This is a genomic window from Eubacterium sp. AM46-8 (genome assembly GCF_003466705.1).
GTDB lineage: Bacteria > Bacillota > Clostridia > Lachnospirales > Lachnospiraceae > Lachnospira.
This window is the reverse complement of record NZ_QSEU01000005.1, coordinates 1-115,343: the sequence shown is the minus strand read 5'-3', so window position 1 is coordinate 115,343 and position 115,343 is coordinate 1. Positions and strand designations below refer to the sequence as shown.

Sequence of the window (115,343 nt, the reverse complement as noted above, 5' to 3'; positions counted from 1 at the left end):
CCCGCCTTTGTGAAGAAGTGACAAATGATCACATAAGTCTTCTAACTCTCTTAATGAATGTGATGTAACTATAACAGTAGCGTTATTATCTGCAACATCACCACATATTAACTTCTTGACAAGATTACGCATAACAGGGTCAAGTCCGTCAAATGTTTCATCAAAGAACATATACTTGGCTCTGGTTGAAAGTGCAAGTATTATAGCTGCCTGTCTCTTCATTCCTTTTGAAAAGTTTGATATACTCTTAGACGGATCAAGTCCAAATGTTTTCGTAAGTTCTGTGAATCTGTCCATATCAAAATTATCATATATTGAACTATAGAACTTAGCCATGCTCTTCATGTTCGCGCCTGCAAGAAAGAATAATTCATCTGCAACGAACACCAGCTTATTCTTCATGTATGTATTCTCATATACATTAATTCCATCGATTATTGCTTCTCCCTTATCTGCCTTATATATCCCTGACAGAACTCTTAGCAGTGTGGACTTTCCTGCACCGTTAGAACCAACCATACCATATATACAGCCCTCCGCTATATTACAGGTAACATTGTCAAGTGCTGTAAAGTCATCAAATGATTTAGTAACACCTTTTACCTCTATCATATTTTCTTATAAACCTCCTCAATCATATCTGTTATCTCACTCTTACTCACCCCTACGTATGCAAGCTTTCTTACAATCTCCTTAAGTTCTGAAAGCTTTTCCTTAGACTGATTCCCGACAATCTTTAACGCTTCTGCCGATATAAAAGAGCCCTTTCCCGGTACGCTCACCAGAATTCCTCTTCTGTCCAGCTCCATGTATGCTTTCTGGATTGTATTCGGATTAGTAGACAGCTCCATCGACAAAGACCGTACCGATGGCATCTTATCGCCTTCCTTCATAATCCCTTTAAGCACCTGGTCTTCCACCTGCTTAATGAGCTGTTCATAGACTGGCACTCGCGACATGACATCTATAGTGAACATGTTCCATTCCTTTCTGTGTTTATTTTAACTGGTTACAAGCTTGTGTAATAACTGTACTATATTGATTAGTACAGTTATAGCATACTATTATAATTAGATATTGTCAACTGTTATTTTTAAGGCTTTGCAAATATGCCAAGTTCAGGCGCACCATACGAGCATGAAACAAATGCTGCTGCCATCATAAAATCAACAATTGCCATAATCCATGTTCCAAGTACAAAGCTCTCATGCCCGGCACGTCTTAACACATGATACTCCACAGCGAAACCAATTAGCACTGCCACAAAAAATGTTGCAATATCAAGCCACATTTTTGAAAATCCAAGAACTCCCATATATGTGTAGTACAGAAACGGAATTGCCCATGTTGCCACATTTGCACCGAGTAAAACCGCAAAGCCGCTTGCTTCGTATCTGTCCTTTAATGCATACCATGTATAGATTCCATACAGATTCATAGGCAGGAACGCCAGCTTCATATGTTCCCATGTTGATTCATTAGTTGGAAAAAACAGCCCGACAAATGTATTCCTTCCCGTCCAGTCATACACAAAATGAAACAGGGACCCTGACACCCATACTGCCAGAATCCCTATTATCATTGTTATATTAAGTTTTTTGATTGTCTTGTTCACAATGCACACCTCCATTATTGTTGAATAATAGAAGTATATGCTTCCACCTGTTGTACTATTCCACTTCAACAGTCATAGTTACATCAGACACTTCTATGTATGTTCTTCCATCACTTACATTAATCTCTGTTCCATCTGCATATGTATACACTGTCTTGGAATAACGGTCTGACTTACTCCACTGGATTGGAACAGCATAACCGTTAGTTATGTAATAGCCTTCCCCTCTGCCAACAGTATGAAGATTCCAGCAGTAATTATCATCCATCATGCTGTGTGTAATCTTCTGCACAATAATATTCTTAGTATTAAACTGCTTGCCTGTTTCGTGGTCAATACTTGGCTCGCCACTCGCGAATCTTAAGTAATTGCCTGACGCAGCATCATATGTAAATGTTGTGTACTGATAACTGCTGTAAGGCACATACACAGAAGATGCACTGATTGCATCTTCTCTTTTTGAAAGGTCAACATCTGATACATCATAATTAAGCAGCACTGTATCCGATGCATTCTCAGCCTCAGCATTAAAGCCTTTTTCTTGTACTGCACTCTTTAACCTGTAAAGCGATGTATATGCTGTGTGCTCTGTTGCAAGTCCTTCCGGATTATGTCTCCAGTAATATGCACTGTTGTAGAAGCCGTTAATCCAGTTAATTCCAGTCTTTGCCTCATCACTCTCAGCGTAAGTGCTTCCGCCAAAATGTACAAATATCGCATCTGATTCAAAACAGAAATCAAGGAAATTATGTCTTGCACTTCTTATTGTTCCAATAACCGTATCTGTCTGACTTACATTGCCTGACCCAACAATCTCCTGTGGTGCTTCATCTGTAACATCTGAATCCTCTACCTTGAACAAGGCAAGAAGTCTGCATGTATAACTCTCTGTTGGAAGCTCATATACAATATATGCCTTATTAAGTCCAGTCTGCACCTGTACAGCTACTGGTGTATTATTAACAGACACTGCAAATGGTCTTGTCTTCGAATTAACGTCAATTATGTCGACCGTATTATCTACATACACAGTTGGTTCTTCTGTCTGTGAAGAAGACTCTATCGGATTAACATTCTGTGATAAAGCCTCTCCTGTAGGATTACCTCCTCTTATTCTGCGTGTCATAACAACACACATGACAGCCGCCACAACTGCTGCTGCACTAAGAACAGAAATTATAATAATGCGTTTTCTATTATTAATCATTGATTGTCCCCCATCGTAATAATCTTCCTTAATTGTACGACTTGCACTTCTATATGGCAAGAAAAAAGAGCCATACATAACCATAGTTATGTACAGCTCTTTATTAATATGCCGGCAACGGGAATCGAACCCGTATGGGAGTATAAGTCCCGCAGGATTTTAAGTCCTGTGCGTCTGCCAGTTCCGCCACACCGGCGTAAAGTGCCTGCATAGCAGGCGTATTATTAATACATATGACTTCCTCTGGCGCAGCTAAGTGTCCCAAATGCAGTAACAGATATGTAGTACATCACGACTCTTTACTACCTGCAGATTCAACATATGCAGTGAATGAAGTTTAGCACATTGTTATGTTTATAGCAAGCATATTTTGTCAGTTTCACTGTTTTGTCACATAATTTTCATAAACTGCCAGCTCTAACTGTGCATAAGTACCATAAAAAGCGGTACTTTTGTCACATTTGTCAAGAAGAACTGATGCCAGTATATCTGAATATCTGTCGGCAAGTTCTCCAAGCATATGACCTTCTTCATCAAAGAAGTCATCATCTGTTCTTGGAAGTGTATCCATTGTTAACAGATTGAAATCATAATATTCAACACCATATTCTTCACAAAGCCTCGTAAAATACGCTCCTGCCTGTTCCGAATAACCGTTAACTGATGTTGTCGGCGTAATAGGTGATGTAACGCATACCAGTTCAATATTATTCTTCTTACAATATTGGACAGTCTTTTCAAATGAATCCAGAACCTTATCACTGATTCCACTCTCATCCCATGCAACAATATCAGATGGCACGAGGCTGTCCATCTTCATATCTCTATAGAAAAATCCTTTGGCTGAATAAGGTCCTCCGGCATCATGTATCTCAACTGCATCCATACTGTAGTTGCGGTACGCCGCGCTGTTCTTAACCTTAAGATTATTCATAATAGCAGACGGTGATATCTCATAAGCCCATCTCTTTGAATATACCGTACGAAAATCCTTTGTGAGCAGATTATCAGCTATATACTTAAGCTTTACATTACTGAAAGGAAGCCATGTATATATGAAACAGTCCTCAAACTCCCTCTCTGCATAATTGCACCAGTACTGATAATCAAGGTCATATATAACTCTTTTTACATTATTATGTCTGTCACTCTCCATTAAAAGATAATATGAATCCGTTACAGTCTCGCCTGGTATTGCAAGATTAAATGCATTGTCAGATGCCCCGGCTTCATCGAGCTTTACTGGATTTATAGCAGATCTTGCATGTGAAGCTCCAATTATTATATTGTCATATCCTTCATCAGTATCTGCATTGTCAGCCTCATGTATAATGTATCTTATATAGCCTGATGGCATCATCGCATAATCCATACATTTGATAAGCCCGGTCACTATGGCAATAAACACCACAGCCCTGACATATTTTAATATTCTATTACTCATTGCCCCTCGCTTTAATTGCCTCTATGCACTCATCATAACTGCTGTAAAAATATTCTGAACAATCATCCTTTTTAAGTATATCTGTGAGTACCTCTGAGAACTGCTCAGCAAGCTCTCCGTTCATATGGCCTTCCCAGTCAGAGAAATCATCATCACTTACATTAAGAATCTCATTCTTAATAAGATTGCCATCTATATACCTTACATTATTCTCATCACATATCTGCCTAAAATATGTATTAGCCTCATTTGCTGTACCTGAAGCAACCGACGATGGTGGAATTGGTGTAGTAACACATATAAGCTCAATTTCATTGTCCTTACAATACTTAACTATCTTCTGGAAATATTTCTGCACCTTAGGATTAAGATCTTCATATGTCCACGGTGATGGATTAAGCTTTCCCTTCTTATCAGTTACCTTTGTACGGTAGAAAAATCCCAGTCCCTGATATGGTCCTTCTGTATCAATTCCGGCAACACCATCTATCTGGAAATTCTTATATTCATCAGTCTTCTTTATAGCCATATATTTCTTAGCCGTTTTCCAATTCCTGGCAAATGCATATCTTCTGAAATATATTGTCCTGAAGTCCTTATCCATCAGCTGACTTGCAATATACTCCATCTTAAGAGTTGAAAAAGGAAGCTGCCCATATACAAGAAGATCTCCAAAATCCGAATCGCGTTTCAGATTCTTATTCCAGTACTGATAATCAAGTTCAAGAATTATCTTCTTTACGTTATTATTATTGCACGCTTCTCTGATCATATAATAATTATCAATAACCGTGGCACCCTGAATACACATATTAATTGGATTAACTGCATATTCCATTTCCAGAAAATAATGTGGGTCAATTGAAGCCCTTCCATGTGAAGCTCCCACTACAATACAATCATAATCAGAGCCATCATCCGGATTGTCAACCGTATGGATTATATATCTTGCATACCCCGGCTGAACCATTACATAATTAACCGCTTCAACAAGTATAGTTATAACCGCAAAGAATACTATCACCCTCACATATTTTAATATCTCTCTAAATGCTTTCTTCTTCATGGTATCCTGCACCTCTGATTAGAACTGGGCGTACATAAATCCACCCGATGTATTAGAAATATAGCCAAGCATTGCAACCGACATAACAAGAGCTATATATACAGCCCATCTGATAATCAGCGGCTTTCTGTCAAGAGCTTCCCTGATTACAATGCCTTTCTCTTTAAGTATACTTACAATAAGCCATACAAAGCAGCCTGCAAGTAATATAATCAAATCCAGCTGGCTTCCAGACATTTTTACAACTGCATCCATGCTGAATGATGCATGTTTAAATGTATTTCCCATAAGTCTGAATGCATCTGTAAGAGTAGCTGCGTTATCAAAATACCAGCTTATATTAACAAGTATAAATGTTCTTATTATCTGCCATCCTCTGTACCAGCGTGCATTCTTATTAATATGAGTTATTTTAAACATTTTTTCATAAACAGGTGCCATAATACTGCTAAAGCTCATGATTATACCATTGTACATACCATATACTATATACTTCCATGCTGCTCCATGCCATACACCTACTATAAAGAATATGAGTAAATCTGCCAGACATATAGGCAATGCCTTCGCCATATATTTACCAAATCTTGTTTTGCTGTGTTTCTTAAAGAATTTACCCAGCTTATTCATGGCTTTACTTAAGCTGAATGGATAGAACACATAATCCTTCATCCATGTACCAAGTGTTATATGCCATCTGCGCCAGAACTCTCCAATAGAATGAGAGAAGAATGGCTGCCTGAAATTATCATCCAGGTGGATTCCAAACATCTCGGAAGCACCCATAACCATATCTATTCCACCGGCAAAATCTCCATATAGCTGTGCACAATACGCAAGAACGCCTATTATTACATATATTCCATGATACTGACCGGGATTATTAAATACCAGATCAGACACAACTCCTGCACGGTCAGCTATAATGAACTTTTTGAAAAGTCCCCAGGCCATACGCTGCAATCCATGCTGGATAACTGCAAGATCATACTTGTGCTCTGCCAGAAACTGTGGTGCAAGTCTGTCATATCTTCCTATAGGTCCCTGTGTTATCTGAGGAAAATATGAAACAAACAAGGCGTATTTAAAAATGTTATTACATGCCTTTACTTTTCCTCTGTATACATCAATAACATATGATATTGACTGGAATGAATAGAAAGATATTCCAAGTGGAAGAAGCAGTGTAAATGTTGATATCCTGCCATTGCCACCAAATGCCTTAATTATGCCATTAACATTCTCAATCGCAAAATTATGGTACTTAACAACTGCAAGCACACCAAATACCAGAAGAAGAGCAATAACTACAACCCTCTTTTTATATGTCTTTGCCTTTTCTTTTAAAGCCTTTTTATCCTCTCTTGCAAGCCCTTCTGCTTTAAGGCTCCTGGCAAGATTATCCTCTGTTCTCTCTAAAAGGATTCCTGATGTAAAAGTAACAATTGTTGTAAGTAATATAAATACAACCGTCTTATATCCCGAACATAAATAGTAGGCATAGCTTAATATCAAAAGCCATGCCCACTGTGCCTTCTTAGGTATAAGATAATATACAATTACTCCCACTAATAAAAATACCAGAAATCCGGTAGAAACTAGTGACATATTATTTTACCCCGCTTTCCGGATTAATCCTGCAGACGCTGAATCATCTCCCACATAGCTTCTGCTGAATTAAAGTTCTCAGGTACTATATCAACTGGTGTGATATCGATGTCAAATGCATCGTTTAACTCACCAACAAGTGATACAATATCAAATGAGCTGAATATACCATCATCAATAAGAGTATCACAAATTTCATAATCTACATCGCTGTTAATTTCATTCAAAATGTCTAATAACTGATCCATAATAAACCTCGCAAAATATTAAAATCTTTTGATCACACATCTGTGAACAAAAAACATTCTATCTTCTCATTCACATATAGTCAATCATATTTTGTTACAAAATTGTAAAATTATTGTGTATCACTGCTGTTGATTAAAAATGTTTCTACAGATTTTCTTATAACTCTGTAACCATTCTTAGTGGAATACATCACAATTGCCGGCATTCGGCGGCTTAAGAAAAGATAAATTCCCTCTGTAACAGAATATGCACCAATATTATAAAACGCTATCATATCACCAATCTTAGCATCCTTTAATTCAAGATTCTTAACAATTACATCTCCTACTGTACATAATGAACCGCATATGTTATATGGCTGCACTCCCTGTGAGTACACTTCCACATCATGATCTACGCCATCAGCAAACTCTTCTGTGTACTCCATTGGAATGAATTCACATCTTGGTTTCTTCATAGCCATAGCCTGTCCATAATAATTAATATGATTAATTCCGCTGTCAATAATTGCATATCTTGTTGTGTCATTCATCTTCATATCAGCAATTCTGCTTATAAGAACTCCACAGGTAGCTGCAATATATCGCCCCATCTCAAGAGTAACATTGAATTTTTCGGACATTTCTTTAATCATCGCAGCAAACTCTTTAAGCTCGTCAAAATCAGTATTCATTGCATCACATTTATCTGTAACGAAGTAATCGACTGAAAGACCTGGACCATATTCAATCTCATTAAGCTTAACACCATGTTCAGCCTCACATGTATGTGCTATTGCCTGTAACCACACAACCTCTGACTCTATCTGGCTTAATTTTTTCTTCTGTGTTCCCGAATAGCACTGGATTCCCTCAATAATAATTCCCTTAAGTTCATCCTTTCTGTCTGCAATCTCATATACCTGACGCTCATTAATACCGAACTGGTTGCCGCTTGTAACTCTTATAAGAACCTTAACTTTAATACCACACTCAACTGCACATGAATTGATAAGTTCAAGCTGGTTAAGCGATTCCACAGTGTAGATTCCAACAGCACCTGTCTTCATTGTGTAGAGGATATCTTTCTTTTCCTTATTAACACCCGAAAGGACTATCTTCTCCCTGTTTATGCCCTCTTTTTCGCATATTGCAAATTCACCTGGAGAACATACCTCGAATTTATCAAGCTTCTTGTCAAGCACGCTTATAAGAAACGGATTGGCCTTCATTGCATAACACACTGTAACTCCACATCCTAGAATCTGCTGAATGGCATCAATCCTTGCACATAGCTCATCTGTGTCAAATATATACGATGGTGTTCCACATTTTATGGCAATCTCTTTTAATTCATTAACTCCTAACATTCTATGCCTCCTGTTCTTTATATATCTTCATAAGTTCTTTTCTGTCAATCTTACCATTCTTAGTAAGAGGCATTGTTTCCACCTTAACAAGCACATTTGGAATCATCCACTGTGGCACTTTATCTTTGAGGGCATGTGTTACGCCCTTTCTGTCAAGCTCACTTGCTCCTTCTATCTCAAAGAATCCGAGAATCTTATTCTCATCTGTATCAAATATACAGCAGCTTCTAAGGAGTCCCTCTATAGCATTCATGTATGTCTCAATTTCGCCAAGCTCGATTCTGTGTCCCATATGCTTAATCTGGAAGTCTTTTCTAGATGAGAAGAAAAGTTCACCGTCTTCACTATAGTAACCAAGATCACCTGTGCGGTATATAGTTTCCAGATATCTGTCATTAAGAGGATTCTGTACAAATGCTGCTGCTGTCTTTTCAGGATTACGCAGATACCCCATGGTTACAGCTGTTCCAGATACACATATTTCTCCTAACTCTCCTGGTCTGCCTGCATCAACAAGCTTATCCTCGTCATCTAACAGGAATACTCTTTCATTGGCAAATGGCTTTCCCATCGGAAGCTTCTCGTCAAGACCAAACTCTCTGTCAATAACATAATATGTACAATTACATGTTATCTCTGTTGGTCCGTAAAGATTAACAAACATTGCATCCGGATACTGCACTCTCCATGCATTAAGATGCTTTATAGGCATAACCTCTCCGCTGAACATAATCTTGTTAAGTGAAGATGGTCTCTTATACTCGAATCCATTAAGAGTTGTTACAATACATAACGCTGATACAGCCCATATAATAGTTGTAACCTTTCTGTCATCAAGGAAATCAAGCAGCTTGGTTGGAAATGAGAAGCACATCTTAGGAATGAGCTGTAAGGTTGCGCCTGTCTTTAAACTTGAATATATATCCTTAACTGATACATCAAAGTCAAAAGGTGCCTGATTACCTATAACATCCTCATTAGTAATTCCAAATGTTTCCGTAAAGCAATCAATAAAATCTATTGTTGAACGGTGATTGACAATAACTCCCTTAGGAACTCCTGTTGAACCTGATGTAAAGATTGAATACAGAGGATCTGTATCAAGTGCCTGTTCTCTTATCTTTCCCAGTCTTTCCTGAGCCTCTGAATCCACAGCCTGTCCATCGTATTCTTCAAGTAATTCGTCAAGATTAATAATCTCGCCCTGAAATCCGAGCTTTTCTGCTTTCTTGGCTGACTTATTATCTACAACCAGAATATCTGCCTTAATCGTATCTAATATAAGATTAATTCTCTCAGCCGGATGAGTTGTATCAAGCATGCAGTAATATCCGCCTGCATACACAATTCCCATAAATAAAGATAATGTATTACATGTCTTATCCATATACACAGGAACTCCCTGTGTAGGCTTAATCTTAAGTGAGAGACAGTTTCCTATGAACTTTGCCTGATTCATAAGCTGTGTGTATGTAAGTTCATTATTCATGTCCGCACACGCTGTCTTTTCCCCATACATTCTCTGTGAGTTTTCAAGAAACTCTAATACATTCTTTTCCATTACCTTCTCCTTTTACTTCTTACTCTTATCTTTTCTGAATACAAGCAGCTTGCTTATAACATAATTAAGTATAATTACAACTACCTGCGCAATAAACTTTATTAACATACTGTTGAAATGCAGCATTGTAATGAATACAAGAAGAATTATCTCCTCAATTACAAGAGTTAATACTCTTCCACCTGCAAATGAAACTAACTGTTTCATAAATTCTTCCACAGTCTTAGTTGGTGCTGCAAACACCCATATCCTGTTAGTAAAGAATGCAAAAAGTACTGCAAGCACCCATGAAATAACGTTTGCAATAAGCTCATTAATTCCAAGTGTAACATTAAAGAATGCATATGAACCTATACTCACCACTGTTGTAAGTACTCCAAAGAAAAGATACAGAAGTACTTCCTTATACTTCTTATACAATGGTTCAAACACCCTCAGACCCGGCAGATGCATAATCTTATCAAATATATCCGGCTTAATTTCCTGCATATTATTATCTGTATTGTTACTCATAATTACCTCACTGTTTTTATTGATATAACGCCATACTATTTTATACTTTTATCAATAACAAATCAAGAAAAAGACGCCGTGTTGAAACGGCGTCCTGAAAATTCATTTATTATTTTGATTCGTTGATAACGATATCATCTGTCTCAACTTCCTTGTTTCTGTTTTCATCAATGCCAAGCTTGTTATTAAGCTTTTTCTTTGCCTTTCTTAAATAAATACCAAGAAATGCACCAACAGCAATTATCACTCCGGCAATAGCCTGAATGGCATAAGTCATAACAGATGGGTCAATGTAACCTGCTACATTTAAATTTAATAATGTCAACATACTTTTTATCTCCTTTTTAATTAAGTTCCTTTTTTAATGCTTCAAGCATCTTGTTGTTATCTGCATCATTTCTGATTGCAATTCTTATATACTGTTTTCCATCATGTACTTTTGATGTAAGATCCTTTATAAGCAGATAATGATTCTTAAACAGTTTTATCATAAGTTCTTTTGCTGTCATTCCATTAGTTATCTCAATCATAAAATAATTAGCCTGTGATGGGATAACTCTTATACCAGATATCTGCTCCAGTTCATTATAGAACCTTTTTCTTTCTACGCGGAATTTGTCCATTGCAGCCGCATAATCTTTCTTATACTTTTCTGCAATCTGAAGATAATACTCTCCAAATGAATTAATATTCCATATTGCAACATCTTTTTTCATTGCTGCAATCGTTTCTGTATCTGAAGAAACAAGGATTCCAAGCCTCAGCCCCGGTACACCATATGATTTAGATATACTTTTCATAACATATAAACTGCTATATGTTTCGATAAATTTCTGTTCTATAAGAGAATTATCCGGTTCATCTGAGAAATCAGCAAACGACTCATCAACCACCAGCTTTATTCCCTGACTGTCTGTCCATTTTATTAACCTTATAATTTCTTCCTTTTTCAGATAATTACCAGATGGATTATCAGGATTAATAATAATAATATTATCTACTTTGTTGCATGTATAGAACTCTATCAGTTCTTCAGCTGAATATGTATAATTATCATTTGACGGTGTAAATACTACTTCGTCTTCAACAGCATATCTGTTAGGATATTCTTCAAATGTAGGTCTGATAACGCCTGTCTTTCCAGAAAAGCTCTCCATAAGTGACTTAATAAGTTCTGCTGCTCCATTTCCAACTATTATGTTGTCTTTATGAACACCAAAATTCTTAGCTGCAAGTAAAGAATTAACTCCCATACCTGAAGGATATTCTGTCAAAAGTGTATCAAAGCTTGCACACAGTTCATCCTTAAGCTTTTTAGGCGGATAATAAGGATTAACAAGATAACAGAAATCCAACAATCCCGGATATCTCCAGAATCCTCCATATCTTTTATGCATAAGGTTAATTCTTGTCTCATCATCTGGAGCAAAAAGTGTCGTTGCTATATCAAGATCCTGTTCATCATCTATTTCATACCATTTCTGACCTGATAATCTCATACCTTTAATTCCAGGTGTGTCCAGCATCGTTATAACTCTAAGAACCTGTTCATAATATTCATTTTCTCCTAATGCACTACAATATGCCTCAAGGAAAGGAACATATATATCCTGTGAAAAATGTTTGCTGAATTTGTAGATATTTACAGTTTTATAGTATTCCTCTTTTTCCTTAAAATCAAAGCTCTTTCCTGGAACAAATGCAACAATATTATCATATTCGTCAAGCTTTACACATGTACCATCCATCCAGCTCTCATATTTATCTACCATGGCAAGTGTATCTCTCGGATCTTTTACAAGTTCATCAATTGCAGAATCCTCAATAATTACATCTGATTCAAAAAGCAGAGTATCTTCTTCCATAAGATAATTCTTTGCCAGCGCAAGTGAATAAATATTGTTTGTCTTATCATATACCGCATTATCAACATATGAAATTGGTGTCTTAATTCCCAATGTCGCTATATAATCAATCAGCTTCTGTCCTTCATAGCCCACAACAATCACTATTCTTGAGAGATGTTGTTTCTCAAGCTGATGCAAAAGCCTGTCTATAAGCGATACTCCATTAACCTTTACCATACATTTGGTATTATTCTGGGTAAGTTCCTTTAAACGCTTTCCCATTCCCGCTGCTAAAATAATTGCCTGCATAATCCCCTCCTAGTAATCTGACGTTACTCTTGTTCCTTATGTCTTTTAATTGCTTTTTGAATTTCCTGAATAATATATTTAGCTCCAACCGATGCACTACTGCCAAGATTATACACATATTCTTTAACAAATCTGTCTATGCTGTCCTTATATGTATCAGAAGCTGCCAGCATCTCTGCTGCTGTATCAGCTGTCTTATCAATTTCATCAAGCTTAAGTACACGCCCGATTTCATATCTCATCCATATATTAAGTGGCTCAATTCCAATCTTTTTGTATTCAGGATTCATTATCTTCATTGGTGTATCAATGAAAAGAACCGGTTTACATGTAGTATAAGCATATTCATATGCTATACCTGACCAGTCTGTAATCATAAGATCTGCCTCAAAAACAGTACTGTTTGATGAAAAATCAGTCTGAATCTCTATATCTGTATCATCCTTATATCTTTCTTTAAGTCCTTCCATCTTCTCAGGCATATGTCTTACATGCTGTGGGTGTGGTCGGACTGTAATCTTATAACCATGTCCCTTAAGATTATCAAGTATGTCCTCAAGACAGCTGTCTACAATATTATCTTTCTGCCATGATGGAGCAATAAGTATTGACTTAATATCATTTTCCTTCTTTGGCATCTTTGCATAATCCTCACGCATCTCATCAAGCAATGAATATCCCCACTCGACAAGCTCCTTCTTAGGAAGATTATACACTTCTTCAGTTTTTTCTATTTCTTCTTTCTGAATCTTTCCTGTACATAATACAGAGTCATAATGATCCATTGATCCGGTTCGCATTGTCATATTAAGGCTGTCCATGCCATGAGGAACATAAACATAATTAATATCTTTTCTGATATAACTTCTCTTAATGTGATAATTCTCAATATCAGGCATAGTCATAACAACAACATCTGCATCCATCTTCATCATAAGTGTTATAAGTTTCTTTTCCCCTATATAATAAGGTTTAATCTTACTTTCTTTTTCTGCAATTCTGAATATCTGATCATCTGGATCACTTGTTACATAATGAATTGTAATATTCGTATTATTAAGTATGTATTCAATTATCCCTTTAAAATACTTATAAAAACCTGAGCCCTCTGAATAGAAGACAAGATGTTTATTAACAACAGAGAAAAACTTTTTATAATCAGCTTTTTCTCTCTTAATATCTTCTTTGTTTCTTTTACCTTTTTTCGTACCAAGAGCTTCAATCTCTGCAAGTTCTTTCTTAGTTTCCTCAAGAGCCTCATAATCAACATAATTCTTAGGATTAATCGCCCAGTTAAGAAGATATAACTGAAGAATTGCAAATATGTTGCTGGCAGTCCAGTAAAGAGCTACTCCTGCATATACAAAGCATCCTAAATATAACGACAGACCTACTGAAAATATCATCATACCATACTTATTAAGCTTACTCTGTTCTGCCTGTAATACGTTACTTGCATTCTGTGCAACACATAAAAGCCATGCTGAGACACCTGCTATAATTGGTGTTATTATTGATAATCCCCACTTTTTTGTAGTAATCCATGTAAGGTCATAGCCACAGAACTTCATGTTCGCAACACCTTCATTAATTCCGTCTTTGATAACTGCAACAACTCCAAGCAGAAGTATTATCTGTATAATAAGAGGTATAAGTGATGCCAGTGGATTATATTTTTCTTTTTTATAAAGCTTAGACTGTTCCTCTGCTATCTCATCCTTATCCCCATAATGCTTAATAAGAATCCTGTTAATATCAGGCTGCATCTTAACCATTTTAATTGAATTCTTCTGTACCCAGATTGATACAGGTAAGAGAACAATCTTACTTATCAGAGTGAATAATATAATTGCCAATCCATAATCATGCAGCAATTTGTAACAAAAATTCATTACATAACCTAAGGCTGTCGATAATATTTCCATAAATGACTCCTCTTTTGAAGATTTTATTGATTGTGTCAGAGTCATCCAACACAATAATTAATCATATCACTTATTATCAATTATTGAAAGGTGTTTTTACATATCCGATATACTTTTTTTACATACCCAATATAAATTTTACATGTTTTGCACACAAAAAAGGACACTGTTCTTACATAATACAGTGTCCTTTTAATATTATTTATTTCAAAAGGTACTCAGCATATTTAACTGCCATGTCTCGCCAGTTCTCCAATGCCTCTCCCATATCTGCACCACATGATTCCCTGTACATAGCCCATACAAACCAGTAGTACGCAATAATAGCAATATATGCCATATAATGAAATCTTGTTGTCTCATTATAATCTTCCTGAGGTATTCCTTTATGAATTCCTCAGCCTTATCAAAATCATACATGGCATCAACCACATAATATCCAACATCAATTCCCGGGTCAGAATATCCAGAATACTCCCAGTCAATAAGTATGACACTTCCATCTGGTCTTATCATCCAGTTTGGCTTATATGTATCTCCATGACAGAAACATTTTTCAACTCCATCTGCTAGAGTCATCTTATACAACTGTCCTATGCTGTTCTTAAGTCCTTCATACTGAACGAAGCACACAGGATCTTTCTTCTCAAGAAGCTTCTCCATATCAAGTGCATCTTCCCAAGGTTTCATTCCATAATCAGCTGTTATATCTGCCTTATGCAGCTTTCTTAAAACAGCCAATATCTTCTTTGAGTCCTCAAAAGAATTATAATCAGGTTCTCTGAATTCTGGAATGAATATGGATATCTTCCAGCCCTCATTAACATCTGCATATATGTATGTAGGATCTACACCAGCTTCTTTGGCTTTGATAAGTGATTTTTTTTCATTTCTTCTATTGATTATACTTTCTGTTCCATCGCCCGGATGCCTATATATATAATCAACTCCGTCAATCTTGAATATAAATGATGTGTTGGTCATTCCTTCGCTTACATTTCTGAAATCAATTATATCTTCCTCATCACATCTGAATACAAGCTTGATATTTCTTATTATCTCACTGTGCGTATGTCCAAGATACTGTGAATCAAACTTTCTAAGCTCATCAAAATAATCAAATTCAAATATATTACCCGGAAGATATTCCTTAAAATAAATATCAGGCATTTCATCCAGCTTATCCTTTACAAGAATCTCCCAATAGCAGTTATTATATATTCCAGATTCCCGTACAGCCTCAACCTGATTAATAAATGCTTCTGAGAATTCTTTCCTCCAGAATGAATGTCCCATAAGAACATAGCCATCAATCTTATTATCCTTGGCAATTCTTGTTATCTTTCCAAATCCGTCAGTTCTTGCATATACTTCATCCGTTGTTTCCTTTCCATAATAACCTGAATAAAATGTATGATATTCAAACTGATTAAACGGATTCTCTATATAATAACTGTCACTTACACATATATATGTATTCTTGAGTTCTTTTCTCGCAAGATAAAGACTTTCAATATTATTCTTTATATTAAATGAATCATTAATAATGAACTTTACACCATACTTGTCTTCAAGATAATAAAACATCTCCTTCTTATATCCAAGTACAACTGTAATATTCTTAATACCAGCATCCTGAAGCTGCTTTATCTGTCTCTCAATAAGACGTTCACCCTTTACTTCAAAAAGACCCTTTGGCTGTTCGAGTGATAAAGGAATAAATCGTGTAGATGCGCCAGCTGCAAGAATAACGGCATTATTAACCCTGTATGGTTCAAGCGCCTCTAATCCAGTCTTTGTAATACTACCAGACTCTTTTTCAATATACCCTGTTTTTACAAGTTTATTATAAATATCTGTGTCATTAAGAGCCTTTGTCGCCTCAACATCATAAGTGCAGCCGGCTCTTCCAATGCTTCCATTATACAAACTGTTCAATACATAAAACTCTTCTTTTCTCATTATACATATCTCCTTATGCCATGTTTCCTGAGAACATTCCTCGAATCACTGCTTTGATTACATTTTCTCTGCATGATTCATACTTTTCCCCCGAAAGTATAAGTCCCTCTACCTTAATGTTCTTTATATCCTTCTTGTCAACTGAATACAAATCATCTGAAAGAACCACCATATCGGCAATCTTTCCTGCCTCAAGGCTTCCTCTTTCTTTCTCGTCAAATGTTACATAATATCCATTATACGTACACATCCTTAGTGCTTCCTGAACCGATACTGCCTGAGACTGATTCATATTATTAACAGCTTTGTCAATCCATACGATAGGATCCGGTGATGTACATGGAGCATCAGAACCGCACGAAACAACTATTCCATTCTCATTAAATGTTCTGAGCGGATTAAGTCTTTCTGCTCTTTCTTTACCCATAATACTTTCAAGATACTCATCAGGTTCCTGTTTCCAGTTAATGAAAGCACTCTGTACAGGCATCTGTATATTATAGTCCCTGCATATCTTAATTCCCTCTTCAGTTGGAAGACAGTCATGTATAATTCCATGTCTGTGGTCTTTTCTTGGATAATCGTCAAGTGCCGCCTTAAGTGCCCTGCATGCCTGGTCAAATGCTTTATCCCCAATCGCATGCATCTCTATCTGCAGTCCGGCTCTGTTAGCCTTCTTGCAGAAATCAATAACCTTTTCATCATCATAATAAAGTACTCCGTCACCGCCTAAAGAATCAATATATGGTTCATTCATAGCTGCATCGTGTGAACCGAAGCATCCGTCAAGCGCACATTCAAAACACCCGCCTATTCTTGGCAGTTTTCTCTTTAATGCGACATCAACATTCATTGACTGTGGGAATACTCTTACCTGAAATCCATTAGTTAAGGATTTTGCAAATATTTTTTCAAATGTAATATCAAGATTGCCTGTAAAACCCACACCACTTACAGTATGAATACAGCCAATTCCATGAGACGCCTGAAAATCAATGGCACTCTGCATATTCTTAAACAGTTCAATAATAGAAAGTGAATTGGTAATGTAATCAGAACATTCAAAGAATGCCTCCTGATTCATCTCACCTGTATCTTCGTGATAACCTCTCAACTTACTTACTTTCCCCTTCAGCTTATCAAGAAGCTTGCTGTTAATTATGCACGCATGTCCATCATATTTGACAACCATGATTTCCTTATCAGGACATACCTTATCTAATTCTTCCCTGCTTATCAGTCTTCCTTCTTTAACTGAATATGGTGACGCACCAAATGCTATAAGTGTTTTTTTATTACCGCTTGACTGCACGAATTCTTTAACCATCTGTGCAATCTCTTCATTGGACTCTGCATCCATAACATTAAGTCCTGCGTGAAATGTAGAAAATGATGCCATATGCTGATGTGTATCTACGAATGCCGGAACCAGCACCTTCTTTCCAAGTTCAACTGTCTGCACATTCTTATACTGTTCTGGCAGTTCATTACCAACATACACAATTCTTCCTTTATCCTCAACGAGATAACCGGCTACTGTATCATTGCTGTCTACTGTAAGAACCTTTCCCTTATAACATATCATAGACATTTACCTTCCCTTTATATCTGCATTTACTGTTCCTGTCCCGGATAATCCTTATAAGAAGGATCTAACTGTACCAGCTCATAAAAATTATCTATCTCCATAATATCTGATTTCTCGCAAGGTCTTACCTCTACCGCATATCTTTCCTTGCGAAGCACAAGTGGAATGAACTCCCAGAAATAATCATTGCCCTCCGGCTCTTCATTATATACCTGTGCAAAGTCTTCTCTTAATCTTGCGCTGTCTTCCTTAGTCCAGTACGATATTCCATAATAATTAAAGCAATATGTATTCCCCTTCTGGTAATCTGTTATATGTCCATTATCAAACTTAAAACTCCAGTCATCAGTCTCTAACGAATAAGAGCCAAGGATATTGCTGCAGTACTGATACTTTGTGATAATAGCCGGATTAGATATATACAGGTCTGCCTCACATAAATAGCACTGGTCAATATGTTCTAATGCTGCCATTGCTGATGATATATTATTGGTTTTATCATATATATCGTTATCAATAAGATTGATAAATGGATACTTCTCCAGAATCTCGTCAAATTTTTCTTTCTTATAACCCCTTACAAGAGTTATATCCTTAATTCCTACAGAAACAAGTGCATCAAGTAATGTATCAATAATTCTTACTCCATTAACAGCAACCATTGGCTTTGGTCTGTCTAATGTAACCGGAACCATTCTTGAACCAAATCCTGCTGCCATAATAACCGCTCTTTTTACACGATATGGCTCAAGTGCCTCAAGACCTTTTTCAGTAATCTCCATCTGGTCTCCACATTTTTTAATAAGCATGTCATTTTCTAATTCATCCAGAGCCTTAGATATAGCTGTTCCTGAAATCTTTAATGTATCTGAAAGAGTTCTCATCGGATAATCTTTCTTACCATTCTTTTCAATATATGTAAGTACTTCAAACTGATAACGATTCATAATTCCTCCTTACAGCACCATTGGAATTATATAGATTCCAAGTGCAATGCATGTGACAATAATTGTGCATACCTTCCATATGGTGTACTGTCTGTCCATCTTAGCTTTAGTCTGCTCATCCGGTTCTTCTATAACACCAATCTCTTCCTCAATTGTCGGCATAACACATTCTTTTCTGTGAGAATATGCAAAATAAAATATTACACATATTACGGTTATAATTCCGGCTGTAATAAGAGCTGCCTTATCTGCAAATATTAACATGAAGCAATACACAACAATTGTAAATATACATCCAATAACTCCAAGGGGCGCCTTATAAGGTCTCTTCATATCAGGATACTTCTTCTTAAGCCCCATATATGAAAGGCAGCCTATCATATAACATATAGCAAGTGATATAAGCGATACTGATGCTATGTAATTAATTGAACCTGTTGCAATAAGTATAAAATTGATAACACCAACCACAATAACAGCAACATATGGTGTCTTGAACTTAGGATGAATCTTTCCAAGGAATTTTGGTAATGCGCCATCTTCTGCCATTGTATAAATGTATCTTGCAGGTGCAGCAATTCCCGGATTAATAGTAGATAAATCACCACCAAATGCAATACCAATACATAAAAGTATAATAGGAAATCCAACAAGTCCGACTGCCTTAAGTCCTTCTGCATATGGAGCATCTGCCGCTGCAAGAATTCCATAAAACTCCTTAGGTACAAGACCTACAAGAAACCACTGGAATAATGCGTTAAGTGCAAATACCATAAATACCGAAATCTTTAATGCTCTTGGAAGTGTATACTGTGGATACTTAGTCTCTGCTCCCATAGATACACATGTCTCAAATCCTGTATAGCACCACCATACAAGACCAAATATATACATCATCTCATTAAATGGAGGCAATGAATTCATTGCTATTCCACCAAAATATTCAACATGAACCTTAGGTATCATATAAAGGAACCAGCACACTGAACAGCCCCAGAAGAAAAACATGAATGCTGTCTGTGCCTTACCTGACTGCTCAATACCTCTGAAATTAAGAATAAGGAAAACTGCAACAAGGATAATAGCTATAATTCTTGAATCAAGCTTAACGATGCTTATTCCAAGCTGTTCCATAAGAATCTTAAAATAATTGGCAAATGCAAGCGTCTCACCTGCACCAATAGCTACAACAGATACTATATAATGCCATCCTGCCATATTAGCCCATACTCTGTTAAGTCCTCTCTTGGCATAATTATATGTTCCACCCGCACAAGGAAGTGCTGCAGACATCTCTCCATATATAAGACATGGCCATATAGATATAAGAAGTGCAACAAAGGTAAATCCTATTATCCATGAACCTACACTTCCTATCTGTGCTGAACCACAGGTAAAAAGTCCTACACCTACAACGGTTCCAATTGTCATACTAATTGATTCTTTAAGCCCTAAAGCACGAACCAGCTGATTATTCTCATTCATAAATATCCCCTCTCACAGTTTATTCGTTCGGTCATATTTTTGTCCATCTGCGTGAACAGAATGGATTATATCAGATAATAAACTAAATTACCAGTATAAAAATAAGCAGCTATAAACCTTTCATGGCTATAGCTGCTGCTTCATCATTAATTATTAATATTCTTCATCTGCTGCTCATCTTTAATTACAGATATCTGTGGATTAACAGCGTCCCCATCTATTCTAAACACCGAATAATCTCTGTTTTTAAGATATTCATCTGCCGGGTACATACCTTTTGACACATCCCATGGTGCTACATGATATCTTGACTGAGAAACACCAGCCATATCAAAAAGCGTATTTCCATAATTACTCTTCTGTCCAAGTGCTGCCTTGCCATAAGTAGCATACAGATTCTTAAATGTTACAGAATCTGAATTAACCTGCATTACATCATTATGAGTATCAGCCATTTTCACAAATACAGCAGGACGTTCATACAATCCATATCCGCCGTGGTCAGCTGTAATTATAACTGTGCTGTTATCATATACACCTTTATCCTTCATCTGCTGCATATATTCATTAATATATCTGAATACACCCTGTATCTGCTTATCAAGAGAAGTCCCTGTTTCTCCCACATCTACACACTGTTCATTCATTTCATATGGTGCATGTGCTCCTACCATATGATACAGTGTAAATGTTTTATTTCCAGCATCAACTGTTATACCGCCATTATTCTTAAAATCAGCATACAACTGTGAATCATCCAGTTCATATTGAATAACATTGTTATTCTTTGGAGCCTGACATGCTGCAAAATCATCACCATAAAACCAGAAATACTGTTTTATAATCTGTGGAAATGCATAGAATGCCGACATTTTATATATATTCTTAAAGAATTGCACTTTGTCTGATATTCTGTATTTCTGTCCACCTGCAGTATTGGCTACTGCCTCCTGATTAACTCCATTAAGATATTCACTTGAAGTATACAACTTAACATCATATCCGTTATCTGACATATCCTGAATAAGCGTACCTTCTTCATATGCTTTCTTTCTGTAATCAGCCAGAGACTGCGTTGTATCATACTGATAACCTGTAAGCATAAGTGGAACTCCAAGTGCTGTAGGTGCACCGCCGCCTATCATATTGTCAAAATAAGTAAAATCCTTTAGCTCTTCACTGTATCTGTCAATAACATAATTCTGTGCATCATCATTATCAAGTGTATCAACAATGAATACCACTACATTGCCCTGCGAAGATAACGCAAACTCATCATTCTTAGTCACTACATATGAATAATCAACAGTTCTTTTCGAAGATATAATAAGGACCACGAGTGTGACAATCTGTATGCTTGCTATAAAAAGACTTCCCCACTTCATTATCTTAGTCATTATATCCTTCTTAAAGCATACAATAACTGCCGGAACAACTATAAGTACTATCCATACAACTGTACTTATTATTCCATTAACCCTGAACTGGCTCCACTGTATCTGCCTTCCATTAAGGACACCAAAATCCGGATTAAGGAAATTCCCCTGCACATAAGCAGCAAATGCACCGCCAAATATAACTGCTGCATATATGTTATATATCTTCTTTGGCACAATCAGACCTATCAGTATAACAACTGCCGCCGTAATTAACGACGCTGCCATAAGAAGCGGTATAAGTGCTGTGAATCCCACTGCAAATTGATCAATATTGCCAAGAAATAAAGATGATGGCATAAATATACAGAATGTCACAATCAAAAATATAAGCTGTGGACACAGCAGTTTTATCTTTTGTTTCATTATCTTCATAAAAATACCATCTTCCTTATCCATGTGTAATTACACATACAACCAGCTATTCCTTATCCAGCATAAATACAGCTTTTGTAAGTGAGAAATTCTTATTATAATATGGGTCTCCTGCATCAAGCTGTTTTTTCCATTTCTCCTGAAATCTGTCTACTTCGCCCTTGAATCTTTCCATTTTTTCTGCTGTATCATCCAATCCTCTTGACTTTGATTCATAGTGATACCACTGTGAAAATGCATCATATACAACAAGGTATCCTTTTTCTCTTACCTTCATGCAGAAATCCACATCGTTAAATGCAACTGCATATTCCTCAGAGAAACCACCCACTTCATTATAAAGCTCCTTAGAAATCATCATACATGCAGCAGTAACTGCACTATAATCACAACTTAAGAAGGCTCTTGCAAAATAACCCGGGTCACGTTTATCAATTCCTACGCATGCATGTCCTGCAACTCCACCAAATCCAAGAATTACTCCGCCATGCTGAACAGTATCATCATTATAGAAAAGCTTGGCACCGACAATACCAACTTCCTTACGCATACAGTTTGCAAGCATATCTTCTATTGATTCTGGGTTAATGATTTCTGTATCATTATTAAGAAGTAAAATATACTCACCATTAGCAAACCTGACACCAAAATTGTTAATTGCAGAATAATTGAATTCTTTCTCCCATTTAACAACTCTGACATTATCATACTGTTTCTGAACAGAATCATAATACTCAAATGTTTCTTTTTCCGTACTATTGTTTTCTACAACAATAAATTCAATGTTTCTATATGAACTCTTCTCCTGAACAGAATCTATGCACAATTTAAGATCAGCAATATGATCCTTGTTAGGTATTACAATTGAAACTAATGGGCTGGATTCTCTTTCATACTTTACTCTGTATGTACAGAATACTTCACTCATTATTACCTCACCCTTAACACCAACTCTGTCAAGGTGATCCTGTATAGCCTTCTGTCCTGCAACATGACAATAAGATTTACTCTGTGGATTAGCAGCTGTTGAATTAGGATGCATTCTCCAATGATAAAGAATCTTAGCTACATGCGCCACTTTTCTTGATTTCTCATAACATCTTAAAATAACATCATAATCCTGTGCACCATCATATTTCTCTTTAAACCCACCTACTGATGTAATAATCTCTTTTTTAGCACAGAAGAAATGTGTGATATAGTTGTTTGATCTTAATAAATCAAGATTAAAATCCGGTTTAAAATGCGCTTCAACATTTCTCCAGTCAGGTCCAAGGATCTTATCTTCATCTGTATATACAGCATCAACTTCCCTGTCCTGAAAACATTTTACAACTTCATAAAGAGCATCCGGCTCCAATGTATCGTCATGATCAAGAAGCCCTAATACATCTCCATCTGCCATGTCAAGTGCAGCATTTGTATTTCCAGCAATACCTCTGTTACTCTCAAGAATCTGATATTTTACTCTCTTATCCTTATCAGCATACTCCTTAAGAGTCTTTTCAAGAGCTTTGTTTCCGCCGCTTCCATCTGCAATACATAACTGCCAGTGTGGATATGACTGGTTCACTACAGAATCAATCATCTCTCTTAAATATTTTATTGGAGTGTTGTATGTTGGCACAACAATGCTGATAACAGGTTCATAGTCAAACTTATGTTTTGCCTGTTTTTCAAGCTCTTCTTTTGTGACTTTATGTTTTTCAAACCAATTCTGATAAATAACCTCCTGTGATTCTTCACCATTAGTTATCATTCTATAGGCTTCTTCTCTTAAATCTCCAAATCCGTGCTTAAATCCATATCCAACAAGATGTGCAACATTACCAGGTGTTGCAATTGATGTAAACTGTCTTATGTGTGCTCTCTTTCTTGCTCTTGCCTGTTTCCTGATTTCCGAGAATATATCAGCATCTTTTTTATATCTGCCCATACTAAGATGAATAACAGCGTCTTCTTTATCAGTTAAAATCTCTGTTTCAAAGCCTATTTTATCTTTAGGATCATCTGCATATCCTCTCATATAAAGATCTACTCTGTTAAAATATTTGCTTGTATGCTTAAGCTCATTTCCAGCTTTATCTGTAAATTTTACTGAAAGATCTCCACCATGTCCTACAGCCCATCCTGTAACCTTTAATCTTGCTTCTTTTCCTTCAGAGTTGATAAGAATTGCCTCATCAATATTATATTCTATAGCTGTCTGGGCAACTATATTTTTGATATTTCTTTTATTCATCTCTAATAAAAGCTCATCTTTTCCAGCATTCCTTACCCTTAGCTGCAATGTTTCTATAGCTTCATATCCATCTATATCACTCACAAGATTGAAACCTATTCTTTTACCACTGCTCATATTGTTCTGGCTTGCGATATCAAAACGGTCTACTCTCTCAAAATGTGATTCTACTTCACTGCCATCTACAACTACATAAAACTGATGGTCATCTATCTTTCCACCTGTATACCATCCAACAATATGTGCATGAAGCTTATTATTATTTTCACTAAACTGAATATTATCTATATATTTACTTTTATTCATCTTTCACTCCAACCTTTTTGAAAACTATCTTATCTTTGAAATATCCCAATCATGTGAAACAAGTGCAATTCCCATATCTTCCAGACTTGAAACTATCTCAAACTTTGCTGCATGCTTAAGATAATCTTCCGGAAGTCCCTCTGAATACTCTATACTTATATCGAGATAATACTGTCCCTTAATAAGCGGCATATCCTTAAATGTGAGGCTGATAGTTCCATCCTGTGTTATTTCAAAATTCTTGAATTTGTCTATTCGTGTATCTGTACCATATACATATACACCATCAATTCTATTAATTTTTACACCGATAATAGCATTCTCAACCGGATTGTTGACATGATAATCAAACTGTACTGTCATATTGCCACCACATTTGAATATTCCCTGTTCGTCTCCATTATCATCTAAAAGTCTGACATTAGTACACCTTACATTACCAGTTCCAAAACGGTTTTCATCTTCAAGACCAGACTCAATTCTTTGCTGTTTAACTCTTGCTCTTTCCTCTTCATCCATTCTCTCATTATTCATATAGTCAAGATACTCAAGATGAACAGACTTAGGATCGCCCTCTTTTTCAATCCTGCCATCCTTAATCCATATAGACCTGTCACATATCTGCTCAATCTGACCCAAAGAATGAGATACAATTACAATAGTTGTTCCCTGTCCTTTGATTTCTCTAATCTTATTAAAACATTTTGTCTGAAAATTCGCATCTCCAACAGCAAGTATTTCATCCACAAGAAGTATATCGGCATCAACATTAATAGCTACCGAAAAGGCAAGTCTCATATACATACCCGATGAATATGTTCTTACCGGATTATCAATATACTGGCCTAATTCTGAAAAACTTATAATATCATCCAGTCTGGCATCAATTTCCTTCTTTGTAAGTCCAAAAATAGATGCATTGGTGTAGATATTTTCTCTTCCTGTCATATCTGGATGAAACCCTGCTCCAAGCTCAATAAGTGAAGAAACTCTTCCATGCATTGTGATTGAACCAGAGTCCGGATAAATAATTCTTGTTAACATCTTAAGTGTTGTACTCTTACCACAACCATTCTTTCCTACTAAACCGACAGCTTCACCTCTTTTAATAGTAAAGCTCACATCATCAAGAACAACACGGTTTTCGAATTTGTTTCTCTTCCAGAAAAGCATTTTTTCTTTTAATTCTTTTCCCTTATCATAGTAAACCTTAAAGCTCTTAGTGACATTTTTTACTTCAATTGCTACCTGATTTTCCATGGTAATCTCTCTTTCTATATGCATATATCTGTTAAAATTCTTCTGCAAATCCTTTTTGAAGCTTTGTAAAAAGCAATTCTCCAATAACAATAAATACAATTCCCATAACAAGTGATAATAAAAGGTCGCTTAATTCCGGAACAACTTTATAATAAAGAATCTGCCTGTATATCTTAATAATTGATGTCATTGGATTAAGGTTAAACATTGTAATCAGCCATTTACCAACATGTGCATTCTCAACAACATCAACTCCATACATTACAGGTGTAAGATACTGCAGTGCCATGACAATAATTCCAAGAATATATTGCAAATCCCTAAGGTATACTGTTACTGATGCTACGATAAGTCCTACACCAAGGCAGAGAATATATTCAACTATCATAACAACAGGAAGGCACAATAACGCAACCGGATTAACTCCCCTTCCCGAAAAAATCAGGACAACAAATATAACAAGAAATGTAAGAAGCATATTCACAAATCCACTTGTTACAGTTGCAATAGGCAGTACTTCTCGTGGGAAATATATCTTTTTAACCATTTCTTTATCTCTTAAAACACTTGTCGAGCCATCCTGTACACTCGATGCAAAGAACATCCATGGCACAAGTGCAACAAATAAGAATATGTAATACTGCTCGTATTCCTGTTTCATAATAATAGAAAACACAAGTGTAAATACAACAAGCTGCAACAAAGGATTTAAAAACGTCCAGAAAAATCCAAGAACTGAGCCCTTATATCTTCCTCTCAAATCCTTTCGAACAAGACTTATTATCATTTCCCTGTATTCATATATTTCTTTAATCTGATTCATACTCTCTCCATTCTGCTGATTAAAATGCCGCGTACATAAATCCACTGTTATCTGTTACATAACTAAGTATTATTATTGCAGCAAAAAATGCATAATATACCGTCCATCTGACCGGCAATGGCTTTAACGCAAGAGCTTCTCTTACATTAACTCCCATTTCTTTAATTATACTGACAATTAAGACAACTATACACCCGATTCCTATTATCACAAAATCTCTTGTCTCTAATCCAATTGCAGCAAATGTCTGTGTATTCACCTGTGCAAAGTCAAGATTTACAATAAACATCTTTAGTGTATTTATTGCGCTATGCATTCCACTCACACTTACATCAAATACCCATCCTATATTTATAAGTATAAATGTTCTTAATATCTGAAAGCCTTTCCATATCCTGCTTTCAGAATTAATATGAAATACCTTAAACGCTTTCTTATAAACTGGGGATAAAAGATTACTTAATGCAATTATAACACCATTATACAATCCGTATACAATATATCTTGCCTCTGAGCCATGCCATACACCAACAATAAAGAATATCAGCAAATTTGCAAAACATATTGGAAGCATTTTGCCAAGATGATCTCCTAAATGCTTCTTTCCCCATTTAGCAGCCTTATTAGACCACTTGGATAAAGAAAATGGATAGAATATATAATCCTTCATCCATGTTCCCAGTGTAATATGCCATCTACGCCAGAATTCTCCTATGGATTTAGAAAAATATGGTTGTCTGAAGTTTTCGTCCATACGGACACCAAACATCTGTGCAGAACCAATAACTATATCAATTCCACCGGAAAAATCCATATATAACTGTACTGAATACATAAGAAGTCCTATTATTCTTATCATTCCATGAAACTGGTTGATATCTGCAAATGCAGCGTTTACAAATACTCCAGCTCTGTCTGCCATAATAAGTTTCTTAAAAATACCCCATCCTATTCTCTGTATTCCAAACTGGATATTCTTCAATGAATATTCATTTCCCTCAAAAAGCGTTGGAGCAAGTCTGTTATATCTTCCTATTGGTCCCTGCATTATCTGCGGAAAAAACGATACAAACAGTGCAAACTTAAAGAAATTTTTTTCGCATGCATATTTCCCCTGATATATATCAATTATATATGACATTGCCTGAAATGTAAAAAAAGATATTCCAATTGGAGCAACTATTGTAAATAATGAAAACTGTTTCCGGGTTCCAACGGCTCTTAATATATAGTTAGCCCCACTTATAGCAAATCCACTATACTTTATTGCTGCAAGCATTCCAAAATTAAGTAATAAAGCAATAACAAGATATATTCTTTTTTTATGCTTTATCTTATTCTTGTAACTTTTCTTTTCTTCTCTTGACAGCACCTGTTTATTCTGTGCCAGATACGCATCAGCTCCATTCTGGATACGTTCAAGCATGATTCCTAACAAATAAACCGTTATTGTCGTAAATAAAATAAACACTACTGCCTTAAGTCTGTATGACAGATAATAAATATAACTCATAACGAGCAGAACTGTCCATCTGTAATTTTTAGGAATCAGATAATAAAATACCAGTCCTATTAATAAAAATACGAAATATACTGTAGTTGTGAATGACATATCTATTCTCCTATACTCTGATACATCTTTTCATATGTATCATAAAATAATCTGAAGTATCAAGCGTCTTTTTCTCATCCTCTTCAAGAACCTCTGCTAATACAGCTGAATATCTATAAGCAAGCTCTCCTCCCATATGTCCTTCTTTATCGATAAATCTGTATCTTTAGTTTCTAACACTTCTTGTAAGCATAAGTTAAAATCATAGTATCTGACACCAAGTTCATCAAATATCATTCTCAGCTTTCTGTAAGCCTCTTCTATCCCAAGTCTCTTTTTACTTGATGGGGTTATAGGTGATGTCACACAGACTAAGTCAATATTATTATCTTTGCAATATTTGACGAGTTTTCTAAAATATTTTTCCGGGTAAGGATTAACATCTTGTTTTTCAATACCCATCTGACCTTTGACATACTCCTCTCCAACCGGATTTCCTGCCGGAAGCGGTAATGCAAAGAATCCCTTACCTGTATATGGACCACCTGCATCACTTGTATCAAGTGAATATATATTGGCAGCCTTATAGTCTTTCGACATTTTCTGTTTCACATTTGCTTTTATGTCTTCTAATTCGTATTTATATACAAATTTTTTAGTAAACGAATTTCTGAAGTCCATCATATCTGTATTTTCTATCAGGTACTTCCACTTTACCGGTGAAGTCCAGCTATACTGGTTGTACAGAAACGGCTCAGCAAAACATCCTTCACCAAGATTTCCATACCAGTAGTTATAATCTATATCCAGTATAACTTTTTCAACATCGTTAGTTCTGTTAAGTTCCTGTATAAGATAATATGAATCTTTTATTGTTTCTCCTGGTATAGACATATTTAATACCCTGTCATCCGAATTTTTCTCAATAGCAGCCGGATCTATCGCACACCTCGCATGTGATGCACCAAGAATAAATACATTCTCGTTATTCTCTTTAGAATCTGCTTGTCTGATTATATAATTAATATATCCCGTTTTGCAAAAAGAAAATCTGATAATGCCACAATAACTATCAATCCTGCTATAAATATCAGACATTTCATATACGGCTTTATCTTCTGCTGCATGATTACTCCTCCATCTACACATCTATACCATTATAAAAACATAAGATCATTTACTCACTATATATATATTTTCTGCCTGTTGCTTTCAATGTATCTAAATCTCCTGCATATCCTTCCTGATAAAATTCCTCAAGAATCTCTTCATGTTCATACTCAAAATAAAGATATCTGCGCTTTCTTTCGTCTCCCTCTTTATAATCGAATACTTCCTCACCCGTTGCCCCATCAAGAAGTCTTGAAAAAGCTTCCTGTAAATCATCATAAGATATAGGAGCTTCTGACACCGTGTAATCATGACTTTCATTCTTTCCTTTTACGAAAAGAACCGGATGCTGTCTGTTTCTTGGTCCATAAGAAAGCCCATATCCATGATCAGCCATAACAATAATAACAGAATTATCATATACACCATTTTCTTTAAGTTTCTTAAGATATGCATCTGTCATTGTCATACATGCTTCTACATTCTGTGCATAAGTACCCTCTTCTATTCTGTTCATATCTTTATCAAAGACAAATGGAACATGTGCACCCCATATATGTATAAACTTAAATGTTTTGTCATTAGTTGTTGTTACTTCAGAATTCTTAGCTTCATCATAAAATGTTTCGTTATCATATGTATATGCCTTACAATCATCAGGATTAGCTCTGAAATCCTCAAAATCCTGTGCTCCTACCATGCAGAATCTCTTTAGTACAAATGGTGCATACTTATATCCGCTTATCTGTATTTCCCTCTTTAAAAATGTGAAATATGAACTTATTCCTGTTTTATTCTTTATAATGTTACTGAATTTATACAGTTCCTCATCTGTTGTATATAATTCTGGCTCATAAAGAGACATTTTATAACCTTTCTGGGTTAACTTTGTAAGAAAAGGTGAATTAGTATATGCATCTGCCGCATATTCCTCAAAAGGTCTCTCATTTTCATACCATATTCCTGATAAAATAAATGGAATCGATTGTTTGGTGAAAGTATATCCGCATACTGTATTATCATAATATGTAAAATCTTTCATTATCTCCGCATATTCAGGATGATTTTGGGCAACCTCATTATATGTTCCACCTTCCATTGCATCCAACAGTAATATTATAAAATTGGTGTCTGAAGACATCTCAAACTCATCTTTGTCTGTAACAACCATTTCATAATCTTTATCAGCCACCTTAGTTGTAAGAACTACAGTTACCATAGTAACAGCAATCATAAGGAACATACATACTGATACTATACTTACTGCTTTTCTCATAATTACCGGCTTGAATTTTATTGAAAATGCTATAACTACTGCTGATACAACAACCCATACAACAATAGTTTGATATCTTCAGATATATAATCCTTCCATACTGGCTGTGTACCATCTAACCCAGGAAGATTCTTAACAAGAAAATTTCCCTGAATGTATGAACTTATAAATGCTATAAAATACATTGCAAGTCCAATATTATAAACCTTTGTATTAATTAAAAACATTATGCCTAATATAATAAGGCTTCCAATAAATAAAAGCACAAAAAGGCATGCCACAACCGGAATCAGCTGTTTTATCTCAAACCAGAACTGATCCTGATTGGAATAATATATCTCTATTGGTGCAAATACCATAAGCATAAAACTTGCTGCTAATGACACCAAAACAGCAGGAATAAAATCTTTTATATTCTTTTTTTCTTTCTTTTTATCCATTTTTACATCCTCATATATCACACTTAAAACTTACTAAAAACATGTATTCCACATTCCTACCATAAAAAAGTAAGACATTATACTTATTGATACCACTGTCATTACATTTTTATTAATCTTTATCTGAACTCCGTCAACCCCTGTAAAATATGCTGTCGGGAACAGGATAGGCAGCAGATATCGCGGCTGACATCCTGCAATATAGTTAGCACCAACCTCCGTAAATGATATATATAAGGCCGTTGCTACTAAAACTATGCATACTGCAGCACTAAAGAAATAAGCACCTCTTACACATGGCATTTTTATCTTTTTCTCATCCCTGTCAATATACATCAGTACAGCCATTAACATCAAAGTTATTGTTGTTCCCATTCCATAACCCATGTATGCCATTGAAGTAATAAATTCTTCAGCATAGTCAAGATCAAGATATTCTTTAAGGAAGTTTAACAGAGTTCCTGTATACTCACCCGGATTAGAAAGTATATATTTAATCTGCTCTATAGAATTAACATCTTCTCCCCCTCTTGTGTCACCGGTTCCTGAGGAACCAATAAGCATAGGAAGCAGGAATGTCATCATAAGAAATACTGCTACACCTACAATTAATGTATAATATATCTTTCTTTGCTTTTTATCAACAAATTTATCTTTTGGCATAAATAAAAGAACAAACATCAACACAAAATATATTGCTTTTGGTGCTATTCCCAGCAAAAAGCAGATATTCATCATTATCATATTTTTATATTCTAATTTCTTATCCCGGTTCTGAAGTTCAGAAATAAAGAAAGAATACCCCAGAGTTGTAAACCCTATTACCCAGTAATCATATGACATTGTAGATGCCATAAACATCGTTGTGGATGATAGTCCAATTACAGCCAGAAGAATCTTACCATTCTTTAGCTTTTTAATTGCGAAATACATTACCAGAACATATGTGAATAATATTACCATTTTAGAAAGCATAAATGTATGGAAAAATGACAGTCCCAATGCCCTTCCCATAATTATGCCAGCTGCCGCCGGAATATATGCAACAAATTCTTTTCCGATTTCACTTCCAAATCTGATATCTGTTAATTTTAATTCATATTGATATTCCACATCATTAAGAATTGCTTTGTATTCTTCCTCTGTTATTTCTCCCTGTGAATACATATATGTTGCCGCCTGTGAATCATAAAATGAGCTTTCTGCATTATACTTGGTATTATCAAAGGCATCTGCTATTGAAACACTTCTTAAATAATGAGTCTCATCATCCCATGTTACAAGCAGATTTCTTGGAGAAACCATTATATAAGTAATCCCCATTATAAGTGCTGCTGCTGCAAATATAACCTCAACACGCTTATATGCTATCTTTCCGCACAACACAATTGCAAATATAAGTATTCCAGCTCCCATACAGAAATACATTCTAAGATATGAATAACCGCCAGATATTCTGCTTAATATAAGTTTTTCCAATAAAACAGCTGCTATAATAATAACCACAAAAAGTGCTGTATATAACAGCACCTTTTTCCGGTTATTCTTTAATGCTTTAATCTGATGCATCTTATTGCTTATAAACATATCAATATAATCAGATACTGATTTAACATATGTAAGAAATAATGGCATTCCAATAACACCTGTCAGGCTTATTACTGCTACCATAACTTTATTTTCCATGTACTGAATTCCGTCCAGTACATAGCTCTGTTAAATAAAAATACTAATATCAGCATTATTATAAATGTCACTATCAGTTTTTTCTTTTTACTAATCACCTTAACCTCTGCCATTATATCCTCCGATGTTATTACATTCTAATCAACATTTATCTCTTCTTCGAATGGTCCGAATTCTAATATTTCTGATAAGTGATTCTTTCTTTCGCTTTCAGGTGGAATCACCATATAATCACCAAACATACGCTTTAAATATACATCGTTATTCTTTGGTATTTTAACAACAATATCCTCAAAAGGGCCTTCTGCAAGCGGAAACAAATCATCATATCTTATGGCCTGCTTTAACGGATGCATCTCTCCAAAGAAACATGATACCCACTCTGTCTTCTGTCCATTATATTTTGTTGCACTCTTTAAATATCTTTTGTTAATAAATTTTCTTGAAAAATGAGTCCACTTAAGAATTCTGTTAGCTATTATACAGATTGCACTTACAAGCTTTCTCTTCCATCCCTTTAGAAAAAGAACCGGTCTGTCAAACTCGCGTAAAATTCGAAGTTTACTCCAGAAAAACACTGACATAGTCTGTCTTTTTCGTGCCCCTTTATCATCAGGAACATTATCAAACGGATAAATTGCCACATCTATCCCCATAGGAACATTAGCATCTCTAAAAACAAATGGTATATTCTTTGTTCCTTTTCTTGCAATTTCAGCATTATAAAACGGAAATGTTTTATAAGAATCTATATCTAATACATTATATTTGTCACTATATTTTTCTCTTATTATCTTAATTATCTTGTCATAATCTTCTCTTAGCATTCCTATATCAATATCATCATCCCATGGAATAAACCCCTGATGTCTTTCTACACCTATAGCACAGCCGGCAAATAAGAAATATTGTAGATTATTTTCCTCACATATTTTTATAAAATCTTTAAAAACTGACAATTCTGACAGCTGTAATTTCCTAAGTATTTTAGGGTCATACTGTTTATTACTATTCATTTTTTGTGTTCCTCCTGGTCTGAATAATGATATACACTAACAATAATGCCGCCAGCAATGATACAAGTATCAGATATCCTAATGATGCTCCCGTAAGTCCCATTCTTACTGTCATAGTATCCATTATTAAAAATGATACCAGACATACTATGATATACAGAATTGTCATATATTTTTGCTTACGCATAATTGCAAGAACATAATAAAAAATAATATTAACTGCATTAATTCCACCACACAATAATAATAATAGTAGTGTAAGTTTATATTTTTTAAGATTAACTCCGTACAGCCATGATAAAACCGGAATTCCTAATATATATGCTCCAACCTCACATACGAATGTAAATCCTGTTATTATTAAAATCATTTTGCTTATAATATGCCAGAAATTTTTATATTTTTTTTCATAATAATTAACTGCCATAGCGGTCTGCATTGGCTTAAATATTATTCCACTAAAAAGGTTAATCACCATATTAGGCATAAAAACTGCAGTGTAATATAATTGTGCTTCATCACCAAGAACCCTGTCAACTGACAGCTTTGATGAATTAATAATGTAAGTACTAAGAAATGTGCTGACGGCTAGAGGAATACACATCTTTACAAGTTCCCATAATCTTTTCCTGTCCCCTGTCATTCTTACACTTACACGTTTAACAGCAATGCTGATATCAAGGAGCACAATCATTCCATATGCAACTACATTCATAATAATAAGTGCCAGTATAAGGTTTTTGCTTACTGCAACAGCTATAATAAGAACCAGTATGCTGAAAAAAATTCTGTAAAATTCAGACTTTCCTGAAATATCTATTCTGTCTTCCTTCTGAAATTCTCCTTCAAATGTATCTGCTATAGAATCTGATATCTTATATAAGCAGACAAGCAATATAATAATTACCTTCTGTATATCATAATTATTAAATACAACATAAACTATACTAGCCAGAAATGTTATTATACACATTACGATTCTTAATGTCAGATAATACTTAAAAGAATATTCATTTCTTACATCTGTAACCTGAAATGTTCTTATTTCAAAATAAGCAATTGTAACAAGCCACTGTGCAATTGATAAACCCACTGAAAACATTCCAGCCTGTGTTTCTCCTAATAAACGGCTTATTACAATTGTCATTACAAGTGTTGCTAAAGCAAAACAGGCTGTTCCCATAGTAAACCAGATATATTTATATTTATCATCCGGTTTTTTGTCAACACCCATTATTTTGTATATAAAATTCATTCAAACCTCTTAATCATTGAATTCTAGTTTATATGGATAGTGATTTTTTCTCTTTTCCACTGGCGGAAGTTCCATATAGTTACCATACATTTTTCTTAACTTTTTATCTTCGCATGCTGGCAAAGGCATCTTGACATCCTCAAAATCATATATCTGTAAAGGAAATGCCTCTTCTTTAACCATTATGTGCCAATATGGATTAGTATCAAACAAAAATGCCATTCTCTTTGTTTCTTTGTCATTATACATATTAGCTATCTCAAGACATTTTCCTGCAATCCATTTATGAGATATTCTGAACACAACCATTCCCGCATGGATAAGTCCTGTAACTGCATGTGTAAGCTTTGCCTTAAAGCCTTTATAAGGAAGCACAGGAAATGCAACATGTCTTAATATAAGTACTTTGCTCCAGAACCATGCACGTTTTGCCTGTTTCTTTAACTCCTCATCACTGTCCGGAATATTATCATATGGATATATGTCAAGGAATATTCCTAATTCGCATTTCAGATTTTTCAATGGCTCTTCAACAAATTTAGTTCCCTTTAACATAAGTCTTGTCGTCATGAGTGGATAGTTTTCCATAGTCTCAACATTAGCTATAGAATATTTATCACTATAATCTCTTTTAAAGACTTCTATCATCTTGTTAAAATCTTTTCTTGGCAGGACAACATCAATATCATCATCCCATGGAATAAATCCTTTATGTCTTAATGCTCCAATTCCTGAACCTGCATCGCCAAACCATGTAAGATTATTCTCTTCACATACCTTAATAAAATCCTTAAGTATTCCCAATTCGGTCTGCTGTACTTTTTTCAAAGTTGCTTCATCGTATTCCTTCATTGTTAATTATTCCCTTTTACTTGATATTATTTGACTTTTCACTGCTGCTGTATAACTTAGTCAATATACGTGCTATACCAGATGGCCAGAACTTACGATACATTGCATAATCTTCTTCTGATCTTTTACTGTCATGTATTATCTTAGATGTCTCTGAGTCTTCATGTATCCTGTGATATGTGAGAATCTTGTTACAGAATATAAATTCTCCATCTAATTGTGAAATTCTTTCCTCTGCCTCCCAGTCTTCATTAGATCTGAAACCATTTAAGAACACTGGTTCCATAAGGTTTGGTTTATAGTATGTTATAGACGGGCAGCATATTGGGGAACCCATAGAAAGTACTCTTCTTCTTGCAAATCTGCTTCCCCACATTGACTTAGGCCTCAATATGAATAACATGATCCTCTTAATTCTTAATAATTTGTTGGATTCAACCATCTTTCCATCACGAATTTCTGCATAATCTGTAAAGAAAATTAATGGTTTTTTCGCGTTCTTTGTATATGCCATAAGATTTTCTACATATGAAGGATTATACTTATCATCCTGGTGTGCAATAGTCACATAATCTGTTTCAGCTTTAGAATACGCAAAATTCCAGTCCTGTGTAATTCCATGTTCCCCATGATTTACATATACTTTCAGATTATATTTTTCTGCAATATCATCAATATACTTACTTGGTGTTGCTGTAGCTATCAATATATCAGACTTAACAGTCTGATTTATAAGAGATTGTATACACTCTTCAAGATATGGACTCTCTTTATACGCACATATTGCAAATGTGTGATTAGTATTTATGTCCTTATTCATAACTATTTCCTTCCTTAGCTTACTTTTTCTCTGACATATTATTTCTTACAGCTATTTCCTCTGTAAGATTTCTTAATTTGTCTTCAAGAACTGATATCTTAATAGACATAACGAATACCCTTAATATTAACAGGAAAATAACAACAACAAATACAAAATTAACATCTGCCTGAAATCCTAAAACATCTGCTCCCCAGCTTGCGATTCCCGGAAACACACTTAATAGCACCAGCACGAGTGCAAAAAATATCCAGAAAACAGTGTCATTAATATTCATCTGTGATTTTCTTAACTTTCTTGCAATATAAAAGCATGTAAGTATCGAAATAACTATTAAAACAACTTTTAAACTTAATGTCATACTTACAGCCCTCTCTTTCTAAACCACTGTACAAAAAGTATAGATGTAGTCATATTAAACATATACTTCATACTGTTTATTGGATTAAGATAACTTTCTCCAGCAATTCTCTCGCTCATCTCAACCTGATATTCGCCAACTTTAGCCCCACATCTTGTAAGATATGCCACAGTATCTGGTTCTGGGCCAAAGTTCATGCTTGTAGCAAGTTTGTGAATCATTCTTCTGTTAAACATTCTCATTCCTGATGTTGGATCTTTTATTCTCTTATGGCATGTAACAAGTATACAGAATTCAATAAGTCTGCTTCCCAGCATTCTTGCGGTAAATGGCTTCTTCTCTGATGCAAATCTTGAACCTATGACAATATCAAGATTGTCCTTTTCAGCCATCTGCTCCATCCCTTCTATGAACTGTGGATTATGCTGACCGTCCCCGTCAAACTGGATTGCATAGTCATAATCATTAGTCAGTGCATACTTCATACCAGCCTGAAATGCACCTGCCAGGCCAAGATTAATAGGAAGATCTACCAGATTATATCCATGTTCCCTGCATAATTTAGCAGTGTTATCTCTTGAGCCATCATTGATAACAACATAATCCAACTGCCCATAGTTATTGATAAGATTATCAACCACTCTGACAATATTCTCTTCCTCATTGTAAGCTGGAATAACAACCAGTACTCTCTTATCCATAAAATTCCTCTTTCTAATTAAAGATACTCATTCTTTCCTTCTTCACGAAGCTTTGCAAGTACCTGCTTGATTTCTCCTGCATTCTCTTTAGTTGTAATAAGAGTTGCATCTTTAGTATCAACAACAACGATATCTCTTAAACCAACTGTGGCAATAAGTTTTTCGCCACCTTCTATTACACAGCCCTTAGTATTAACCGCAACTACATTGCCGTTGATTACATTGCTGTTGTCATCATTCTTCTTAATTCTTCCAACTGCAAGCCATGAGCCTACATCATCCCAGCCGAAATTGCCTGGAAGCGTATAGATAGAATCTGCCTTCTCCATAATACCGTAGTCAACTGACTGTGACTCAAGATTAGGGAATTCTGCCTCAAGTACTGCATTTTCATCTGCTGTTCCCACTGCTGCCTTAATCTTTAATAAGCCTTCATATGTATCCGGCATGAACTTCTTAAAGCAGTCTAATATTGTAGATACCCTCCATACGAACATTCCACTATTCCACAGATATGTTCCATCTGCAAGGTATGTTTTAGCTGTCTCAAGGTCTGGCTTCTCGACGAACTTTTCAACTGAATAAGCATTATTCTTCTTGTCAGCCTGATTATACTTAATATAACCATAGCCTGTCTCTGGATAGTTCGGAGTAATACCTACTGTTACAAGGTTAGCCCCCTCTTCTGCAATCTGAACAGCTTCTTTAAATGTATCTGCAAACACTTCGTTATTCTTAATAAGGTGGTCTGATGGAAGTACTATCATAACTGCATCATCATATTTGCTTGCAACATGAACTGCTCCAAGACCTACACATGGTGCTGTATTTCTTCCAACAGGCTCGCATAAGATATTTTCCTCTGGAATACCCGGAAGCTGCTGCTTTACAAGTTCTCTGTAGTTCTTATTAGTAGCAACATAAACATCCTTAATATCAACCAATGGGCTGATTCGCTCTACCGTGAGCTGTATCATAGTCTTTCCGTCATCTGTAAGAGAAAGGAACTGCTTTGGCATATTAACACGGCTCTTTGGCCAGAAACGCTCTCCCTTACCACCTGCCATAATAAGTGCTGTAGTCTTCATAAATTCCTCCTTGTTCTGCCATATTGTTTTAACCATCAATTACGACATCTGTCTGTGCATCATAATATTTACCATCAGCTCTGATAGCACATCTATATGTGCCGCTTTCCATATCTGTTGTATCTATCCCACAAAAAAACGGTGCGTAGTTAATATTCTTATCTGCACCTTTTCTTAAATGAAATACTCTGTCACATACTGACTGTGCCTTAATCTTATAACAATTCTGTTCATTCCACAGAAAAATTACGGGATTATAATACACTTTATTTCCATTATATGCAAATCCCCTAAGCTGCATATCATCATGATATCCTGTTTCTGTCACCTTAACTGTAGGTGATACTTCCATATATCCAGCAGCCGGCCTTAATCTGTCAGCTTTCTGAGGTTTTCTGTATATTACAGAATATATCTCATCTCCGAATCTGTAGTTATTCTCCGTCTGTGTAAGAAGCGGACTATAGAAAGGGTCATATTTCTCAAGCTTGGGATGTTTTTCATATACCATATCCCTGGCATACATATTACGTCTGTTCTTTTCTTCATCCACCTCATCATCACCTCTTGAGAATGATTCATGATGAAAAAGAACAACATCATTTCTTAAGACATTGTAATATCCCTGTTCATACAGAGTCAGGCATATATCAACATCATTATGTGTTACTTCAAATGCTTCATCAAATCCACCAGCTTTATTGAATTTAGCCTTCTCAAGCATAAAGCATGCTCCTGTAACACACAGACAGTCATAATCAGCATAATTTCTGTAAGCCTTGATATTATCATCATCAACTGCCTTGGCATACAGATGTGCAAAACAGCTTGATTCATAATTAATTACACCTACATGCTGGATATATGATGAGTCCGGATACAGAAGCTTTGCACCAACCGCGCCGGTACTTTCCTGCTTTGCCTGTCCGGCTAGTACTGAAAGCCAGTCTGTATCTTCATAATCCTGTCCGATTATTTCAATATCATCATTAAGAAATAATAACATGTTTCCAGTCGCTTTCTTTGAACCTATATTACACATTTTAGAAAAATTGAAATCAAATCTTTCGTATGTGTACGAAGCATTTTCTCCAAATTCAGCTATCAGCTTTTTATATTCATTTCTGTTGTCTTCATTACTCCCATTATCAATAACAACAATTTCATATTTCGTGTATTTCGTGTATTTTTTTATACTTTCAAGACAAACCTTAAGAATTTCCGGGTTATCTTTGGACGGAATAATGATGCTGACACAATCATTCTCAGAAAGAGGATAATGTATATGCTGTACATTTTTATTATGTTTATCAGTAACCACACATACATTTTTGTTCTTTAATTCAGGCAGCAAACATTTATACTCAGAAATATCTGATTCTTCTTTATAATCCGCCTTTTTATGAGCAAGAATCTGATGAATGTGTCCAACATTCTCTACTGAATTATCTGATAACAGGAACAATGAGGTCTTGTAACTGTCAAACTTACTATCAGAACCAAAATTATCTATAAACTCTTTCATTTTATGAAGAAAAAACTGTTTTCTCACGACATACACATTGCCAATATAATTGAATGAGAGCAGTGTGTTCCATGAATAATCAGGTTTACAATCTGGATTTTCCCGTTTACCATTGTCATTAATAATGTCTGAGTCACTATAAATGTATTTTATATTTCTACCTGCTTTTTTCTGAATCAATATATAATGAGACACTTTTTTCTCATAATCATCACACAATCTGTAATCAGCACTACACAATGCAGCATATTCTGCAGAAACTTTTTCTACCGCTTCCATCACTTGCTTTACAGTACTATTTTCTTTAACAGATACTACCTGAACACATTGATTTTCTGATATGGCATTCTGTCTTGGTTCTACATTCTTTATATATGACTGATAAACCTTTTCATCAGTCATATTCTCACGCATTTTCTGCCCTAACGCATACTTGAATGTAAGAAAACCCTCTCTATTGATTATCTCAAATGCTCTTGTTAAAAACATCAATTCTCTCCATGAATTTTCTTTAACCTCTCACTGACAATATCCGCAGAACGCTTATACGCCAGATGTTCCTTAGCATATTTCTGACCATTCCCAGCAATTCTTTCGTAGAAATCCTTGTCCTCATAAAGCCTTCTCATATAGTCTGCTGCCTCATCAACATGTGCATCAGCCCATACATTGCCCTTCTTGAACGCTCATAATCCTTATCAAGCTCTATCATGTCGTAACCGACCATGCATGCTGTGTCACTGTTCATAAACTCTGTATTGCCCGACCAGTCAGTTGCAATAACCGGTGTACCAACATACATTGACTCAGCCATAACAAGTCCGAAGCCTTCAGAACGGTGAAGTGAAACATACACATCCACATCGGCAAGAAGTGTATTAACCTCACATCTTCCCATATGACCGCACATATAATAAATGTTGTCGCAGTCCTCTATTACAGAACCAATGATTTTTTCATCTTCTGCAGATAATTCTGCCTCGCTTATCTTGATAACAAGTCCGACATCCTTATACTTTTCTTTCGTCTGCTCATCTTTGCAGAACGCTTCTTTAAAAGCTTTAATTGCAGCAAGCGGATTCTTTCTTTCCATAACGCTTCCACTGTTATACATTACAAGGAACAGGAACTTATCTTCCGGAAGATTAAAATGCTTTCTGTCAAACTTCACAGTATCCGTCTGCGGTGCAACACAATGCGGAACTGTTATTACAGGCTTGTCTGTGTATTTCTTCAAAGTATTCGTAACGAAATCCGACGGTGTCCAGACTTCATCAACAAGCTTGAATGCCGGAAGCCACTCTTCTGGAAATGTCTCCAGCTCCCATGCCCAGTATCCTATGTTATATCTGTAATCCCATACTTCTTTTCCAAGGCTTAAATATGCTACCATGAATTCACTTGCATTAACATGAATAATATTAACATCATACGGAAGCTCTTCCGTAAGTCTGTCATCGTAAGTATCATTGCTTCTTGAACCTCCTGGCGGAACAAAGAAATCTCTTATAACATGAGGTTCTTGATTCTCATCAAGCAGCCTGCACATGATTCTTGCGCTCTGTCCAAGTCCGTTATCGCCCTTAATATTACCTATTATATTGGCACCACATTTGTATCTTCCTGCCTCATATTTCTCAATAGAGTCTGCCGACAGCTTGTCTGTGGCATTATTAATTATTCCTGCTTTCATCTTACTTAATAGCTTCATAGGAATAATCTTGGTCAGCACTGGTCTCAATGCTTCTCCCGTATTAAGAAAAAATTTTGATAAACCCATATAAACCTCAACATTCTATCTGTTATTCATCTGGCTGTTAATAAAGTCTCTCACCATACCACCAAGTCTTTCCGGGGTATACTTGTCCAACGCATGTCTGTATGCATTCTCATCAACAAGTCCAGAATTAATCTTCTTATCTATATTCTTCATTCCATTCGCAAGACTTATAACCTTATCATCATCATCACCGGCAAGACTGAATCTTTCCACACAGTCACCTACTACCTCGTCAAATATTTTAAGATTACTTGCAAGTATTGGCTTATTATGCTTCATAACCTCTAATATAGGCATTCCGAAGCCTTCTGCCATAGAAGGAAACACAAAGCATGAACAGTTGTTATACAGGTCATATCTTGTAGTGTGTGACACATATCCAAGATAGGTAAGACCTTCAACCTCTGTAAGTGCAGTCTCAAGAAGCTGTTCAATATCATCCTCCTGCATCTTACCGGCAAGAATAAGAGGTCTTGTTCCGCCTTCTTCCCTGTATCTTCTGTACGCTTTAATAAGGATATCAACGCCCTTACGCTTCTCCATATTACCTATATACAAGAAATAATTCTCATCCTTAGGCGGTACATATCTTGTAAGCGGATTAGATATAATGTAGGCATTGCAGCTTGGAATCTTCTTAGCCTTTGGAAAATACATCTCTGTATCATCCTTAGTCTGCTCCGAATTATACAGAATCATATCTGTATGTCTTAAAGTCACACCAAGATTAAACTTAAAATAATAGCTGTATATTTTCCCAAAGTATCTTACATACTGAATAGGAAACATATCGTGTATTGTGATAAGTGTCTTAAAGCTTCCACCGAGATTAATAGGAATAATCGAATTAACCTCCCAGAATATATCCGGCCTCACCTGCTTTAATTCTTTCTTAATAAATGCAAAATATGCATACACACCCGCACTTCTATATACAGGCTTTCCCCATTCAATAACCTTGATTCCTCTAGCCTCAAATCTCTTAATATATTCACTCTCTTTAACATCTGTAAAGAGAACCCATTCAAATTCATCATATGTTATGAGCTGTTCTAAGAAGTCATTAAGATACATGCCCACACCACTTGGTCTGCTGCCTAAAGTTCTTGCATCAACAGCAATCTTTAATTTCTTCATAACTGTATTCTCTGCCCCCAATAAATAATCTTTCATTCTATCAGAGTATTTCCATAATATGCATGTTCAAACTATCCCTGTAATAAAACATGTTTCTTTTGATTTTACCATATTATAGATATAATTGCTATACATTATTTTCTACACACAAATACACCAGCCTCTTTGGTTATTGTCATAGGTTTCACAAGCTTTTTCTCTACATATTTTTTAAAATCTGTATACTTATCCACAAGGTACTCTTTCTGATTGCCATGACATGATAGTATATAATCTACCAGCGGTTCTGCTTCATCAACAACAAGCGCATCTTTATAATCTCTTCTCTCAACATCTGAAAAATGTTTTTTTAATATCTTATCTCCATTATCAAGTCCGAATTTTTCAAAAAGCTTATCTGCTTCAAGTGCAATTCTCTTATCGTATCCCGACACAAGGCGGCTTATCTCCTGCATATGCCTGCTGCCATATGTACTGCACACAAGCACTCCTCCAGGCTTTAACACCCTCACAATTTCATCAAGTGCCTTATTGACATTTTTACAATAAAACAGCACATGATTAGCAATCACCAGATCATACGATTCATCTTTTGCCCATGTCTTTTCGCATGAAGCCACTTTGAACCTGAATGATACATCAATATCTCTTTCCTTCCAGCTCTCTGTTGCTTTTTTTATATTTCTTCTCGCATCACTTATCATGCCTTCTGATATATCCGTAAGCTCTATATATATGTTTTTTTTCTTCCCTGAGAATTCATTTCTCTTTCCTGTCATGGCAAGCTGACCTATATTGTCAACCCACAATGTTCCATCACCACACCCAATCTCAAGAATTCTCATCCCCTTAACAATACCACACTGCTCATATACCCACGGAAACCATCCCTGTTTATTAACTGAAAACCTGTTATGAAGATTAATTCTTGCAGATATATTTCCCGCATTAATGTACTGATTCTTCATGCTGTCTTCCATATTAGTAAGATGGATAATCTCCAGCATATTACTCCAGTCAACTCCTTTTCCCTCTTTAATAGAGTCTTCTGTTTCTTCAATAGCTTTACATACAAGCTGCATCTGTGCAATCTTGTCCTGAATCATACGCTTCTGAAGTTCAAGTGAATTCTTAAGCACATGATAATCTGAATCACCAATTGTCATATTTCTTATATCATCCAGTGTAAATCCAAGATATTTAAGCAATAATATCTGCTGTAACCTTGTAAAATCTGAATCCGTATAAAATCTCACTCCCTCATCAGTAAGAAGTGAAGGCTTTAATATGTTCTGCTGGTCATAATATCTTATAGTCCTTACTGAAACATTTGATTTCTTCGCAAATTCGCCTGAAGAATAATACCCGTCTTTATGCATATATTACTCCTTGTAAAAATTTTTCAAAAAACACTTGAAGGTGACGTTACGTCATCTTTTATTATATACCTGACTTAAAAAATGTCTACTTGAAAATTAACATAACATTTTAACAAACAAGGAGGAACTTCAATTATGAAGGGTATTATTTTAGCTGGTGGTTCTGGCACACGCCTTTACCCACTCACAATGGTAACTAGTAAACAGCTTCTTCCAATCTATGATAAGCCAATGATTTATTATCCACTCTCAGTTCTTATGAGTGCTGGTATCAGAGATATTCTTATCATCTCTACACCACAGGATACTCCTAGATTCAAAGAGCTTTTAAAGGACGGAAGCCAGTTCGGTGTCAACCTTACTTACGCTGTACAGCCAAGCCCGGACGGACTTGCACAGGCATTTATTATCGGTGAGGAATTCATCGGTGATGACACTGTTGCCATGGTTCTTGGAGATAATATATTTGCAGGTCACGGTCTTAAGAAGAGACTTAAGGCAGCTGTTGAGAATGCTGAATCAGGAAAGGGTGCAACAGTATTTGGCTACTATGTTGATGATCCTGAAAGATTTGGTATTGTTGAATTTAATAATGAAGGAAAGGCTGTCTCTATCGAAGAAAAGCCAGCGCAGCCTAAGAGCAACTACTGTGTAACAGGTCTTTACTTCTACGACAACAAGGTTGTTGAATACGCTAAGAACTTAAAGCCATCTGCAAGAGGCGAGCTTGAGATTACCGACCTTAACCGTATCTACTTAGAGAAGGGTACTTTAAATGTAGAGCTTCTCGGTCAGGGATTCACATGGCTTGATACAGGAACACATGAAAGTCTTGTAGAAGCTACTAACTTTGTTAAGACTGTTGAGACTCATCAGCACAGAAAGATTGCATGTCTTGAAGAAATCGCTTACTTAAACGGCTGGATTAACAAAGATGACGTCCTCAAGGTATATGAAGTATTAAAAAAGAACCAGTATGGTCAGTACTTAAAGGATGTCTTAGACGGCAAATATGTTGACAAGCTTCATGAATAATTAAGTACATTTAGTTAAAACATTTTTCATATAAGAACACATTTTAAATATTAAGGAGATTAATTATGACAATTATTGTTACCGGTGGAGCCGGATTTATCGGAAGTAACTTTATATTTCACATGTTAAACAAATACCCAGACTACAGAATCATCTGTCTTGACTGCCTCACATACGCAGGTAATCTTTCAACTCTTGAACCTGTTATGTCTAACCCTAACTTCAGATTCGTTAAGGAAAGCATCACAGACCGTGAAGCTGTTTACAAGCTTTTCGAAGAAGAGCATCCAGATATGGTTGTAAACTTCGCTGCTGAGTCACACGTTGACCGTTCTATCGAGAACCCAGAAGTTTTCCTTACAACTAATATTCTTGGTACACAGGTTCTTATGGATGCCTGCAGAAAGTACGGTATTCAGAGATACCATCAGGTATCTACTGATGAAGTATACGGCGATCTTCCACTTGACAGACCTGACCTTTTCTTCACAGAAGAGACTCCAATCCATACATCAAGCCCATACAGCTCATCAAAGGCTGGTGCAGACTTACTTGTTCTTGCATACCACAGAACTTATGGACTTCCTGTTACTATTTCAAGATGCTCTAACAACTATGGACCATACCACTTCCCAGAGAAGCTTATCCCTCTTATGATTGCTAATGCTCTTAACGATAAGCCACTTCCAGTTTATGGCGAAGGTCTTAACGTTCGTGACTGGCTCTATGTTGAGGATCACTGCAAGGCTATCGACCTTATCATCCACAAGGGACGTGTTGGTGAAGTATACAACGTTGGTGGACACAACGAGAAGAGAAATATTGATATCGTTAAGCTTATCTGCAAGGAGCTTGGCAAACCTGAATCACTTATCGTTCATGTAGGTGACAGAAAGGGACATGATATGCGTTACGCTATCGACCCAACTAAGATTCACAATGAATTAGGATGGCTTCCAGAAACTAAGTTTGAAGATGGTATCAAGAAGACAATTCAGTGGTATCTTGATAATAAGGAATGGTGGGAGACAATCATTTCTGGCGAATATCAGAACTACTATGAGAAAATGTATAGCAACCGCTAATTAACACATTTATTCTGTAAGGAGATTTGACATGAAGATATTAGTTACCGGCGTTGGCGGTCAGCTTGGCCACGACGTTATGAATGAACTGATAGGCAGAGGTCATACAGGCGTTGGCAGCGACATCGCACCTGAATATTCAGGAGTTGCTGATGGAAGCGCTGTCACAACAGCCGAATATGTACCTATGGATATAACTGATGCTGCTCAGGTTTCTGAAGTTATCACTAAGGTTTCACCTGATGTTATAATTCACTGCGCAGCATGGACAGCCGTTGACGCTGCTGAAGATGATGATAAGAAAGCCAAGGTGAAGGCTATCAATGCAGATGGTACTCAGAATATTGCCAATGTCTGCAAACAGCTTGACTGCAAGATGGTATACATCAGTACTGATTATGTATTTGATGGTCAGGGCGAAACACCTTGGGAACCAGACTGCAAGGACTACAAACCTCTTAATGTATATGGAGAGACTAAGCTTGCCGGAGAACTTGCTGTTTCTAACACTCTTGATAAATACTTTATCGTGCGTATTGCATGGGTATTTGGTGTTAATGGAAAGAACTTTATTAAGACTATGCTTAATGTTGGAAAAACTCATGACGAGGTTCGTGTTGTCAACGACCAGATTGGTACACCAACTTACACATTAGATCTTGCAAGACTTCTTGTTGATATGGTTGAAACTGACAAATACGGTTATTACCATGCAACTAATGAAGGTGGATACATTTCATGGTATGACTTTACTAAGGAAATCTATGCACAGGCAGGTCTTTCTACTAAGGTTACACCTGTAACTACTGCTGAATATGGCATTTCTAAAGCTGCAAGACCTTTTAACAGCCGTTTAGATAAGAGTAAGCTTACTGCTAACGGATTCACTCCGCTTCCAACATGGCAGGATGCTCTTCACAGATTCTTAAAGGAAATCGGTGAGATTTAATATTTCAAAGGAGATTTTATCATGGGACAGATTACAATTGAAAAGAATGTCGCAGGTATCGAAGGACTTTGTGTCATCACTCCTGCTGTTCACGGCGATAACCGTGGATATTTTATGGAAACATACAGCCAGCGTGATATGGAAGAAGCTGGTATCAATATTAACTTTGTTCAGGACAACCAGTCTATGAGTACTAAGGGTGTTCTTCGTGGTCTTCACTTCCAGAAGCATTTCCCACAGACAAAGCTTGTAAGAGCTATCAAGGGAGCCGTTTTTGATGTAGCTGTTGACCTTCGTACAGACTCTGAAACTTATGGAAAGTGGTATGGAATCCTTCTCACAGAGGAGAATAAGAAGCAGTTCCTTATCCCTAAGGGATTTGCACATGGATTCCTCGTTCTTACTGATACAGCGGAATTCTGCTACAAGTGCGATGACTTCTATCATCCTAATGATGAAGGTGGTCTTGCATGGAACGATCCTGCAATCGGCATTGAATGGCCAGAGCTTACTGGAACTTACAATGGCTCAGCTTCAGGCGAAGGCTACGCTTTAAACGATGGAACAAAACTTAACTTAAGTGATAAGGACCAGCTTTGGGATACACTTGAGAACACATTTAAATTCAACTAAATAAAATAGGAGATTGGTGCTTTTCGCTATTGATACTTGGTTGTTGCTGCAATTTGCTATCGATATTAGGGAAAACCTACTAATCTCCTGTTTTTTTCTTGTTTAGTATGTCTTTTTTGTCATTGTTAAACTTAATTGACAAGATTTCACCTACCACTCTACACTTTTTCATCATTTGTGTAGGTCTTTTCTCTCCACTTTTTATCTGCTGCTATAGAATTGAGCTACTTTTACCAAAAAAAGACCTACTAACGCACCATATTGGTAATTGTTAGTAGGTCTCGTCCCATATCTTATTCAATTATTCCCTCAAAAAGACCCACTCAATCTACACAATTATCTTAGTTAGTAGGCTTTTTGCCAAAATCAGCTGCAGTACATGTATTCGCTAAACCCACCCAGCAACTTCCGCAACTTCAATGTTCCCCAGGATGATACGTAGGAACAACTTCTTTTATAAGTTCACGGATATTACCAGTTTCTGAATAAGCTTCTTCCTTAAGCTTCTCAAGGTTATCAAAGAAATTCTCTTTATCAAACTCAATTGGTTTTCCAATGTGGATAAGCTTGTTATCCGTCTCCTGAAGACCTTCTTCTTTCATAAGAAGCTCTTCGTAGAGCTTTTCGCCAGGACGGAGTCCTGTGTATTTAATTTCCATATTGACGCCAAGTGTATAACCTGACAGTCTGATAAGGTTCTTTGCGAGATCATCAATCTTAACAGGCTCACCCATATCAAGAATGAATATCTCTCCACCTTTGGCATATGCACCTGCCTGAAGAACAAGTGAAACCGCCTCTGGTATAGTCATGAAATATCTTATAATATTAGGATCTGTAACCGTAACCGGTCCACCAGCCTCAATCTGTCTCTTAAAAAGAGGAATGACTGAGCCGTTACTTCCAAGTACATTACCGAATCTTACAGCAACGAAATCTGTCTTGGATATCTCGTTATATGTCTGGACAATCATCTCACAGATACGCTTTGTTGCTCCCATTACATTAGTTGGATTAACAGCCTTATCTGTACTTATCATAACAAACTTCTTAACACCATACTTATCAGCCATTCTTGCAACATTCCATGTACCGACAACATTATTCTTAACAGCCTCATCAGGACTGACTTCCATAAGCGGTACATGCTTATGTGCTGCTGCATGATATACAATGTCAGGTTTATACTGTGCAAATACGCTTTCAAGTCTTGAAACATTTCTTATTGAACCAATAAGAGTAACAACATTGGCATCAGGATAATTAATCTTTAATTCCTGCTGAATATCATAGGCATTATTCTCATATATATCAAATATAATGAGTTGCTTAGGCTTGTGGCTTACAAGCTGGCGGCACAGCTCTGAACCAATAGAACCGCCACCTCCTGTTACCATAATAACCTTATCCTTAACATAACCCATGATAGATTCAATGTCTACTTCAATCGGGTCTCTTCCAAGAAGATCAAGCACATCAACATTACGGATAGAGTTAACATTAATCTCTCCATCTACCATCTGATATACACCTGGCAGAATCTTAAGAGTACAGTCAGTCTCTTTACAAATGTTTAATATATCCCTTTTAACTTCATTAGACGCTGATGGAATTGCAAATATAATCTCATCAATATCATAAAGCTTTGCTGCTTCCTTAATCTTGTCCCTTGTTCCTATAACCTTAACGCCTCGTATGTATTTACCAACCTTGCGGCGGTCGTCATCAATAATACATGCAATATTAGAGTTGGCAAGATAGCTCGAATTCTGTATTTCTCTCATAATGACATTAGTTGCCTCTCCGGCACCAATAATCATTACATTGTTGGAAGTCTTAATATTTCTGTATTTGTTAAGAACAGTTCTTATCATTCTGTACATAAAACGACTTGCGCATATTGCAATAATAAGGTATATTGCCGCATTAAAATAGCAGCTCCTAGGAAGCATATTACCAACAATCTTATTGCTTAAGAAATGCACTACTTCTACAGTAATACACGCTTCAGCAATCCTGTACACCTCAGCTATACTCGCATACTGCCACAGACTGTGATAAAGTCTGAACAGCCAGAATATAAGCAGAGACATTATCGTGTACGGAAGCACGTTCTCTACATAATTACTAATATACTGAGGTTCTATAGATACAATACCTACATCAAATCTCATAATAAGCGACAGATATACGCATGCATTCAGTAAAAATGTATCTGTTAAAAACAAGAAAAATCTTCTTACCAGAAGCTGTATTCTGTCCTTTTTAGTCTCACCCATCATATGTTCCTCGTTTCTTTAGCAGGCTTTTTAGCAGCTAACCCACATACTGTACCAATTCCATAAGAAATATGCAACAGGAAAAATAAAAATGGCAGTGCAAAACATGTTTTATTGCGCTCCTTTTTTGCTCCTATTACTGCAACAATCGACATAACTACTGCCAACAGACAGTATGCTCCCCACATAAGTCCTGTAAGACCGTATACAATACGCGAAAAAAGCGACTTCACAGCAAGTAGCTTACATGACACACTTGCAACTGTTGTAACAATAATAGCCATGACAAAAGCCCACGGAACAAAATGATATATAGAAAGGCATCCTGGACATACCTTGCTTGTCTTTCCAATCCAGTATCCATTAGCATATTTCTGCTTAAGCATCTTAGGAAGCGAACTTCTTGTATGCTGGTATGATATTATATCCGGACAGAACCTTAATTTAAACCCTGCTTTTCTCATACGGTAATGAATTTCATTATCCTCAGTTCTCGCAAGAGACTCATTATAATGTCCGATTTTATCAAAAACCTCTCTTCTATATGCAGCATGGAACAATGATTTCATATATATCTTTTCTCCTGTTCCATTACCACCATTACGGTAGGGTGCTATGCTTGAACCAAACATAGAACTCTCGGCAAGAAGAAGTGTATCCTTCCATGGTGTCTCTTCATCAACTATATTAGGCCGGACACCGCCAACAACCATCTCGCCTTCTTCTAAAACTTTAACATTCTTGCTGACGAAATCCTCTGGAATATGTGCATGCGCATCGACTCTTATAACAGCTTCCCCTGTATAATTATCAAGCAGCACGTTCCATCCGCACGGAAGTGTCTTCTTAGGATTATCAAGCACAACTATCTGTCTTGCTCCCATCTTATTCTCATCTGCGAACTTCTGCATAACAGCCTTAGTTCCATCAGTTGATGCCGAATCAACAAGTACAACCTCCATAAAATTATGGTCATAATCCTGTCTGCTTATGTCATCAAGAATATTCTTTATCGTATTCTCCTCGTTATATGCAATAACGGCAATCGTAATAAACATAATCTACCTACTTCTTAATAGTCATTTTTTCACTGCCAACAACAGATGTAAATGTATCCCATAATACAGATGCATCCGCCTGCACGCCAAAATGTTTCATACTCTCAAGGTTATAACGCATCTTTGCTGGTAACACTTCATTAATATATATATTATCAGTGCTTTCTTCATCAACAGCCTCGCCAAGAAGCTTGTCCTCATCCTTATAGGCAATGCTTGTCCTTGATGTTAGTCCGGCAGGAAGAAGAAGTGTCGCATACATCTCCTTAGTGTACTTCTTAACATACTTAGGAACCTCTGGTCTTGTTCCAACAAGAGTCATATCACCGGCAAGTATATTAAAAAGCTGAGGAAACTCATCCATTCTGTACCTGCGTAAAAATGCACCAACCTTAGTAATTCTTGAATCATTATCTACAGTTACAGCAGCACCTAACTTGCTTGCGTTATCAACCATAGTTCTGAACTTATATATACGGAAAATCTTTCCGTACTGTGTTACCCTTGCCTGTCTGAAAAACACTGGTCCCGGTGAGTCCAGTCTTATTGCAAGTGCAATTATACCCATTGGAATAATTAGGACTGCCAGCATAATGCCTGCAACAACCACATCAAATGCTCTCTTCACCTTAAGCCACATTCTGTGCTTCATAAGTATATTGTAGTATTTTCTGACTTCCTTAGTTCTCATCTCATCAGGAAGAAGTCGCCATGGTCTTAATTCCATCGTATCAATCCCCTCTTAAATATTGATAAATAATCAGTAATACATGTCCGATTATTTCAATCTGTTAAACTGTTCGATAACATATTCAACCTGCTCATCTGTCAGACATGTGTGCAGTGGAAGTGTTATCTCGTTATGGTACATATTATATGAATGTGGGAAATCCTTAATATCAAATCCCATGTTCTTATATGCTGTATGCATTGGAAGCGGCTTATAATGTACATTAGTTGCTACACCTGCCTCGGCAAGTCTTGTAATCAGTGCATTACGCTCCTCAACATCCTTTCCAAGAAGTCTTACAAGATACAGATGACCACTTGAAGTATATTCATCTGTAAAATGCTTCATAATATCCACATCATCAGCTGCAATCCCTTGTGTGTATCTCTCAATAATATCTCTTCTTCTCTTAAGAAGTCCCGGATATCTCTTAAGCTGTACAAGTCCAATAGAAGCCATGATATCAGTCATATTACATTTGTAATAAGTTCCTTTGATATCATATTCCCATGCACCAAGCTTAGTCTTTGCAAGCGCATCCTTAGACTGACCGTGAAGTGAGAAAAGCATTATCTGCTTATAGATATCCTCATCATCAACCCCAGGAACACTTCTCCATGTAAGAGCTCCGCCTTCTGCTGTTGTAAGGTTCTTAACTGCGTGGAACGAAAAGCTTGTGAAATCAGCCTTCATACCGCTCATAACACCACCCTCACTTGCACCGAACCCATGTGCAGAGTCAGCAACTATAGCTACTCTTCCGATTGCTTCCTGTAATTCATTCCCTGGCTTGAATATATCCTTCTTACTCTCTACAATGTTTCTTATCCTGTCATAATCCACCATAACCCCGCCAATATCTACAGGTATGACTGCCTTGGTATTCTCATTAATTGCAGCCTCAAGTGCATCATAATCAAGATGATATGTGCCCTTTTCTACATCAATAAGCACAAGCTTTGCATTAACATGTGCAACAACACTTGCAGATGCAGTATAAGTATAAGCCGGCACGATAACCTCATCGCCCTCGCCTATTCCAAGTAAACGGAGTGCAGTCTCAAGACATGCTGTAGCTGAATTAAGACATGCCGCCCTGTTACATCCTACAAACTGAGCAATATTTCTTTCAAACTCTTTAGTTCTTGGACCTGTTGTAATCCATCCCGATCTGAGTGCTTCGGCAACTGCCTGAATCTCTTCCTCTGTTATATCCGGTGGTGAAAATGAAATATTCATAATTAATTATCTCCTCTTCGTAGTATATCCAATCCGCGAAACTTATACCCTCGTATCTTTCGATTTTATCACAGACCGCACATTTTATCAATTAATTCTCTCCTGTGTCTGTTTTGTGCTATAACAGTTTTTAATTTATCTATATTCTTAGCTGGAACCCACGCCTTTCCCGCATTATAATACTGGTTAATTATCTTCCAGAATTTCTCTGGAAAACTAAGCAAGGCAACGAGCATCTCAATGTCAGTATCGTCAAGCGGCTTACAACGGTCATATTCATCCACAAGCCTGTATGCAACATTAATGTCCCAATCGTGTTTCTCCATAACCTTTCTGAGAAACTGATAAAGGTCCACAACCTGACAGTCATTGTGACATTTCTCAAAATTAGTAACTGCATCACCTCCGATTCCAACATCAAGAAAAATGTTATGATAATTGTAGCTTCCATGAATAAGCTCATTAGTCTGCTCCATCCGGTTAAATCTTTCATCAAACATCTTAGATTGTACCAACTCACTGGCGGCAAGTGCCTCCCTGTAAAATCCATCTATCGCAGCAAGTGCAATCTGTTCAAATTCATTCTTTTTCTTCTTGCCCCTCATATAATTGGCAGCCTTCTTTATCTCTTTCGTATGCCTGTCAAAATTCTGCCTGATTCCAGTTCCTTTATCAAACTTCACATATATATTCTGTCCGCAGCTCTCGCTCGCAATCAACTCCGCATTCTGACACTCAGCCTCCATCTCAGCAAGCGCCATGCACTCCCACTGCCTCATGATATTCTGTCCTGCATCATCACGGACATATTTAATGCCTTTGGAAGATACCACATTTAAACAAATGTGTAATCTTGCCAGCGTTCTTACCGCCTCAGTTACATCATCTACAGATTTTACATCACATTCTCTTCCTCCAAACCAGTTCTTCACGACATATTTACGTCCGTCATCACCAATAGTGAATAACCCGCCATCCTTATTTCTTATATATGTATCAACACTTTCAAATCCAGCCTTACAGACTGCATTAGTCACAGCCTCGTCGCGGTAATAAAACCCATCATTTCTTGTACATTCAAGAAAAAGCCGGCATCCCGCATCAGTAAACAGAATTACCCCTCCACGCCCCTTAATCATCTTCTTAACTTGCATATCATAAGCCTTAAGACATTCCAATGATTTATCGTTCATAATCTCCCCCGTTTCTGTACTTGATACAGACGTCTTCTGCTCACACACCTACGTCTGCCTTATCTTATGAAATTAACCGTGCCTATATTCCTTTGAATTAACATAATCATTATCTTGATGAAAATGTATTTTTTTCTTATAATACATAGATGTGAGTTTCACATTTTAACTAAATTATTAATAGCAGGGGGATATTATGCCTGAGAATTACACCATAGACATGCCTGAAGCAGTCAGAAATATCATACATACAATAGAAGAACACGGCTTTAAAGCCTATGCTGTTGGCGGCTGTATACGAGACAGTATCCTTGGCCGAAACCCAGATGACTGGGATATAACCACTTCTGCTGTCCCAGCTCAGATAAAAACTTTCTTTAAAAGAACTATTGATACAGGAATCGTTCACGGTACTGTAACAGTAATGGTCAATAAAACAGGTTATGAAGTTACTACTTATCGTATTGATGGCGAATACGAGGATGGCAGGCATCCGAAGTCTGTAGAATTTTCAGACAGGCTTGTTGATGACCTGTGCCGCCGTGATTTTACGATAAATGCCATGGCATACAACGACACTGATGGATTTGTTGATGAATTTAACGGTCTTGATGATTTGGATGCAAAAATAATACGCTGCGTTGGTGAACCAGAATTAAGATTTACAGAGGACGCTCTGCGAATGATGCGTGCCATAAGATTTTCTGCACAGCTTGGCTTTACCATTGATGAAGCAACGTGGAATGCAATTAAAAAGCTTGCCCCATCAATCAGCAAAATAAGCATGGAGCGTGTGCATGTAGAGCTTGGCAAAACGCTTATGTCTGCACATCCCGATTATGTTGCAGAATATTCAGAAGCAGGACTTTTTGCCCCAATACTCCCGGTAATTGACAATGCTCTAAAGAGCCGCTACAAGCGCAAAATACTTGCAACATTACAACATACACCTGATAATATATACTTACGCTACGCTGCACTTTTCATAACTTCTACACCTGATGAAGCAGCTAAGACTCTCCGTGCACTTAAGCTGGATAACAAGACAGTTGACACAGTATCTAAGCTTGTTGAATTATCAAAGATGGATATAGAAGAAACTGAGCCGGCTGTTCGTACTGCCCTTAATAAGTACGGCAGAGATTTCCTGCCTTTGTGGCATGAGCTTATGATGGCTGTAATTCAGGCATCTGAAGACATCACAGGAATAAGCAATCCGGCGAAGGTAAAGCATCTTCTGACATTAAAGCGTCTTGCAACAGATATTCTTGCACGCGGTGACTGCTTTACAATAAAAGACCTCGACATATCAGGCAATGACCTCATTGAATATGGTCTTCAGGGACACGAAATCGGTGAAACACTGAAATCCCTGCTTGATATCGTTATAGAGAACCCTAAGCTCAATGATAAAACTACTCTTATTGCAATGATTGAACATATCAAATAATATAATCATAAAATAACCCTCACCGGATGCCTTCTGGCAAATCCGATGAGGGTTATTATAATTAATACTTCTTAGAATTAATATGCCTTACCCCAGTAAACCATAGCCTTAGCCGGCTTACCACAGCATACGCACACATCACTTAACTTCTCCTGTGCAAATGGCATACATCTTGATGTACATGTAGTATCTTCCTTAATCTTGTCCTCACAAGCCTGGTCTCCACACCACATAGCCTTGATGAATCCAGCCTTATTAGCTGCTGTATCCTTGAATTCATCATAATTAAGAGCTGTATATGTATGAGCTTCTCTGTGAGCTCTTGCTCTCTCAAGCATATCCTTCTGGATAGTATCAAGAATTTCTGGAATTCTGTCTGCAAGCTCATCGATAGATACAGTAATCTTCTCTCTTGTATCACGACGAACAATAACAGCCTGATTAGCCTCGATATCTCTTGGTCCCATCTCAACTCTTACAGGGATACCACGCATCTCCTGCTCAGAGAACTTCCAGCCTGGATTCTTATCTGAATCATCAACCTTAACACGAAGTCCGGCTGCCTTAAGTGCATCGCCAACCTCGTAAGCCTTATCAAGAACGCCGGCCTTCTTCTGCATAATAGGAATAACATCAACCTGTACTGGTGCAACCTTAGGTGGAAGCACAAGTCCCGAATCATCACCATGAGTCATGATAACTGCTCCGATAAGTCTTGTTGTGATTCCCCATGAAGTCTGGTGAACATATTTTAACTTATTATCCTTATCTGTGTACTGGATTCCAAATGCTTTGGCAAATCCATCACCAAAGTTATGGCTTGTACCTGACTGTAAAGCCTTACCATCATGCATAAGCGCCTCAATTGTATAAGTAGCCTCTGCACCTGCGAACTTCTCCTTATCAGTCTTACGCCCCTTGATTACAGGAATTGCAAGAACTTCCTCACAGAAATCTGCATAGAGGTTAAGCATCTGCTGTGTACGTGCCTCAGCCTCTTCTGCTGTAGCATGTGCAGTATGTCCCTCCTGCCATAAGAACTCTCTTGAACGAAGGAATGGTCTTGTCTCCTTCTCCCATCTTACAACTGAACACCACTGGTTATATACCTTTGGTAAATCCCTGTATGACTGTATCTCATCTTTATAGAAATCACAGAAAAGTGTCTCTGATGTAGGTCTTACACACATTCTTTCCTGAAGTGGATTAAGTCCGCCATGAGTAACCCATGCTACCTCTGGTGCAAATCCTTCTACATGATCCTTCTCAACCTCAAGAAGACTTTCAGGAATGAATATTGGAAGGTAAACATTCTCAACTCCTGCTGCCTTGAATCTTCTGTCGACTTCATTACGAATATTCTCCCAGATTGCATATCCAGCCGGCTTAAAAATCATGCATCCCTTGACGCTTGAGTAAGACATAAGCTCTGCCTTCTTACACACATCTGTGTACCACTGAGCGAAATCATCCTGCATAGATGTAATCGCTTCTACTAACTTCTTATCTTCTGCCATAATAAACCTCTTTCTATGACATTACAGACCCGTTTCCTACGGAGCCTGATGCGAATGCTGCTTCGCATTGTCCGCCTGCCATTGACGGCACCACTAGAGTTTATCATGTTCTAAAATGCTTTTCAAGTAAAGAACAAGTGCTTTTATTATACAATATGATATTGGGCCAAGAATAAATCCCGTAACTCCATACACAAGTATCCCGATATATATAACCGCAAGCATTGTAAATGGCGCAATTCCCATTCTGTCGCCCATACATTTTGACTCCATAATCTCCCTCACAAAATATGTGACAATATACAATACCACAAGAATCACCGCATTTTTCACATGTCCGAAAAGCAGGCTTCCCACAGCCCACGGTATCAGTACCGTTCCCGTACCAAATATCGGAAGTGCGTCAATAATCCCAGTCAGCACACCAAGAAGAATAGCATATGGATTGCCTATCATTAAAAATGCTGTTGAACACACCACAATATTTATCGACATTATAATAAGCTGCACCCTGAAATATACATTTATCAAATTGCGAAGTCCCACATGCACCGCCCCGACTTCGTCCTTAAATATAGTGTTCTCCCGCCAGCTTCTGTACTTCTCAATTCCAGCCGCCGCATATATCGTTCCAATAAAGCACACCACAAGTCCGGCAACCGCCATAACGCACCATGTTATAACCGGAACAGAATGTTTTCTCATAATTGTAAAGAACATCTGCTGCCCATCACCATCTATAATTATCCCTTTACATTTTTCAAGAAATGCGTAACTGCAGCCTTCTTTTAACTTAATCCAGCCATCAATACGGCAGCATACAAGCTTAAACTGCCCATCAAGGCTGTTAATATTCTCATCAAAATTGGCTATGAAATCTTTAAGTTCGCGAAACGCCATATAACCGACATACAACAGCACTGAAAGAATAATAAGCGTTACCATTGTTACAACTATACTCGCAGCAAGCGTCTTTTTCTCCCTTAAAAGTTTCGCCAGCCCCACTATCGGCTTCTGAAGCAGCACCGCAAAACAGAATGCAAGCATGAACGGCCACACATAATAAAAAAGCACCTTGAATATAAAGAAAACCACCGCAATAATAACAGCACTGCCAAAAAGCAATGTCAGCCGCTTCCTGAAACACCACACATTTTCACCCATATGCCACCTCACACCTGCTAATACTTATCGTTTAATTAGTGTGTGCGCGGCGGGGACATTTATTCGCCGAATGTTGTTGATTAATTATTAAAACGCATGTATTCTTAATAAAAACATTAAAAGGACACAACCATGCTTAATATAATACACGAAACTAAAGACATTATTATAGTGAATAAACCAGCCGGACAGCTATCCCAGGGTGCGAAAGGATTTGATTTGGACCTTGTAAGCGAAGTTATGACTTACAATGCTTCACAGGGAAAGCCTGCATATGCAGCAATAATCAACCGCCTTGACCGGCCGGTTTCGGGACTTGTGCTTATTGCAAAGAATAAGTCTGCAGCAGCAAAGTATTCCACACTTATGCAGAAGGAAGGCGGATTTAATAAACAATATGAAGCTTTAATATGTGGAAAACTATCCGAACCAAAAGGAACTTTTGTGGATTATCTAAAAAAAGACGGAAGAACGAACACATCAGCAGTTGTTCCATCCGACGCCGCCGCTAATGATAAAGAAGCAAAGCTTTCAAAGCTTGAATATGAAGTGATATCTTATGATGAAGTTAAAGACATTACACATGTAAGAATACATCTGATTACAGGCAGACATCACCAGATAAGAGTACAGTTTGCAAGCCGTGGACACGCACTTGTTGGAGATTATAAGTATGCTGCTTATGAGCACAATGCTGCCTGTGATATGGATGCCGCTGGCTATGGCAATGATTCTGGCAGATACGATATGGATGCTGCCGTTAAAGCGTCTTCACTTAAAAGAAACCAGATTGCACTTTGTGCAGTCTCACTTACTATTGATGATAAGACATACACTGTTACACCGGATTTTGCGCAAAATTGATGAGCTTCAGTGATGTATTTGGCTGGATTATTGAGTTGATATGTCGTACACAATTTCAAAGACCTACGAAAAGAGCTTATACATCTCTTTTCGTAGGTCTATGCCATATCAACCAGCAGAATAAGCTTCTAAAAAGCCTACTAAAACTAGATTTATTGGTAACTTAGTAGGCTTTTGGTTAATTAAATCCGTCGCTTCACCAGCATACCAAGCATGCGTAGTAGATTACATCTTAAAACGGTAACCGACTCCCCATATAGTCTCAATATACTGAGGTTTGCTTGTATCAAGCTCAATCTTCTCTCTGATTTTCTTGATGTGGACAGTTACAGTTGCGATGTCACCGATTGAATCCATATCCCAGATTTCCTTAAAAAGTTCTTCCTTAGTAAATACATGGTTAGGATTCTCTGCAAGAAATGTAAGAAGGTCGAATTCCTTTGTTGTAAATGGTTTCTCCTCGCCATTAACAAACACTCTTCTTGCTGTCTTATCAATCTTGATTCCTCTGATTTCAATAACGTTATTATTGTGCTTAGAGTTACTTACAAGTCTGTCGTATCGTGCAAGATGTGCCTTAACTCTTGCTACAAGTTCGCTAGGGCTGAATGGCTTGGTCATATAATCATCAGCACCAACTCCAAGTCCTCTTATCTTATCGATATCTTCCTTCTTGGCAGATACCATGATAATAGGAATATCCTTAACTTCTCTTACCTGCTTGCATATCTCGAAACCATCAGTTCCGGGAAGCATGATATCAAGGATACACATATCAATATCCTCATGCAGTGCAGCCGCAAGTCCACTTGTTCCATCATTACATACCTCAACCTCGTATCCGTTAAGTTCAAGGTAATCCTTCTCAATATCTGCAATACTCTCTTCATCTTCTACAATTAATATCTTGCTCATAGCCAGTCCCCTTTCGTGTAGTTTCATTATGCATTCTCAGGATTCTCTTCATCCTTTGCTTTAAGCAGATTAAGATGCATGGTCGTGCCTTCGCCCTCTACACTCTCTGCCCATATCTTTCCTTTGTGGTCTTCGACAATCTTCTTAACAATTGCAAGACCAATACCACTTCCCCCATGCTTGCTGTTTCTTGACTCATCAGTTCTATAGAAACGCTCAAATATTCTCTCAACATCTTTGGCTGCAATGCCAATACCATTATCTGAGAATATCGCATGAATGTAGTCGCCTTCATCATACAGGTCAATCTTAATCTTTCCCTGTCGTCCCTCAGCCATATACTTAACTGAGTTACTTATAATATTATTAACAACCCTCTTTAGCTGCTCCGGATCAACATTCATATATGCCGGCTCAGTGAGATGGTCATTATATTCCAGTTCAATCTGGCTTGCCTCAAGCTCAGTGCCTATCTCTTCACAACAGTCTCCAAAGTAGTCACTTACATTACATCTGACAAACGTATATGGAACCCTGTTAGTATCAAGCCTTGAATATATAGTAAGCTCATCAATCAGCTTGTCCATATCATTAACCTTGTTAGCAATAGTCTGGATATACTTAGCCTGCTTCTCAGGCGTGTTGGCAATTCCGTCACGCAAGCCTTCGACATATCCTTTAATAGCCGTAAGCGGCGTCTTTAAGTCATGTGAAATATTTCTAATAAGCTCCTTTTCCTCGGCATCAGACTTTATCTTATCCTCCGCACTCTGCTTAAGTACGACTCTCATCTCTTCAAAGTCCCGGCATACATCGCCGATTTCATTGTTAGACACCTTTGGCATCTCGAAATCCATATTGCCTTCTTTAATATTATCAGTTGCAAGCTTCAGCTTATTAAGTGGCTTGACAATAGAACTATATATCCACAGAGTAAGCCCAAGACTTGTAATAATAAGTACCATAATTATAACAAATATAACCTGCATTATAAATGTCTTAATCTGTGGAAGAATCTGTTTCAATGAAGTAACAATTGACACGCTGTAAAAGTTATCTTCTGAATCCTTAAAATTAAGCTGTTTTATAAGACTCTGGTACTCTCCACCCTTGTAAGTTCCAACATCAGAAACATTCTCTTCATCAGCAGAATAATCAGGAAGAATCTTTACAATTTCGCTATCTGGTGCTTCTGTTGAATTATATATAATAATTCCATTCCTTCTTACAACAAGACAGGACATCTTAGATGACAGCTCCCCTGATAACTCATCAAGATATTCCTTATTAGTAAACTGCTCCGGCGAAGTATCAACCTCCGTCTTCATATCCTTATATATGCTGTCAGTAATCTTTCCAAAAAGGATTATAGGTGAATATACGCCAACGAAAATTGCTCCGTCATCCACATTATATGTTCTCTCTATACTTTCCTTCTGTACACAGTACAGACCTCCCAGAGCAAGACCACTTAGCAGCACAGGAAGTATAACCATAATACAGAAAGAAATATACAACTTATTCTTTAGCTTCATAATTAACCCCTTTTCCTCTCCATACTACCATATACAGGGATATTTGTAACATTACAAATGTATTAATTTTATTAAATATAAATTAAAACAGCTGTAACGGAATATCCGCTACAGCCTGCAATTAACCTATCTTGAGCCTGAACTTCTGAAGTTCTCTCTCAGAATCAACTCGTTTAATAATTCCACCAAGGTTAGTAATCTTTCCTTCAAAATCCTCATAACCTCTCTGGATATACTCAATATCATCGATCTCTGATATACCATCTGCTGCGAGCGCAGCAATAACAAGTGCCGCACCAGCTCTTAAATCCGGAGCATTAAGCTGCACACCACAAAAACTTTTAACACCTTCAATATAGGCTGTGTTACCTTCAACCTTAATCTTGGCACCCATTCTTCCAAGCTCATCTACATATTTGAATCTGTTCTCAAATATACTCTCAGTTACCATACTTGAGCCTTCTGCAAGTGCAAGTACAACTGAAATCTGTGGCTGCATATCTGTTGGAAATCCAGGATATGGCAAAGTCTTAACATTAGTACTCTTAAGTGTACAGCCCTCTGCTATAACTCTTAAGCAGTCATCACCTTCCTCAATCCTGCATCCCATCTCAATTAACTTTGCAGATATTGATTCCATATGCTTAGGAATAATATCCTGAATAACAACATCGCCATGTGTAGCTGCTGCTGCCATCATAAATGTTCCGGCCTCAATCTGATCCGGAATAATAGAATAAGTACATCCGTGAAGTCTCTTAACGCCTTTGATACGGATTACATCAGTTCCTGCACCTTTAATGTTAGCACCCATAGAATTAAGGAAATTCGCTACATCAACTATATGCGGTTCCTTAGCCGCATTTTCCAGAATAGTGTCTCCCTCTGCCATACATGAAGCCATCATAAGATTAATTGTTGCACCAACTGTTACAACATCAAAATAAATATGAGCTCCTGTAAGCTTCTCTGCCTTTGCATGTACAACTCCACAATCTATATCAACATCCGCACCAAGTGCCTTAAAGCCCTTGATATGCTGGTCAATTGGACGGCTTCCGATATTGCATCCTCCCGGGAGTGCAACATGAGCCTCATTGTACTTGCCAAGTAAAGCACCTAACAGATAGTAAGATGCTCTTATTTTTCTTATATAATCATATTCTACATTGGTATCACAGATTGAACCACCATTTATCTGAACGGAATTGTTATAAACATACTTAACCTTAGCACCAATTCCTTCTATAGCCTGAAGTAAAACTCTTGTGTCTCTAACATTAGGTACATTTTCAATTGTTACAGTATCATCTGTCATAATTGCTGCTGCAAGAATACCTAAAGCTGCATTCTTCGCACCACCAATGGAAACTTTTCCTCTGAGTGGCACTCCACCCTTGACAACATATTGTTCCATATAGCACCTCTAAACATAATAGTCACATCTTATAAAGTATATCACAGAACTTTGATTTGTAAAGATTTTCTCCGAAAATACATTTATAAAAAATATGGCAATTTCACCCTTATTTTATTATATGCATTTAAAATGCATTTAGTTACATAATAAAGGCTGTCCTTAACAGGGCAGCCTATTCAATATTTATTAATTCTTATTAACGTAATTGAGCGGATTCACAGCAGTTCCTCCAACCCATATTTCAAAATGAAGATGTGGTCCGGTACTGTAGCCTGTATTACCTGATGCTGCAATAGCCTGCCCCTGTGATACACTCTGTCCAACTCTTACATTTATAGAACTAAGATGAGCATATCTTGTCATTGTTCCGTTACTGTGTGTTATATCTACACAATATCCATAATCAGCAAACCATCCTGCTCTTGTTACAGTTCCTGCTGCTGCTGCTGTAACCGTTGTACCCTGCGGAACATACCAGTCAACACCCTTGTGGAAACTTCCCCATCTGTAACCAAATTCAGATGATAATGTTCCTCCTGATATCGGTCTTAAATATGTTGGAGGTGTTAGTGTTCCGACTGCAATAGTCTTCGGAACGGATTCTTTAATAATAGTCTCCTTAACATATGTTCTGCCTGTTTCGTTACCATTAGTGTAAGTAACTTCTGCTATTACAGATCTGTGACCAACAGTTCCCTCAGAAATAACTGTATTAGTTCCTCTGTAATTAGTGTTGTCATCCTCATAATCAGGCTCTGCTTCATAATCTTCTTCATAAGTCATCTGATAAGTTGTAAGAACAGATATTTCTGATTTAGGAACTGTAACAACAATTGAATCACCCGGTGCAATTACACTGTCCTCTGTAAGATTAGAATTAAGCTCAAGAAGCTGTGACATTGTAAGTCCATTATTCTGTGCAATTACCGATAATGTATCACCAGCCTCAACTGTATATACTGTCTTTTCTTCATGTTCTTTAGTAATGCTCTCATAAGCGTCATTTACTGATGTTACAGTTGCATTATCCGTAGGAACTTCCACAACAACTACGTCAACATCAAATCCAATTCCAGTAAGACCATCTCCATTAACCACTGTCTCTCCGTCTTGCGAAATCGCTGTACCACTAATTGCTGAGGATACAATCTCTGCTGCTGTAGTTTCTGTGGCCTTTTCATTTACACTTATTCCATAAGTACCTGTCGCTGCATCAACTGTATCAAGTGATACTGTAAAAGCATTGTTGGGATCATATTTGGCAATAAGCTTCTCAAATAAAGAAACAACTGCATCCTTCGATTCCAATGTTACAACGAAATCACCAAGTCTTACTGTATAATTCATATGGAAATCAACATCCATAACATTATCAAACATGTAACTGTATATTGCACCAGACAGCTCGTCCACACTCATTCTCTGTGCAACTGTTTTATTCTCTTTGGCAATCTCTATATCAGGATCCATGTACACGATTTCTTCATACTGTGCACTCAGCTCCTGCCTTGCTGATGCCAGAGCAACAATAACTTCTTCTTCCGTATTAGCTGCTCCAACCTTGATTCCATTAATTGTAATACTGTAATAATTAGCTTCCGTCTTTAATAAATTCTTTGATAAAAATGGAATAGCAATAATACATACAAAACAGGCAACCGTCATTGTCTTAATGAGTGTTATTCTCATTCGTCTGCCATATCTTGACAAGCGTTCCATAATGTCCTCCAAATATTGTGTTAATATATAGTCATCTTCTTGTAATATCTTTGTAACAATTTCGTAACATTTATACTAACATATGATATTTGGTTTGTAAACCCTATTTTTTCTTTCTGGAAGATTTTGTCTTGGCAGGCTTCTGTACGGAATATCCGAACTTACCTATGAAATCACCCAGTCCATAATATCTTCCATGCGAATATGCAATAAGGTCTGCGTCTGACAAATGCAGTGTTCCCTTCTCATCTAACAGGCTTTCATCTACATTTACAGCCATAACCTCTGCTATAAACATATCGTGGCTTCCAAGCTCTAACACCTGCTTTACCTTACATTCGATATTGACAGGGCTTTCTGCAATTGCCGGAGCTTCAATCTTAACTGACGGCGCTGCTGTAAGATGCATATCTGCAAATTTGTCAACGTCCCTGCCCGATTTTACTCCACAATAATCAGTGGCTCTTGTAAGCTTTCTTGTTGTAAGATTAATAACGAATTCCCCTGTTTCCTTAATAATGTCATGGCTGTAGCGTTCTTTTCTTACTGATATTGAAACCATCGCCGGATCAGAGCATACAGTTCCTGCCCATGCAACCGTGATAATATTAGGCTTCTCCCCTTTTCTTGCGCAGCTTACCATAACAGCAGGCACAGGATACAACATGTTGCCAGCCCTCCATGTCTGTTTCTTAGCTTTCTCGTTCTTCTTTATCTTTTCGCTCATGCGTTAAGTGCCTCCTTAACATGATGGTATCCTTCCAGTATAATAGCCGCATGGTCTGCTGCCAGCCCATTGCCGTCAACAACCTTATATGTACGGTTCTTAAGAATACCTTTTCTATAGGTAACTTCCACCCTTGCACAGATATTAATATTCTTATCAGCATTTGACAGCCTGCACAGCCATTCTTCTTTAACAAGCGACTTATCCTCTGTCGTATTAATGAGTTCATCTGATATATCAAACCATCCGGCCTCTCTTGCGTCATCACCAGCCTGTGCTTTCTGGCTGCCTTCATCTATCAATGCAACAAATGCTGTTGTAATAATCCTTGTTCTTGGGTCACGGTCATAATCGCCATATGATTTAAGCTGTTCTGCTTCAATATCATGCAGACCAGTTTCCTCCTGAAGCTCTCTTAAAGCCGCATCATATAGATTCTCTTTAAACTCAACAAAGCCTCCCGGACACGCCCACAATCCAATACATGGATGATTGCCTCTCTTTATAAGCAGAATCCTCTTAACCTGTGAATCTTCCTTTGTAAATACAAGTGTATCCACCGTGTTGCATGGGTTCTGATATTTATCAGGGTCGTATTTGTCAAGGAAAACGGCCAGACTATCACCAGCTTTATTAAGTTCTCCGGTTCCCACAAAGCATTTATTCTGCTCTTCACTTAAATATTTCATCGCTTCTCTCCCTTACCTGCACCAAACCATTTAATTCTTGTATCCTTTGCCCCACAGAACTTTCTGTGTATGAAATCATCCAGCACCTCATTAAAGCTGCAGAATTTATCTACAAGTACAATAACAAATGTTTCTTTATATTTAGGTGGTGTAACTGTCAATGGAAACATATGCTTTGCAATCATGTCTCCCTCTTTTTCTGTTATATCAAAATACTTTCCTGCATTCTTAAGGGCCTTTGTAGGATGCTCAAAACCATGAAGTCTCTCACCCTTCCCAGGCGAATACTTGTGCCAGTCGTACAGAAACAGGTCATGTAAAAGTCCTGCCTTAGCTCCTGCCCTCTCATCAAGATGTAATTTCTTACACACAAGATAATTATAATAAGAAACATGTACGCTGTGCCCGAAAAGGCTGGTCCGTCCATGGTGCGAATATTTCTTCATACTCTGTATTACATCATCTGAAAACAGCTTATTCATCCTGTTCTTATATTCCCTGCCAGACTCATTCTGCTTAATGTGTCCTAACTTATATCTATTACATATCCTGTCTATCGCATTAGAATATTTATCCTTCTTAATTCTCGCCTTGTATACTGGTCTAATGCTTCTTCCTTTGTAAGAATTAATCTTTACCGACATATAGTTCTCCATTCCCGCCTGCCCACACAGACACTCCTACTTGTGTATACGGCATTAAAAACACCCGGAAACGATTATATCATAAATGCCTGTACATTTGCATAAATATAATTATTAATATATTCAACATTTAAGTTGTATGATTAAGGAAAATGTGCTAAACTAAGCCCATAGTAACCTGCATAATTTATGCAGAAATATGATTCGGAGGAGAATATAATATGGATGGTAATGTTATAGTTGGACAGTCAGGAGGACCTACTTCTGTTATCAACTCAAGTCTTGCTGGGGTATATAAGACAGCCATAGACAGAGGAGCTAAGAAAGTTTATGGTATGCTCCACGGTATTAAGGGACTTCTTGACGGTCAGTATGTTGACCTTTCAGAGAAGATTAACTCAACAATGGATATTGATTTATTAAAGAGAACACCTTCATCTTATCTTGGTTCATGCAGATACAAGCTTCCTGAGATAAGCGAAGACAGAGAAACATTTGACAAGATTTTCAAGATTCTTAACGATCTTGATATCAAGTATTTCTTCTATATTGGTGGTAACGACTCAATGGATACTATCAAGAAGTTATCTGATTACGCAATTGTTACTGGAAGTGACATTAAGTTTATGGGCGTACCTAAGACTATTGATAATGACTTAGCTGTTACAGACCACACACCAGGATTTGGTTCTGCTGCCAAGTTTATCGCAGCTACTATGAAGGAAATCATCAGAGATGGTCTTGTATATGATTATCCTACAGTTACTATTGTAGAGATTATGGGACGTAACGCCGGATGGCTTACAGCCGCTGCTGCTCTTGCAAAGAGTGATGACTGCGAAGGTGTAGACCTTATCTACCTTCCAGAGAAAGTATTTGATATCGACCATTTCATGGCAAGAGTTAAAGAAATTGCAGCTAAGGGCCGTTCAATGGTTATCGCTGTTTCAGAAGGTATTAAGGTTGCTGACGGAAGATATGTATTTGAGCTTTCAGAGCATGTAGAGTTCGTAGATGCATTTGGCCACAAGCAGCTTGCTGGCTCAGCTAAATTCCTTGCTAACAAGATCGGTGCTGAACTTGGCATCAAGACTCGTGCTATCGAACTTTCAACACTTCAGCGTTGTGCAGCTCATATGACAAGCCGTACAGATATCACAGAAGCATACAACGTTGGTGGTGCTGCTGTTAAGGCTGCATTTGAAGGCGAGACAGGTAAGGTTGTTGTTCTTAAGAGAGTTTCTGATGATCCATATATGTGCATCACAGAGACTAATGATGTTCACCAGATTGCTAACATCGAGAAGAAAGTTCCTCTTGAGTGGATTACAGATGATGACTTCGTAACAGACGACCTCATCCACTACATCAGACCACTTATCCAGGCTGAGCTTTCACCAATCATGGTAGACGGTCTTCCAAGACATCTTAATATTAATTCATAATAATATTATTACATAACAAAAAGCAGGTAGGGAATTTCCTAACCTGCTTTTTTGTTTCTGTCTCTACGCTGATATGCTCTTACCAGTATACAACTGATAATATCTGCCCTTCTCTTCCATGAGCTGGTCGTGTGTTCCACGCTCGATAATTCTTCCCTGCTCCATAACCATAATACAGTCTGCATTGCGGACTGTAGAAAGTCTGTGAGCAATAACAAACGATGTTCTTCCTGACATAAGCGCATCCATACCCTTCTGGACAAGTCGCTCTGTTCTTGTATCAATAGATGAAGTAGCTTCATCAAGAATAAGTACAGGTGGGTCTGCTACCGCTGCTCTTGCAATTGCAAGAAGCTGTCTCTGTCCCTGGCTTAAATTAGCACCTCCGCCATGAAGCACAGTATTATAGCCATCCGGAAGTCTCTTGATGAATCCATCAGCATTGGCAAGTCTTGCTGCTGCGATGCATTCCTCATCACTCGCCTCAAGCCTTCCGTATCTGATATTATCCATGATTGTACCCGTAAAGAGGTTAGTATCCTGAAGAACGATACCAAGGCTTCGTCTTAAATCATTTTTCTTAATATTGTTGATGTTAATTCCATCATATCTGATCTTACCATCCTGAATATCATAGAACCTGTTGATAAGATTAGTAATTGTAGTTTTTCCTGCTCCGGTACTTCCGACAAATGCAATCTTCTGTCCCGGTGTAGCATACATTTTAATATCGTGAAGTACCATTTTGTCCGGATTATAGCCAAAGTCAACTCCGTCAAATGTTACATCACCAGCAAGTCTTGTGTACTCTGCACTACTGCCGTCCTTTGCCGGCTTCTTCCATGCCACATCTCAGTATTTTCTTTAGTCTCAATAAGCTCATTGTTCTTGTTGTATCTTACATTTACAAGCTCAACGAAACCTTCGTCAACCTCCGGCTTCTCGTCACATAACTCAAACACTCTTCCAGCACCAGCCATCGCCATAACGATACTGCTCACCTGCTGGCTTATCTGGGTTACAGGCTGTGTAAAGCTCTTGTTAAGACTTAAGAAAGCAACAAGTGTACCAATAGTAAGTCCTGAAAAATCACTCAGAGCAAGAATACCACCAACTATTGCACATAAAACATAGCTGATATTACCTATATTACCATTAACAGGCATTGTGATATTAGCAACCTTGTTCGCATTGTTTGCACTCTCACGAAGTCTGTTGTTAATCTCCTTAAACTGCTCAATACTTTTATCCTCGTGGCAGAACACCTTGACAACCTTCTGTCCTTCCATCATTTCCTCAATATAAGCATTAACCTTACCGATATCCTTCTGCTGCTCAACGAAATATTTTCCGGAAAGTGCACTCAGCTTAGAAGTTACATAAAGCATAATAACAACCATCACAACCGATACGATTGTAAGCGGAATATCGAGTACAATCATACTTACAAATGTAGATACAAGTGTTATGCATGAATTAATAACCTGAGGAATACTCTGGCTTATAAGCTGTCTTAATGTGTCGATATCGTTAGTATATACTGACATGATATCGCCGTGTGCATGAGTGTCAAAATACTTAATAGGAAGTGATTCCATGTTAGTAAACAGCTCTAATCTCAACTTCTTTAAAGTTCCCTGACCAACATTTACCATAATTCTGTTGTAGCAATATGAACATAATACACCGACCATAAGAACTGCAGCGAGCTTGATAAGTGCGCCTGCAAGCGGTGCATAATCATGTACTGCTGACTGTGTCAGCGGAATAATATAACTGTCAATAAGCTTCTGGATAAACAGCGTTGCTATCAGTGTTGTAAGCGCTGAAACAAGAATACACACAAGCACTGCTATACACGAAAACTTGTAATTCTTTAAAATATATCCAAGCAGCCTCTTCATAAGAGGAAGTGGATTTTCTTTATTCTTTTTATTCTTCATATCAATATTCTTATCCATATGCTGCCTCCTATTCTCCTGCCTCGTCAAAATCACCGCTGCCCTGTGTCTGAACCTCGTAGATTTCTCGGTAAACCTTATTGTTCTCAACAAGATTTTCATGAGTATCAAAACCACTCACACAGCCATTCTCAAGCACCAATATTCTGTCTGCGTCCTGAATACTTGAAATTCTCTGTGATACAATAATCTTGGTAGTTCCTGGTATCTTTGTTGCAAATGCTTTCTTAATCTTAGCGTCTGTGGCTGTATCAACAGCACTTGTTGAATCATCAAGAATAAGAACCTTCGGGTGCTTAAGCAGCGCTCTTGCGATACAGAGTCTCTGTCTCTGACCACCGGAAACATTGCTTCCACCCTGCTCAATCCATGTATTGTATTTATCAGGCATTCTCTCAATGAATTCATCTGCACAGGCCTGACGGCATGCCTCAATGCAATCCTCCTCAGACGCATTTTCATCGCCCCATCTCAAATTATCAAGAATAGTTCCTGAGAAAAGCACATTTTTCTGAAGAACAACTGAAACCTCATTACGAAGAGTTTCGAGGTCGTAGTCTCTTACATCAATTCCGCCTACGCATACAGAACCATCCTTAACATCATACAGACGGCTTATCAGATTAACGAAGCTTGACTTTCCGCAACCCGTTCCGCCTATAATACCGATTGTTTCGCCCGCATTTATATGGATATCTATATCTTCAAGGGCATCCTTGTCGCTGTCCTTCTTGTATGTGAAGTTCACATGGTTGAAATCAATTCTTCCATCAGGTACTTCCATCACCGGATTCTCAGGATTAGTTATATCTGCCTTCTCGTTAAGAACCTCAGCAATTCGTCTTGCACTCGCTGCACTCATTGATACCATAACAAATATCATAGAAAGCATCATAAGTGCCATCATCATGCTCATTACATAGCAAAACATTGATGTCAGATTACCCGTTGTCATAGTTCCATCTGTAATAAAATGTGCCGCAAACCACGAAAGTGCAATAATACTTCCATATATAACAAACATCATAATAGGATTGTTGAATGCAAGCCATGATTCCGCCTTAACAAATATTTTGTAAAGATTCCCGGCAGCCTTACTGAATTTCTTATTCTCATGGTCTTCTCTTACAAATGCTTTGACAACTCTGATTCCAGTGACATTCTCCTGAACACTCGCATTTAAATCATCATATTTAGCAAAACCTTCTGTGAATATTGGAGTAACCTTATATATAATAAAGAAAAGTACAAATCCAAGAAGAATAAGCGCACCTAAGAATATAAAACTTAATGTAGGATTGATAATAAAACACATAACCATACTGCATATCATCATAAGTGGTGCTCTTACTGCAATTCTTAAAATCATCTGATATGCATTCTGCACATTTGTAACATCAGTAGTCATACGGGTAATAAGACCTGCTGTGCTGTATTTGTCTATATTAGAGAATGCGAAGTTCTGGATATTCGAATAGATTCCCTCTCTTAAGTTACATGCAAGACCGGTAGAGGCCAAAGCCGCATATTTTCCTGCCTGAATTCCAGCAAACAGACTTATAAATGCAAGCACAAGCATAAGTCCGCCATACATTAACACCTTGCTCATGTCTCCCGCCTGAATACCCTTATCGATAATACTTGCCGTAACAAACGGAATAAGTATCTCCATAAGAACTTCAACAATTATATATATTGGCGTCTTTATCGAGACTCTTTTATACTCACCAATATATGCCGATAAAGTTTTTAACATTTCTTACACTTCCTTTCACAGTTATTCACATCATCATATACTTTTTGTAACAGACGGTGTAATTCTTCTTTTTCATCAGCAGAAAGCGCTGAAAGAAACCATTTTTCTTTGTCATGCATTGCCTTGCCTGCATGAACGCACATGGCTCTGCCCTTGTCTGTTATTCTCACATGCTTGACTCTCTTATCTGAAGGGTCATAGAAGCTTTCTATCATCCCCTTCTTTTCAAGCCTTGCTGCTGTTCCCGCTATTGTCGCCTGGGCTACGCCAAAGTGCTTCTCAAGCTCCTTAAGCGTAATACATTCATCTTTAGTTTCATTAATTATCATAAGCATCTTAACCTGTGAAGATGTCATGTCATCTGCTCTTAACTCCTCATTGGCACATCTTCCAAGAATATCATTAAGACGCTTTATAAGCTCTCCACAATGGAGTGACTCTCGCTGCATATCTGCTCCCTTCGTAACAAAACGGCATCCGAACCTGCCATTCTTTTAATAAAAATCTTAAGTAGCTTTGCTATATTACAAAAATGACAGCACGCTGTCAATAGCGTGCTGTCATTTTTATTTTTATTTAATATTTTATGTTATCTGTAATAAGCAGGCTTCAGATGAACCGGCACCCCATCTGAATACTCCGCAATATTAGTCCCCTGAATAAGTGGCCTTATATACTTAATATACTCATCAGAAATATCTGTTCCATCTGCGGTTATCCACTCTGCTGGGAACTTCTTTTCCTTATTGCATATATCGTTCACATCTGCAAGTCCGTAATTAATCTCATATCCGTTAGTATCATCTCTTTCAAATGTAATCATTTTTCCAGTTTCACCGTCAAGAGCTGCTACAACCGCTGCCTTCCCTGCTTTTTCGGCTTCATCAATATCTGTTGCTGAAGCAAGAAGTGATGAACATCTCTGTGGAAGATTAAGCTCAATACTTCTGCATTTGATTCCAAATTCTGCTTTAACATAATTTTCAAGATACTTTCCACAGCCTGTAAGCATCTTATGTCCAAAACCATCAACCGATGCTGCATCTGCATATTCACATATGAATCTGCCGTCTTTGTCCGCAATTCCTTCTGATACGCACACAACAACAGCAGTTTCCTGTTCAAGTGCCGCCTTAAGTGACTTCTTGAATTCTTCCATATCAAATGCATGCTCTGGCATATATATAAGATAAGGATTTCTGCTATACTCTGTTCTAGCAAGTACTGATGCCGCTGTAACCCAGCCTGCATGCCTTCCCATAAGTTCAACAATTGTCACAGACGGATGTGCATAACATGTTGCGTCAAGTATAATTTCTCTTAATGTTGAAGCAACATATTTTGCTGTTGAGCCGTATCCTGGAGTATGATCTGTCATAACAAGATCATTATCAATTGTCTTAGGTACACCTATAAATCTTATGTCCGATTTCTTCAATAATGCCACTCTTGATAATTTTGACACTGTATCCATTGAATCATTGCCACCAATATAGAACACATATCCAATGTTCATCTGTGCAAATGCATCAAACAATTTATCATACACCTTATCCCCTAAATCTTCTGGAAGCATATACCTGCAGCTTCCAAGAAAAGAAGCCGGTGTTATCTTTAATCTGTCAATCGGCTCATTATCTGCCACTTCAGAAAGATTAATAAAATTGCCTGCCAGAAATCCCTCAATTCCATGCACCATGCCATACACAGTGCCAATCTTTTCCTTATTTCTAAGTCCTTCCTCAATCACTCCATATAATGATGAATTAATAACCGCTGTCGGTCCGCCTGACTGACCTACCAGAATATTCTTTAACATACTCATGCCTCCTATACCTTATTGCTGTTGCTAGATTGTATCACCTGTCAATTATTGATTGCAACATGATAATAATGTTCCTTAACAAGTTGACACAATTCCACTAAGCGTATAATATTCAGTTATTCACACATTTAAGGAGTTTAATATGAGATTCGTAATACAGCGTGTTAATCATGCAAATGTTAAGATAGATGGCGAAGTTGTTGGAAATATCGGACATGGTCTTTTGATTCTTTTCGGGGCTGGTCAGGACGATACAGAAGAAATGCTTCCAAAATATGTAGACAAGATATGCAAAATGCGTATTTTTGAAGACGAGAATGGCAAAACTAATCTGTCGCTGGCAGATGTCAGTGGCGAGCTGCTTATTGTAAGCCAGTTTACACTTTATGCGGACTGCCGCAAAGGCAACCGCCCAAGCTTTACTAATGCCGGCGCGCCTGATATGGCTAACGCCCTTTATGAAAAATTCGTCGCAATGTGCCGTGAGCGTGTCCCTAAAGTTGAAACCGGCAGATTCGGTGCTGATATGAGGTCAGCCTTGAAAACGACGGACCATTCACAATATTGATAGATAGTGAGGATTTCTGATATGTTTAGAATGTGGTGTAAGCTCTTTGACGACAGAGGGCATCTTATCAAAGACACTGTAATTAAAAATGCGGATTCTGATTTAAACAGAACCCGCAAAATATTCGCTGCTATTCATGACGCATGCTATGAATTCGACCTTGCCGAGCCAATCTGGCTCGATTCCAATGTTTCAGAATTCCAGCGCCACTCGAAAGTACGCTTCACTAAAGATAACTTTGTTGAAGATATCGAATTTGCTTATATGGAAATTGAGGTTATTGAGGAAGATTAGCAATACATTGACTTTTTGCGCGAAGAATATCAACTTTCATCCGCAATATATCAATTTCATGCGAAGAATATCAATCTCATTTGATATATTGCGTTTTAAAAAAGTATTCTTCTTTTTAACATCTAATTATTACCATACATTAAACAATAACATTTCGCTCTTCCCCAGCCATAAATGCCTTGATATTAAGAAATATCTCGTCCATCAGGCGGGTTCTCGCCTCGTATGTCGCCCATGCAACATGAGGGGTAACGATAAGCTTGTTGCTGTCCTTAATTGTAAGAAGAGGATTGTCCTTAGCAACCGGCTCAGTGGTTATTACATCAAGTCCTGCTGCTGCAATCACGCCTTCGTTAAGCGCTCTTACAAGGTCTGCGTCATTAACAATCGGGCCACGTCCAAGATTCAGAAGAACTGCGCTGCTCTTCATCTTCTTAAGTGTCTCATAATTAAACAGATTTTCTGTATATTTGTTAAGCGGTGCATGAATTGACACGATGTCCGATTTCTTCAAAAATTCATCAAGCTCATATCTTTCGTATGGCACATCATAGCTGTGACCGCTTGCTGAATAGTATATTACATTACAACCAAAGTCTGCCGCAATCTTAGCAACGCCTCTTCCTATATTGCCAAGTCCGACAATTCCCCATGTCTTTCCTGCCAGTTCGTGAAACACATTTGCAAAATGTGAGAAGCAAGGCCACTCTGCATACTCGCCGCTCTTTACGAAATCATCATAATATCTCATCTTCTCGACAAGATAAAATGCAAGTGCAAATGTATGCTGTATAACTGACTGTGTTGAATATCCAGCAACATTGGCAACCCTTATTCCATGCGCTTTGGCATATTCTATATCAATATTGTTGTAGCCTGTAGCTGCCTCTGCCACCATCTTAAGATTAGGCGCGGCTGCCATGCACTCTGCGTTCATGTTAGTTTTATTAATAATAACGACATCAGGATTATGCTCTTTCATTCTTGCAACAGCTTCCTCATAAGAACTTAAGCTGTATGTCACAACTTCGCCAAGCCTGTTAAACTGCTCAAGCGAAATATCATCTCCGTATGTCATAGTTTCCAACATAAGTATCTTCATAATAATCCTCCGTTTCTGCACATTTTTGCATAATTATCGTACATTTTTAATAATTTCCCTGTACTGTTTATTTAGTTTCACAAGCTCCCTGTCTACATTTTTTAGTAAAAAAAGTCGTCCTGCACCTTTCATTTTCTTAAATGGTTTTACAGCCAGCCTGCTATGTATATCGACATTTCCGCTATCATCATCTGCATAATTTCTGATTGCTATTAATACAGTCTGCATATAAACCTCCCAAAAGACATTGAATACTACCGCATTATACAACTTAATTAAAGCAGATATTGTCGAACCACCGTCTGATTAAATATTTGCAACAAGTTCCTTCATAACCTTGACATTATTAGCAATTGCGAGCTTTTCAAATGTCGGGTAGTCCATTGTTGCGCTGTCATCAGCCTTATCTGATATAGTTCTTAATATTACAAATGGAACTTTATTAAGGTAAGAAACCTGTGCTATCGCTGCTCCCTCCATCTCTGTACAGAAGCCATCGAAATTGCTGCTGATTCTCTCCTTAACAGCCTTGTCTGATATGAACTGGTCGCCGCTTACAACTCTGCCGACATGAACTCCGATTTCCGGAACTGCATTTTTACAAGCCTCGCCAGCAAGTTTAATAAGTCTTTCGTCTGCTGCAAATGAAAGTGTATCCATTCTTGGAATCTGTCCTAAAGGATATCCAAATCCTGTCGCATCCATGTCATGATGAAGAACATCTGATGAAATAACAACATCTGCAATATCAATCTCTGCCTTAAGTGAACCAGCAATTCCTGTATTAATAATGTAGTCTGCTTTGAAGTCATCGACAAGAATCTGTGTGCATGCCGCAGCATTAACCTTACCAATTCCGCTTCTTACAATAACAACATCTTTCCCGGCAAGCTTTCCTGCTTTAAATGTCATGCATGCCTTAGTTTCCTCGCGGGTAATCTCCATTACCTCAACAAGCTGTTCTACTTCTTCGTCCATTGCGCCAATAATGCCTATCATAAATCCTCCTTATATATCCATTTCAAACTGCATACATTATAATTGAACATTTGCAATAAAACAACTTATGCTTTTTCATATCTTCCAAAGGTGTTATAATATAGTCAGGTATGTATCAGAAGCTGTGTGAGCAAATGATAAATTAGCACAGAGCACGCTTGCGCTGCTTGTCGTTCGTAGCGGTACTAAGCTTGCTATAAGCAGATATCTGCGATATCTGTTTACAGCGCGCTAAGTGCCGACGACTCCAAAGCACTCTGTGCCACTTTATCATTTGCTCACACAGACACATACATCCCTCACCCAATTATATATAAGCAGAAAGATTAGTGTAAATAATATATTTTTACACTATGTGCCTAAAACAGCACAAGAATGGAGGATTAATATGAAATTCAAGACATCAGGCGTATGTTCACGTGCAATAGATTTTGATGTTGTTGATGGAAAGGTTGTTAATGTGCATTTCACTGGCGGATGTGCCGGCAATACTCAGGGCGTTGCTGCTCTTATCGAGGGCATGGACATTGACGAAGCTATCAAAAGAATGGACGGTATCAAATGTGGCTATAAGGACACATCATGTCCTGACCAGCTTGCTAAAGCCTTAAAGGAATATAAGAAAGATAATGAATAGTGTCGCACGATTTAAAAGAGTTTATGTCGAGATAACAAGCAGCTGCAACCTGCACTGTTCTTTCTGTCAGGAAACTCTGAGAAAACCACATTTTATGAGTGTGGACGAATTCCGCACAGTGATTGAAAGAATCGGACATTATACTAATTACATTTATCTTCATGTTAAAGGTGAGCCGCTTCTGCATCCACAGCTTGGTGAAATTCTTAAGATATGTCAGGACGCTGATATGACAGTAAATCTTACTACCAATGCCACTCTTATTAAAGAGAAGCTTCCTGTTTTACTGGAGTATCCTGTGCATCAGATTAATGTGTCGCTTCACAGTGCTGACGATAACGACTGCATTGACATGGATTCTTATATTCATAATCTTTTTGAATCCTGCGAAACGCTTCTTGATAAGACTGACACTGAGATTTCACTAAGACTCTGGAATACTAAGAAAGAGCCATTTCTGTTTGGTGAGAAGAACTGCACAATCAAGAGACATCTTTATATAAATGTTCAGTCTCCGTTTGAATGGCCTGATGTGAACAGCACTTATTGTAATGAGCGCGGATTCTGTCAGGGACTCCGCCAGCATATGGCTATTCTGTGTGACGGCACTGTCGTTCCGTGCTGTCTTGACGGTAATGGAGTGATGGCTCTTGGCAATATTCTTGATTCAACACTTGAGGAAATCCTTTCAAACCCACGAAGCGTTGCATTTATGGAAGGATTCAAGAAAAAGACTGCGGTCGAACCGCTCTGTATGCATTGCAGCTTTAAGGAAAGATTTGCTCATAAAATGTAATGATACATTTGAACAAATCGGACATTTTATTATATTTTCAGGAGAATGACCTATGAAAAAAATAGTACTTACCGGTGGTGGTACTGCCGGACATGTAACACCTAATATTGCCCTGCTTCCAAGCCTTAAGGAAGCCGGCTATGAAGTTTTCTATATCGGCTCTTATACCGGTATTGAGAAAACTCTTATTGAAGATCTTGGAATTCCTTATTATGGTATTTCATCCGGTAAATTAAGAAGATACAGAAGTCTTAAGAATCTGTCTGATCCATTCCGTGTGCTTCATGGACTTTTTCAGGCTAAGAGACTTATGAAAAAAATCAAACCTGATATCGTATTTTCTAAGGGAGGCTTCGTGTCTGTACCTGTTGTTCTTGCCGCCGGAAGCCGTCATATTCCAGTAATTATCCACGAATCTGATATGACACCCGGCCTTGCCAACAAGATTGCTATGAGAAAAGCAACTAAAATATGCTGCAATTTCCCAGAGACACTCAAGTACCTTCCTGAAGGAAAAGCTGTTCTTACAGGTTCTCCTATCAGACAGGAGCTTTTGCTTGGCAATAAAGCAGCCGGACTTGACCTTTGCAACTTCACAACTGACAAACCTATTATTCTTGTTGTCGGCGGAAGTACTGGCGCTGTCCATGTAAATGAGGCTGTAAGAAGCATTTTACCTGAGCTTCTTAAGGATTTTCAGGTTGTTCACCTGTGTGGAAAAGGCAAGATGGACGAATCACTCAATGGAACTCCCGGCTATGTCCAGTTCGAGTACATAAGCGAGCAGATGCGCGACCTTTTCGCAATCAGTTCTATCGTTATCTCGCGTGCGGGTGCCAATGCCATATGCGAACTGCTTGCTCTCAAGAAGCCTAATCTTCTTATTCCGCTTTCTGCTAATGCAAGCCGTGGCGACCAGATTCTTAATGCCAATTCTTTCAAGGAGCATGGTTATTCCATGGTTCTTACAGAAGAGGATATGAATAAAGATACTTTACTTGCCGCTGTCCGCAAGCTTTACGCTGACAGACACCAGTACATCATTAATATGGAAAAAAGTGAGCAGCAGGATTCTATTGACAAAATTATGAATTTAATTAAAGATAATAGTAAATAATAATCCGGAGGTGATTTTATGGGCGCTGTTAAACATAGCCGTCAGCGTGACGCTATCAAAACATTTCTTATGTCACGCAAAGACCACCCAACTGCCGATGTTGTATACACATTTGTCAAAAATGATTTTCCAAGCATAAGTCTTGGAACAGTTTATAGAAACCTTTCCTTTCTTGTGGAGCATGGCGAAGCCGTTACTGTTCCATGTGAGGACGGTTTCGTTCATTACGATGCCAATACGAAGCTGCATCTGCATTTTCAGTGCAGAAGGTGTAAATGTTTAATTGATATCACCAATCCATCTGACAATGAAATCCTTGAAAACCTCGGGGCTAATGTGGCATCACATTTTCCGGGCAAAATCGAGGCTGGTTCAGTCTGCTTCTATGGATTATGTGAAAAATGTGCTTCGGAAAATTAATATTTTTATAAGGCAGCAAAGCATAAATAGGAATCATTCCTATTTTTGTTGACAAACTGATTTATTTCTGTTATATTCTAGTTACGAACTGATGAAACATTTTCGGAAGTTCCGATAAGTAAAGTTCAGGCTTATGCCTGTTATGTTTATAAACGAAAGGAGATTATTATTATGAAGTATGTATGTACAGTTTGTGGTTATGTTTATGAAGGAGAATCTCTTCCAGCAGATTTCGTCTGTCCAGTATGTAAGGCTCCAGCAAGTAAGTTTGCTGCACAGACAGGTGAGAGAGAATGGGCTGCTGAGCATGTTGTTGGCGTAGCTAAGGGTGTAAGCGAGGATATCGTTGCTGACCTCAGAGCTAACTTTGAAGGTGAATGTTCAGAAGTTGGTATGTACCTTGCTATGGCAAGAGTTGCTCACAGAGAGGGTTATCCAGAAATCGGTCTTTACTATGAGAAGGCTGCCTGGGAAGAAGCTGAGCATGCTGCTAAGTTCGCTGAACTTCTCGGCGAAGTTGTAACAGACAGCACTAAGAAGAATCTTGAGATGAGAGTTGAAGCTGAGAACGGCGCAACAGCAGGTAAGACTGACCTTGCTAAGAGAGCTAAGGCTGCTAACCTTGACGCAATCCATGATACAGTTCATGAGATGGCTAGAGATGAGGCTAGACACGGTAAGGCATTCGAGGGACTTCTTAAGAGATACTTTGGTTAATTGTAACCTAAACAGAATCGCATAATATAAGGAATTTTAAGAGGAATAAGTTTTTGGACTTATTCCTTTTTTTAATTTCTCCTTTTCCTTGAATTCGACAACCTTAAATAGTATAATTTTGTTATGATTTATTGTGTAATTAAATATTTGTAGAGAAGGAGATATGGATTATGGTTTCATGGAACAATTTAGACACACTTTCATCTTACAAGGAGTTATCAGATGTTAAGCCAGCCTGTCTTACAGAGGTTATGTCTGGTGATAATGGTGCAGAACGCGTTAAGAATTACAGCGTACCTATGGCTGCCGGACTTTCATATAACTACGCATCTAAGCAGGTTAATGAAAATGTGCTTGCTGCACTTGAAAAGCTCGCTGATGAGGCTCAGCTTGCAGACAAGTTTAAGGCTTTATATAACGGAGAAGTTGTTAACACTGGTGAGAAGAGACTTGTTCTCCATCATATGACAAGAGGACAGTTAGGTGACGCTGTTGAAGCTGATGGCGTTGATAAGAGAACATTTTACAAGACACAGCAGGAAAGAATTGCAGAATTTGCTAACAAGGTACATAACGGTGAGATTACTAATGCAGCCGGCGAGAAGTTTACAACTGTTGTCCAGATTGGTATCGGTGGAAGCGACTTAGGTCCAAGAGCTATGTATATAGCACTTGAGAACTGGGCTAAGAAGAACAACTCATTTAAGATGGAAGCTAAGTTCATAAGCAATGTTGATCCTGATGATGCTGCCGCAGTGCTTGCTTCTACTGATGTTGCACATTCTATATTCGTACTTGTTTCCAAGTCAGGTACAACACTTGAGACTCTTACTAACGAATCATTTGTAAAAGACGCTCTAAAGAAGGCCGGACTTGATCCTTCTAAGCACATGATTGCCGTAACAAGCGAGACTTCACCTCTTGCCAAGAGTGATGATTATTTAGACGCATTTTTCATGGACGATTATATCGGTGGACGTTTCTCTTCTACTTCATCAGTTGGCGGTGCAGTATTATCACTTGCTTTCGGACCTGAAGTATTTGCAGAATTCCTTGATGGTGCTGCAGAGGAGGACAAGTTATCAGCTAATCCTGATATGCGCAAGAACCCTGAGATGTTAGATGCCCTTATCGGTGTATACGAAAGAAATGTATTAGGTTATCCTTGTACAGCCGTTCTTCCATATTCACAGGCTTTAAGCCGTTTCCCTGCTCATCTTCAGCAGCTTGATATGGAATCTAACGGTAAGTCAGTAAACAGATTTGGTGAGCCAGTTACTTATCCTACAGGACCAGTTATCTTTGGTGAACCGGGAACTAACGGTCAGCATTCATTCTATCAGCTTCTTCATCAGGGAACTGACATTGTGCCATTACAGTTCATCGGATTTAAGAACAACCAGTTAGAAACAGATGTTACAATTCAGGACAGCACAAGCCAGCAGAAGCTTTGTGCAAATGTTGCTGCTCAGATTGTCGCATTTGCATGTGGAAAGTCAGATGAGAACCTTAACAAGAACTTCAAGGGCGGAAGACCTTCAAGCATTATTATCGGAGACAAGCTTACTCCTAAGACACTTGGTGCTTTACTTGCCCACTTCGAGAACAAGATTATGTTCCAGGCTTCGTATGGAACATCAACAGCTTCGACCAGGAAGGTGTTCAGCTTGGTAAAGTACTTGCCAAGAAGGTACTTGCTCATGATACAGATGGTGCTTTAAAAGTATATAGTGATTTACTTAATATCTAACGAAAAAAGGCAGGGACTTGAAATTTTCAAGTCCCTGCCTTTTTCTAATATATATTACTGTTCATTAAAAAGTGCTGTTGAAAGATATCTGTCACCTGAATCTGGAAGAAGTGCAACAATTGTCTTTCCTGCATTCTCTGGGCGGGCTGCAAGTATCTGTGCTGCCTTAAGCGCTGCACCTGAAGAGATACCAACAAGAATACCCTCGCTCTTTGCAAAGCTTCTTCCCTCTACAAATGCATCTTCATTCTCGATTGCAATTACTTCATCATATATCTTAGTATTAAGTGTTTCTGGAACAAATCCTGCACCAATACCCTGAATCTTGTGTGGTCCTGCCTCACCCTTTGAAAGAACCGGGCTTGTAGCTGGCTCTACAGCAACTACCTTAACATCCGGGTTCTGTGACTTAAGGTATTCACCAACACCTGTAACAGTTCCACCTGTACCTACACCTGCAACAAATATATCAACCTTTCCCTCTGTCTGTTCCCAGATTTCTGGACCTGTTGTAGCCTTATGAACTGCTGGGTTAGCTGGGTTTACAAACTGACCTAAGATAACTGAACCAGGATTCTGCTCCTTTAATTCCTCAGCCTTAGCGATAGCACCCTTCATACCCTTAGCGCCTTCTGTAAGAACAATCTCTGCACCATAAGCCTTAAGAAGATTTCTTCTCTCAACTGACATTGTATCTGGAAGAGTAAGAACTGCTCTGTATCCCTTAGCAACTGCAACTGCAGCAAGACCAATACCTGTATTACCTGATGTTGGCTCTATAATCATTGCTCCTGGCTTAAGCTCACCCTTCTTCTCAGCGTCCTCAATCATAGCAAGGGCAACTCTGTCCTTAACTGAACCGGCTGGGTTAAGATACTCAAGCTTTGTAAGAAGTGTAACTCCTTCAATTCCTGCATTCTTAGCGTAACGGCTTGCGTTAAGAAGAGGTGTGTTTCCAATAAGTTCCAATGCGCTGTTAATTACTTTACTCATACTAATCCTCCTTGTTTTGCGAAGCAAAATCCGAGTCCTTTGACGAGGAGAGGATTTTAGCCTCCTTGTATTGAATGCATTTGCAAATATGCTTTTGCGTTCCTATTAACCTACTAACTTGATGTGTAAATGTGTTGTTGAATATAAAATACCACTATCAGCCTTCAATGTCAACACCATTTTCATGACGAGTTTTAACCATTGCATCATGTGTAATATCTTTAATAACTTCACTGGCAATTATAAGTCCTACAACAGATGGTACAAATGCGGTTGAACCCGGAATATCGCGTCTTTCTGTACATTTGTGGGCTGCTCCCGGAGGACATATGCAGTTAGTCTGGCAGCTTATTCCCATATCTTGAATAGGACGAACCGGCTTCTCCTTAGAATATACGACCTTAAGGTGCTTAACATTCCTCTTCTTTAATTCTCTTCTCATAACTTTGGCAAGCGGGCATACCGACGTCTTATATATATCAGCAACCTCAAATTCCGCCGGATTAAGCTTATTACCAGCACCCATACTGCTTATAATCGGGGTTCCTGCTTCCTGACACGCCATTACAAGTGCTATCTTGGCTGTTACAGTATCAACCGCATCAACTACATAGTCATATTTTGAAAAATCAAACTGATCTTTAGTCTCCGGAAGGAAAAAACATTTGTGTACAGTAACCTCACAATTCGGATTAATATCATGAATTCTCTCTTTGCACACATCTGTCTTATACTGTCCTATTGTTTTTCTTGTTGCAATAATCTGCCTGTTAAGATTGGTAAGACACACCTTATCATCATCTATCACATCAATCGCACCTACTCCGCTTCTTACAAGTGCCTCCACTGTATATCCACCAACGCCGCCTACACCAAATACTGCGACACGGGAATTTTCTAATATATCCATAGCTTCTTTTCCAAACAGAAGCTCTGTTCTTGAAAACTGATTTAACATAGTTTGTCCTTTCTTTGCTTTTTGTATCTAAATTTTAATTCCTACTTACATGGTATGTCAATAATTATTAATTTTATATAAAACGCTTGCATTATCAAACCATTTGTTATATTATCATGTCAACAAGATGTAGTTTTTAATACTACATGTCATTATAGAAGGAGGGATTTATTATGACAACTTTTGCACCAGCACTTCATTTACAGAATGATAATATACACACTAAGATAAAGGCACAGATGATTATTAAAGACCCTGGCAGTTCGATAACACATTTTATCGGCATGCTCTGTGCAATTGCAGGATTATTCCCACTTATTCTTAAAGCGGCCTCTTATGGAACAACTGTTTCTGTTGTTTCAATGACTGTATTTATGGTAAGTATGATTCTTCTATATGCAGCAAGCACAACTTATCACACATTTGATATATCAAGTAATGTCAATATTGTGCTGAAAAGGCTTGATCACTGCATGATTCCTGTTCTTATCGCAGGCTCATACACTCCGGTCTGCCTTGTTGTTCTTCACAACATATACGGCTATGTTATGTTTGGCATCGTGTGGGGAATCGCCATTCTTGCTATCGCATTCAAGCTTCTCTGGGTAACTTGTCCTAAGTGGATATCTTCAGTTCTCTACATTGTAATGGGCTGGACATGTGTTATGGCTCTTCCTCAGATATATTCAGCACTTGCCGGAGCCGCTTTCTTCTGGCTTCTCGCCGGCGGAATCTTCTACACTGTTGGCGGCGTAATATATGCAATTAAGATGCCTGCATTTAATGCAAATCATCCTAATTTCGGAACACATGAAATCTTTCATGTATTTGTTATGGCTGGAAGCCTCTGCCACTTCATACTGATGTACAACTTTGTTGCTGTTATGTAATAATCCATATCCCATAAAATATGTAAGCGGCGGATTCCCGCCGCCTTTATCTATATTAAGCACCTGCTTTGCCCTTTCAGGCGTTATCCCACTTATATAATGGAGACTGCCGGCTGTTTCTCCGAACACATTGCTTGTAAAATCATAAACAGGTGCCTGTTTTACGCGTATTGTCAGCATTTATTCACCGAGGAAATCCATCGGATTAACAGGAATACCGTCCTTTGTCATTGCAAAATATATTCCCGGTCCCTCTTCTTTATAGTATGCTGTTGGCTCGGCCACGGTACCAAGAAGCTGACCGGCTGTAACTGTATCTCCAATCTTAACATTCACATCTGAAAGCATACCTGTTGTCATCTCATATCCATTACCTGCTGCAACCCTTACAGTAAGTCCTGTTTCAGTGTTTTCAGCAACATCAACAACTACACCTGATGCCGCTGCACATACCTTAGTTCCGACATCTGAAGCAACTACCATACCAGGACTGCATTTGTACATGCCAAGAGTCTTAAAATACACAGTAGAATCCATATTATATCCAAGCGTAACAGTTCCGCTGACAGGCCAGTATATAAGCTCTCCCTGGTCAAATGTATACTTACTTATAGCATTTGCCATAACCTCAGCTTCAGTCATAGGCTTGACCGCCTGTTCCTCAGTCTGCGACTCCTTTGTCTGCTCTGTAACCTGATTATCTGTTCCATCACCATCATCTGACATGCTTGCTCTTGCGTTGGCATTAATAATATCATCATCACCAACAGTTGGTTCTTCCACTGGAATATCAGGGTCATCATCTGTCTTGATAGCCACATTTCCTTCTGTTTCATTCAGATTGACCAGATTGTTGTTCTTAGATTTCTTAACATTCTGTGCTACTGAAAATATCCCAAACACAAGCGCAACAATAACTGCCAGCGTAATAACCGCTGACACAACCTTAACCTTGTCGGTTCCACGCGTTCTTACATTCGCCATACTAACATCCTCCTATCATTTCGCAAAGCTTTGATGTTAATATGGTTGCCAGATTCGCGAAGTTTATACTTTTTAAAAAGCAAAAACCCCGCACATTATGTGCGGGGAAATATATCACATATACTTACATCTCAACAGGAGTCTTAGTAAGATGCCAGATTTCTGTTGCATACTCTTCAATAGTTCTGTCTGATGAGAACTTACCAGCCTTGGCTGTGTTAGTCATAACAGTCTTAGCCCAGCCGTTCGTATCTCTGTATCTTTCATCAATCTTTCTCTGAGCCTCTGCATATGAGCGGAAATCCTTAAGAATGAAGTAAGTATCTGCCCTTCTGCCTCCATCATTATTAAGAAGAGAGTTGTAGATATCTCTGAACATCTCTGTATCCTCTGGAGAATACTTTCCATTGATAAGTTCCATAAGAACATCTCTTATTTCCTGATCATTGTTAAAGATTTCCATAGGATCATATCCGCCCTCATTCTCGAAACGGATAACTTCATCAGAGCTTAGACCAAATATCTGTGCATTTTCAGCACCAACTTCATTAACGATTTCGACATTAGCTCCATCCATAGTACCAAGAGTAATTGCACCGTTAAGCATGAACTTCATGTTACCTGTACCTGAAGCCTCCTTAGAAGCTGTAGATATCTGCTCACTTACATCTGCTGCCGCAAATATAATCTCACCATTAGATACTCTGTAATTTTCAATGAATACAACCTTAATCTTTCCCTTAATAGAAGCATCATTATTAATAACGTTAGCTACATTATTGATAAGCTTGATTGTCTGCTTAGCAATCTTATATCCTGCTGCTGCCTTGGCACCAAAGATAAATGTTCTTGGAACCATGTCATAATCAGGATTTCTCTTAATCTGATTGTACAGATACATAACATGTAAGATATTAAGAAGCTGTCTCTTATATTCATGAAGTCTCTTAACCTGTACATCGAAGATAGAATTAGGATCAACATCAATACCATTATGTTCCTTGATATACTTAGCAAGACGAACCTTATTCTTATACTTAATCTGCATGAAATCCTGCTGTGCCTTAGGATCATCAACATAAAGCATAAGCTTCTCAAGCTGGCTTAAATCTGTAACCCAGCCATCTCCAATCTTATCTGTAATCCAGTCTGAAAGAAGCGGATTAGCATGCTTTAAAAATCTTCTCTGAGTAATACCATTAGTCTTATTATTGAACTTCTCTGGCATCATCTCATAGAAATCTCTTAACTCCTGCTTCTTTAAGATTTCTGTATGAAGCTTTGCAACACCATTAACAGAATATCCGGCAACAATTGCAAGATTAGCCATCTTAACCTGTCCGTCATAGATAATAGCCATCTTACGAACCTTCTCCTGGTCGCCAGGATATTTAGCCTTAATCTCTTCTACAAAACGACGGTTAATCTCTTCAACAATCTGGTAAATTCTTGGAAGAAGTCTTGAGAATAATTCAATAGGCCACTTCTCAAGTGCTTCAGCCATAATTGTATGGTTAGTATAAGCAACAGTCTTAGTTGTTACATCCCATGCCTCATCCCATTCAAGTCCGTTCTCATCCATAAGGATACGCATAAGCTCTGCGACTGCTACAGTTGGATGTGTATCATTAAGCTGGAAAGTAACCTTCTTATAAAGATTCTTAACATCCCCATTATTCATTGACTTATATCTGTCAACAGCTCTCTGTACACTTGCTGATACGAAGAAATACTGCTGCTTAAGTCTTAATTCCTTACCTGCATAATGGTTATCATTAGGATAAAGTACCTCAACGATATTCTTTGCAAGGTTCTCCTCCTCGATAGCCTTCTGGTAATCACCCTTATCGAAAGAGTTAAGGTTAAATGTATTAACAGGCTCTGCGTCCCAGATTCTAAGAGAGTTAACAGTATTATTGCCATATCCAAGAACCGGAATATCATATGGAACAGCGATTACAGAACGGTAATCTTCCTGAACGAACATATCTCTTCCAGTCTTCTCATCTCTGTAAGAACGCACATATCCACCAAATTTAACTTCATATCTGTATTCAGATCTCTTAATTTCAAATGGATTACCATCCTTTAACCAGTTATCAGGAACCTCTACCTGATATCCGTCCTTAATCTCCTGCTTGAACATACCGTACTTATAACGGATACCACATCCATATGCAGGATATTCAAGAGTTGCTAAAGAATCCATGAAACATGCTGCAAGACGGCCAAGACCACCATTACCTAAAGCTGCATCCGGCTCCTGATCCTCGATAACATTAATATCAAGACCAAGCTCGTCAAGAGCTTCCTTAATCTCATCATAAGCACAGAGATTAATCATATTGTTACCAAGTGCACGTCCCATAAGGAACTCCATAGACATATAATAAACCATCTTAGGATCGTCCTTCTCATACTGCTTATGGGTAGCAATCCATTTATCAATGATAATATCCTTAACAGCATACGAAACTGCCTGAAAAACCTCCTGCTGATTAGCCTCTTCAATATTCTTTCTGTAAAGAGACTTGCAGTTACTGATTACATTCTTCTTGAATTCTTCCTTACTGAAATTCTGTGTTAAACTTGTCGCCATGTATTTAAAACTCCCTTCTGAATATGGACGGCTCCCCAATACGCCAATATACCCTGTAAAAACTATAATCCGCCCCACAATAGATGTTTTAATTATACATAATAATATTTACAAATGCAAACTTTATTATTCAATTGTTCTCAAGCCATATTTTCAATATTTCCCTATAATTCTTCCAAAATCCATCAGAATCTCAACAGAAAAATACCTCATAGAATTAATACCTAATTTAAATAACATATATGGCATAACAAACACCATAAAAGTAATTACAAGGCAGCCTTTATAATCTAAAACCCTTGTAATTCCATATATTCCAATTGACATTATTAATAATAAAACCAGTCTGAACGCCTGACCAATTACCATATACCCGGCTATGCTGATATTAAAAGGAAGGTCATAAAAAATCTGAAGGCTCTGAATTGGTGCTGACAATTGTTCTAATCTGTACAACTGACATATATTAAAAATATCAATAAATGCAGAAAGTCCCCATATAAGAAATGATATCATAAGTATTTTTAATAATTTAACAGCCTTTACCCTGCTTCTCTCTTTTGAAGTGTTAAGAAAAGCTATCATATGACATCTTTTTTCATATGCATATTCACCTGATATTATGAGAATAAGAAATATTATGCATACAAGATTCTGACTTTCCGTGTTCTGATATTTCCTTGAGCCAAATATATCCTCATAAGCAACGGGATTTACAATTCTAGCTTCTATCCCTTTTTCCTCATTAACTTTTCTTACATACTTCAGACAATTCTCCATATTTTCAAGAGTCTGACTTGCTTCACGGAATTTATATTTATAATTAGCATCTGTCTCTGATTTTTTGCCTAATTCTTCGACAGCATTACGACATTCCTCAATATATGCTTCACATTCTTTATCTCCGGTGTTTCCACTAAACATAGAATAAAAATTATTCATTGAGAAATTCGTATTACTGTAATCAACACCTCTGTACATTCTGCATGATATCAATAAATAAACAGCAGCAGCAAGCAATATTATTCCCTTTTGTAATATAAAAGTCTTATATAATTCAGATACAAATAAAGGAACTTTTCCCAATAACATCTGTATAAACTGAGAGCATTTTTCTATTATTTTTGTTATGGCACTCTTCCTGCCCTGTGCATATTTATGAGAATATGTAATATATACTCCTATCAATCCTGTTATCGCCAGTAATATTGTCAGAATCCAAGCCGTACTCTGAATATCAGTAATAAAATTATCCGTTCCCCAGTTTTCATATATGTAATATGACTGCCCCGGAAACAATATATTTGAAAAATTAATGTATTTTAAAAATGAAAATGCACTCTTAGATGATATATTAATATTAATTATATATTCAAAAACTAAAAACAACCCGGTTCCTGCTATTGATAATTTGTAATTACCGGTAATAAGGAAAACAAAATATACCAGCCATGACAACGCACTCATAGCTATCGCAAATGTTATACAATATATAATAAAAAATGCAGCTACATTTGTCTTTAACGGGAACATATTAAACATATAAGAATTCTGTATCGGACTTCCCATGTTGCAGCCATAAATATTCCTATATATTGCCAGAATGACACCATTAAAAACAAACGAAAGCACTATTGATATAAGCAATATAATAAAACATCTTTTTACTGGTAATACTTTTCTGGAATTATTACTGCCTCTAATCTGAAGAAACATATTATTTTCAAACTCTTCCATAAATGTTATAAGCACGAATATCATCATCACCAGAAAAATAACCGGAAGCTGCTTATCTGATACCAGTTTTTCTATAGCAGTAGTGTTAGTGATAGAGAAATTGATTTCTCCTCTGCTTTCCAAATCTGCCATATACTTTTGCGCATTAAGTACATAGTAGCTTTGCTCCTCTGCAAATAATGTACTGCTAATAATTTTCTTGTAATTATTCTCTGCCCTTGACATATCAGAAGCATTGACATATTTATATTTTTCCTGTAAAAGTTTTATTGCTTCTTCAATATATTCCCTGTCAGCTTCGTAGTCATCTGTTTTATCATGTACATACCTGCTGTATGTTAATGATCCAATCATTTCTGTTTGATTAGCATATTCATACATCAACTGATTATAATAAGCATATACTTTTTTATCATTCGTGTTATTAATCTTAAAAATGCTCAACCAGATTATTATTCCAAGAAAAATAGCAATAAATACAACACTTTTCCGTAAAACTCTCAATAATTCCATTTTGCTCCTATTCCGGAGTAATCTGTATCCACTCCTTGTTTCCTGTTCCAATGTCAGCTTTGTCCAACACTGCACTTAAACATACTTTAATTATTTTAGGTTTATTTCCAAGTTCTTTTACCATCTTCTCATATTTGTCCATTAAGCCAGATGATGCTTTGAACTGTTGAATATCTGTGTCTGTTGTTGTCACTAACAAATATCTTCTGTCTCCTCCCAATATATCTACATCAGCAGTCATCTTAGTACTATCCTTATTAAATTCTAAAGTATCTTTTATCTCGCCATTTGTATCCACTATATAAACAATATTTTTATCATCAGTTGTAATATTCTTTTTCCCTTTAGAAAGGTCTGGTTTATCAAATACATAAAAATACTGTCCATCATATCCTGCAAGTTTTGTATAATTTCTGTTTGATTTATTATCCAGTTTAAATACTTCACTTATTTCCTGTGTTTTAAGATTCATTCTATAAAGACACCATGCACTTGAATCTACTCCTGCAAAATACATGTTGTCATCTTTATCATAAAATAATTCTGATGTAACCCAATATTTAGATTCTGCTTTCTCAGATAATTCGTCATCACTAGTTATATCAATAAAGCAATCAATATTTCCCGTATCTGTATCAAGACATTCCACAATATATTCTTCTGCCTCTAATGATATGCTCATTCTGCGATTAATGTAAATTTTATTATCTATTGCATTAAGTGATGCCAAGTCAGTAACTATGAAATCAGTTCCACCACTAAACGGTGCATTATATTTCTTTACTATTTCTGGTTCAGATGAATTATCAAGATTCGCCTTACACATAAGCATCCCTGAGTCACTATATAGAAGATAATACATATATCCATTGACAACATCCGCATATTTAATTTCACCCCATGCTGATGATATGGACATTCCATCTATTGATAATGTCTTTTCCGTTTTCTTATCTCTTAATGTTTTATCATAAGACACAAGGATATCCTTCTCCTTTGTCTTTTCTATCATGTATATTCTTCCATCATAATACCATACAGCGCTTCCTAAGCGTTCATAATCTGACAAATATGCCTCGCACTCTACATCATCATGCGCACAATCTACTTTTGAACATAACGCTACGCTATTGTTATTAATCATATCATAGTAATACATAAATTTATAATTCTCACCGCTAACTGGAGAATTTGAAAGATAATAATATCCTTTTTCCGCAGCCGCAGCATTTTTCTTCATATAAAATTGAGCCTCATCTTTATATTCATAATCAGAATATTTATAAGTGTTATCATCTTTCTTAACTGTATTATTATTACCACATGCTGTTAATACAGCCATTCCTGCAATCAATATTGCTAATACTGCCTTCTTCAATAGAATCTCCCCCTTTATCTTAATAAATAATGCTGCTTAAGAAAACTCATTTAGGATTCTCAAGCAGCACATGTTTATAGTTCGCAATTTTATAACTTATCTTGCATCGATACAAAATATCCCTCTAAATCGCTTATATCTTTTCTGACCTTGGTTCCTTCTGTTTCTGCCTCAAAGGACATCAATGTTTTATACTTATATGTAAGTATTCCCTTCGTTCCTTCCGCATAGACATCATACATATCCTTAGATACTGGAAAAGTAACTATTTTTCCAGTATCAAGATTCATGGTAAAATAATAAGCAATTCCTTTCTCTGCAAGTCCTTCCTGGATAGCTCCAGCTCCAGCATACATCCGCTTATTAACATATTCCTCCTGAAATTTAGATGCAAGAGTTGCTGTCGTTGTGATTCTTTTAGACAACACCTGCATGATAAAATCTTTTGCCATAAATATAAATATAGCAATCACAACTACTGCAAATACAGTTAGTATTAACACGCCTAACCAGTGTGGTGCGACCTCAAAATTATCAGTTGTTCCCACTGCGCCAATCTGAGTGAATGTTGTCATAAAAAAGCACCCCTTTCATCAAATATATCAATATATCTGTGTAATTAAAAGCCTATCCTTTTCTATACAATAATATCAAGGTGAATTATTACTTCTCTCATGTGCCCAAATATAATATTGCAAATGTCCCGATGAACCATATGCAGCATCATCTGCATATCCAACTCTTTTCTAATTAAATAGTAGCATAGATATTAATATATGTCAATTATCTCCATATCTTAAGATTAATATATACAAAATGGCACATTTGGTAATATATGGCACATTCTGCACTTGACAACACATATTAGCAATAATCATTACTGTTAATCAGCAAAAATGTCCTTATCAATAAGCTTTAATGTATATGGTTTTCCGTCATTGTCATATACAATTTCCCAGCAGGATGTAATGCCATTCTGTAAAGGCGTATTAATATAAAACCATTTTCCGTCAGTAACAGCTGTATTAACGCCAATACCAGAATTCATAAGCCACGACGATTCGTCTTTAATGTCATAACAATATAAAGATGTATCCCCCTCGTATAATTTTTACGCTGTTATCTGATTAGAATATAACATATACAAATAAGAAAGTCTATCCCAGTACACAAAAAAGCTGTGCCCCAGCCCCGAAAGACCAGCACACAGCTTTATTTAACATTTATTTAGTTATCCTGCTTAAGCAAGCTTCTCAACAGCAAGTGTAACCTTCTCGCCATTGATATCCCATTCCTTCTCAAATCCGGCAGTCTTGTCTGTGATAATATCCTGTGCAAGAACTACTGTCTTAACCTGAGCGGCATTCTTATTAACAATATCAGCTATCTTGTCGTTGCCTGATACATAGAGATTAATCTTATCCATAACCTCGAAACCAGCGTCCTTACGCATAGTCTGAACCTTAGAGATAACCTCTCTTACGAAACCTTCCTCGATAAGCTCTGGAGTTAAGTTAGTATCAAGTACGACAGTGATTCCCTTGTCGCTGCTTGCAACAAATCCTTCCTTCTGAGTCATCTCGATAAGAACATCGTCCTTAGAAAGCTCAATAGCCTGACCTTCAACATTTAACTCGAAGCTTCCTGACTCATTGAGCTTGTCCATAGTTGCGTTACCGTCAACCTCTGTAAGAGCTGTTCTGATTGCATTAAGAAGCTTTCCGTACTTAGGTCCGAGAGTCTTCATCTGTGGCTTGAATGAGTATGATGTAAATGCTCTGACATCATCTGTGTATTCAACTTCCTTAACATTAAGCTCATCAGCGATGATAGCTGTATAGAACTCATCAAGCTTCCAGTCTGCTTTAATAAACATCTTGCCAATTGGCTGACGGTTCTTGATATTAGTTGAATTACGGCATGCACGTCCGATAACAACTGCGTCTAATACATCATCCATAGTCTCCTCAAGCTTCTTGTCAATGAACTGCTCATTAACCTTAGGGAAGTCGCATAAATGTATTGAAATAGGTGCATTTTTATCAATGCTGCATACAAGATTTCTATAAATGCTTTCTGTCATGAAAGGTACCATTGGTGCAGAAATCTTTGCAAGAGTTACAAGTGTTGTGTAAAGAGTCATGTAAGCATTTATCTTATCCTGCTCCATTCCCTTAGCCCAGAATCTCTCACGGCTTCTTCTTACATACCAGTTAGAAAGCTCATCTGTGAAGTCCTCAAGCGCTCTTGCAGTCTCTGTAATCTTGTAGTTCTCAAGGTTAGTATCAACGAATTTAACCAAAGAATTAAGCTTTGATAATAACCATTTGTCCATAACTGAAAGCTTGTCATATTCAAGCTGATACTTAGTAGCATCAAAATTATCAATATTAGCATACAGTACAAAGAATGCATATGTGTTCCAGAATGTTCCCATGAACTTTCTCTGACCTTCTGAAACCCACTCATCCTTGAATCTGTTAGGAACCCAAGGAGCTGAATTCTCGTAGAAGTACCAACGGATAGCATCCGCACCGTGCTTCTGTAATGCATCAAATGGGTCAACAGCGTTACCCTTTGACTTACTCATCTTCTGTCCATCTGCATCCTGAACATGTCCGAGAACGATAACATTCTCATATGGAGCTTTGTTAAAGAGCAGTGTTGAGATAGCCAGTAATGAGTAGAACCATCCTCTTGTCTGGTCAACAGCTTCAGATATGAACTTAGCTGGGAACTGCTGCTCGAATAATTCTTTATTCTCAAATGGATAGTGGTGCTGTGCAAATGGCATTGAACCTGAATCAAACCAGCAGTCAATAACTTCTGGAACTCTCTTCATTGTTCCCTGACACTTAGGGCACTTACATGTAACTGCATCAACATATGGTCTGTGAAGCTCAATATTATCTGGACAATTGTCTGACTTTTCTTTAAGTTCTTCGATACTTCCGATAGACATCATCTCACCGCAGTCCTCACACTGCCAGATATTAAGAGGTGTACCCCAGTATCTGTTTCGTGAAATTCCCCAGTCCTGAACATTTTCAAGCCATGCTCCGAAACGTCCTGTACCGATTGTCTCTGGAATCCAGTTGATTGTCTTATTATTAGCAATTAAGTTAGCCTTAACTTCTGGGTCTGTCATCTTGATAAACCATGACTCTCTTGCATAGTAGATAAGTGGTGTATCACATCTCCAGCAATGAGGATATTCATGCTCTACCTTAGGTGCTGAGAAGAGGATTCCTCTGCCCTCAAGTTCCTTAAGAACCTCAACATCACAGTTGATAGCGCCTGCTTCCATCTCTTTCTTAGTTGGCTTAGCACGCATTCCTGCAAATGGAGTCTCAGGCTTCATAACACCAGCCTCGTCTACCATCTGAACAAATGGAGCGTCATATTTTCTACCAACTCTTGCATCGTCTTCACCAAATGCAGGTGCAATATGAACGATACCAGTACCATCTTCCATAGTTACATAATTATCGCAGTATACGAAAAATGCTTTCTTGTGCTGCTTGTCAGCGGCATCCTTAGCGCACTGGTAAAGTGGCTCATATTCCTTATATTCAAGGTCTTTACCCTTGTATTCTTCAATAATCTCATAAGCAGGTGTGCCTTCTTCTCTCTCGATTCCACCAAGAACCTTGTCAAGAAGTGCCTTTGCCATGATGTATGTGAATCCATCTGCTGCCTTAACTCTCGCATAAGTCTCATCTGGATTAACACAAAGAGCAATATTAGAGCAGAGTGTCCAAGGAGTTGTTGTCCATGCAAGGAAATATGCATCTTCTCCAACAATCTTGAATCTTACAACTGCTGTACGCTCTTTAAGAGTCTTGTAGCCCTGGGCAACCTCATGTGAAGAAAGAGGTGTACCACAACGAGGACAGTAAGGAACAATCTTGAATCCCTTATAGAGAAGTCCCTTATCCCATATCTGCTTTAAAGCCCACCATTCAGACTCAATAAAGTTATTGTCATATGTTACATAAGGATTATCCATATCAGCCCAGAAACCAACAGTAGATGAGAAATCCTCCCACATACCCTTGTATTTCCATACAGATTCCTTACAATGCTTGATAAATGGCTCGATACCATATTCTTCAATCTGTTCCTTGCCATCAAGACCTAACATCTTCTCAACCTCAAGCTCAACAGGAAGTCCATGTGTATCCCATCCAGCCTTACGAGGAACCATATAACCCTTCATTGTTCTGTATCTTGGAATCATATCCTTAATAACTCTTGTAAGTACATGTCCAATATGTGGCTTACCATTAGCAGTTGGAGGTCCGTCATAGAATGTGTAAGTTGGACCTTCCTTTCTGTTATCAATACTCTTCTGGAAGATATCATTGTCTTTCCAGAACTTTTCAACTTCTTTTTCTCTGTCTACGAACTTCATGTCCGCAGAAACTTTCTGATAAATCATTGCAGCTTCCTTTCTGGTTTATACTATTAAACCCCTCTGTCGTAATACAACAGAGGGGTAAACTTGCTTATCCTAAAATCTGAATGATTACGACATACTATCATATGCGTCCCTGGCTTTAACCTGACGATGGGATTACCGTCCCCGCTTAGTCTCGTGATGATTTCAGCGAAGATGCTCAGAAGTGATGTTCAGATGGATAGTACTCGCACCGGCTCTCACCGTCCCGGCTCGCTCATGCTTTTCACTCCAACCTACTGTCTTCGTCAATGCATTTGATTAGATTTTATATAATAAATGTTTAGTTGTCAAGCTGATTCTTAGCCACAATTCTCATAATCAGATCTACGCTTCCGTCAATTCCATAAGTTGAACTGTTAATTGTGAGGTCGTAATTATCTGCTTCGCCCCACTTCTTGCCTGTATAGAATGCGTATCTTTTAAGATGTGCTTTATCCTCTTTTGAAACATACTTCGCAGCCTGCTTATAAGTAAGCTTCTCTTTGCTTGTATGGTAAGTTCTCTGTATACGCAGCTTCTTAGGAGCTGTGATAAATATGCTTATATGAGGAATGTGGTTCTTAGTAAGAATATTATCTGCATATCTTCCCATGATAACATATGGTTCCTGCTTTGCTAAATCGACCAGCTTCTTAGATGTATTAAAGAACTGTACATCCGACCTTGAAAGACCATGGTACTTCCTAAAATCTCTCCACCACTGAGCCGGTGTCCTTGCTGTTTTATTCTGGAATAAAGCTCTGTCAGTTTCTTCATGTTCTTCATTACGCTGTAATATCTCGTTCATGATAGATACATCATAATAGCTGATTCTTAACTTATCAGCAAGCTTGAAACCTATATCTGTTCCGGCACAGCCATATGAACGGCCTATGCATATAATAAGATTGTCGTCCTTTCCAAATCTGTTTGCAAGATTGGACATATTAAGCTCTGCATGCTCCGGGTCAATAATATCATTTCCCTCTCTCGCTTCCTGCATAGCCATTGCTTCATCAAAAATCTCACCATATTCATGCATTATTTCTTTATGAAGCTGAGGATTCTTTTTAGTGGTTCTTGCCATATTACTTATAAGTGCAAGCTCACTTCTAAGAACTGAAGAATCCGCACTGGATTTAAGCAAATCTCTTAAATCATTAATACATTTTTCCTTGTTTCCCTGATATACACGTCCCAGATTAGAACCTGTAGCTTTATATACTTTCTCGTCCAGTGCGTATATTCTGTTCGCAAGTTCAGTTATTTTATCATTATCTGCCATAATGCGCACCTCCTAATTATATAAAGAATAATAGTGTGTCAATAAGGAATACTGGTACAAGGCAACACAATGACCACACAATATACCCAAAGAAGCTTGGCATCTTAACACCATTTTCATCTGATATTGACTTAACCATGAAATTAGGTGCATTACCGATATAAGTCATTGCTCCCATAAATACCGCGCCACATGATATTGCCGTAAGCATTTTTGCAGGAACAACTCCAAGTGCAGTTGTAAGTCCTGACGCGAATCCCATAGAACCAGCCGTTGTAAGAAATACAAGGTAAGTTGGTGTATTATCAAGGAAACTTGAAAGTGCACCCGTTACCCAGAACATCTGTGATGGATGTGTAAGTCCAAGCTCTGCGCCTGCGCTCTTTAAAATCATAAGAGCTGGCTGCATAGTAATAAATATACCTATGAAAAGTACAGCAACTTCCTGAATGGCGCCCCATGTGAAATGGTTCTTCTTTCTTATCTCTGCATTAGTTGTCTTGAATGATAAAAATGCAGCTAAAAGAATCATAACTACTTCAATAAGTGAAGTAATCGCAAGCTTGACCTCTCCAAATATAGGAATTGAGATTACCTCGCCGGCAGCATTCTGGAAAATGGTACATCCGGAAGTACTCCGCTTAATATAACTGCTGCAACAATAATTACGATGAATATAATATTATGTAATCCCTCAAATCTTATAAGTGGTTCATTTTCCTTAATCTCCGGCATATAACCTGCTGCTATATCCTTCCTGTATGCTCTCTTATCAAGAAAATAAAGCACTGTAAGAAGAATAATCATGTTAAGGAGCAGTATCGGAAAGAATCTTATACTCCAGAAGAAAGGAACACCTCTTGAAAATCCCATAAGAAGTGGTGGGTCACCGATAGGTGTAAGACTTCCTCCCATATTAGATATAAGGAAAATGAAGAACACCATAATGTGAGCCTTATTTCTTCTCCAAGAATTCATCTTAATAACAGGTCTTACAAGAAGCATTGACGCACCTGTCGTTCCAATCCAGCTTGAAAGAAGGGTTCCTATTCCAAGAAGAATAACATTTACTCTTGGTGAACCAACAAGACTTCCCTCAACTGTTATGTTACCTGCTACGCAGAAAAGACCGAAAAGCAGTACAATGAATGTAAGATAATCATTTACCAGACATTCAAGTACAGTCTCTGCTGCTGTTCCAGCACCATACTTAACTGCGAACGGAATTATAAAAAGCAGTGACCAGAATATTACAGCAAATGGTCTGTACTTTTCCCACCATTCTCCTTTTACAAGTGGAATTATGGCTATACACAAAAGCAGACATGCAAATGGTATACAAAGCCATAAAGGCACATTCGTCAGCTCAGCTGCCAGTGCAACCATTGGACAAATATTAATACTCATAACTTAAGCCTCCGTAAAAAAACCTGTTCCACACACGGAACAGGTAATCTTAATATTAAATTATCTCTGCACATCGAAAGACGAATTCTTCATAAGTCTCTTAATGTGGTCAACACATGTGATATTAGTATCACCTCTGATAGCATGCTTCATTACTGAAGAAGCAACAGCGAAGTTAACAGTATCTTCAGGAGTCATATTGTCCATAAGGGCATAGATAAGTCCTGATGAAAATGCATCGCCGCCACCAACTCGGTCTACTATCTCAAAATTAATTGTCTTGCTCTCATAAGTCTCTCCGTTAGTATAATAGAAAGCCTTTAAAGAGTTGTTGCTTCCTGAGTGTACATATCTTACAGTTCTGGCAATAGCTTTCATGTGGTACTGCTCATCTATTGCCTTAAATACTCTGTCCATGTCCTTAAATGATGGGTCCATTGTAAGACCGTCTTTAACATCAGTTCCATCTTCTCTGTATACATGGATAGGTTCGATTCCAATAAGCACATCAACATAAGGAAGGTACTTACTAAGAACATCTCTTGCTGTCTCGAATGACCAGAGCGTACTTCTCCAGTTAGGGTCGAAGCTGACAGTAAGTCCCATCTTCTTAGCTGCCTTAACCGCCATATCCATCATCTTACGGCAGTTATAAGAAAGTGCAGGAGTGATACCGCTAATATGGAGCCAGTCATAATCCTTAAGAATCTCCTCGAAATCAACATCCTTATAGTCGTATTCTGCAAATGCAGAATCAGCTCTATCATATATTACCTGTGAAGGTCTGACAGAAACACCTTCTTCCAGATAATAAAGTCCCATTCTTCCTTCTGATCTTATAATGTGCTTGGTATGCACATCATTAGACTTAAGATAATTAATAGTTGACTTTCCAAGGTCTGAGTTAGGTAATACTGTAAAAAATGTTGAATCAACACCAAGGTTTGCAAGGGAAACCGCTACATTTGCCTCTGCTCCGCCATAATTAACTCTGAAATCATGTGTAGTTACAAGTTTTTCATAGTTAGGTGGTGATAATCTCAACATCAATTCACCAATTGCTATAAATTTCATGTCTTCCTCCAACGTCATAATAGATTAAGGGTATCAAATACCCAGTTTTGCATATTCCAATGACATATTACACCACATTTGTACAAATTGCAAACTTGCATATTACTTTTTAATAAGATATAATTATTTTATTAATAAGTAAGGTTAAGGTACGTGTTTATGGATATATTTGAGTCTCTGAATTCTGTGCTTGTAGACTTGTTCAATGATATCTTGAACATTGAAGAAAGGGCTCTTATCACAGAAGAATTTAAGGATATTTCTGTTACAGACATGCATATTATAGAGGCAATCGGAATTGAAGAACCTCGTACTATGTCCACAATTTCCAAGTCACTTGGAGTAACAATGGGAACTCTTACAGTTGGAATCAATGGACTTGTCAAGAAAGGCTATGTGATAAGAAAGCGCGGTGAGAAAGACCGCCGTATTGTCTATGCTTCTCTTACAGACAAAGGAATTGCCGCATACAGACATCATGAGAATTTTCATAAAGACATGATTGAGAATATCACGAAGGATTTAACTAAGGAAGAAGCTGAGGTACTTACCAAGACATTTATACGGCTTGAAGATTTCTTCCATCAGCTTCCATAATGATTTAGTATATTGAAACAGCCACCCTTGGGTTTCCCCGCGGGTGGCTGTTCCATCTTTATATGAAAGTGTTTGAAAGAAAAAAGCTTAGTTATTAGCTGTAATGCCTGCTGTCTTGTAAACAAATGTTACACTTCCGGCTTTGTCATCTGACTTGCCTAAGAATGAATTGTATTCCTGACCAGCCTTAACTACTGCCTTGATTGTATCAACAGCTGTCTGTGCGTCTGAATCTACAAGCTTTGTGATAGGCTCAATTGCCTCGCTGTTAAACTGTGCCATTCCATCTTTTAATGTAATTGCACCTTCGTTTAACTGTGTAACTCCATCTGCAAGTGTTCCTGAACTATCCTTTAATGTAGCTGTTCCATCTGCAAGCTGTGAAGCACCACTCTTTAATGTAGCGTTATTAGCTGTAAGCTGTGAAAGTCCGCTCTGAAGGACTGCTGTTCCTTCCTGCTGGAGCTTTCCTGCATTAAGATTTAATGCATATAAACTTGAGCAGAGAGTTCCTTCCTTGTATGTTGAAAATGAACCAACTGATGTGCTGAGTGTGTTAAGACCTGTACTTAATGTACCAAGTCCTGCCTTAAGCTGCTTAGAACCAGCGCTTAACTGTCCTGCACCTGTGCTTAACTGGTCAATTCCTGCTTTAAGCTGTGTTGCACCAGAATTAGCAGACTTAATTCCCTCATTAAGTGAAGCCATACCATCAAAATATCCGGCATCCTCAAGAGATGATAATGTTGTATTGCAATTGTTATATGCCTGATAAGCCTGTGAAAGTCCGCTTGTCATTGTAACAATCTGCTCATCTGCCTTAGAACTTACTGTCGCTTCATCAAGCTGTCCGCCAGCTGCTGCACTTACAGTAGCGGCAACAACCTGCTTAACAGATGCATAGTTCTTTAATATATAACCTGTTGCTAAAGCGTACTGCGTCTTACTTGTTACATCAGGTGTCTGTGATATACCAGACTGTGCCATAGCTGCTGCGATTACTGCCTTCTGCTGTGGTGTTGCTGAATTAGGATTAATTCCCTGACTCATGCATGTTACTGCAAATGCTACATTATAGAAACTTCCATAAGCTGTACTGTAACTTTCAGCTGCCTGTGTCTTTCCTGCTTCAAGACTGCTCTTTAACTGTGTAGTTCCTGCTGATAACTTGTCAGAACCAGCCTCAAGCTTTGTAAGACCACCTGATAATGTATCTGCCCCAGTAACAAGCGCTCCAGCACCAGCTAAAGCACTGTCAATTCCTGCATCAAGTGTTTCAGCTCCTGCTGATAACTGGCTGGCACCATCTGCTGCCGAAGCAACACTGCTGTCAAGATTGTTATCCTTAAGAGTATTGTAAAGAGTTCCCATTCCGTCAGCATATGTCTTCATGTTGTTATTAAGTGAAACTGAACCCTCATATGCACTTGCAGCGCCATCTGTATATGCATATATACCATCCTTAAGAGAAGAAGCACCTGTATTTAACTGGTCAACACCATCAGTAAGTGCCGGAATTGCATCACTTAACTGCTGTGTTCCATCCTGTAATGTAACCGTTCCGTCTGCAAGCTGTGTTGCTGCATCATCTAATGAAGCAACAGTTTTCTTTAGATCATCTAAAGTAATGTCATCAGCATTCATATCCGAAAGAAGATTAGATGTTGCAACTGACATAGTCATATCAAGTGAGAAATTCTTAACATCTGCTGTTAATTCAAAATACTCAGGAATATCAAGGTCAAGTGACTTGTCATTAAACTTAAGATTCATAGTATCCTTAAGTCCTGGCATTGTCATACCGACTGCCACAATATTATCACCAACCTTAGTAAGCTTACCATTAGTAACCTCAACATTTGAGAATACATCTGTTGGAAGCATCATGCCTGTAATCATTGTAAATGGTACGGCAACTGTCTGCTTCTTACCATTAATTGTTACAGTTTTCTTCTGATTATTAGTGTAATCAAAATGTATTGTAACCTTTCCGCTCTTTCCAGCCAGGTCTTCCGGCTTAATTTCCTTTCCATCAAGCTTGTAAGTAACCTTCATTGTCACTGGCGCATTTTCACTTGACTCAGTCTTATTAAGAGTCTCATTGCCGTTAGCGTCTGTAATCTTTTCGTTGACAGTGATGTGATTCTTGTTACCTGAAGCATCATTGAATACATAAACTGTTTCCTGTCTTGTGTTAGTTGCAAGTGTGCTCTTGTTAGACACTGCAAGCTCGTTAGTTATTGCCTGTGTAATCGTAGCCTCAGTGCTGCCTGCTGCCATCTCTGTTACATAAGCTGTATCTGTTCCTGTTGTTGCAGCTGTCTTAGAACCGCAGCCAACAAGACTTGCCGCAGTAAGAACAACACACATTAAAACTGAACTATATCTGAATAAATTCTTCTTTACCATAATAAATCCTCCTAATTTAATTCTGACTGTTCTTCTTAGGCTTAAAACCTAAACTTGTATGAATAATCACCTTATCAAGTAATACAAAAAGTGATGGAAGAACAAATATAACAACAAACATACTGATTATTGCGCCTCGTGCCATAAGTGTACAAAGTGAAGCAATCATATCAACACTGGCTATCATACCTACACCAAATGTTGCTGCGAAGAAACCAAGTGCGCTGACAATAATAGATGGAATAGATGTTCCAAGTGCTATTGATATAGCCTCTTTCTTAGAGTTACCAGCGGCTCTTTCTCTCTTATATCTTGTAGTCATAAGAATTGCATAATCGACTGTCGCACCAAGCTGAATAGTTCCGATTACTACTGAAGATATAAATGGTATCGTTGTTCCTGTATAATATGGAATACCCATATTAACAAATATAGCAAATTCAATAGCAGCAACCAGAATAACCGGAAGAGATATTGACTTTAATACGAAGAAAATAATAAAGAATATCGCAACAATTGAAACTGCACTAACTGTCTTGAAATCCTTATCAGTAATAGTGATAAGATCCTTAGTACAAGGGGCTTCTCCAATTACCATAGATTTAGCATCATACTTCTTTGCAATCGCATCAACCTTATTAATCTGGTCATTGATTTCATCAGAAGCAATTGTGTAATTAGTTGATACCATCATAATCTGGTATTCATCACCCTTAAGCTCTGAAACAAGCGAATCAGGAAGCATTTCCGTAGGGATTTCTCCACCGAGTGCTGAGTCAATACTTAATGCAAATGAAATTCCGTCCAGATCATTTACCTCATTCATCATTGCATTAGAATCCTCTGCTGAAAGATTACTGTCGGCAAGAATCATATATATAGAATTAGTTCCGTCAAAGTTCTCGGCAAGCATCTTGTTAGCCTGCGAACAGTTAAGCTTCTCTGGAAGTGTATCAGACAAATCATAGTAAACCTTAGTATTGTTATATCCGTAGATTGCCGGGCCAAGAAGCAGAACGAATATTATAAGGAATATCCATGAATGATTAACTATCCATCTTGCCGGCTTATCAAAATTCGGCATAATCTCTCTATGCATTGTTTTCTCAAGAGCCTTGTCAAATGTAAGAATAAGGGAAGGAAGTATTGTAACACAACCAATAACACCCAATACAACACCCTTTGCCATAACAACACCAAGGTCAAGACCAAGTGTAAAGCTCATAAAGCAGAGTGCGATGAATCCTGCAACAGTTGTTATGGAAGAACCAACAACTGATGTTAGTGTATTCCCAATAGCAACCGCCATAGCTTCGTGATGATCATCCGGAGTTTCTTCCTTAGCTTCCTTGTAACTGTGCCATAAGAATATAGAATAATCCAGAGTTACACCAAGCTGAAGTACCGCAGCCAGTGCTTTCGTTATGTATGAAACCTCACCTAAGAAATAATTAGAACCAAGGTTATACACAATTGCCATACCTATACTTAGCATAAAGAATACTGGTACAAGGAATGAATCCATAAATATGGCGAGTACGATACATACAAGAACAACCGCTACAAGTACATAAAAAGGAGTCTCCTTTTCTGCCATTGTCTTAGTATCTGTAACTACAGCAGACATACCTGCAATATAGCACTGATTATCCGTAACATCTCTTACTTCCTGAATAGCCTTCATTGTATCGTCACTTGATGTTGTATCATCAAAGAATATTGCAAACAATGTAGCTCCTGAATCCTCATTTTCAAAATAAGAACGGAACTTATCAGGAAGAATTTCTGAAGGAACATCATCTCCTACTATTCCACTATAAGAGATAACTGACGCAACATGGTCAACACCCTCAACCTTCTTTACCAACTTAGAAACATTTGACTTATTCATTCCGTCAACGACAACCATTGCATAAGCGCCCTTTCCGAAATCATCAAGCAAAATGTCCTGTCCCTGCATAGTGTCGATATCACTTGGCAGATAATACAGGATATCGTAATTAACTCTGGTATTAAAGTAACCAAGAACTGATGGAATCAACAGCAGGAAGCTAAGAACCAGAATTGGAATTCTTAACTTAACAACAACTTTTCCAAACTTTTTCATATAAATAACCACGCCTTTCTGTAAGATGCAAATGCCAACAACCCTTAGTCATATAAGTATTCATGTCTTTAACAAATATGACCGATAGTCATTTTCAATTTCAGTTGACATTATAGCACCTCAAAACATATAGTCAATAGAAAATTGACCAAAAGTCATTTTTTAATATTTATTTTATAATTGGATTGGTGTATAATGTATTTATGAATGAGTTGGCATGGTAATCAATTTCAGGCACGCTTGCGCTGCTTGTCGCTCACAGCGGACACTAAACTCGTTGCAGTTCCTGCAACTTGTTAAGTGCCGGTGGCTCCAAAGCACCTGAAATCAATTACCATACCAACTCATAATACACACTATAACCAACTAATAATTAACACTAATAAAGGTGAGTGATTGATATGGGAAAGCTTGAAACTAACAAACAACAGAAACTTACTTCTCTGCTGAATACTGCATTTAATCTCTTTACTACCCAGGGGGTTGCGAAGACTTCTATTGCTGAGATTTCGCAGAAAGCTGGAATTGCTAAAGGTACATTTTATCTGTACTTTAAGGATAAGTATGATATAAGAAACCGTCTTATATCACATGAATCAAGTAAATTATTTAAGAATGCCGTCGCTGATTTAGAAGAATTTTCTATGGAAAAGGACGAACAGTTAGGTTTCGAAGAAAAAATAATATTTATAATTAATCATATTGTAGATGAACTGAATTCTAATCAGACTCTTCTCACATTTATATCAAAAAACCTTAGCTGGGGAATCTTCAAGGAAGCTCTCACAACTAAGGTTGCATCTGATGATATTAACTTTAAAGATGTATATTATGAAATGATTAACGCTGAGGATATCTCACTTGAAGAGCCTGAAATAATGCTCTTCCTTATTGTTGAGCTTGTAAGTTCAACTTGCTACAGCGCAATTCTTTATAAAGAACCTGCTGACATAGATACTATCAAGCCTTATCTTTTCAAGACAGTACGTGCAATCATCAAAGAGCACACTATCCGGTAGCTGCTTACGCTTTCCCTTCAAGCTCCTGGTATATATCCCTTTTTGACACACCCCTGTCCTTTGCCGCAGCTTTCATGGCTTCTTTCTTGTCCATGCCCTGCGACATATACATCTGCACATGTTCTGCCACACTCATGTTTTCCCACTGCTTTCTTGCTTCAACCTTTAACTGCTCACGGCTTTTACCGGCAATCACAAGCACATATTCACCTCTTGGCTCATTATTTTCATAATATTCACATGCAGATTCAAGCGTGAATTCCATAGAATTCTCATATCTCTTGGTAAGTTCCTTACATATAGTAATCTGTCTGTCACCGCCAAGCGTATCTTGTAGTTCCGCAAGTGTCTTAGTAAGTCTGTGCGGTGCTTCATATATAATCATAGTCCTTGTTTCACATGCTAACTCTGCAAGAACTTCTTTTCTCTCATTCTTATCCGCTGGTAAAAATGCTTCAAATGCGAATCTTCTTGTCTCGCGTCCTGACATTGTAAGCGCTGTTATGCATGCTGCCGGTCCCGGAAGTGAAGTAACCCTGATACCTGCTGCCCTGCATTGCTTTACAAGCTCCTCACCTGGATCAGATATTCCCGGAGTTCCAGCATCCGTAATTACAGCCACATCCATTCCACCTAATATTTTATCAACAAGAACCTTTGCCTTATCATACTTATTAAATTCATGATAACTTGTCATAGGTGTCTTTATTTCAAAATGATTAAGCAGCTTAATACTGTTTCTTGTATCCTCTGCTGCAATCAAGTCTGCCTCTGAAAGCACACGCAGAACCCTGTAAGTAATATCCTCAAGATTACCAATAGGTGTTGCACACAGATACAGCATACCCGGTCCGTCTTTCTTTACATTTTTTTCATTATCCATAATAAACCTCTATCTATTCATACATTTTTAGAAGTGCATCAGTGTAAGTACCGTCCGTCTTGTATACAATAAGCGGTTCTTCAACAATAAGCTGGGAATTACCTCCCTTAACCGCTTCTATAAGCACCATATTGGCAGCCTTATTCACATAAGGATACACCAGCCTCATTCTCTTCGGCTCAAGATGATACTTTCTCATAGTGTCAAATATATCAACAAGTCTGTTCGGTCTGTGAACCATATACATTTTCCCTTTGGATTTAAGACAACGGCTTGCTTCCCTTATAACATCATCAAGACTACACAGAAGCTCATGCCTTGCAATTGCCTTGGCACTGTCCGGATTAACAATACCGTGATTTTCATTCATATATGGCGGATTGCTCGTCACAACATTAAAAGAAGCTTCCCCAAATATAGTGGAAGCTTCCTTAATATCACCCTTAACAACACTGATTCTGTCCTCAAGATGATTAAGCTCCACATTTCTTCTGGCAAGCTGTACGCTTCCCTCCTGAATCTCAAGAGCACTATATGTGCTACCTGGATTCTTAGACTGCATAAGCACCGGAATAATACCATTACCGGTACCCATATCCAGCACCCTGTCTTTCTTCCCTGCCCTGGCATAAGTAGACAACAGCACTGCGTCCATTCCAAAACAGAAAATATCTGTATTCTGTATAAGCTTTAGTCCATCTCTCATCAAATCATCAATTCGTTCATTAATCATCACTAATATGGGCTTTTCCTTCTTTTCTTTCTAATTCCTCAAGTGCCTTAAGTTCCTTATCATCATCAATACGGACCTTATCAAATCGTCTTTTTCTCTTAAAACGAAGCTCCTCAACCGGATATTCCTTAAGTTCCTTTTCGTCATTATCATGAGTTATTAATACCTTAACTCTCTGCCTTAAAACATTGACACTTGAAACCTCACCAACCAGTTTATCTGGTGTAGTAACAGAATCTCCCACATTAGGCAGATGACTATTTAATTCCTCATATGTATCCTGCTCATTCTTTAAACAACACATAAGTCGTCCACACACACCTGAAATCTTAGTTGGATTAAGTGACAGATTCTGCTCCTTAGCCATCTTAATAGATACCGGATTGAATTCTGGTAAAAATGTGGCACAACATAAAGGTCTTCCGCAGGAACCAATTCCACCAAGAATCTTAGTTTCATCCCTTACTCCAATCTGTCTTAATTCAATTCTGGTCTTGAATACTGCAGCAAGATCCTTAACAAGCTCTCTGAAATCAATTCTTCCATCAGCAGTAAAATAGAACAGCACCTTATTATTGTCAAATGTATACTCAGCCTTAATAAGCTTCATGTCAAGATTATGCTTTGCTATCTTCTCAAGACATATCTTAAATGCTTCTTTTTCCTTTTCTCTGTTTCTTAATTCTCTTTCATCATCTTCTGGTGTTGCAACCCTTATAATTGCCTTTAGAGGCTGGATAACCGCTGTATCTTCTACTTCTCTTTCACCTAGAACAACCTGTCCATATTCAACTCCTCTGGCAGTCTCAACAATAACATGCTGTCCTGTTTCAACTGAATATTTCCCAGGTGCAAAAAAATATATCTTTCCAACCTGTCTGAATCTAACTCCAACAACTTTAGTCATCTATACTCTCCATTCTATGAATTTTCCTTAATCGCCATAATAAGCAATTCAATAACAAGATCAAAATTAACATTTGCCTGAAGTCTCACCTTAACCCTGTCAATAGAATTAATAATATCCTGTAAACCTTCATATGACATAGTCTGTGCCTGACTCTTTATCAGTGTCATCTGGTCATTAAATATGAGCAGATTAGTATCATTCGTACTCTTAAACATAAGTACATCCCTGTACCACATAAGCATAAGGTCAAGATAATCATCAATAGTCAGCTTATAATTGGTAACTCTTTTCACCGATGTCATAATATCAGCCGAATCCATATCCTTAGCATTCTTAATAACGTCCATTACATCACGTCTTAACTCAGCAAACTCAGTAGATTCGACCATAGTCATTGCCCTGCCGATTCGTCCTGCTGCGAATCTTGCTGCAAATTTGCACTCGTAATCACCGATATTATCATAGTGGTCTTTAAGATATTTAATAACTACATCATCCTTAAGTGGCTTAAGATCAAGCACAACGCATCTTGACAGAATAGTCTGTAAGAAAACATCCGGATTATTAGCAAGCAGAATAACAATTCCATAAGCCGGTGGCTCTTCAATTGTCTTAAGCATTGCATTCTGTGCTGCAACAGTAAGCTTGTCTGCTTCATCAATAATGTATATCTTGTAAGGACTGCTGTAAGGCTTAATCTGCATATCCGATACAAGCTGGTCTCTTATATCATCAACACCAATACTTCCCGGCTTCTCATGTCCAACCCAGATAATATCCGGCTGGTTCCTGCCTGCCGCCTGCACACAGGAATGGCACACCCCACAAGGCTCAACACCGCCCGCCTCACACTGCAGTGTCTGTGCAAATGTGCTGGCAATAAGCTTTTTCCCTGCACCCAGTCCTCCGCTGATTACATAAGCATGAGATACCTTTCCCATAGATATTGCACTCTGCAAATGCTCTTTAATAGTCTCATATCCATATATATCTGAAAAATTACTCATACTTATCCCTCTTTCCTTCTTGCATATTCATCTTTCATATAACTACTACATTGCAGTTGTTTGATAATTTACTTAATCATACATTATATTATAACACATAATGATTCTATGTTGAAATACCTATTGATAAACCTCTTACTAACATAAACCTGTTACTATAGCTTCCCTTACTTCATTGAGACAGTTCTCAAATTCCCCATTATTGCTGAATCTTCTTGTAATACCAGCCTTAGCAATATTCTCTTCTGAAAAATCCTCACTGTCTGCAAGAAATCTTCTGCACATTTCCTCATAGTGTGGATTATCCTGTTTCTGTTCTCTGTGGATAGCCCTTGTAAGTCTCAATCCATCTTCAACCTCAATATATACCGGCATAATATGCTGTTTTCCATAGAATTCACAGAATTTATCATACGCTTCAAGCGTTCCTATAACCAGATACCTGTTACCACTGTTAAGGTCAATCTGTCCGTCATCAGCTGTAAAATACTTCCACACACCATACACAGTATTATATTCTCTCAGTTCAACAATCCTGCCGCTCTCCTGCATCTTAACAGCTGTCTCATCATTTACAAAAAAATACTCAACCCCATCGGTCTCCCCGGCTCTCATTGGTCTTGTTGTATACAATATAACAGTATTAAGCTTCAGACTTTCATCTTCAATTAGGTTTTTATATATCTTATCCTTACCGGACGCGCTTTTTCCCATAATAAATGCTATCTCAGGCATCTTATCTTTCCTTCCTTAAGACCGGGTACTTCCAGCCCGGCATTTATCGCACTCTTAATAATTCTGCATACATCACCGGTAATCCGCTCGCCTACATTAACAACAGGCATTCCCGGTGGGTATATAAGAACCGATGACATACTTATTCTACCACATATATCAGGTGAATTAACAGATAAATCTTCATATCCATTTTCATCCATTAAATCAATTGCATCTGCTGGACACATACATACTTCCGGCTTGTTGTTAATCGCATACCCTAAGCTTTCACCTACATCATTTTCACTGTCTTTGCTTTCAACTTTCCAGCTTTCATCAATCTCCTTCAATGCACTAAGAAATCTGTCATAATACTCCTGTTTATCAGCAACTGAAGTCATTGCAATAACATATTTAAATGATGCCATCTCAAGCTGCACCTTATATTCATCCAATAACCTGTCATATAGGTACTTTCCATCATCACATATAAGAATAATCTTAGAAATATCATCACTATCCATCAATCTTATATTATTAAGTTTTGCAATATTTTCTCTTAAATTCTTAAGTCTGTTTATATATTCCTTAAAAATATAATCTCCCTGCCCTTCAATAATTCCCATACATCTGTCAATACTCGCCATAAGAATATATGAAGGACTGGTTGTCTGATATATATTCCAAAATCTTTCCACTTTATCATAATCTACATAATTTCCAGAAATATGTAGAAGTGCAGTCTGTGTAAGTGCCGGTAATGTTTTATGAATACTGTTAATTACAATGTCAGCCCCAGCTTTTACTGCCGACTCTGGAAATTCCTCACTGAATTCAAAATGTGCCCCATGCGCTTCATCAACTATAAGTGGTATTCCTTTTTCATGCAGATAACTGGCAATCTCCCTTACCTCTGACACAACACCTTCATAAGTCGGGGAAGTTATAATAACCGCCTGTGCATCCCTGTTATTTTCAACACATTTTCTAATCTGTTCTAATGATAGTCCTCTGTATATTCCTGTATCATTATCAACCTCCGGTATAACATATACTGGCTCTAACTGTGCCATAATCAATGCATTGTACACTGACACATGACAGTTTCTTGCAACGATAATCTTTCCTTTTCTTTTCGTCGCACCGCATATAGCCGATAATATTCCTGCTGTACTTCCATTTACAAGCATCAGTGTTTTATCTGCTCCATACAATTTTGCTGCCCTGTCAGACGCATTTTTAATAATACCATCCGCATTATGCATATTATCAAATCCGTCAATCTCGGTAATATCAAGTTCTGAAGTACTTGCATATTCAGTATTGCGCTTTCCTCCTGGCATATGCATCGGCACATAACCAGCTTTTGAATACTCTTCAAGTTTTGCCAGAATATCTATATTTCCCATCAATACAACTCCATTATCTCTTATTCTGTAACCATAAGCTTTACTGTTACTTCATCATGGCTTCCAATTGCATCTGTAACTTCATACTTAATATCATAAGTACCTGTCTGGTCAAATGTATATCTTCCAACAGTCACAATCTTTGCAGTAATATCATTACCACAAGTATCAGTTGCAGTAACCCCTGTCATTACATCTATACTCTGACCAATCTTTGTCTGAATGTCCTTTGCCCCTTCTATCTTAGCACTATAAGCATTCCATGGATTATTCTCGTCAGGGTCTGTAGGATCCCAGCCGGCATATGCACTGTCCTCTGGAATCTTTATAGAATCCGGCTTACCAAGTGGTCCAGGATTAACTGCATCATCATATATAGTTACACCTGTTCCCGATGGACAGTTATCATATATCCACTTTACATCCCTAACGCACATTCTAACGCATCCAAGAGAAGCATAATCACCAAGCTTATTGTACTGTCCATCCTCCAGATCACCCTTATTCATTGAATAATATGGCACAGAATGGAACAGATAACCTCCACTTATTCTGAATGCATAACGTCCATAAGTACCATCAACCATATATCCCCATTCGTACTTATCTGATGTTACATAATTCTCACCCACAATAGTTTCGTCGCCTGCTTTTCCACATGATGTTGCAAATGCTTTGACTGGTATAGTGTATTCTCCATTCTCATCAATTCCATACACTGTAGCACAGTTAGCAGTTCTATTTACTTTAATAAAATATGGAAGATAAACTCCTTCTGGTGCAATGTATTCTTGTTCTTTTGATTCAGGCTCTTTATTATCAATCCACACAACTTCCCTTGCCGCTGTTGTCTCTTCTGTTGAAACAACTGTCTGTTCATCATTACTCCCATGATTATCATCCTGTTTTTCCTTATTATAATGAGACAACATAATTCCAGCAGTTACTGCTCCTGCAATAGCAATCACAGCAACAGCAATAAATATAACAAGTGTCAGATTTCTCCTGAACCATGACTTTCTTCTTTTTAAATATTTATAATTAATGTTTCCTTTTGACATAATATCCTCCTTTGTCCATTACAAAAAATTAATATGTGTTTATAAATGTTTTTAACGCAAAAAAAGCTGTTTCATCACGAAACAGCTTTAAGTGCCTAGAACCGGAATCGAACCAGTGACACGAGGATTTTCAGTCCTCTGCTCTACCGACTGAGCTATCTAGGCTTAGTAGCGGGGACAGGATTTGAACCTGTGACCTTCGGGTTATGAGCCCGACGAGCTTCCGAGCTGCTCTACCCCGCGGCATTCACTATATATATTATGTTAAATAGATGTAAAATATACATCAAAGTGGGCGGAGAAGGATTCGAACCTTCGAAGGCAGTGCCAGCAGATTTACAGTCTGTCCCCTTTGGCCACTCGGGAATCCACCCATCTATTAAATTAATACTAATAATGCTCTCACATTATTAATATAGAGCCGACTGTCGGAGTCGAACCAACAACCTGCTGATTACAAATCAGCTGCTCTGCCATTGAGCCAAGTCGGCAAAATTGATGGGGCCTACAGGGCTCGAACCTGTGACCCTCTGCTTGTAAGGCAGATGCTCTCCCAGCTGAGCTAAGACCCCATATATAATTGTAAGCTGTTTCCAGCAAGTTATCATCTGGGAAATGATAACAACGACCCGGATGGGGTTCGAACCCACGACCTCCGCCGTGACAGGGCGGCGCTCTAACCAGCTGAGCCACCAGGCCAATCGCTTTCGCAATTAAGAGATAAACTCTTTTGAAAGATTGCTCTTTCAAAACTGCACATTAAATATATCATATCATATCTGTCTTTGCAAATACTTTTTCATCCGATTACTCTTAAGAATAACTCTCTTTGTTCTATCCAAACCGTCTTAACCTTTTCTCTTGGTTAAGCCCTCGACCTATTAGTACAGATCAGCTCCATATGTC

The 115,343-nt window shown here is 37.6% G+C and carries 99 protein-coding genes, 7 tRNA genes and 3 pseudogenes (1 of these 109 running past the window's edge); 18 read left to right on the top strand and 91 right to left on the bottom strand.

Annotated elements, in window-relative coordinates; genetic code table 11:
• From DW963_RS05025 to DW963_RS04835, 42 genes are all read right to left on the bottom strand, one after another.
• Positions 1-612 carry the 5' portion of an ABC transporter ATP-binding protein gene (locus DW963_RS05025; protein ID WP_117914096.1) on the bottom strand. It extends 300 nt beyond the left edge of the window, so the window shows 612 of its 912 coding nt (coding positions 1-612); the start codon lies at positions 610-612; the stop codon falls past the left edge of the window.
• On the bottom strand, positions 609-977 hold the full coding sequence (locus DW963_RS05020; RefSeq protein WP_117914095.1) for a GntR family transcriptional regulator: 369 nt from the start codon (positions 975-977) through the stop codon (positions 609-611). The genes DW963_RS05025 and DW963_RS05020 overlap by 4 nt, the downstream gene beginning before the upstream one ends.
• 116 nt (positions 978-1,093) lie before the next feature.
• Positions 1,094-1,615: a DUF6512 family protein gene (locus tag DW963_RS05015; protein ID WP_117914094.1), complete on the bottom strand. Its 522-nt coding sequence runs from the start codon at positions 1,613-1,615 to the stop codon at positions 1,094-1,096.
• Positions 1,616-1,670: 55 nt separating this feature from the next.
• Positions 1,671-2,822 carry a DUF3048 domain-containing protein gene (locus DW963_RS05010; protein WP_158568620.1) on the bottom strand — a complete coding sequence of 384 codons (1,152 nt, stop codon included), beginning with the start codon at positions 2,820-2,822 and terminating at the stop codon, positions 1,671-1,673.
• A gap of 109 nt (positions 2,823-2,931) precedes the next feature.
• Positions 2,932-3,018 (bottom strand) — tRNA-Leu (locus DW963_RS05005).
• A 183-nt stretch (positions 3,019-3,201) separates the two neighbouring features.
• Positions 3,202-4,266 carry an SGNH/GDSL hydrolase family protein gene (locus DW963_RS05000; RefSeq protein WP_117914092.1) on the bottom strand — a complete coding sequence of 355 codons (1,065 nt, stop codon included), beginning with the start codon at positions 4,264-4,266 and terminating at the stop codon, positions 3,202-3,204.
• Positions 4,259-5,332 carry an SGNH/GDSL hydrolase family protein gene (locus tag DW963_RS04995; protein ID WP_117914091.1) on the bottom strand — a complete coding sequence of 358 codons (1,074 nt, stop codon included), beginning with the start codon at positions 5,330-5,332 and terminating at the stop codon, positions 4,259-4,261. The genes DW963_RS05000 and DW963_RS04995 overlap by 8 nt, the downstream gene beginning before the upstream one ends.
• An 18-nt stretch (positions 5,333-5,350) precedes the next feature.
• Positions 5,351-6,940 (bottom strand): MBOAT family O-acyltransferase, encoded by a 1,590-nt coding sequence (locus tag DW963_RS04990; RefSeq protein WP_117914090.1) that lies wholly within the window; start codon positions 6,938-6,940, stop codon positions 5,351-5,353.
• 23 nt (positions 6,941-6,963) lie between these two features.
• Positions 6,964-7,188: an acyl carrier protein gene (locus DW963_RS04985; protein ID WP_117914089.1), complete on the bottom strand. Its 225-nt coding sequence runs from the start codon at positions 7,186-7,188 to the stop codon at positions 6,964-6,966.
• A 110-nt stretch (positions 7,189-7,298) separates the two neighbouring features.
• Positions 7,299-8,537 carry a diaminopimelate decarboxylase family protein gene (locus DW963_RS04980; RefSeq protein ID WP_117914088.1) on the bottom strand — a complete coding sequence of 413 codons (1,239 nt, stop codon included), beginning with the start codon at positions 8,535-8,537 and terminating at the stop codon, positions 7,299-7,301.
• A gap of 1 nt (position 8,538) precedes the next feature.
• Entirely contained in the window at positions 8,539-10,098 is a 1,560-nt protein-coding gene (locus DW963_RS04975) for an amino acid adenylation domain-containing protein (RefSeq protein WP_117914087.1), read from the bottom strand.
• 12 nt (positions 10,099-10,110) lie between these two features.
• Positions 10,111-10,611: a GtrA family protein gene (locus DW963_RS04970; protein WP_243004163.1), complete on the bottom strand. Its 501-nt coding sequence runs from the start codon at positions 10,609-10,611 to the stop codon at positions 10,111-10,113.
• A 109-nt stretch (positions 10,612-10,720) separates the two neighbouring features.
• Positions 10,721-10,939: a hypothetical protein gene (locus DW963_RS04965; protein ID WP_012738387.1), complete on the bottom strand. Its 219-nt coding sequence runs from the start codon at positions 10,937-10,939 to the stop codon at positions 10,721-10,723.
• Between the two features lie 16 nt (positions 10,940-10,955).
• Positions 10,956-12,767, bottom strand: a complete 1,812-nt coding sequence (locus DW963_RS04960; RefSeq protein ID WP_117914086.1) for an aminotransferase class I/II-fold pyridoxal phosphate-dependent enzyme — start codon at positions 12,765-12,767, stop codon at positions 10,956-10,958.
• Between the two features lie 23 nt (positions 12,768-12,790).
• A complete protein-coding gene (yidC, locus tag DW963_RS04955) occupies positions 12,791-14,692 on the bottom strand; it encodes a membrane protein insertase YidC (RefSeq protein WP_117914085.1) in 1,902 nt (633 codons plus the stop codon).
• A gap of 207 nt (positions 14,693-14,899) precedes the next feature.
• On the bottom strand, positions 14,900-16,654 hold the full coding sequence (locus DW963_RS04950; RefSeq protein ID WP_117914084.1) for an NTP transferase domain-containing protein: 1,755 nt from the start codon (positions 16,652-16,654) through the stop codon (positions 14,900-14,902).
• Positions 16,655-16,667: 13 nt separating this feature from the next.
• Positions 16,668-18,239, bottom strand: coding sequence for an amidohydrolase (locus DW963_RS04945; protein ID WP_117914083.1), 1,572 nt, complete (start codon positions 18,237-18,239; stop codon positions 16,668-16,670).
• A gap of 29 nt (positions 18,240-18,268) precedes the next feature.
• Entirely contained in the window at positions 18,269-19,189 is a 921-nt protein-coding gene (locus DW963_RS04940; protein WP_117914082.1) for a phosphocholine cytidylyltransferase family protein, read from the bottom strand.
• Between the two features lie 9 nt (positions 19,190-19,198).
• Positions 19,199-20,674: an APC family permease gene (locus tag DW963_RS04935; RefSeq protein ID WP_117914081.1), complete on the bottom strand. Its 1,476-nt coding sequence runs from the start codon at positions 20,672-20,674 to the stop codon at positions 19,199-19,201.
• 146 nt (positions 20,675-20,820) lie between these two features.
• On the bottom strand, positions 20,821-22,485 hold the full coding sequence (locus DW963_RS04930; protein WP_158568619.1) for a sulfatase-like hydrolase/transferase: 1,665 nt from the start codon (positions 22,483-22,485) through the stop codon (positions 20,821-20,823).
• Positions 22,486-22,531: 46 nt separating this feature from the next.
• Entirely contained in the window at positions 22,532-25,033 is a 2,502-nt protein-coding gene (locus DW963_RS04925) for a glycosyltransferase family 2 protein (protein WP_117914079.1), read from the bottom strand.
• A 24-nt stretch (positions 25,034-25,057) separates the two neighbouring features.
• Complete coding sequence (locus DW963_RS04920; protein WP_158568618.1) at positions 25,058-26,293, bottom strand: ABC transporter ATP-binding protein; 1,236 nt, start codon at positions 26,291-26,293, stop codon at positions 25,058-25,060.
• 31 nt (positions 26,294-26,324) lie between these two features.
• Positions 26,325-27,116 (bottom strand): ABC transporter permease, encoded by a 792-nt coding sequence (locus DW963_RS04915; protein WP_117914078.1) that lies wholly within the window; start codon positions 27,114-27,116, stop codon positions 26,325-26,327.
• A gap of 19 nt (positions 27,117-27,135) precedes the next feature.
• Positions 27,136-28,728: an MBOAT family O-acyltransferase gene (locus DW963_RS04910; protein WP_117914077.1), complete on the bottom strand. Its 1,593-nt coding sequence runs from the start codon at positions 28,726-28,728 to the stop codon at positions 27,136-27,138.
• 10 nt (positions 28,729-28,738) lie between these two features.
• Positions 28,739-28,864, bottom strand: coding sequence for a hypothetical protein (locus tag DW963_RS13565; protein WP_286169030.1), 126 nt, complete (start codon positions 28,862-28,864; stop codon positions 28,739-28,741).
• On the bottom strand, positions 28,825-29,817 hold the full coding sequence (locus tag DW963_RS04905) for a hypothetical protein (protein WP_117914076.1): 993 nt from the start codon (positions 29,815-29,817) through the stop codon (positions 28,825-28,827). The genes DW963_RS13565 and DW963_RS04905 overlap by 40 nt, the downstream gene beginning before the upstream one ends.
• Positions 29,818-29,845: 28 nt before the next feature.
• Entirely contained in the window at positions 29,846-31,054 is a 1,209-nt protein-coding gene (locus DW963_RS04900; RefSeq protein WP_117914075.1) for a sulfatase-like hydrolase/transferase, read from the bottom strand.
• 35 nt (positions 31,055-31,089) lie between these two features.
• Complete coding sequence (locus tag DW963_RS04895) at positions 31,090-31,494, bottom strand: hypothetical protein (protein ID WP_117914074.1); 405 nt, start codon at positions 31,492-31,494, stop codon at positions 31,090-31,092.
• Positions 31,495-31,527: 33 nt separating this feature from the next.
• Positions 31,528-33,165, bottom strand: coding sequence for a DUF2142 domain-containing protein (locus DW963_RS04890; RefSeq protein ID WP_158568617.1), 1,638 nt, complete (start codon positions 33,163-33,165; stop codon positions 31,528-31,530).
• Entirely contained in the window at positions 33,159-33,293 is a 135-nt protein-coding gene (locus tag DW963_RS13560) for a hypothetical protein (RefSeq protein ID WP_286169028.1), read from the bottom strand. The genes DW963_RS04890 and DW963_RS13560 overlap by 7 nt, the downstream gene beginning before the upstream one ends.
• Positions 33,294-33,317: 24 nt before the next feature.
• Positions 33,318-34,196 carry a LicD family protein gene (locus tag DW963_RS04885; protein ID WP_117914072.1) on the bottom strand — a complete coding sequence of 293 codons (879 nt, stop codon included), beginning with the start codon at positions 34,194-34,196 and terminating at the stop codon, positions 33,318-33,320.
• Entirely contained in the window at positions 34,189-35,451 is a 1,263-nt protein-coding gene (locus DW963_RS04880; protein WP_117914071.1) for a lipopolysaccharide biosynthesis protein, read from the bottom strand. Before DW963_RS04880 ends, DW963_RS04885 begins: the two co-directional genes overlap by 8 nt.
• A 9-nt stretch (positions 35,452-35,460) precedes the next feature.
• Positions 35,461-36,303 (bottom strand): LicD family protein, encoded by an 843-nt coding sequence (locus DW963_RS04875; protein ID WP_117914070.1) that lies wholly within the window; start codon positions 36,301-36,303, stop codon positions 35,461-35,463.
• 16 nt (positions 36,304-36,319) lie between these two features.
• On the bottom strand, positions 36,320-37,123 hold the full coding sequence (locus tag DW963_RS04870) for a glycosyltransferase family 2 protein (protein WP_199669358.1): 804 nt from the start codon (positions 37,121-37,123) through the stop codon (positions 36,320-36,322).
• Positions 37,124-37,142: 19 nt separating this feature from the next.
• Entirely contained in the window at positions 37,143-37,484 is a 342-nt protein-coding gene (locus DW963_RS04865; RefSeq protein WP_117914069.1) for a DUF2304 domain-containing protein, read from the bottom strand.
• Positions 37,485-37,486: 2 nt separating this feature from the next.
• Positions 37,487-38,185 carry a glycosyltransferase family 2 protein gene (locus DW963_RS04860; RefSeq protein ID WP_117914068.1) on the bottom strand — a complete coding sequence of 233 codons (699 nt, stop codon included), beginning with the start codon at positions 38,183-38,185 and terminating at the stop codon, positions 37,487-37,489.
• A gap of 17 nt (positions 38,186-38,202) precedes the next feature.
• Positions 38,203-39,273, bottom strand: a complete 1,071-nt coding sequence (locus DW963_RS04855) for a mannose-1-phosphate guanylyltransferase (protein WP_117914150.1) — start codon at positions 39,271-39,273, stop codon at positions 38,203-38,205.
• A 28-nt stretch (positions 39,274-39,301) separates the two neighbouring features.
• On the bottom strand, positions 39,302-41,287 hold the full coding sequence (locus tag DW963_RS04850) for a glycosyltransferase family 2 protein (protein ID WP_117914067.1): 1,986 nt from the start codon (positions 41,285-41,287) through the stop codon (positions 39,302-39,304).
• The gene (locus DW963_RS13260; protein WP_158568616.1) at positions 41,287-41,427 is read right to left on the bottom strand and encodes a hypothetical protein; all 141 of its coding nucleotides are present in this window, start codon (positions 41,425-41,427) and stop codon (positions 41,287-41,289) included. Before DW963_RS13260 ends, DW963_RS04850 begins: the two co-directional genes overlap by 1 nt.
• Complete coding sequence (locus DW963_RS04845; protein ID WP_117914066.1) at positions 41,424-42,578, bottom strand: glycosyltransferase family 4 protein; 1,155 nt, start codon at positions 42,576-42,578, stop codon at positions 41,424-41,426. The genes DW963_RS13260 and DW963_RS04845 overlap by 4 nt, the downstream gene beginning before the upstream one ends.
• 15 nt (positions 42,579-42,593) lie before the next feature.
• On the bottom strand, positions 42,594-43,751 hold the full coding sequence (locus tag DW963_RS04840) for a glycosyltransferase family 4 protein (protein WP_117914065.1): 1,158 nt from the start codon (positions 43,749-43,751) through the stop codon (positions 42,594-42,596).
• A gap of 98 nt (positions 43,752-43,849) precedes the next feature.
• Positions 43,850-45,094 carry a MerR family transcriptional regulator gene (locus DW963_RS04835; RefSeq protein WP_117914064.1) on the bottom strand — a complete coding sequence of 415 codons (1,245 nt, stop codon included), beginning with the start codon at positions 45,092-45,094 and terminating at the stop codon, positions 43,850-43,852.
• 135 nt (positions 45,095-45,229) lie between these two features.
• Between DW963_RS04835 and rfbA the strand changes: the two genes are divergently transcribed.
• From rfbA to rfbC, 4 genes are all read left to right on the top strand, one after another.
• Positions 45,230-46,129 carry a glucose-1-phosphate thymidylyltransferase RfbA gene (gene rfbA / locus DW963_RS04830; RefSeq protein WP_022099218.1) on the top strand — a complete coding sequence of 300 codons (900 nt, stop codon included), beginning with the start codon at positions 45,230-45,232 and terminating at the stop codon, positions 46,127-46,129.
• Positions 46,130-46,194: 65 nt separating this feature from the next.
• Positions 46,195-47,214 (top strand): dTDP-glucose 4,6-dehydratase, encoded by a 1,020-nt coding sequence (rfbB, locus tag DW963_RS04825; protein WP_022099217.1) that lies wholly within the window; start codon positions 46,195-46,197, stop codon positions 47,212-47,214.
• A 31-nt stretch (positions 47,215-47,245) separates the two neighbouring features.
• On the top strand, positions 47,246-48,163 hold the full coding sequence (gene rfbD, locus DW963_RS04820) for a dTDP-4-dehydrorhamnose reductase (RefSeq protein ID WP_117914063.1): 918 nt from the start codon (positions 47,246-47,248) through the stop codon (positions 48,161-48,163).
• 21 nt (positions 48,164-48,184) lie between these two features.
• The gene (gene rfbC, locus DW963_RS04815) at positions 48,185-48,796 is read left to right on the top strand and encodes a dTDP-4-dehydrorhamnose 3,5-epimerase (protein ID WP_117914062.1); all 612 of its coding nucleotides are present in this window, start codon (positions 48,185-48,187) and stop codon (positions 48,794-48,796) included.
• Between the two features lie 416 nt (positions 48,797-49,212).
• On the opposite strand, the gene DW963_RS04810 is transcribed toward rfbC, so the two are convergent.
• The 5 genes from DW963_RS04810 to DW963_RS04790 form a co-directional block, all read right to left on the bottom strand.
• Positions 49,213-51,075, bottom strand: coding sequence for a polysaccharide biosynthesis protein (locus DW963_RS04810; RefSeq protein ID WP_117914061.1), 1,863 nt, complete (start codon positions 51,073-51,075; stop codon positions 49,213-49,215).
• Positions 51,075-52,133 (bottom strand): glycosyltransferase family 2 protein, encoded by a 1,059-nt coding sequence (locus DW963_RS04805; RefSeq protein WP_117914060.1) that lies wholly within the window; start codon positions 52,131-52,133, stop codon positions 51,075-51,077. Before DW963_RS04805 ends, DW963_RS04810 begins: the two co-directional genes overlap by 1 nt.
• Positions 52,134-52,140: 7 nt before the next feature.
• Positions 52,141-52,860, bottom strand: coding sequence for a sugar transferase (locus DW963_RS04800; protein ID WP_117914059.1), 720 nt, complete (start codon positions 52,858-52,860; stop codon positions 52,141-52,143).
• A gap of 51 nt (positions 52,861-52,911) precedes the next feature.
• A complete protein-coding gene (locus DW963_RS04795; protein WP_117914058.1) occupies positions 52,912-54,102 on the bottom strand; it encodes a DegT/DnrJ/EryC1/StrS family aminotransferase in 1,191 nt (396 codons plus the stop codon).
• 68 nt (positions 54,103-54,170) lie between these two features.
• Positions 54,171-55,295, bottom strand: coding sequence for a YutH/CotS family kinase-like spore coat protein (locus DW963_RS04790; RefSeq protein WP_147347578.1), 1,125 nt, complete (start codon positions 55,293-55,295; stop codon positions 54,171-54,173).
• Positions 55,296-55,491: 196 nt separating this feature from the next.
• On the opposite strand from DW963_RS04790, the gene DW963_RS04785 reads away from it, so the two are divergent.
• Positions 55,492-56,745: a CCA tRNA nucleotidyltransferase gene (locus tag DW963_RS04785; protein ID WP_117914056.1), complete on the top strand. Its 1,254-nt coding sequence runs from the start codon at positions 55,492-55,494 to the stop codon at positions 56,743-56,745.
• A 77-nt stretch (positions 56,746-56,822) separates the two neighbouring features.
• Here the strand turns inward: DW963_RS04785 and proS are convergent, their stop codons facing one another.
• Together proS and DW963_RS04775 are read right to left on the bottom strand one after the other, a co-directional pair.
• Positions 56,823-58,262, bottom strand: coding sequence for a proline--tRNA ligase (gene proS / locus DW963_RS04780; RefSeq protein ID WP_117914055.1), 1,440 nt, complete (start codon positions 58,260-58,262; stop codon positions 56,823-56,825).
• A gap of 93 nt (positions 58,263-58,355) precedes the next feature.
• Complete coding sequence (locus DW963_RS04775) at positions 58,356-59,426, bottom strand: AI-2E family transporter (protein ID WP_117914054.1); 1,071 nt, start codon at positions 59,424-59,426, stop codon at positions 58,356-58,358.
• A 132-nt stretch (positions 59,427-59,558) separates the two neighbouring features.
• Here DW963_RS04775 and DW963_RS04770 point away from each other — a divergent pair, with 132 nt between their 5' ends.
• Positions 59,559-60,290 (top strand): RluA family pseudouridine synthase, encoded by a 732-nt coding sequence (locus DW963_RS04770; RefSeq protein ID WP_117914053.1) that lies wholly within the window; start codon positions 59,559-59,561, stop codon positions 60,288-60,290.
• 225 nt (positions 60,291-60,515) lie between these two features.
• On the opposite strand, the gene DW963_RS04765 is transcribed toward DW963_RS04770, so the two are convergent.
• The 7 genes from DW963_RS04765 to DW963_RS13385 form a co-directional block, all read right to left on the bottom strand.
• Positions 60,516-61,205 carry a response regulator transcription factor gene (locus DW963_RS04765; RefSeq protein ID WP_117914052.1) on the bottom strand — a complete coding sequence of 230 codons (690 nt, stop codon included), beginning with the start codon at positions 61,203-61,205 and terminating at the stop codon, positions 60,516-60,518.
• A 26-nt stretch (positions 61,206-61,231) separates the two neighbouring features.
• On the bottom strand, positions 61,232-62,740 hold the full coding sequence (locus DW963_RS04760; RefSeq protein WP_117914051.1) for a sensor histidine kinase: 1,509 nt from the start codon (positions 62,738-62,740) through the stop codon (positions 61,232-61,234).
• 121 nt (positions 62,741-62,861) lie between these two features.
• Complete coding sequence (gene murA / locus DW963_RS04755) at positions 62,862-64,157, bottom strand: UDP-N-acetylglucosamine 1-carboxyvinyltransferase (protein WP_117914050.1); 1,296 nt, start codon at positions 64,155-64,157, stop codon at positions 62,862-62,864.
• Between the two features lie 189 nt (positions 64,158-64,346).
• Positions 64,347-65,879, bottom strand: coding sequence for a M23 family metallopeptidase (locus DW963_RS04750; protein ID WP_117914049.1), 1,533 nt, complete (start codon positions 65,877-65,879; stop codon positions 64,347-64,349).
• A gap of 103 nt (positions 65,880-65,982) precedes the next feature.
• The gene (locus DW963_RS04745; RefSeq protein WP_117914048.1) at positions 65,983-66,606 is read right to left on the bottom strand and encodes a flavin reductase family protein; all 624 of its coding nucleotides are present in this window, start codon (positions 66,604-66,606) and stop codon (positions 65,983-65,985) included.
• Positions 66,603-67,295: an NUDIX domain-containing protein gene (locus tag DW963_RS04740; RefSeq protein ID WP_117914047.1), complete on the bottom strand. Its 693-nt coding sequence runs from the start codon at positions 67,293-67,295 to the stop codon at positions 66,603-66,605. The genes DW963_RS04745 and DW963_RS04740 overlap by 4 nt, the downstream gene beginning before the upstream one ends.
• On the bottom strand, positions 67,292-67,939 hold the full coding sequence (locus DW963_RS13385; protein ID WP_199669357.1) for an HD domain-containing protein: 648 nt from the start codon (positions 67,937-67,939) through the stop codon (positions 67,292-67,294). Before DW963_RS13385 ends, DW963_RS04740 begins: the two co-directional genes overlap by 4 nt.
• Before the next feature lie 221 nt (positions 67,940-68,160).
• On the opposite strand from DW963_RS13385, the gene DW963_RS04730 reads away from it, so the two are divergent.
• On the top strand, positions 68,161-69,384 hold the full coding sequence (locus DW963_RS04730; RefSeq protein WP_117914046.1) for a 6-phosphofructokinase: 1,224 nt from the start codon (positions 68,161-68,163) through the stop codon (positions 69,382-69,384).
• A 63-nt stretch (positions 69,385-69,447) separates the two neighbouring features.
• Here DW963_RS04730 and DW963_RS04725 read toward each other — a convergent pair.
• The 4 genes and pseudogenes from DW963_RS04725 to DW963_RS04710 all read right to left on the bottom strand — a co-directional run bounded on the left by DW963_RS04725 (position 69,448) and on the right by DW963_RS04710 (position 74,920).
• Positions 69,448-71,327, bottom strand: a pseudogene (locus tag DW963_RS04725) (ABC transporter ATP-binding protein).
• A 28-nt stretch (positions 71,328-71,355) separates the two neighbouring features.
• A complete protein-coding gene (locus tag DW963_RS04720; protein ID WP_117914045.1) occupies positions 71,356-73,101 on the bottom strand; it encodes an ABC transporter ATP-binding protein in 1,746 nt (581 codons plus the stop codon).
• A complete protein-coding gene (locus DW963_RS04715) occupies positions 73,095-73,550 on the bottom strand; it encodes a MarR family winged helix-turn-helix transcriptional regulator (RefSeq protein WP_022099199.1) in 456 nt (151 codons plus the stop codon). The genes DW963_RS04720 and DW963_RS04715 overlap by 7 nt, the downstream gene beginning before the upstream one ends.
• Positions 73,551-73,690: 140 nt before the next feature.
• Entirely contained in the window at positions 73,691-74,920 is a 1,230-nt protein-coding gene (locus tag DW963_RS04710) for a 6-phosphofructokinase (RefSeq protein WP_117914044.1), read from the bottom strand.
• A gap of 148 nt (positions 74,921-75,068) precedes the next feature.
• Between DW963_RS04710 and dtd the strand changes: the two are divergent.
• Positions 75,069-75,514 (top strand): annotated as a pseudogene (dtd, locus tag DW963_RS04705) (D-aminoacyl-tRNA deacylase).
• A 1-nt stretch (position 75,515) separates the two neighbouring features.
• Positions 75,516-75,788, top strand: a complete 273-nt coding sequence (locus DW963_RS04700; protein ID WP_012738333.1) for a hypothetical protein — start codon at positions 75,516-75,518, stop codon at positions 75,786-75,788.
• A gap of 139 nt (positions 75,789-75,927) precedes the next feature.
• On the opposite strand, the gene DW963_RS04695 is transcribed toward DW963_RS04700, so the two are convergent.
• From DW963_RS04695 to DW963_RS04685, 3 genes are all read right to left on the bottom strand, one after another.
• The gene (locus DW963_RS04695; protein ID WP_117914043.1) at positions 75,928-76,890 is read right to left on the bottom strand and encodes a D-2-hydroxyacid dehydrogenase; all 963 of its coding nucleotides are present in this window, start codon (positions 76,888-76,890) and stop codon (positions 75,928-75,930) included.
• A 33-nt stretch (positions 76,891-76,923) separates the two neighbouring features.
• Positions 76,924-77,118: a hypothetical protein gene (locus tag DW963_RS04690; protein ID WP_117914042.1), complete on the bottom strand. Its 195-nt coding sequence runs from the start codon at positions 77,116-77,118 to the stop codon at positions 76,924-76,926.
• Between the two features lie 78 nt (positions 77,119-77,196).
• Positions 77,197-77,889, bottom strand: a complete 693-nt coding sequence (locus DW963_RS04685) for a 5'-methylthioadenosine/adenosylhomocysteine nucleosidase (protein WP_117914041.1) — start codon at positions 77,887-77,889, stop codon at positions 77,197-77,199.
• 388 nt (positions 77,890-78,277) lie between these two features.
• Between DW963_RS04685 and DW963_RS04680 the strand changes: the two genes are divergently transcribed.
• From DW963_RS04680 to DW963_RS04655, 6 genes and pseudogenes are all read left to right on the top strand, one after another.
• Positions 78,278-78,526, top strand: coding sequence for a TIGR03905 family TSCPD domain-containing protein (locus DW963_RS04680; protein WP_012738329.1), 249 nt, complete (start codon positions 78,278-78,280; stop codon positions 78,524-78,526).
• Positions 78,519-79,322, top strand: a complete 804-nt coding sequence (locus DW963_RS04675) for a radical SAM/SPASM domain-containing protein (protein WP_117914040.1) — start codon at positions 78,519-78,521, stop codon at positions 79,320-79,322. Before DW963_RS04680 ends, DW963_RS04675 begins: the two co-directional genes overlap by 8 nt.
• A 52-nt stretch (positions 79,323-79,374) precedes the next feature.
• Positions 79,375-80,439 carry an undecaprenyldiphospho-muramoylpentapeptide beta-N-acetylglucosaminyltransferase gene (murG, locus tag DW963_RS04670; RefSeq protein WP_022099192.1) on the top strand — a complete coding sequence of 355 codons (1,065 nt, stop codon included), beginning with the start codon at positions 79,375-79,377 and terminating at the stop codon, positions 80,437-80,439.
• Positions 80,440-80,457: 18 nt separating this feature from the next.
• Positions 80,458-80,859 carry a Fur family transcriptional regulator gene (locus tag DW963_RS04665; protein WP_117914039.1) on the top strand — a complete coding sequence of 134 codons (402 nt, stop codon included), beginning with the start codon at positions 80,458-80,460 and terminating at the stop codon, positions 80,857-80,859.
• 168 nt (positions 80,860-81,027) lie between these two features.
• The gene (locus DW963_RS04660) at positions 81,028-81,576 is read left to right on the top strand and encodes a ferritin family protein (protein ID WP_055216971.1); all 549 of its coding nucleotides are present in this window, start codon (positions 81,028-81,030) and stop codon (positions 81,574-81,576) included.
• A 170-nt stretch (positions 81,577-81,746) separates the two neighbouring features.
• Positions 81,747-83,326 (top strand): annotated as a pseudogene (locus DW963_RS04655) (glucose-6-phosphate isomerase).
• A 54-nt stretch (positions 83,327-83,380) separates the two neighbouring features.
• Here DW963_RS04655 and cysK read toward each other — a convergent pair.
• Together cysK and DW963_RS04645 are read right to left on the bottom strand one after the other, a co-directional pair.
• On the bottom strand, positions 83,381-84,319 hold the full coding sequence (gene cysK / locus DW963_RS04650) for a cysteine synthase A (protein ID WP_117914038.1): 939 nt from the start codon (positions 84,317-84,319) through the stop codon (positions 83,381-83,383).
• Between the two features lie 157 nt (positions 84,320-84,476).
• Positions 84,477-85,277, bottom strand: a complete 801-nt coding sequence (locus DW963_RS04645) for a tRNA threonylcarbamoyladenosine dehydratase (RefSeq protein WP_117914037.1) — start codon at positions 85,275-85,277, stop codon at positions 84,477-84,479.
• Between the two features lie 173 nt (positions 85,278-85,450).
• Here DW963_RS04645 and trhA point away from each other — a divergent pair, with 173 nt between their 5' ends.
• The gene (gene trhA, locus DW963_RS04640; RefSeq protein ID WP_199669356.1) at positions 85,451-86,167 is read left to right on the top strand and encodes a PAQR family membrane homeostasis protein TrhA; all 717 of its coding nucleotides are present in this window, start codon (positions 85,451-85,453) and stop codon (positions 86,165-86,167) included.
• A 180-nt stretch (positions 86,168-86,347) separates the two neighbouring features.
• Here the strand turns inward: trhA and DW963_RS04635 are convergent, their stop codons facing one another.
• The 11 genes from DW963_RS04635 to DW963_RS04595 form a co-directional block, all read right to left on the bottom strand.
• Entirely contained in the window at positions 86,348-87,151 is an 804-nt protein-coding gene (locus DW963_RS04635) for a M23 family metallopeptidase (RefSeq protein WP_117914036.1), read from the bottom strand.
• Between the two features lie 124 nt (positions 87,152-87,275).
• Positions 87,276-89,750: a glycogen/starch/alpha-glucan phosphorylase gene (locus DW963_RS04630; protein WP_117914035.1), complete on the bottom strand. Its 2,475-nt coding sequence runs from the start codon at positions 89,748-89,750 to the stop codon at positions 87,276-87,278.
• Positions 89,751-89,903: 153 nt separating this feature from the next.
• A complete protein-coding gene (locus tag DW963_RS04625; RefSeq protein ID WP_117914034.1) occupies positions 89,904-92,000 on the bottom strand; it encodes a hypothetical protein in 2,097 nt (698 codons plus the stop codon).
• 7 nt (positions 92,001-92,007) lie between these two features.
• Positions 92,008-93,378: a hypothetical protein gene (locus tag DW963_RS04620; RefSeq protein ID WP_117914033.1), complete on the bottom strand. Its 1,371-nt coding sequence runs from the start codon at positions 93,376-93,378 to the stop codon at positions 92,008-92,010.
• Between the two features lie 89 nt (positions 93,379-93,467).
• Complete coding sequence (locus DW963_RS04615) at positions 93,468-93,953, bottom strand: DUF2500 domain-containing protein (RefSeq protein WP_117914032.1); 486 nt, start codon at positions 93,951-93,953, stop codon at positions 93,468-93,470.
• Positions 93,954-94,261: 308 nt separating this feature from the next.
• A complete protein-coding gene (locus tag DW963_RS13255) occupies positions 94,262-94,426 on the bottom strand; it encodes a hypothetical protein (RefSeq protein ID WP_158568615.1) in 165 nt (54 codons plus the stop codon).
• A gap of 192 nt (positions 94,427-94,618) precedes the next feature.
• Positions 94,619-97,816 carry an isoleucine--tRNA ligase gene (ileS, locus tag DW963_RS04610; protein ID WP_117914148.1) on the bottom strand — a complete coding sequence of 1,066 codons (3,198 nt, stop codon included), beginning with the start codon at positions 97,814-97,816 and terminating at the stop codon, positions 94,619-94,621.
• 304 nt (positions 97,817-98,120) lie between these two features.
• Positions 98,121-99,104, bottom strand: coding sequence for a cytidylate kinase-like family protein (locus tag DW963_RS04605; protein ID WP_012738313.1), 984 nt, complete (start codon positions 99,102-99,104; stop codon positions 98,121-98,123).
• Between the two features lie 16 nt (positions 99,105-99,120).
• Positions 99,121-99,660 carry a sodium:proton antiporter gene (locus DW963_RS13940; RefSeq protein WP_353652774.1) on the bottom strand — a complete coding sequence of 180 codons (540 nt, stop codon included), beginning with the start codon at positions 99,658-99,660 and terminating at the stop codon, positions 99,121-99,123.
• 35 nt (positions 99,661-99,695) lie between these two features.
• Positions 99,696-100,511: a sodium:proton antiporter gene (locus DW963_RS13935; protein ID WP_353652770.1), complete on the bottom strand. Its 816-nt coding sequence runs from the start codon at positions 100,509-100,511 to the stop codon at positions 99,696-99,698.
• Between the two features lie 60 nt (positions 100,512-100,571).
• Positions 100,572-101,585, bottom strand: a complete 1,014-nt coding sequence (locus DW963_RS04595; protein WP_022099174.1) for a sugar kinase — start codon at positions 101,583-101,585, stop codon at positions 100,572-100,574.
• 159 nt (positions 101,586-101,744) lie between these two features.
• Between DW963_RS04595 and DW963_RS04590 the strand changes: the two genes are divergently transcribed.
• Positions 101,745-102,182, top strand: coding sequence for a MarR family winged helix-turn-helix transcriptional regulator (locus DW963_RS04590; protein WP_117914031.1), 438 nt, complete (start codon positions 101,745-101,747; stop codon positions 102,180-102,182).
• An 87-nt stretch (positions 102,183-102,269) separates the two neighbouring features.
• Here DW963_RS04590 and DW963_RS04585 read toward each other — a convergent pair whose 3' ends face one another.
• Both DW963_RS04585 and DW963_RS04580 read right to left on the bottom strand, forming a co-directional pair.
• Positions 102,270-104,591, bottom strand: a complete 2,322-nt coding sequence (locus tag DW963_RS04585) for a hypothetical protein (protein WP_117914030.1) — start codon at positions 104,589-104,591, stop codon at positions 102,270-102,272.
• A 16-nt stretch (positions 104,592-104,607) separates the two neighbouring features.
• Positions 104,608-106,698, bottom strand: coding sequence for an efflux RND transporter permease subunit (locus tag DW963_RS04580; RefSeq protein ID WP_022099172.1), 2,091 nt, complete (start codon positions 106,696-106,698; stop codon positions 104,608-104,610).
• Positions 106,699-107,099: 401 nt separating this feature from the next.
• Here DW963_RS04580 and DW963_RS04575 point away from each other — a divergent pair, with 401 nt between their 5' ends.
• Positions 107,100-107,717, top strand: a complete 618-nt coding sequence (locus DW963_RS04575) for a TetR/AcrR family transcriptional regulator (protein ID WP_199669355.1) — start codon at positions 107,100-107,102, stop codon at positions 107,715-107,717.
• Between the two features lie 4 nt (positions 107,718-107,721).
• Here the strand turns inward: DW963_RS04575 and rsmI are convergent, their stop codons facing one another.
• From rsmI to DW963_RS04510, 13 genes are all read right to left on the bottom strand, one after another.
• On the bottom strand, positions 107,722-108,600 hold the full coding sequence (gene rsmI, locus DW963_RS04570; protein ID WP_117914028.1) for a 16S rRNA (cytidine(1402)-2'-O)-methyltransferase: 879 nt from the start codon (positions 108,598-108,600) through the stop codon (positions 107,722-107,724).
• 13 nt (positions 108,601-108,613) lie between these two features.
• Positions 108,614-109,333: a tRNA1(Val) (adenine(37)-N6)-methyltransferase gene (locus DW963_RS04565; RefSeq protein WP_117914027.1), complete on the bottom strand. Its 720-nt coding sequence runs from the start codon at positions 109,331-109,333 to the stop codon at positions 108,614-108,616.
• Entirely contained in the window at positions 109,326-110,240 is a 915-nt protein-coding gene (locus DW963_RS04560; protein WP_117914026.1) for a PSP1 domain-containing protein, read from the bottom strand. Before DW963_RS04560 ends, DW963_RS04565 begins: the two co-directional genes overlap by 8 nt.
• A 14-nt stretch (positions 110,241-110,254) precedes the next feature.
• Entirely contained in the window at positions 110,255-111,250 is a 996-nt protein-coding gene (locus tag DW963_RS04555; protein ID WP_117914025.1) for a DNA polymerase III subunit, read from the bottom strand.
• Between the two features lie 138 nt (positions 111,251-111,388).
• Positions 111,389-111,985 (bottom strand): nucleoside/nucleotide kinase family protein, encoded by a 597-nt coding sequence (locus tag DW963_RS04550; RefSeq protein ID WP_117914024.1) that lies wholly within the window; start codon positions 111,983-111,985, stop codon positions 111,389-111,391.
• The gene (locus tag DW963_RS04545; protein WP_117914023.1) at positions 111,973-113,376 is read right to left on the bottom strand and encodes an aminotransferase class I/II-fold pyridoxal phosphate-dependent enzyme; all 1,404 of its coding nucleotides are present in this window, start codon (positions 113,374-113,376) and stop codon (positions 111,973-111,975) included. The genes DW963_RS04550 and DW963_RS04545 overlap by 13 nt, the downstream gene beginning before the upstream one ends.
• 20 nt (positions 113,377-113,396) lie before the next feature.
• Positions 113,397-114,437: a L,D-transpeptidase family protein gene (locus DW963_RS04540; protein ID WP_117914022.1), complete on the bottom strand. Its 1,041-nt coding sequence runs from the start codon at positions 114,435-114,437 to the stop codon at positions 113,397-113,399.
• Positions 114,438-114,529: 92 nt separating this feature from the next.
• A tRNA-Phe gene (locus DW963_RS04535) sits at positions 114,530-114,602 on the bottom strand.
• Positions 114,603-114,606: 4 nt separating this feature from the next.
• Positions 114,607-114,680: transfer RNA gene (locus tag DW963_RS04530), tRNA-Met, on the bottom strand.
• Positions 114,681-114,729: 49 nt separating this feature from the next.
• Positions 114,730-114,811: transfer RNA gene (locus DW963_RS04525), tRNA-Tyr, on the bottom strand.
• A gap of 45 nt (positions 114,812-114,856) precedes the next feature.
• Positions 114,857-114,928, bottom strand: a tRNA-Thr gene (locus DW963_RS04520).
• An 8-nt stretch (positions 114,929-114,936) separates the two neighbouring features.
• Positions 114,937-115,009: transfer RNA gene (locus DW963_RS04515), tRNA-Val, on the bottom strand.
• A gap of 53 nt (positions 115,010-115,062) precedes the next feature.
• A tRNA-Asp gene (locus DW963_RS04510) sits at positions 115,063-115,136 on the bottom strand.
• Positions 115,137-115,343 lie beyond the last annotated feature (207 nt).

Excerpts from the sequence above, each read along its gene's own strand:
- DW963_RS05020 (WP_117914095.1), bottom strand. The coding sequence starts at position 977 with ATGTTCACTATAGATGTCATGTCGCGAGTGCCAGTCTATGAACAGCTC.
- DW963_RS05010 (WP_158568620.1), bottom strand. The coding sequence starts at position 2,822 with ATGATTAATAATAGAAAACGCATTATTATAATTTCTGTTCTTAGTGCA.
- DW963_RS05000 (WP_117914092.1), bottom strand. The coding sequence starts at position 4,266 with ATGAGTAATAGAATATTAAAATATGTCAGGGCTGTGGTGTTTATTGCC.
- DW963_RS04995 (WP_117914091.1), bottom strand. The coding sequence starts at position 5,332 with ATGAAGAAGAAAGCATTTAGAGAGATATTAAAATATGTGAGGGTGATA.
- DW963_RS04990 (WP_117914090.1), bottom strand. The coding sequence starts at position 6,940 with ATGTCACTAGTTTCTACCGGATTTCTGGTATTTTTATTAGTGGGAGTA.
- DW963_RS04985 (WP_117914089.1), bottom strand. The coding sequence starts at position 7,188 with ATGGATCAGTTATTAGACATTTTGAATGAAATTAACAGCGATGTAGAT.
- DW963_RS04980 (WP_117914088.1), bottom strand. The coding sequence starts at position 8,537 with ATGTTAGGAGTTAATGAATTAAAAGAGATTGCCATAAAATGTGGAACA.
- DW963_RS04975 (WP_117914087.1), bottom strand. The coding sequence starts at position 10,098 with ATGGAAAAGAATGTATTAGAGTTTCTTGAAAACTCACAGAGAATGTAT.
- DW963_RS04970 (WP_243004163.1), bottom strand. The coding sequence starts at position 10,611 with ATGAGTAACAATACAGATAATAATATGCAGGAAATTAAGCCGGATATA.
- DW963_RS04965 (WP_012738387.1), bottom strand. The coding sequence starts at position 10,939 with ATGTTGACATTATTAAATTTAAATGTAGCAGGTTACATTGACCCATCT.
- DW963_RS04960 (WP_117914086.1), bottom strand. The coding sequence starts at position 12,767 with ATGCAGGCAATTATTTTAGCAGCGGGAATGGGAAAGCGTTTAAAGGAA.
- yidC (WP_117914085.1), bottom strand. The coding sequence starts at position 14,692 with ATGGAAATATTATCGACAGCCTTAGGTTATGTAATGAATTTTTGTTAC.
- DW963_RS04950 (WP_117914084.1), bottom strand. The coding sequence starts at position 16,654 with ATGAGAAAAGAAGAGTTTTATGTATTGAACAGTTTGTATAATGGAAGC.
- DW963_RS04945 (WP_117914083.1), bottom strand. The coding sequence starts at position 18,239 with ATGATATGTTATAAGGGAAAGGTTCTTACAGTAGACAGCAATGATACA.
- DW963_RS04940 (WP_117914082.1), bottom strand. The coding sequence starts at position 19,189 with ATGAATCGTTATCAGTTTGAAGTACTTACATATATTGAAAAGAATGGT.
- DW963_RS04935 (WP_117914081.1), bottom strand. The coding sequence starts at position 20,674 with ATGAATGAGAATAATCAGCTGGTTCGTGCTTTAGGGCTTAAAGAATCA.
- DW963_RS04930 (WP_158568619.1), bottom strand. The coding sequence starts at position 22,485 with ATGAAGATAATGAAACAAAAGATAAAACTGCTGTGTCCACAGCTTATA.
- DW963_RS04925 (WP_117914079.1), bottom strand. The coding sequence starts at position 25,033 with ATGAATAAAAGTAAATATATAGATAATATTCAGTTTAGTGAAAATAAT.
- DW963_RS04920 (WP_158568618.1), bottom strand. The coding sequence starts at position 26,293 with ATGGAAAATCAGGTAGCAATTGAAGTAAAAAATGTCACTAAGAGCTTT.
- DW963_RS04915 (WP_117914078.1), bottom strand. The coding sequence starts at position 27,116 with ATGAATCAGATTAAAGAAATATATGAATACAGGGAAATGATAATAAGT.
- DW963_RS04910 (WP_117914077.1), bottom strand. The coding sequence starts at position 28,728 with ATGTCATTCACAACTACAGTATATTTCGTATTTTTATTAATAGGACTG.
- DW963_RS13565 (WP_286169030.1), bottom strand. The coding sequence starts at position 28,864 with ATGGGAGGAGAGCTTGCTTATAGATATTCAGCTGTATTAGCAGAGGTT.
- DW963_RS04905 (WP_117914076.1), bottom strand. The coding sequence starts at position 29,817 with ATGTGTAGATGGAGGAGTAATCATGCAGCAGAAGATAAAGCCGTATAT.
- DW963_RS04900 (WP_117914075.1), bottom strand. The coding sequence starts at position 31,054 with ATGAGAAAAGCAGTAAGTATAGTATCAGTATGTATGTTCCTTATGATT.
- DW963_RS04895 (WP_117914074.1), bottom strand. The coding sequence starts at position 31,494 with ATGGATAAAAAGAAAGAAAAAAAGAATATAAAAGATTTTATTCCTGCT.
- DW963_RS04890 (WP_158568617.1), bottom strand. The coding sequence starts at position 33,165 with ATGGTAGCAGTAATAAGCCTGACAGGTGTTATTGGAATGCCATTATTT.
- DW963_RS13560 (WP_286169028.1), bottom strand. The coding sequence starts at position 33,293 with ATGGCAGAGGTTAAGGTGATTAGTAAAAAGAAAAAACTGATAGTGACA.
- DW963_RS04885 (WP_117914072.1), bottom strand. The coding sequence starts at position 34,196 with ATGAATAGTAATAAACAGTATGACCCTAAAATACTTAGGAAATTACAG.
- DW963_RS04880 (WP_117914071.1), bottom strand. The coding sequence starts at position 35,451 with ATGAATTTTATATACAAAATAATGGGTGTTGACAAAAAACCGGATGAT.
- DW963_RS04875 (WP_117914070.1), bottom strand. The coding sequence starts at position 36,303 with ATGAAGGAATACGATGAAGCAACTTTGAAAAAAGTACAGCAGACCGAA.
- DW963_RS04870 (WP_199669358.1), bottom strand. The coding sequence starts at position 37,123 with ATGAATAAGGACATAAATACTAATCACACATTTGCAATATGTGCGTAT.
- DW963_RS04865 (WP_117914069.1), bottom strand. The coding sequence starts at position 37,484 with ATGACATTAAGTTTAAAAGTTGTTTTAATAGTTATTTCGATACTTACA.
- DW963_RS04860 (WP_117914068.1), bottom strand. The coding sequence starts at position 38,185 with ATGGATAAGAGAGTACTGGTTGTTATTCCAGCTTACAATGAGGAAGAG.
- DW963_RS04855 (WP_117914150.1), bottom strand. The coding sequence starts at position 39,273 with ATGAAGACTACAGCACTTATTATGGCAGGTGGTAAGGGAGAGCGTTTC.
- DW963_RS04850 (WP_117914067.1), bottom strand. The coding sequence starts at position 41,287 with ATGTTTTTAACAAGAGCATTTGAGATAATCAATAGAGAGGGTTTTCTT.
- DW963_RS13260 (WP_158568616.1), bottom strand. The coding sequence starts at position 41,427 with ATGAGAAGGCTTTATGAGGACAAGGATTTCTACGAAAGAATTGCTGGG.
- DW963_RS04845 (WP_117914066.1), bottom strand. The coding sequence starts at position 42,578 with ATGGGTTTATCAAAATTTTTTCTTAATACGGGAGAAGCATTGAGACCA.
- DW963_RS04840 (WP_117914065.1), bottom strand. The coding sequence starts at position 43,751 with ATGAAAGATTATTTATTGGGGGCAGAGAATACAGTTATGAAGAAATTA.
- DW963_RS04835 (WP_117914064.1), bottom strand. The coding sequence starts at position 45,094 with ATGCATAAAGACGGGTATTATTCTTCAGGCGAATTTGCGAAGAAATCA.
- rfbA (WP_022099218.1), top strand. The coding sequence starts at position 45,230 with ATGAAGGGTATTATTTTAGCTGGTGGTTCTGGCACACGCCTTTACCCA.
- rfbB (WP_022099217.1), top strand. The coding sequence starts at position 46,195 with ATGACAATTATTGTTACCGGTGGAGCCGGATTTATCGGAAGTAACTTT.
- rfbD (WP_117914063.1), top strand. The coding sequence starts at position 47,246 with ATGAAGATATTAGTTACCGGCGTTGGCGGTCAGCTTGGCCACGACGTT.
- rfbC (WP_117914062.1), top strand. The coding sequence starts at position 48,185 with ATGGGACAGATTACAATTGAAAAGAATGTCGCAGGTATCGAAGGACTT.
- DW963_RS04810 (WP_117914061.1), bottom strand. The coding sequence starts at position 51,075 with ATGGGTGAGACTAAAAAGGACAGAATACAGCTTCTGGTAAGAAGATTT.
- DW963_RS04805 (WP_117914060.1), bottom strand. The coding sequence starts at position 52,133 with ATGTTTATTACGATTGCCGTTATTGCATATAACGAGGAGAATACGATA.
- DW963_RS04800 (WP_117914059.1), bottom strand. The coding sequence starts at position 52,860 with ATGGAATTAAGACCATGGCGACTTCTTCCTGATGAGATGAGAACTAAG.
- DW963_RS04795 (WP_117914058.1), bottom strand. The coding sequence starts at position 54,102 with ATGAATATTTCATTTTCACCACCGGATATAACAGAGGAAGAGATTCAG.
- DW963_RS04790 (WP_147347578.1), bottom strand. The coding sequence starts at position 55,295 with ATGAACGATAAATCATTGGAATGTCTTAAGGCTTATGATATGCAAGTT.
- DW963_RS04785 (WP_117914056.1), top strand. The coding sequence starts at position 55,492 with ATGCCTGAGAATTACACCATAGACATGCCTGAAGCAGTCAGAAATATC.
- proS (WP_117914055.1), bottom strand. The coding sequence starts at position 58,262 with ATGGCAGAAGATAAGAAGTTAGTAGAAGCGATTACATCTATGCAGGAT.
- DW963_RS04775 (WP_117914054.1), bottom strand. The coding sequence starts at position 59,426 with ATGGGTGAAAATGTGTGGTGTTTCAGGAAGCGGCTGACATTGCTTTTT.
- DW963_RS04770 (WP_117914053.1), top strand. The coding sequence starts at position 59,559 with ATGCTTAATATAATACACGAAACTAAAGACATTATTATAGTGAATAAA.
- DW963_RS04765 (WP_117914052.1), bottom strand. The coding sequence starts at position 61,205 with ATGAGCAAGATATTAATTGTAGAAGATGAAGAGAGTATTGCAGATATT.
- DW963_RS04760 (WP_117914051.1), bottom strand. The coding sequence starts at position 62,740 with ATGAAGCTAAAGAATAAGTTGTATATTTCTTTCTGTATTATGGTTATA.
- murA (WP_117914050.1), bottom strand. The coding sequence starts at position 64,157 with ATGGAACAATATGTTGTCAAGGGTGGAGTGCCACTCAGAGGAAAAGTT.
- DW963_RS04750 (WP_117914049.1), bottom strand. The coding sequence starts at position 65,879 with ATGGAACGCTTGTCAAGATATGGCAGACGAATGAGAATAACACTCATT.
- DW963_RS04745 (WP_117914048.1), bottom strand. The coding sequence starts at position 66,606 with ATGAGCGAAAAGATAAAGAAGAACGAGAAAGCTAAGAAACAGACATGG.
- DW963_RS04740 (WP_117914047.1), bottom strand. The coding sequence starts at position 67,295 with ATGAAATATTTAAGTGAAGAGCAGAATAAATGCTTTGTGGGAACCGGA.
- DW963_RS13385 (WP_199669357.1), bottom strand. The coding sequence starts at position 67,939 with ATGTCGGTAAAGATTAATTCTTACAAAGGAAGAAGCATTAGACCAGTA.
- DW963_RS04730 (WP_117914046.1), top strand. The coding sequence starts at position 68,161 with ATGGATGGTAATGTTATAGTTGGACAGTCAGGAGGACCTACTTCTGTT.
- DW963_RS04720 (WP_117914045.1), bottom strand. The coding sequence starts at position 73,101 with ATGTTAAAAACTTTATCGGCATATATTGGTGAGTATAAAAGAGTCTCG.
- DW963_RS04715 (WP_022099199.1), bottom strand. The coding sequence starts at position 73,550 with ATGCAGCGAGAGTCACTCCATTGTGGAGAGCTTATAAAGCGTCTTAAT.
- DW963_RS04710 (WP_117914044.1), bottom strand. The coding sequence starts at position 74,920 with ATGTTAAAGAATATTCTGGTAGGTCAGTCAGGCGGACCGACAGCGGTT.
- DW963_RS04700 (WP_012738333.1), top strand. The coding sequence starts at position 75,516 with ATGTTTAGAATGTGGTGTAAGCTCTTTGACGACAGAGGGCATCTTATC.
- DW963_RS04695 (WP_117914043.1), bottom strand. The coding sequence starts at position 76,890 with ATGAAGATACTTATGTTGGAAACTATGACATACGGAGATGATATTTCG.
- DW963_RS04690 (WP_117914042.1), bottom strand. The coding sequence starts at position 77,118 with ATGCAGACTGTATTAATAGCAATCAGAAATTATGCAGATGATGATAGC.
- DW963_RS04685 (WP_117914041.1), bottom strand. The coding sequence starts at position 77,889 with ATGATAGGCATTATTGGCGCAATGGACGAAGAAGTAGAACAGCTTGTT.
- DW963_RS04680 (WP_012738329.1), top strand. The coding sequence starts at position 78,278 with ATGAAATTCAAGACATCAGGCGTATGTTCACGTGCAATAGATTTTGAT.
- DW963_RS04675 (WP_117914040.1), top strand. The coding sequence starts at position 78,519 with ATGAATAGTGTCGCACGATTTAAAAGAGTTTATGTCGAGATAACAAGC.
- murG (WP_022099192.1), top strand. The coding sequence starts at position 79,375 with ATGAAAAAAATAGTACTTACCGGTGGTGGTACTGCCGGACATGTAACA.
- DW963_RS04665 (WP_117914039.1), top strand. The coding sequence starts at position 80,458 with ATGGGCGCTGTTAAACATAGCCGTCAGCGTGACGCTATCAAAACATTT.
- cysK (WP_117914038.1), bottom strand. The coding sequence starts at position 84,319 with ATGAGTAAAGTAATTAACAGCGCATTGGAACTTATTGGAAACACACCT.
- DW963_RS04645 (WP_117914037.1), bottom strand. The coding sequence starts at position 85,277 with ATGTTAAATCAGTTTTCAAGAACAGAGCTTCTGTTTGGAAAAGAAGCT.
- trhA (WP_199669356.1), top strand. The coding sequence starts at position 85,451 with ATGACAACTTTTGCACCAGCACTTCATTTACAGAATGATAATATACAC.
- DW963_RS04635 (WP_117914036.1), bottom strand. The coding sequence starts at position 87,151 with ATGGCGAATGTAAGAACGCGTGGAACCGACAAGGTTAAGGTTGTGTCA.
- DW963_RS04630 (WP_117914035.1), bottom strand. The coding sequence starts at position 89,750 with ATGGCGACAAGTTTAACACAGAATTTCAGTAAGGAAGAATTCAAGAAG.
- DW963_RS04625 (WP_117914034.1), bottom strand. The coding sequence starts at position 92,000 with ATGGAATTATTGAGAGTTTTACGGAAAAGTGTTGTATTTATTGCTATT.
- DW963_RS04615 (WP_117914032.1), bottom strand. The coding sequence starts at position 93,953 with ATGACAACATTCACTCAGATTGGCGCAGTGGGAACAACTGATAATTTT.
- DW963_RS13255 (WP_158568615.1), bottom strand. The coding sequence starts at position 94,426 with ATGAATTCTGGTATTGGCGTTAATACAGCTGTTACTGACGGAAAATGG.
- DW963_RS04605 (WP_012738313.1), bottom strand. The coding sequence starts at position 99,104 with ATGGCAGATAATGATAAAATAACTGAACTTGCGAACAGAATATACGCA.
- DW963_RS13935 (WP_353652770.1), bottom strand. The coding sequence starts at position 100,511 with ATGAGTATTAATATTTGTCCAATGGTTGCACTGGCAGCTGAGCTGACG.
- DW963_RS04595 (WP_022099174.1), bottom strand. The coding sequence starts at position 101,585 with ATGAAATTTATAGCAATTGGTGAATTGATGTTGAGATTATCACCACCT.
- DW963_RS04590 (WP_117914031.1), top strand. The coding sequence starts at position 101,745 with ATGGATATATTTGAGTCTCTGAATTCTGTGCTTGTAGACTTGTTCAAT.
- DW963_RS04585 (WP_117914030.1), bottom strand. The coding sequence starts at position 104,591 with ATGGTAAAGAAGAATTTATTCAGATATAGTTCAGTTTTAATGTGTGTT.
- DW963_RS04580 (WP_022099172.1), bottom strand. The coding sequence starts at position 106,698 with ATGAAAAAGTTTGGAAAAGTTGTTGTTAAGTTAAGAATTCCAATTCTG.
- DW963_RS04575 (WP_199669355.1), top strand. The coding sequence starts at position 107,100 with ATGGGAAAGCTTGAAACTAACAAACAACAGAAACTTACTTCTCTGCTG.
- rsmI (WP_117914028.1), bottom strand. The coding sequence starts at position 108,600 with ATGGATAATGAAAAAAATGTAAAGAAAGACGGACCGGGTATGCTGTAT.
- DW963_RS04565 (WP_117914027.1), bottom strand. The coding sequence starts at position 109,333 with ATGATTAATGAACGAATTGATGATTTGATGAGAGATGGACTAAAGCTT.
- DW963_RS04560 (WP_117914026.1), bottom strand. The coding sequence starts at position 110,240 with ATGACTAAAGTTGTTGGAGTTAGATTCAGACAGGTTGGAAAGATATAT.
- DW963_RS04555 (WP_117914025.1), bottom strand. The coding sequence starts at position 111,250 with ATGAGTAATTTTTCAGATATATATGGATATGAGACTATTAAAGAGCAT.
- DW963_RS04550 (WP_117914024.1), bottom strand. The coding sequence starts at position 111,985 with ATGCCTGAGATAGCATTTATTATGGGAAAAAGCGCGTCCGGTAAGGAT.
- DW963_RS04545 (WP_117914023.1), bottom strand. The coding sequence starts at position 113,376 with ATGGGAAATATAGATATTCTGGCAAAACTTGAAGAGTATTCAAAAGCT.
- DW963_RS04540 (WP_117914022.1), bottom strand. The coding sequence starts at position 114,437 with ATGTCAAAAGGAAACATTAATTATAAATATTTAAAAAGAAGAAAGTCA.